Below are 86,131 nucleotides of genomic sequence, written 5' to 3' on the forward strand. Positions count from 1 at the left end.
GGAGGGCCGCCGCAAACAGTTCATCGCCGAAGTGGCGGACGCCGAGGGGCTGAGCAAGCCCAAGGCGGCGGCCCAGGTGGACGCGGCGATCGACCGCTGGGTCTGGTACGCGGGCTGGTCGGACAAGGTGGCCCAGATCGCGGGCTCGGCCAACCCGGTCGCGGGTCCGTTCTTCAATCTCTCCACCCCGGAGCCGACCGGTGTGGTGGCGGTCCTGGCCCCGCAGGAGTCGTCCTTCCTCGGCCTGGTGTCCGTCATCGCCCCGGCGATCGTCACGGGCAACACGGTCGTCGTGACGGCCTCGGAGAAGTCCCCGCTGCCCGCCCTCTCCCTGAGCGAGGTGCTGGCGACCTCCGACCTGCCGGGCGGCGTCGTCAACGTGCTGTCGGGCCGTACCGCGGAGATCGCGGGCCCGCTCGCCGCGCACCAGGATGTCAACGCGATCGATCTCGCGGGCGCCGGGGCCGACTTGGCGAAGGAGCTGGAGACGGCTGCGGCGGAGAACCTCAAGCGGGTCGTGCGCCCGTCCCGTACGGACTGGGCGGCCGACCCGGGCACCGACCGCCTGCTGGCCTTCCTGGAGACCAAGACGGTCTGGCACCCGATCGGCGTCTGACCGTCCTCAGGCGCTCAGCGAGCCCCGCCGCCCGGAGATGCGGCGGGGCTCGCGCTGTGAGCGGGTGTCGGCGGTGTCAGCGGGTGTCCGTGGCTCCCGCGGTCTCCCGCTGCGAGTCCCACCCGCCGGGCAGCTTGCGCGCGACCGGGCCGGTCACCGGCAGGTCGTCCAGCGACTGGCCGTCCGTGAGCTGCCCGGTCACGCTCTTGGTGCTGACCGGCTTGAAGTCGGCGACCTGGGTGCCGACAGCGTTGTTGAGCGGATCCGCTCCCGTATTGGAGAGCGGGTTGACCGGGAGGCTCTTGGCCGGTCCCGCGACTCCGGCGACGGCGGGCCCGACGCCCTTGTTGGCCCCGCGCAGCGAGCCGTTCGGGTCGGCGAGCAGCTTGCCGCCACCCTGTGCGAGCAAGGCGGCGGTCTTTTCGCCGCCGGGCACGGGCAGCGCGCTCGCGGTCGCCGCACCGCTCGCGCCGAGTACGGCGCCTGCGGCTGCCGCGATGAACCCGGCGCGCAGCAACGCGGCCTGGACGCCCTGGGCATGGGCCGCCATGGGGGACTTGGAACGTGCGTGAGAGGCCATGGGCCACCTGCCAGTTCTGAGGATTGCGTAATCGATCGACAACGCAGAGTAGTTGAACTCGGGCCCGGGAAGCCAATGTCTCGCCCCAGCGGGTCGCTACTCCGCACGTATGCGCGAGAATGGTGTTCCGTGACCTTCCACCACCGCCACGCCCGCGTCGTGCTGCTCACCGGCCCTTCAGGCTCCGGCAAGTCGTCCCTCGCGGCCCGCACCGGGCTGCCCGTGCTGAACCTCGACGACTTCTACAAGGAGGATGGGGACCCGACGCTCCCCCGCCTCCCCGACGACTCGGGTACGGACTGGGACTCGCCGCTGTCGTGGAACGCGGACGCGGCGGTCGAGGCGATCGAGGAGCTGTGCCGTTCGAGCCGTACGACGGTGCCGTTGTACGACATCGCGAGCAGCTCACGCACCGGGAAGGAAACGATCGACATCGGGCGCGCGCCGCTGTTCGTCGCGGAGGGCGTCTTCGCCGCAGACGTGGTGGGCCGGTGCCGCGAACTGGGGCTGCTGGCGGACGCGCTGTGCCTGCGCGGGCGGCCGTCGACCACCTTCCGGCGGCGGCTGCTCCGCGATCTGCGGGAGGGCCGCAAGCCGGTTGCGGTGCTGCTGAGGCGGGGGTGGCGGCTGATGCGCGCCGAACCGGGGATCGTGGCCCGTCAGGCGTCGCTCGGCGCGCACCCGTGCGGGAAGAGGGAGGCCTACGACCGCATCGTGGCAGCGGCAGCCGGACGCACGCGAGCCGAGATCAAACCGCCAAGTACAGCAACCATCAATTGAGGAACCCCAACGGCGAGCAACCACCTCCACGAGAGCGAGTGCCGGTTCAGGCACAGAAGCAGGACCGAGCAGACCCCCCGGCCACTCGGTCCCGCTTCCCCCTCTCCCCACCAGTCCCCCGACAGGCGGGCCCCCGGTTGCCCCCGTATCCCCCCGGTTCCCCCCGTGCTTCCCCCGTTCCCTCTCCCCCCGGCTCTCAGGCGACCAGCTCGCCGAACGACTCCTCCTCGTTCCGGCCGAAGCTGAGCACCTCGTCCTCGCGCAGCCGGCGCAGGGAGCGCCAGATGCTGCTCTTGACCGTGCCGACGCTGATGTTCAGGATGTCCGCGATCTCCGGGTCCGTACGGCCCTCGTAGTAGCGCAGTACGAGCATGGTGCGCTGCAGCTCGGGCAGCCGGGCCAGGGCCTGCCAGAGCACGGCACGCAGCTCGGTGCCGCGCATCGCGTCCTGGTCGCCCGCCGTCTCCGGCAGCTCCTCGGTCGGGTACTCGTTGAGCTTGCGCCGGCGCCACGCGCTGATGTGCAGGTTCGTCATGGTGCGGCGCAGGTAGCCGCCGACGGCCGCCTTGTCGCTGATCCGGTCCCAGGCCCGGTAGGTCGAGAACAGCGCGTTCTGCAGCAGGTCCTCGGCCTCGTACCGATCGCCTGTCAGGTGGTAGGCGGTCGCGTACAGAGAGGCGCGGCGCTCCTGTACGTAGGCGGTGAACTCCGCCTCCGACAGGCTCTGCCGCTCCCCCGTGCCCTCCCTGTACGCCGCGCCCGCTCCCCCGTACCCCCCGTTACCCCCACTGCCCCCGTCACGGATCGTGTTCGCGCCGATCGCCTGGGGGTCCCCCCAGCGGTAGCCGGGGGAGTAGGGCAGCCACTGACGCCCGGTGCCGCGAGCGCACCCCCGCCCGTTCACGGCACCGGACTTCTCTGCGCTCCGGCCGACGTCGTGCAGACGCGTGACAACTGCGCTGGTTGTGGTGGCGTGCAGCGTGTTCATCTCGCGCCCCCCGTCGGTGGAGTCTGACCGTCATTTCCTGTTCCGGTCGGTCGCCCTCCCGGTGTCGAAAAGACTGCCGGGCCAGTTTCATCGCGCTGTCTGCCGACTGTCACAGCCGTGTCACAGGGGATGGGGTATACGGAGCGGCACCTCTGCGGCCCACACTGGACCCATACCAGCAGAGAAGTGATCCGCCATGATCAGAAAGCCGAGGAACACCGACGACCGCGAGCTGCGGCGCATGATGGCCGAGGCCGTGGAGGTGCTTCAGGAGGACCCGCCTCCGCACAGGGAGGTCGTCCGCGACGCTGTGGACACGATCGCCCTCGGGGCCATGTTCGACCAGTTGATCAAGGGAACCCAGGAGCGGCAGCGCCGCCACCGCGTACGTCTGCGCATGGCCGCGCACGGCGGCTACGCGCACGGGAGGTGACAAGGGCCCCCTTAAGCCGGCTCCGGAGGCCGATGGCAGGCCGACTAGCAGGTCAGGCGAAGGGTTGGCCCCGGCCGAGCGAGTTGGGCCAGAATGACCACCGTGCCTTTCCTGTTGCTGATCGAGGATGATGACGCCATCCGTACGGCCCTCGAACTCTCCCTGAGCCGCCAGGGCCACCGCGTGGTGGCCGCGGCCACGGGCGAGGACGGCCTGAAGCTGCTGCGTGAGCAGCGGCCCGACCTGATCGTGCTGGATGTGATGCTGCCCGGGATCGACGGGTTCGAGGTGTGCCGCCGGATCAGGCGCACCGACCAGCTGCCGATCATCCTGCTGACCGCGCGCAGCGACGACATCGACGTCGTCGTGGGCCTGGAGTCGGGCGCCGACGACTACGTGGTGAAGCCCATCCAGCCGCGAGTGCTCGACGCGCGTATCCGGGCGGTGCTGCGGCGCGGCGAGCGGGAGTCCAGCGACTCCGCGACGTTCGGCAATCTCACCATCGACCGCTCGGCGATGACCGTCACCAAGAACGGCGAGGATCTGCAGCTCACGCCGACAGAGCTGCGGTTGCTGCTGGAGCTGAGCCGCCGGCCGGGCCAGGCTCTGTCGCGCCAGCAGCTGCTGCGGTTGGTGTGGGAACACGACTACCTCGGCGACTCCCGCCTCGTGGACGCGTGCGTGCAGCGGCTGCGCGCCAAGGTCGAGGACGTGCCGTCGTCACCGACCCTGATCCGTACGGTCCGTGGTGTGGGCTACCGGCTGGACGCGCCATCGTGAGCGCCCGCCCGTCGCCCCCCGCCACCCTTCCACGCAAGGCTCCCCCAGACTTCGTCCGGGGGTACCCCCAGCGCGCCACCTCGTGTTCCGCGGCCGCCGGGCCGCACGTGACCGCGAAAGCCGCGCCTCTGCGCCGTGCGGTCGACCGTGACATGAACCGCTGGCGCGGCGGGGCGAAGGAAACGACACTGTGAGGGATCCGTCGCCGCCAGGCCGGGTGCGCGGCTGGGCGGCGACCGTACTGCGCCTGACCAGCCTGCGGCTGCGTCTTGTGGTCGTCTTCGCGCTGGTCGCCCTGACCGCCGCCGTGTCCGCCTCCGGCATCGCGTACTGGCTGAACCGGGACGCGGTGCTGACCCGTACGCAGAACGCCGCCCTCAACGACTTCCGCAAGTCGCTGGAGGACAACGCCGGTTCGCTGCCGCGGCGCCCGCCGTGCGACCAGCTCCAGGACGCCGCGAACCGGATGGCGAGCACCACGCAGCACTACGAGGTCGTGCTGATCGACCGGGAGAAGGACGGCAGCGACTGCGCCGCGCCCTCGGACTCCGAGGTGTTCACGCTGAACGTGGTGCCGCCGGCGCTGCGCAAGGCGGTCAACAAGGAGCGCCCGGCGGACGAGGGCGACGGGGTGCCGTACCACCTGTACTGGCAGCGGATCACGATAGGCGGCGACCCCTTCCTCGTCGGTGGTGCGAAGGTGATCGGCGACGGGCCGGCCGGCTACATGCTCAAGTCCCTCGCCTCCGAGCGCGACGATCTCAACTCCCTCGCCTGGTCGCTGGGCATCGCCACCGCGCTCGCGCTGATCGGCTCGGCACTGCTCGCGCAGGCGGCCGCGTCGACCGTGCTGCGGCCCGTGCAGCGGCTGGGTGAGGCGGCGAAGCGGCTCGGCGAGGGCAAGCTCGACACCCGGCTGCGGGTGTCGGGAACGGACGAACTCGCCGATCTGTCACGGACGTTCAACAGGACGGCGGAGTCGCTCGAGGAGCGGGTCGAGGAGCTGAGCGCGCGGGAGGCGGCGAGCCGGCGCTTCGTCGCGGACATGTCGCACGAGCTGCGGACGCCCCTGACGGCGATCACGGCGGTGACCGAGGTGCTCGAGGAGGAGGCCGACAACCTCGACCCGATGATCGAGCCGGCCGTACGCCTGGTGGTGACGGAGACCCGCAGGCTCGGCGACCTGGTGGAGAACCTGATGGAGGTCACCCGGTTCGACGCCGGCACCGCGCGCCTGGTGCTGGACGACGTGGACGTCGCGGACCAGGTGACGGCCTGCATCGACGCGCGGGCCTGGCTGGACGCGGTCGAACTGGACGCCAAGCGCGGCATCATGGCGCGCCTCGACCCGCGGCGGCTCGACGTGATACTGGCGAACCTGATCGGGAACGCGCTGAAGCACGGCGGTTCGCCGGTGCGGGTCTCGGTCCGTACGGCCGCCGAGGGCACCGAAGAGGCACAGCTGGTCATCGAGGTCAGGGACCACGGTCCAGGCATCCCCGAGGACGTTCTGCCGCACGTCTTCGACCGCTTCTACAAGGCGAGCGCGTCCCGCCCGAGGTCCGAGGGCAGCGGGCTCGGCCTGTCCATCGCGCTGGAGAACGCGCACATCCACGGCGGTGACATCACCGCGGCCAACTCCCCCGACGGCGGAGCGCTGTTCACCCTGCGGCTGCCCATGGACGCCTCCCGGCTCGCGCCGGGCGAGGACGGCGACGGCGGCGCGGACGACAACGGAGGCGAACGATGAGGCGGTGGCTGCGCGCGGCAGCGGCAGCGGCGGCCGCGCTGGGCGCGCTGAGCGGCGCCGCGGGCTGCGGCATCCGCGGCACGTCAGTGCCCGTGGACGCCGGTCCCGCACCCTCGCGCGCGTCCTGTGAGGTGTCCGGGGACCGGGGCGCGGCCGCGGACTCGGTGAACTCCGTGCCGGTGAAGGTCTATCTGGTCTGCAGCGCGCAGCTGCTGACGGTGGACCGTACGGTGCGGATGCCGGGCGACCGGTTCTCCACAGACCGTACGGCGGTCGGCCGCGCCCTGCTGGCCGAACTGCAGGACCAGCCGACCGCGGCCGAGGCGGAAGCCGGGTTCGCCACCGAGGTACCGGGCTCCCTGGAGGTCTCGGGTCCGCGCGAGGGGGATCCGGACGCGGCGCTGCGGCTGAGCAGGCTGCCGGACGAGCTGCCGCCGTATGCACTCGCACAGATCGTTTGCACGTTCGCGGAGACGACCGTGGCCGACGGCGGCCGCTCGGTGGTGCTCGGCGGTCCTTCGGACGACGAGCCGAAGCGCTATCCGTGCACCGAGGGCCTGCGGACCCGGCCGGACGTGGCACAGACCACGGGCACTCCGATGGGCTGAGCACGGAACCGGGCCGCCCGCGGTCCGCGTCCTCCTGGTCGTGCACCGTCTTGGCTCCGGCGACCGCCCCACCGTCCGCTTCCGCGCGACAGGACTCGTACTCCTCGTCGCGCATCTGCTGGTCGTCGGCTGGCTCACGCTGCGCCCGCTGAGGGTGCCGTGGGTGTCGGCGGCGAATCTGCGGCCGCTGGTGACGATACGGGCGGAGCTGGCGCAGGGCCCCTGGGACGCGGTGCACAGCCTCGGGCCTTCGCTGCTGCTCCTCGCGCCGCTCGGGGTGCTGCTGCCGATGGCGAAGGGCCGGCTCGCGGCGTGCGGTCTCGGTTCGCTGGCGCACACGGTGTTCACGGGTGCGATGGTGTCGCTGGGCATAGAGCTGCTCCAGACCGACGTGCCGGGACGCACGCTCGACGTGGATGATCTGCTGCTGAACACGGCGGGGGTGGCGATCGCGTATCTGCTGCTGGTGCCGCTGCTCGGGGTCGTCTTGCGGCTCCGCCGCAAGGACCGGGGTGGAACGGCGGCGGCCCTCCACCGGGAGGAGGGGTCTCAGGGGCCGACTCCGACGATCCCCAGGGTCGGGATCGCCCCGTAGAGCGGCGCTTTGTGTGCGGCCGACTGCGAAGGCGCACCGCGCGGCCCGGGACACGACCGGCCGGACGTCATGGCAAGAGCCCCTGCTCGTACGGCAGTACGGGCAGGGGCTCGGCCTTCGTCCTCGACGCGTCGGAGTCGTCGTGCGTCGTCGTGTCGTCGTGCGTCGTCGTGTCGTGTGTCGTCGGCGGATTCTCCGGGTGTCAGAGGCCCAGCGGGGCGCCGCCGAGCTTGCCGACCGGCGCCGTGTTGCCGACCGGGAGGCCGCCCAGCAGCCCGCCCTTCTTACCGCCCTTGCCGGTGTTCCCGGTGTTCCCGGTGCTCTTGATGATGTTTCCGTTGTCGCCGGTGCTCCCGGCGGTGCCGGAGGCGGTGAGACCGGCCAGGCCCTGCTGGGCGCCGGGCAGAGCCGCGCCCGTGGCCGGGGCGACGGCCTGCTGCCCGGCGCCGACGGACTCGGACGTACCGGCGGGCAGGGTCTTGGTGACCTCCCCCAGCGGCAGGCTCTGCAGCGCGTCACCGGGGACGGCGGCGGAGGCCGGGCCGGCGGCGGCAGCGGCGAAGGCGGCGCCGAGCGCGGCGACACCGAGGGTCTTGGCGGTTCCCTGCTTCATCGAAATACATCCTCGTGATGGGGGAGGTGTGCGGCGGCACCGCGACACGGGCATGGCGGAGATACGGCCATACACGGACCGTGACCGCGGGACTCCGAAAAGTAGCCAGCCAAGGCCGCTCGCCGCAAACCGCGGAAGCGGCCGGGTCATCAGAATCCCAGACGCTTCGCGCCATTCCGGGTATTCCGCCGTCAGTCCCGCGAGGCGTCGGAACCGCTGGTCACCGTGGGTCCTGCGGCACTCTGGCGGAACAGCCACTCCGACTTCAGCTCGGCATATCCGGGCTTGATCACGTCATTGATCATTGCCAGACGTTCGTCGAAAGGAATGAACGCTGATTTCATCGCATTGACGGTGAACCACTGCATGTCATCGAGCGTGTACCGGAACGTCCTCACCAGGCGCTCGAATTCGATGCTCATGCTCGTGCCGCTCATCAGCCGGTTGTCGGTGTTGACCGTGGCCCGGAAGTGGAGACGGCGCAGCAGCCCGATGGGGTGCTCGGCGTACGAGGCGGCGGCGCCCGTCTGGAGGTTGGAGGTCGGGCAGAGCTCCAGCGGGATGCGCTTGTCGCGGACGTAGTTGGCGAGGCGGCCGAGCCGGACCGTGCCGTCGTCGGCGACCTCGATGTCGTCGATGATCCGGACGCCGTGGCCCAGCCGGTCGGCGCCGCACCACTGGAGCGCCTGCCAGATGGACGGCAGTCCGAAGGCCTCGCCGGCGTGGATGGTGAAGTGATTGTTCTCCCGCTTCAAGTACTCGAAGGCGTCGAGGTGGCGGGTGGGCGGGAAGCCCGCCTCCGCGCCGGCGATGTCGAACCCGACGACGCCCAGGTCGCGGTAGCGGTTGGCGAGTTCGGCGATCTCCAGGGCGCGGGCCGCGTGCCGCATCGCGGTCAGCAGGGCGCCGACGCGGATACGGAGGCCGTTGCCCCTGGCCCGCCGCTCGCCCTCGCGGAAGCCCTCGTTGACGGCCTCGACGACCTCTTCGAGGGTCAGCCCGCCTTCGAGGTGCTGCTCGGGGGCGTACCGGACCTCGGCGTAGACGACTCCGTCCGCGGCCAGGTCCTCGGCGCACTCGGCGGCGACCCGGACCAGGGCGTCGCGGGTCTGCATGACGGCGCAGGTGTGCGTGAAGGTCTCGAGGTAGCGTTCCAGCGAGCCGGAGTCGGCGGCCTCCCGGAACCAGTTGCCGAGCTTGTCGGGCTCGGTCTCCGGCAGACCGCTGTAGCCGGTCTCGCGGGCCAGGTCGACGATGGTGCCGGGGCGCAGCCCGCCGTCGAGGTGGTCGTGCAGCAGCACCTTGGGGGCCCGGCGGATCTGGTCCGGGGTCGGTGTGGTGATGGTCTCGCTCGTCATCTCCGCACTGTAACGCCTACGCGCGTAGAGGGCTCCGATAGATACGGAACGGTGACCCGCACGCGGGGTGGAGTACACCCCTGCGTCTGCCATCGTTTCAGACATGGCTCAGCAAGCAGCGCCGGTGCGGGGTGCCCGGCTGGGGCGGGCGGTCGGGGCGACCGGCACCGGTGAGACGGTCCACGGAGTGCTGCTCCTGCTGCCCGGCGGCGAGCCGGTGAGCACCCGGCGGCCCTCGCCGGTCACCGCGGCGGCCGCGCGGCCGATAGCCAGGCGACTCGCCCGGGAGGGCCGTGGCGACGGGCTCGTGGCGCACGTCGTGCGCTACCGCTACCGCGGCTGGAACGGCTCCAGCTCCCACCCGGTCGCGGACGCCCACTGGGCGGCGGACGAGGCCGTACGGCGCTACGGCGACGTGCCGGTCTGCCTGGCCGGTACGGACATGGGCGCCCGCGCCGCCCTGCGCGCCGCCGGGCACCCGGCCGTCAACTCCGTACTCGCGCTTGCCCCCTGGCTGCCGGGCCCCGGGACACCGGAGGGCCCCGATCCGGTGAAGCAGCTGAGCGGGCGGCGGGTGCTGCTCGTGCACGGCACGGACGACGAGCGGACCGATCCCGAGCTGTCGTACCGCCTCGCGGAGCGGGCGAAGAAGGTCAACCGGGATGTGTGCCGCTTCGAGGTGCACACGGACGGGCACGGCCTGAGCCAGCATCGCTCCGAAGTCCTCTCGCTGGCCGTGGACTTCATACTGGGCGCGCTCTTCGCCCGCGGCTTCTCCCGCCCGGTGGCCGACGCGCTGGCGGCTCCCCCGCCGCTGGGACTGCGGATGCCCCTGGCGGCGGGCTTCGGCGCGGCGCTGCGCCACTGAGGCTGGTTTGTGGGCGTTCGTTCCGCGGGGCGGAACGAATGCCCACAACGTGGGATCACCCCCTAGTCATCCCCTGGTCAGGGCATCCACGCCCCGACGGTCCCTCGTGTAGGCGGAGCCCGCCCAGGCCAGGGTGCGGAGCAGCATTACTTGAATCTGACGTCAGGTTCAAGTATAACGAGCCGCAATGGAACTGCGCCAAGCGCTATCAGGCGGATCCGCTCGCGTTCACGGACGGGTCCGTGTATCCCGCCGAGGGCGTCTACGAGCGGCCCCGGATTCAAGGTCTGGGAACCGGGGGAGCCCTCGGCCTTCTGAGAGATCCGCCCGAACAATTCGCCGATCAGCAGGGAGCTTTCCGGATATGACAGCATCGAAGGCAGCGAACCCCGACTTCGCGCAGGCCGTGAAGAGCGCGGTGCTGAGCATGCCGGCCGCGCAGCACCTGGGCTTCGACTTCGGTCGGGTGGAACCAGGAGAGGTCGAGATCATTCAGCCGTACCGCAAGGCACTTACGGAGCACAGCGGCTTCTTCCAGGGTGGGGTGATCGGTTCACTGGCGGACTTCGCCGGAGGATCGGCGGCCGGCACCTTGCTGCCGCCCGGGTGGGTGAACATGACCATCGATTACACCGTCAAAATCCTGGCTCCGGCGAAGGGCGAGAAGCTCATCGCACGCGGCCGGGTGGTCAAGGCGAGCACCACCATCACGGTCGCTGCGGCCGATGTCTTCTCGGTCGGCCAGGCCGAGGAGAAACTGTGCGCCACGGCCTTTGTGACCATGCGCAATATCAAGCTGCACAAGGCCTGACGCCCGGTGCCGGACGACGAACGAGCACCTTCCCGTCGTTGACCGTGCGCAACGCGCCGCGGGACTCGTCGATCACCGGACGGCCCGGGTAGCTGGGTCGGTGGCCGTGGCCAGTTGCAGAAGGCGGCCGAGGCGATCGACGGGCGGTGGCCCCCGGCTGCGGCGGCTGCAGGTCCTTGCCTGCGCCGGGCAGGGGGCGCACGCTGGAGTCATGGCTGCTCAGGGCCCTACGCTCATCTCTTCCGTGCAGCGGGCGTTCCGTCTGCTGGAAGCCGTGGGTGCACACGAGAGCGGCGCGCCGGCGAAGCAACTGGCGCGCGAGGCGGGGCTGCCTCTCGCCACCACGTACCACCTGCTGCGCACCCTGGCCCACGACGGGTACGTCCAGAAGCTCGCCGACGGCGGGTTCGTCCTCGGGGACAAGCTGCACGCGCTGCACACCGGAAGTCGTGATCAGGCGCTGCTCAGCCGCATCCGCCCCACGCTCGCCGCGCTGCGGGACGAGCTGTCGACCGCCGCGTACCTGACCTTCTACGAGGAGGGCGAGATCCGGGTCGCCGAGATCGTCGACGGTCCCCGGGCGCCGCGGGTCGACCTCTGGGTGGGGTTCGAGGACGCCGGGCACGCCACCGCCCTGGGCAAGTGCGTCCTGCGGGAGCTGGACGAGGACTCCCGCGACGACTACCTCTCCCGGCACCCGCTCGCCGACCTCACCCCGCGCACCATCACCCGCCGGCCCGAGCTGATCCGACGGCTCGAGTCGTCCCCCGCCACCCCGGCCGTTCTGGACCTGGAGGAGTACTCCCTCGGTACGGTCTGCGCCGCTGTGCCCGTCTACATGGGGGACACGCTCGGCTCGCTCGGCGTCTCTCTGCCGGCGGGCCGGCTCTCGCGCCTCGACCAGATACGGGAGCGGCTGGTCCCGACGGCGAGCCGCGTGACCAGGAGCCTCTCGCTCACTATGTGAAATTCCTGTCCTTGTGACGCCCGCGGGCAGCCTGTTCCCTGGATGAAACAGACATTCAGGCACACATGTCGCGAACAGATGAGGACTCCGGACGAGCACATGAGTCAGGCACGAGACCATCAGCACCACTGGCCACGCGCCGCCGCCCACTTCGCCGCCGCCCACTTCGCCGCCACTGTGCCCATATTGATCATCGTCGCCGCTGTGCTCCTCGCCCTCCTCACCGGCGCCATGAGCTGGCTGACGCTGCTCGCCGTCGCGCCCGCGCTGGCCGCCGCCACCAGCAGGCCGCTCGGGGTCCTCAGGACCGGCTTCCTCGCCGTGGCACTGGGCGCCACGCTCGGGGCCTGGCACGGCGTGCCGGGCCGCGAGCTGGCGATCGTGCTGTCCGCGCTGGTCGCCGTCACCCTGGCGAGCAGCCTGGCCGGCGCGCTGCGCGAGCGCCGCGAACAGGTGCTGGCCGCCGTCCGCTCGGTCGCCGAGGCCGCACAGCACGCCCTCCTCAAGCCGGTGCCGGCGACCGTCGGCGAGTTCGAGGTGGCCGTCCGCTACAGCGCCGCCGCGGCCGAGGCCCGTATCGGCGGGGACCTCTACGCGCTGCTGCCCACTCCGTACGGAGTCAGGCTGATCGTCGGCGACGTGCGCGGCAAGGGTCTGCCGGCCGTGAGCACCGCGGCGCTCGTGCTCGGCGTCTTCCGCGAGGCCGCCTACGACGAACCCGATCTCCTCGACGTCGTCGGCAGGATCGAGCGGAGCCTGGCGCGCAACCTCGGCTCCGACGACTTCGTCACCGCCGTGGTCGCCGGGTACCCCGCGACCGGGCGTATGGAGATCGTCAACTGCGGGCACGCCCCTCCGCTGCTGGTGCGCGGATCCGGCGTCACGGCCCTCGAGCCGGTCCACCCGGCCCCGCCGCTGGGGCTGCGCGCCCTCACCGGCGAGACCCCGAGCCTTCAGGTACTGCCGTTCGCCGACGGGGACCAGCTGCTGCTCTACACCGACGGGGTCATCGAGGCCCGCAACGACGGCCGTGAGTTCTATCCGCTCGTCGAGCGGGTGACGCGGCACGCGTCCGACGAGCCGGCCCGTACGCTCGACGCGCTCCACGAGGAGCTGCTGGCGCATGTGGGCGGTCGGCTGCACGACGATGCGGCGCTGCTTCTGCTCCGCAAGCCGGCCGCTTCGGGCACGGTGCCCGCCAGGAGGTCCGCCGAGGCCCCCGGCGCGCTCGGCAGCCGTACGAGCCGGCGGGCCGAGGAGATCCTGTTCGGCCCGGACGACCTCGCCGCCGGAGGTCTGGCGGGATGCCCCGGCTCCGGGTGAGCCGGGCCCACCCGCCAAGCCGGCCCAGCCGTCCCCGGAACCGGGGAGGGATCCCATCCGTACGGCCGCGTGGCCCCTCAGCGGGGAAGCAGTTGGCCGCGGCGGGAGAGGAGGAAGCGCTTGAATGCGGTCACCGGCGGGGTGTCCGGGCGGCCTTCGAGCCACGCGACGCCGATCTCGCGGACCGCGCGCGGCGCCGTGACCGTCAGCTCCGCGACGCCGGGGCGCGGTACCGCCGGGGGCGGCAGCAGGGCCACCCCCAGCCCCGCCGCGACCAGCCCGCGCAGCGTCTCCGCCTCCTCGCCCTCGAAGGCGACCCGCGGCGTGAACCCCGCCTCCGCGCACAGCGCATCGGTGATCCGCCGCAGCCCGTAGCCCGGTTCCAGGGTGACGAAGAGCTCGCCCGAGGCCTCGGCGAGGCGTACGCGCTTGCGTGCGGCGAGGCGGTGGTCGTCCGGCACGACCAGGCGGAGCCTCTGTTCGTCCAGACGCCGGGCCACCAGGTCGGGCGCGTCCGGCATCGGCGAGGTCAGGCACAGGTCGAGTCCGCCCGCCCGCATCCGCTCGATCATCGCCTCGCCGTAGTTCTGGACGAGCTGGAAGCGGACCCGCGGGTGTTCGGCGCGGAAGGTGCGCAGCAGGCCGGGGACCGTCTCGGAGCCGAGGGTGTGCAGAAAGCCGAAGGCGACCTTGCCCGCTGCCGGGTCGGCGTCGGCCCGTACGGACTCGGCAGCGCGCTCGACCTCTGCCAGCGCGCGCTCGACCGAGCCGAGGAAGGAGCGGCCGGCGGGCGTCAGCGAGAGCGTGCGGCCGTGGCGGGCGAACAGGGCGACGCCCAGGTCCTGTTCGAGCCGCACCATCGCCCGGCTGAGGGTCGACTGCGGCACCGCCAACTGGTGTGCGGCGCGCGTCACATGCTCGTGCCGCGCGACGCCCGCGAACTGCGCCAGCCGCGGCGCGAGGAGTGCGGGCCAGGACTCCGGGTCGAGCTCGGCCGCGCCGGGCTCGCCCGTTGGCCGTCCTGTTGCCCGGATGTCTTCTTCGTTGCTGTTCGGTGACGTACGCGGTCGTGAACTGCGGTCATGCGCCATGGGAACGATTATGACGAGTTCGTGCATTGGACGCATGAAACGGGGGTGCCTACGTTGGATACATGCCTCCTGCAGATACCGGGGCGTCCACCACCCTCGTGGACGCCTCCACCGCACCGTCCAAGTCCTTCGACGACCCGAACCCGGAGGCCACCAAGCTGCGCCCCGGCGGCCCCGGTTACCACCGGATGAACGCCGCCCTGTTCGCGGCGGGAGTCGCCACCTTCGCGCTCCTCTATTCCACCCAGGCGCTGCTGCCCGCCATCTCCGCGGGCTTCGGCGTGACACCGGACGCGGCGAGCTGGACGGTGTCCGCCGCGACGGGCGCCCTCGCGCTTGCCGTACTCCCGCTCAGCGCGGTGTCCGAGCGGTTCGGGCGCCGGGCGATGATGACCGCCTCGCTGACGGTCGCGGCGCTCGTGTCGCTCGTCGTGCCCTTCGCCCCCGACCTCGGCACGCTGGTCGCCCTGCGCACCGTCCAGGGCGTCGCACTCGCCGGTCTGCCCGCCTCGGCGATGGCGTACCTGGCGGAGGAGGTACGGGCGAAGGCGCTGGTCGGCGCGATCGGGCTGTTCGTGGCGGGCAACAGCATCGGCGGCATGTCGGGGCGGATCGTCACCGGCTGGGTGGCCCAGGCCTGGGGCTGGCGGGCGGCGCTCGCCGCGGTCGGTCTGCTGGCGGTGCTGTGCGCGGTGGCCTTCCGGCTGCTGCTGCCGAAGGCCCGGCACTTCACGCCGTCCGCGGTCAGCCCGCGGGCGCTGGCCCGCACGGTCAGCGGCCACCTGTCCGACCCGCTGCTGTGCCGGCTGTACGCGATCGGCGCGCTGTTCATGACGGTCTTCGGCGCGGTCTACACGGTGATCGGCTACCGGCTGGTGGGCGAGCCGTTCGGCCTCCCGCAGGGCGTGGTCGGCTCGGTCTTCCTGGTGTACCTGGTCGGTACGGTCTCGTCGGCGGCGGCCGGCCGCCTCGTGGCCCGCCTCGGGCGGCGCGGCGCGCTCTACGCGGCGGTGAGCACCACGGCCGCGGGCCTGCTGCTGAGCCTGTCGGACGCGCTGGCCGCGGTGCTGGCCGGTCTCGTGCTGATCACCGCGGGCTTCTTCGCGGGCCACGCGGTGGCGTCCTCGTCCGTGAGCCGCGCGGCGACGACGGGCCGCGCGCAGGCCTCGGCGCTGTACCAGACGGCGTACTACGTGGGCAGCAGCGCGGGCGGCGCGCTGGGGGCGCTCGCCTACAGCGCGGCTGGCTGGGCGGGCACGGTCGCCCTCGGCCTGCTGGCCGTCCTGACGGCGGCGGGCATCACGATCTACGCGACGCGACGGGCCCTAACGGACCGCCGCGCGGCGGCCAACCGCCGCGCCCGAGCGGCCCACCCGGCGGGCCGGGGCCGCGCGACGGCAGTGGCGGCGCGGTCGTAACCGGCGCCCATGCGCATATCGCCGAAGGGCCGCCCACCGCCGGTGGGCGGCCCTTCATCGTGGGACGGCGGGGGTACTCCGCGCGGCACTCGGTCCGTGGCCGCTCCAGCACGCCGAACGGGACCGGGGGTCCACCGGTCCCGTTCACCCGTACCAGGAAAATCGCAGGTCAAGCTATACGTTCCAGCACCACCGGCGTCGGTTCGTACGCCGTGCCGGGCGAGGCGATGTCGATGGCGCCGTCCAGGGACTGGAGCGCGTAGTCGAACCTCTCCGGCGTGTCCGTGTGGAGGGTCAGCAGCGGCTGGCCCTCCGTCACCGTCTCGCCCGGCTTCGCGTGCAGTTCCACGCCCGCGCCCGCCTGGACCGGGTCCTCCTTGCGGGCGCGGCCCGCGCCGAGGCGCCAGGCGGTGACGCCGACCGCGTAGGCGTCGAGGCCGACCAGGACGCCGGACTCCGGTGCCGTGACCACGTGCTGTTCGCGGGCCACCGGCAGTGCCGCGTCAGGGTCGCCGCCCTGGGCCGCGATCATGCGGCGCCAGACGTCCATCGCGGAGCCGTCCTCGAGGGCCTTCGCCGGGTCGGCGTCCTTCAGGCCCGCCGCGTCGAGCATCTCGCGCGCGAGCGCGAGGGTGAGCTCGACGACGTCGGCCGGGCCGCCGCCCGCCAGGACCTCCACCGACTCGCGGACCTCGAGCGCGTTGCCCGCGGTCAGCCCGAGCGGGGTCGACATGCCGGTGAGGAGGGCGACCGTCTTCACGCCGTGGTCGGTGCCCAGGCCCACCATCGTCGAGGCCAGCTCACGCGCGTCGTCCAGGTTCTTCATGAAGGCGCCCGAGCCGACCTTCACATCCAGCACCAGCGAGCCCGTACCCTCCGCGATCTTCTTCGACATGATCGAGGAGGCGATGAGCGGAATGGCCTCGACCGTGCCGGTGACGTCGCGCAGCGCGTAGAGCTTCTTGTCCGCGGGCGCGAGCCGGTCGCCCGCCGCGCAGATGACCGCGCCGGTGTCGCGCAGCACGGCCAGCATCTCCTCGTTGGTCAGCCGCGCACGCCAGCCGGGGATGGACTCCAGCTTGTCGAGGGTGCCGCCGGTGTGGCCGAGTCCGCGGCCCGACAGCTGCGGTACGGCGGCTCCGCACGCGGCGACCAGCGGGGCCAGCGGCAGCGTGATCTTGTCGCCCACACCGCCCGTCGAGTGCTTGTCGGCGGTCGGGCGCGGCAGCGACGAGAAGTCCATGCGCTCGCCGCTGGCGATCATCGCGGCCGTCCAGCGGGCGATCTCGGCGCGGTCCATGCCGTTGAGCAGGATCGCCATGGCGAGCGCCGACATCTGCTCGTCGGCGACCTCGCCGCGCGTGTAGGCGTCGATGACCCAGTCGATCTGAGCGTCCGTCAGACGGCCGCGGTCGCGCTTCGTACGAATGACGGAGATGGCGTCCATCAGGCGCTCCATCAGGGCTTCCTCCGCAGGCGTTTGAGGTCCTCGGGGCCGAAGGCGTCGGGCAGCAGATCACGCAGCGGGTGAGGTCCCGAGGGGGTGTCGACGAGCATCTCCGGGCCGCCGTGCTCCCACAGCAGCTGGCGGCAGCGGCCGCAGGGCATGAGCAGGTCGCCGTCCGGGCCGACGCAGGTGAAGGCGGTGAGCCGGCCGCCGCCGGTCGCGATCAGCTCGGAGATCAGGCCGCATTCGGCGCACAGCGCGACCCCGTAGGAGGCGTTCTCCACATTGCAGCCACCGACGGTGCGGCCGTCGTCCACGTACGCCGCCGCGCCCACGGTGAAGCCGGAGTACGGGGCGTAGGCCCGGGACATGAGGTCCCGGGCCCGCGTCCGCAGGGCCTCCCAGTCGGTGCCCTGCCCGCTCTCGGCGCTCATGTGCTCTGGCCCCTGCGGTAAGGCTTTCCGATGGCTCTCGGGAAGCGGAGCCGCTGGGCGAAGAGCGCCAGGACGACCAGCGTGGTGATGTACGGCGCGGCGCGCACGACTTCGCCCGGCAGCTCGTCGGTCGTCACGTACCAGACCACCAGCAGGACGCTGACGACCACGTTGATCCCGGCGCCCAGGTACTTCTTGCGGTACGCCTGCCAGATGGCGATGCCGAGCGTGAGCGCGGCGATGAGCAGGAGCAGGGCGTGCAGCGAGGCGCCGCCGCCGCGCAGCTGGAGGGCGTCGGTGAAGCCGAATAGACCGGCTCCCATGGCGAGTCCACCGGGCCGCCAGTTGCCGAAGATCATGGCCGCGAGGCCGATGTAGCCGCGGCCGCCGACCTGGCCCTCGTTGTAGATGTGGATCGAGACGAGGGAGAGGAAGGCGCCGCCCAGACCGGCGAAGCCACCGGAGGCGAGCACGGCCGCGTACTTGTACGCGTACACGTTCACGCCGAGCGACTCGGCCGCCGTGGGGTTCTCCCCGCAGGAGCGGAGGCGGAGCCCGAACGCGCTGCGCCACAGCACGAAGAAGGTGCCCACGAACAGGACCGCGGCGATGATCGTGACGACCGAGAGGTTGGTGACCAGGCCGCCCAGGATGCCCGCGGTGTCCGAGATCAGGAACCAGTGCTCGCCCTCGACCGTGGCCAGCCAGTCGGACAGGCCGGGCACGGTCACGGTCGGCAGGCTGTCGGACGCGGGCGACTGGCGCGGGCTGCCGCCCATCTCGGCGGCCTCCCCCGTGGTGAAGCTGACCTTGGCGAGGTACGTGGTGACGCCCACCGCGAGGATGTTGACCGCGACACCGGAGACGATGTGGTCGACCCCGAAGGTGACGGTGGCGATGGCGTGCACGGCTCCGCCGATCATGCCGCCCGCGATGCCCGCGAGCAGACCGACCCACGGACTGGTCTGCCAGCCCGCCCAGGCCCCGAAGAAGGTGCCGAGGATCATCATGCCCTCGAGACCGATGTTGATCACGCCCGCCCGCTCGGACCACAGGCCGCCCAGCCCGGCCAGCGCGATGGGCACGGCGAGTTGGAGGGCGCCGGTGATCAGGGCGGCCGAGGTGAGCGTGCTGGTGCCGGAGATCGCCCGGACCGCGGATACGGCGACGAGGCCCGCCGCGATGATCAGCAGGACGACGGGGAGGGTGAGCTTGCGCCTGCCCACGGCCGCCGGTGTCGCACCGGTCACGGTGGGCGAGGTTTCCGGGGGAGTGACGCTCATGCCGACGCCTCCTGCTTGTCGGTGTTGGCACGGGCCTGGGCGGCGAGTTCTGCCCCGACCTTCTGCTGCTGGCGCTTGAGGCCGTGGCGGCGCACGACCTCGTAGGAGATGACGACGCAGAGCACGATCGAGCCCTGCATGATGCCGACGAGCTCGCGGTCGTACCCCTCGAACTCGAGCCTGTTGCTGGTGCGTTCGAGGAAGCCCCAGAGGATCGCGCCGAGTGCGATGCCGACCGGGTGGTTACGGCCGAGCAGGGCGACCGAGATTCCGGTGAAGCCGACACCTTCGGGGAAGTCGTTGCCGTACGAGAAGCTGTCGTTGAGCAGGATCGGCATGCCGATCAGCCCGGCCATGGCGCCGGAGAGCACCATGCTGGTGACGACCATGCGCTTGACGTCGACGCCGCTGGCCTGGGCCGCGGTCTCCGAGGAGCCCACGGCGCGCAGGTCGAAGCCGAACCGGGTGCGGCCGAGCCCGAACCAGTACACGACCCCGGCGAGTGCGGCGATCACGATGAAGCCCCAGAGGGTGCCGCCCGCGGTCTCGATGTCGAAGAAGTGCGCGGACTCGGGGATCTCGGTGGTGGACACCTGGGTGCCGGCCGGGTCGAGGTGGCCGAGGCGGCCTTCCTTGAGCAGATAGACGATGATCGAGGTCGCGATGAAGTTCAGCATGATCGTCGTGACCACCTCGCTGACACCGCGGGTGACCTTGAGCAGCCCCGCGATCCCGGCCCACATCGCCCCGACCGCCATCGCGGCGAGCATGATCATGATGATCTGCAGCGGGCCGGGCAGGGTCAGCGCACCGCCGAGGGCCGCGGCGAAGAAGGCCGCGAGCCGGTACTGGCCGTCCACGCCGATGTTGAACAGGTTCATCTTGAACCCGATGGCCACGGCGAGGCCCGCGAGGTAGTACGTCGTGGCCTTGTTGAGGATGTAGACCTGGCTGTCCGACTTGATGCCGTAGTCGAACATGATGCCGAAGGCGCTGAACGGCTCCTTGCCCGTCGCCAGCAGCACCAGCGCGGTGATGACGAACGCGCCGAGCACGGCGAGCAGCGGAGCGGCGATCCCCAGGATCAGCCGCTCTTTGTCGAACTTCTTCATCGGGCCTCTCCCCCGGGGGTGTCGCCTTCTCCATGCTCCAGGTGACCGCTGGCGGCGCCGGTCATGGCGCTGCCCAGCTCCTCCGGGGTTACGGTCGCGGGGTCGGCGTCGGCGGTCAGCCGTCCCCGGTACATCACACGCAGCGTGTCGGACAGGCCGATCAGCTCGTCCAGGTCGGCGGAGACCAGCAGCACCGCCATGCCCTCCCGGCGTGCCTCGCGGATCTGGTCCCAGATCTGGGTCTGCGCGCCGATGTCCACGCCTCGCGTCGGGTGCGCGGCGATCAGCAGCTTGGGCTTGTGGCTCATCTCCCGACCGACGATCAGCTTCTGCTGGTTGCCGCCGGAGAGCGAGGCGGCGGTGACCTCGATGCCCGGGGTGCGTACGTCGTACTGCTCGACGATGCGCCGGGTGTCGCGCCGGGCGGCGGCCGGGTCGAGCAGCCCGCGCCTGCTGTTGGGGGCCTCGGTGACGTGGCCGAGCATGCGGTTCTCCCACAGCGGGGACTCCAGCAGCAGGCCGTGCCGGTGCCGGTCCTCCGGGATATAGCCGAGGCCGCGCTCGCGGCGGCCTCGGGTCGGCAGGTGGGTGATGGGCTCGCCGTCCAGCGTCACGGTCCCGGCGTCCGGATCGCGGATGCCGACGATGGCCTCGACGAGCTCGGACTGGCCGTTGCCCTCAACCCCGGCGATGCCCAGCACCTCGCCGTGGTGGATGGTGAAGCCGATCCGGTCCAGCACGGTGCGCACGGTGCCGTCGGGGTCGGTGGCGCTCAGGTGGAGGCCCTCGACCTGGAGTATCGGCACGTCGGTCACGGTCGACTCGGTGGTCTCGGGCGAGGGCAGCTCGGTGCCGACCATCAGCTCGGCGAGCTGCTTGGACGTCACCTCGGCCGGGTCGACGGAGGCCACGGTGGTGCCGCGGCGGATCACGGTGATCCGGTCGGCGACGGCCAGCACCTCGCCGAGCTTGTGCGAGATGAAAATGACGGTCAGGCCCTCGGACTTCAGCTCCCGCAGGTTGTCGAAGAGCGCGTCGACCTCCTGCGGGACGAGGACGGCGGTGGGCTCGTCGAGGATGAGCGTGCGCGCGCCCCGGTAGAGGACCTTGAGGATCTCCACGCGCTGCCGGTCGGCGACGCCGAGGTCCTCGACGTGCACATCCGGGCGGACGCCGAGGCCGTACGCGTCCGAGATCTCCTGGATCTTCGCGCGGGCGCCGCTGCCGATGCCGTACAGCTTCTCGGCCCCGAGGACGACGTTCTCCAGGACGGTGAGGTTGTCGGCCAGCATGAAGTGCTGGTGCACCATGCCGATGCCGCGCGCGATGGCGTCGGCGGGCGAGTGCAGCTCGGCCCGCTCGCCGTCGATCGTGATGGTGCCCTCGTCGGGACGCTGCATCCCGTAGAGGATCTTCATCAGGGTCGACTTGCCCGCGCCGTTCTCGCCCACGAGAGCGTGCACGGTACCGCGCTGCACGGCGATGTCGATGTCATGGTTGGCCACGACTCCCGGGAACCGCTTGGTGATCCCGTGGAGCTCGACAGCGTTGGCTGTCGGCGAGCCGGATGCGGGAGGGGCGCCGGCAGGGGCGCTGGGGGCGTTGATGGCGCACTCCTCTGGGGGTGAGGACGGTAGCGACGTGCAAGGCCCGGGAGAGAAGCTGCGGTCCTCTCCCCCGGGCCCCGGTGACGGGCGGCCCGTACGAGGACGGCCGCCCGCCGCGGTGTTCAGTTGGTCAGCTGCCCGGAGTGGTCGGGACCTTGATCTCGCCGCTCTCGATCTTCTTCTTGGCCTCGTCGATCTTCGGCTTGATGTCGTCGATGTGACCGCCGGTGGCGGCCAGCGAGATGCCGCCGTCCTTGAGCGCGAACCGCTGGGTGCCGGTGAGCGGCTTGTCGTCCTTGACGCTCTTGATGAGCTCGTAGACGGAGCCTTCCACATTCTTGACCATCGAGGTCAGGATGCGGTCCTTGTACGCGGCGAGACCCGGCTGCAGAGCCTGGTCGGAGTCCACGCCGATGGCCCAGGCGTCCTTGTTCTTGGCCTTGCCCACGGCCTCGATGACACCGGTGCCGGAACCGCCCGCGGCGTGGTAGATCACGTCGGCTCCGCCCGCGAGCTGGCCCTCGGCGGACTGCAGACCCTTGTCCGGCAGGCCGAACCCGGCCTCGTTCTCGGCCAGGAAGTCCACCTTGACCTTGGCCTTCGGGTTGGTGTCGGCGACACCCTTCTCGAAGCCGGCCTGGAACTTGAGGATCAGCGGGTTGTCCGTGCCGCCGATGAAGCCGATGGTGTTGGTCTTGGTCTTGAGCGCGGCGGCGACGCCCGCGAGGTACGAGCCCTCCTGCTCGGCGAAGACCAGGTTGGTGACGTTCTTCGCCTCGATCTCGGAGTCGACGATGGCGAAGCGGGTGTCCGGGAAGTCCTTGGCGGTCGCCTCGACGGCGTTGCGGTAGGCGAACCCGACGCCGATGACCGGGTTGTAGCCCGCCTCGGCCAGCTGCGCCAGCTTGTCGGCGCGGTCGGCGTTCGTGTCGCCCTCGCTGGCGGTGAGCTCCTTGACGTCGGCGCCGAGGTCCTTCTTGGCCTTGTCCAGGCCACGGGCCGCGGAGTCGTTGAAGGAGTGGTCGCCGCGACCACCCACGTCGTAGGCGACACCGACCTTGAGGTCGCCGCCGGCGCCGCCGGTCTCGGTGGAGCTCTCTCCACAGGAAGTAACGGTGAAGGCGAGGGCCGCCGATGCGACGCTCGCTGCTGCGATCTTTATTACCCGACGCAAGAGGACTTCCCCTTCGGCTGAAAGCGCCTCTTCCGGCGCTGGCTTCGCGGCATCGTAACGCGCGTAGATGTCAGATAAAGACCTGGTTGGAAGCCGTTATCGGATCGACGCGAAGCGGAGCCGACGGCGACACGTACGTCCGGTCTACGGACGGTGTCCGCCGAGCACCGCGGCAGCCGTGAAGAGTTCCACGCCGACCTGGATGGCGCCTTCGTCCACGTCGAAATCACCGCAATGCAGGTCCCTCCGGGTGGTGTCCCCGACGGGCCGGACTCCCAGCCGCGCCATCGCGCCGGGCACCTGCTCCAGATACCAGGAGAAGTCCTCGCCGCCGAGGCTCTGTTCCGTGTCCTCGATGTGCTCGGGTCCGCGCCGTACGGCCATCGCGTCGCGCAGCAGCGCGGTGCTGCCCGGTTCGTTGACCACGGGCGGGACGCCTCGGATGTAGTTGATCTGCGACTTGGCGCGGTGCAGGGTCGCGACCTCGTCAATGGCGGCGTGCACCAGGTCGGGGGCCGCGCGCCAGGCGGGGAGGTCGAGACAGCGCACGGTGCCGGAGAGCTCTGCGTGCTGCGGGATGACGTTGCACGCGTGCCCGGCCTGGATGCGCCCCCAGGTGACGGCCAGCCCGGAGCGGCTGTCGATACGGCGGTTGATCAGCGCCGGGACCTCCGTGGCCACCTTCGCGGCGGCCGTGACCAGGTCGGTGGTGAGGTGCGGGCGCGCGGTGTGGCCGCCGGGGCCGTCCAGCGCCACCTCGAGCCGGTCGCAGGCGGAGGTGATCGGTCCGGTCCGCAGCCCGATCCTGCCGACCTCGACCTTGGGGTCGCAGTGCAGCCCGACGATCCGCCCGACCCCGTCCAGCACCCCGGACTCGATCGCGTCGGGCGCCCCGCCGGGCAGCACCTCCTCGGCGGGCTGGAAGATCAGCCGGACCGGGTGCGGCAGCCGGCCCTCGCGGGCCAGCTCGGCCAGCACCAGTCCCGCGCCGAGCACGACAGTTGTGTGCACGTCATGCCCACAGGCGTGCGCGCGGTCGGGCACCGTCGACCGGTACGACACGGTCTTGGTGTCCGGAATCGGCAGGCCGTCGATGTCCGCCCGCAGCGCCAGCAGGGGCTGTACGCCGTCCCAGCCGCCCGCGTCCGTACCGATGTCACACATGAGCCCGGTGCCGACGGAGAGGACTTGCGGTTGCAGTCCGGCCTGCTCCAGCCGCGCCATGAGGGCGGCGGTCGTACGGAACTCCTGGTGGCCCAGCTCGGGGTGCATGTGGAGGTCGCGCCGGAAGGCGATGAGCTCGGCGCGCAGCGCGTCCGGGACCCTCCCGGGGAGGTCGGGATCCGCAGGCAGGCCGGCGTCGGTCTCGGGGGACATCAGTTGCTTCACCCTCTGAAGAATACGACTGCCTACCAGGCAACTGTCCTTCGATCAACAAAAGTTCAGCCGGATGGGGTGAGAAAAAGCAGCCGCGGGCCGCATGAGCGGACCCGCGGAGGGGTATGAAAGGGGGTTAACTTCTCAAGGCGCCACCGCGGGCACGGACGGCAGTCGGTGCACGTCACGTGCGGTGCCGGTGACTCCGGACAGGAAGCCCTGGGCGCGCGGGGACGCGGTGTCGGTGAGCCAGGCCGGATCGATGTCGCAGACGGCGACTTTCACCTCGGTACCCGCGAGCGCGAGCGGCAGGGTGTGCACCACGGTCGAAGGGAAGCTCAGGATCGTACGCCCTATGGGGCCGCGGCGTGCGATCAGCTCCAGCGGGAGGTCGGGCCGTACGATCTCCAGGCCCGTCTCCTCGGAGAGCCGCTTCAGCTTCTCGGCGCTCTCGCGGCGGTGCGCGAAGTAGCGTGTGGCGCCGTGCGTGCGGGCCAGGGCGCCGACGGCGCCGATGTAGCGGTCGAGGTCGACGACGCCGGTCTCGGCGAGCGAGGTGCCCACCAGGTCCGCGCCCCTGGTGATCGAGGGCGGCCCGAAGCGGGCCCGGGTCCAGGCGAAGTCGTTGGCGGTGACCAGGACCCCGTCCGGCGGCTCGACCGGCATCGAGCTGAACACCTCGACGGTCCTGCGGCCCTCGCGGGGGGTCAGCCTGCGGCGCGCGACGGCGGAGATGGGAGCGAAGACCGCATCGCGCGCTCCTCCGCCGCGGCCGGTGCGGTGCCAGCGCACGAGGCGCTCGCCGCGGGCCAGCTGGGAGACGAACTCCATGGTGGCCGTCCCGTCGTCCACGACGACGAGCTCCCGGGCGCGGGCCAGGGTGAGCAGCAGCTGGACGTACCGGGAGAACGGGTCGCCGATGACGATCCGCCGGGCCCGGCGCAGCGCGGGCGCGAGCGCGCCGATGGTCTGGAACGGCGCCCCGGCCCCGCCTCGCGCGTCCTCCCAGCGCACGCTGAACCCTTCGTCGCGCGCGAGCTCCGCCATGCGGCGCAGCTGGCCGCGGGTCATGGGGTCGTTCGGCGACAGCACGACCACCGTGACGGCTCCGCCGTCACGGTGCGGGGGGCGGGCCGCGGGTGCCGCGGCGCCGCCCTGCGGGTCGCCGCCGACGCCGCCGCCGCTCGCGCTGAGGCCCTCCGCGCGCCCAGCACCCTGCGCGGGGACGACAGATCCCGATCCGGTCCCGGCGGCCCTGCCCGCGGCCCGGAGCGCGTCCGCGTACGCCCACTCCAGGACGTTCAGCAGCTGGACGGGGCTCTCGACGAAGGCAAGGGTGTCCCCGGCCGCCCGCTCCGGTCCCGCATACGCGGGAACCGCGGGCGCACTGCTCGGAGCCGAAGGCCCGGGGTCAGCTGCCGCGGGTGCACTGCCTGGTGCCGCAGGCGCGGGGTCGGGTGCAGCGGGCGCACCGCACGGTGCCGAGGGCGCGGCGTCCGATGCCGCGGGCGCACCGCCCTTTGCCACAGGCGCGGCGTCCGATGCCGCGGGCGCACTGTCCGGGGCCAAGAGCGCGGGGCCCTGTGCCGAGGGCGCGGCGTCCGGCGCCGAAAGCGCGGGGTCAGCTGCCGCGGGTGCACTGCCCGGCGCCGCAGGGGCGGCGTCCGCTGACGCGGGCGCACTGCGGGGTGCCGCGGGGGCACCGTCCGGGGCCAAGAACACGGGGCCCTGGGCCGTGGGTGCACTGATCGGTACCGCAGGCGCGGGGTTTTGTGCCGCGGGCCGTGGGGGCGTCGGCGGGGTCTTCGTGTCTTCTGCCGCCCGCGTGCGCCCCTCATCGGCCGGGTGCGCCGGGGCCGGAGTCAGCGGCTCGGCAGCCGGATGCGCGGGCGCCGGGCCCTGCCCGCTCGCGGGCAGGTTCCCGGCCTCGTCGGCCGGGCCCCGGAAGCGGTCCGCGGGCAGCGGCTCTCGCCGTGCCGCCGGCACGTCCGGGGACGGGGACAGGGACGGGGACGGACCCGCAGGCCCCTCAGGTCGGCTCACCGAAATTCACCCCGTGTTCTCGTGCGGCGGCGCCGGGATCCGGCCGGAGGCCGGGGCGGTCGGGCCGCCCCGGTGGCGGCGCTGCGCACCGCGTTCCCAACCGCCCGCCCCCATACGGTCGGGCGGTTGGGACATCCGCGCCGAAGTGCGGGCGCGGGCGTGGGCGGCCGGTTCGCCGGCCGCCCTGATGCCCGGTCCTCGCTCACCGCAGGTGATGGTCAGACCGCGGCCGGCTCGCGGTCACCGGCCTCGGACTCGGCGACGACGCCCGCGACGCGGCGGAGCTTCTTCATCGGGCCGAGCTCGCTCTCGTAGACCTTCTTGACGCCGTCGCCGAGCGAGTCCTCGATCGTCCGGATGTCACGGACGAGGCGCTGCAGGCCCTGCGGCTCGACCGAAGCGGCCTGGTCGGAGCCCCACATGGCGCGGTCGAGGGTGATGTGGCGCTCGACGAAGGCGGCGCCGAGGGCGACCGCCGCGAGCGTGGTCTGCAGGCCGGTCTCGTGGCCGGAGTAGCCGATCGGCACGTTCGGGTACTCGGCCTGCAGGGTGTGGATCACCCGCAGGTTGAGCTCCTCGGCCTTCGCCGGGTACGTGCTGGTGGCGTGGCAGAGCAGGATGTTGTCGCTGCCCAGCACCTCGACCGCGTGGCGGATCTGCTTCGGGGTCGACATGCCGGTCGACAGGATGATCGTGCGGCCGGTGGCGCGCAGGGCGCGCAGCAGCTCGTCGTCGGTCAGCGAGGCGGAGGCGACCTTGTGGGCCGGGACGTCGAACTTCTCCAGGAAGGCGACGGCCTCGGTGTCCCACGGGGACGCGAACCAGGCGACGCCCTTCGACTTGCAGTAGTCGTCGATCTGGCGGTACTCGTCCTCGCCGAACTCGACGCGGTGCCGGTAGTCGATGTAGGTCATCCGGCCCCAGGGAGTGTCGCGCTCGATGTCCCACTGGTCGCGCGGGGTGCAGATCTCCGGGGTGCGCTTCTGGAACTTGACGGCGTCGCAGCCGGCGTCGGCCGCCGCGTCGATCAGCTTGAACGCGTTCTCGAGCTCGCCGTTGTGGTTGATGCCGATCTCGCCGGTGATGTAGACGGGACGGCCCGGCCCGGCGATCTTGTCACCGAGGGTGCGAAGGCGGGAGGTGTTGCTCATGTAGAAGTTCCTTCTCTAGAGGGAGGGGCCGAGAATCCAGGAGGCGATCTCGCGGATCGCCCCGTTGCCACCGGGGGTGGAGGTGACCGCGCGTGCGGCGCCGCGCACGACGTCGTGCGCACCGGCGACCGCGACGGGCCAGCCGACGAGGCCGAAGCACGGGAGGTCGTTCACGTCGTTGCCGACATAGAGCACGCGCTCAGGGGCGATGCCCTGCTCCTCGCACCACTGCTTCAGTGCGAGGTCCTTCCGGTCGATGCCGTGCAGTACGGGCAGCTGCAGCTTGCGCGCCCGTGCGGCGACGACCGGGTTCTGCTCCGTGGACAGGATCAGCAGGTTCAGCCCGGCGCGGCGCAGGGCCGCGATGCCGAGACCGTCGCCGCGGTGCACGGCGACCATCTCCCGTCCGTCGGAGTCGACGAGCACCCTGTCGTCCGTCTGAGTGCCGTCGAAGTCGAGTACCACCGCGTCGATGTCGTCGCGGGTGGGAAGCGCGCCTGGGCGCGGCGCGTCGAGGAGAGGCGCGAGGACGCGGGCGCGCGCCAGGTCGTGCGGGTCGTCGACCTCGAGCACGCGCGCGGGGTCGGTCCGTACGAGCGCGGTGCGCCCGAAGAAGCGGTGCCCGGCCTTGCGGAAGCCCTCGGCGTTCATGGCGTACGCGGCGCCGGTCTCCAGGAGGTCCTGGGGCCGGTCCTGGCGGCGCGGGCGGTAGGACTTGTCGTGGTTGACGCCGTAGCCGCCGTCCGCCGCGTCGGCCTCGTTGGCGCCGTCGTCGCCGTCCCGCCAGACGAAGCCGTGGAAGGCCGCGACGGTCAGCGCGCTGTCGGCGCCGTCCTCGACGATGGCCCCGGCCACGCCGTCGATGTCCTCGCGGATGAGGAAGGGGCTGGTGCACTGGACGAGCAGCACGACGTCCACGGCCCGGCCGTTCATCGCCTCCTGGGCGTCCATGGCGTGCAGGACGGCGGCCTCGCTGGTGGCGGTGTCGCCCGCGATGGCGGCGGGCCGCTGCACGACGTCGGCGCCCGCGCCCCGGGCCGCGGCCGCGATGCCCGCGTCGTCGGTGGAGACGACGACATCGGTGACGATCCGGCTCGCCAGGCACTCGCGCACGGCGCGCACCACCAGGGGCACGCCCCCGACGGCGGCGAGGTTCTTGGCGGGTACGCCCTTCGACCCGCCCCTCGCGGGGATGACGGCGAGCACGGTGGGGGGCATGAGGGCTCCTTCGGGGAGGTCAGATGGCTGCGTCCCGGCAGCCGGTTGTCGTTCGGTCACAGGTCCCCCATCCGCCGGATGACCGGGGCCACCCGCTGGACGCCGTGCCGGTAGGCGCCGCGCGCCACGTCCCGTACGGCGCTGCGCACGATCCGCCGTACGCCGCCGGTCTCCTCGCTCACGGCGCTCGCGCCGGGCATCGGCTCGCCCTTGGGGTCGAGGTGGTGCCGGGCGAGGATGCCGGGCAGGTAGCCGGGCGCGGTGGCGGTCGTGTAGTACGGCGCGATGGGCGGCAGTTCGTCCGCCGCGAGCAGCTCGGCGACCCGCTCGCGCGCCGCCTCGAACGCGGTCTCGTAAGAGCCGTTGGCGGCCACGCCCTGGCGGCTCAGCCAGAGCGCGTCAGGCGCGGGCCGGTACCCGGCGTCCAGCTCGTCCCAGGAGGCGAGGCAGCCGGAGCCGAGGAAGTGGTGGTTGCCGAGCACCTCTCGGACGCCCAGGTCGGTGAGGACGGCGGTGGGGATGCGCCGGTGCAGCGACTCCAGCGCGGCGGTGGAGCTGACCGTGACCAGCAGGTCGGTGCGGTCCAGGACCTCGCCCATGTGCCCGTAGACGAGGCTGCAGTTGGCGGGGAGGCCGCCGGGGATCTTCGCCGCGAGCTTCTGGTACGGCAGTTCCTCGATGTGCGTGGTGTGCTCACCGGGCTTGCTGCGCAGTTTGACGAGGACCTCGCGCTCGGGGTGCTTGCGGGCGTGCTCCGCGGCACGGCGCAGCAGGTACGTGCGGTCGGTGCGGCTGACCGGCACTGAGGGCTGGGTGGCGAAGACGACGGTGAAGGGGCGGCCCTCCCGGCCCTCCTCGTCGTAGCGCCCGCCCCCGAGGAAGGGGAGCGCGGTCTCGACGACGCTGCCCGCATCGGCGCCCACTCCCTCGTACACGGCGCGGAAGCGGTCCGCGTCGTGGCGGGAGTTGGCGAGCACCAGGTCCGCGCCGTGGCGGAGCAGCAGGCCGTCGGAGAGCTTCTCGTAGACGACCCCTACATAGCCGGTGACGACGACGGGCCGCTTCGCGCGGCCTTTCCAGGCGCGGGCGAGGCCGTGCAGCATGGCCTGGACGGCGCCGCCGACACATGCCAGCACGACGACGTCGTACGCTTCGCGGCCCATGGTCCGCAGGAATTCGACTCCGGTGACCTCGCGCAGCGATTCCGCGCGCACGCCCACCTCTTCGAGCTGCCGGGCCGTGGGGGTCGCGCGGCCGCGCAGGAGAAAGCCGTCGAACTGAACGTCCGATACGATGCGGTTTGTGGTGAGTGCACCCCATTTCCACCGCGTATCGGAATCGGCGAGCACGGCTACCCGCGGACGAGGACTGATACTTGCTGGCACGTCGAAGACGCTAGAAAGCCATTCCGATTGGCGGCCCAACTCGGCCGCAACAAAGGGTTAACAGCAAGTCGACGGATGGAGAATCGGCACGTGAGAGCGGCGGGTTAACTGTTCCGCCATATTTCGTTCACCCACAGGATCACCACACGTCAAGACGAATGCCAGGGGCCCACCTACCGTCTCGCGGGTGGTTAAGCTCTCCGTCATCGTGCCGTTCTACAACGTGCAGACCTACGCGCCCGACACCCTCAGAAGTCTCCGCGCGAACGCCAGACAGGATTTCGAATTCATTCTCGTCGACGACTGCTCGGCCGACGAGACTCCGGAAATCCTCGACCGTGCCGCCCGCGACCTTCCGGGAGCCGTCGTCGTACGGCACGAGAAGAACGGCGGTCTCGCCACCGCGCGCAACACCGGCCTCGACGCCGCGCGCGGCGAGCATCTGACGTTCCTCGACGGCGACGACTGGCTCAGGCCCGGCTACTACGAGGAACTCCTCACGGCCATCGAGGACTTGGGCTGCGACTTCCTCCGCACGGACCATGTGCAGTGCACGGCGCGGGCGCGCTCGATCACCCGCGTCCCGCACGGCAGGCGCGGTGTCGTCATGAACCCCCGGGACGCGATCCTGCCCGCCGACCGCTCGACCTCCGTCGACTACGCGTACGCCTGGGCGGGCATCTACCACCGGCGGCTGCTGGACGACGGGCTGCTGCACTTCCGGCACGGACTGCGGACGGCGGAGGACCGGCCGTGGATCTGGCGGCTGCACCGGGAGGCCAAGTCCTTCGCGGTCGTCGGCCTGCTGGGCGTCTACTACCGGCGCGGAGTCGCCTCGTCCCTGACCCAGATCGGGGATGTCAGGCAGCTCGATTTCATCCGCGCCTTCGACCAGGTCATCGACGAGACGGCGAAGGACCCGGAAGCCGCATCGCTGCTTCTCAAGGCGGTGCGCACCTACTGCGCCATCATTTCCCATCATCTCGGCAGCATCGAGAGGTTCGAACCACCCGTGGCACGTAAGTTGCGGTCGATGAGCGCGGCCGCCCTGAAGCGCATGCCGCAGGACGTCCTGCAGGAGGCACTCGACTCGATGGACTATGAGCGCGCCTCCCGGCTGCGGCGGCTGCGCCGCCGTCCCGTCCCGGCGGAGGTGGCCGCCTGATGGCCGCGCTCCCCTCCCCCCGGAGCAAGGGCAGCAGGAAGACCCAGATCTTCCTCGCCTCCACCCTGTACGGCGCCGCCACGCTCGCCGCCGCCCTGGACTCGGACCTCTTCGACCCGGCCGACCAGCGCATTCTGCTGGTGAGCAACAACGCGGCCACCCCCGAGACGACTCCGGCCGTGGACGCCATGCCCGGCTTCCAGCGGCTGCGCCGCCGCTTCGACCGGGTGCTGTCCTGGAACGAGACGATCTTCCCCTTCCACCCGGGCGGCTGGTCGCCGCGGATGGACGACGTACCGCTGTGGGAGCGGCACCTGCGGCTGCTCTGGGACCTCGGCGACGACGCGGTCGAGCTGGTCGTCGAGTCCATCCAGGTCAACCCGGCGCTGGCGCTCGCCCAGCTCTTCACGGGCGCGCCGATCGACGTCTACGCCGACGGCCTGATGAGCTACGGGCCGACGCGCAACAAGCTCGACCCGCTGGTCGGCACCCGTATCCGCCGGCTCCTCCATCTGGACCTGGTGCCGGGCCTGCGGCCGCTGCTGCTCACCGAGTTCGGCGTGGAACCGCACATCGTCCCGACGTCGGGCTTCACCAAGGTTCTCGCCGAGCTGGCCGAGGACGCGGACACCGCGGACCTCCCGCAGGTCGAGGAGCCCGCACTGCTGCTCGGCCAGTACCTGTCCGCCCTCGACATCCTCACCAGCGAGGAGGAGGAGCGGCTGCACGTGACGATGCTGCGCGGCGCCGCGGACCTCGGCCACCGCAAGGTCGTGTTCAAGCCGCACCCGACGGCCCCGGCCCGCTGGTCGCGGATGCTGGAGAAGGAGGCCGGGGAGCTCGGCGTCGAACTGACCGTCCTCGACTCCCCGTTGCTCGCCGAGGTCCTCTACCAGAAGATGCGCCCCGCGCTCGTCGCCGGCTGCTTCTCGACCGCGCTGCTGACCGCCAGCGCGCTGTACGAGCTGCCGGTCGCGCGCACCGGCACCGATCTGCTGCTCGAGCGGCTCGCCCCGTACCAGAACAGCAACCGCGTCCCGGTCACCATCGTCGATGCGCTGCTGCCTGAGCTCACCGACAAGGCGGCGGTCACGGCCTGGACCCCACCCGGCGCCGCCGAGGTCGAGGACCGCCTCACCGGCCTGATCAGGGCCGTGGGCTACGCGATGCAGGCGCAGATCTACCCGAGCCTGCGCCCCGAAGCCGAGCGGTACCTCTCCACGAAGCTCACCCCGCACACCTGGCGCTACTTCAAGCGGCGCCGGCTCACGTCCCTCGCCCTGCCCGGCGCGATCCCGTCCCAGCTCGCCTTCCTGCCGCGCAACGCGACGGTGCGCAGGGTCGCGCGCAGGGCCCGCGCCGTACAGCGCCGGCTGGTGAAGAAGAGGGCCGCGTTCGGATGACGTTCAGCGCCGGCACCACCCTCCCGAAGAGCTCACCGGGAGATACGACCTCACCGGGAGGCCCTGGAGCCCAGGGAGCGACCGCCCCAAGTCACAGTCCGGGGGCGCGCAGCATACGCAGCGCGCCCCCTGCCCACCGCCTGCGCGCCCTCGACGGTCTGCGCCTTATAGCAGCGCTGATGGTCGCCTTCTACCACTTCGGCGGCCGCGACGGCGAGATCGGCGATGCCTGGGGAACGTCGCCGAACGTCCAGTTCCCCACGGCCTCCCAGGTCTTCGCGTACGGCTGCCTGGGTGTGCAGGTCTTCTTCGTCATCAGCGGCTTCGTCATCTGCATGAGCGGCTGGGGCCGCCCGCTGCGCTCCTTCTTCGCCTCGCGCGTCTCGCGGCTGTTCCCGGCGTACTGGGCCGCGATCATCCTGGTGACAGCGGTCTTCGCGGTCCCGTGGGTCGCCTACGACGCGGTCTCGCCGAGCGATGCGCTGGTCAACCTGACGATGCTGCAGCAGCCGCTGGGCGTCGACCGCGTGCTGGGCGTCTGCTGGACCCTCTGGGCCGAACTCCGCTTCTACGCCCTCTTCGCGCTCTTCGTCATCCTGCCGGGCGCCACCCGGCAGCGGATCGTGCTGTTCTGCGCGGTGTGGACGCTGGCCGCGGCGGTCGCGGAGGCCGCGAACGAGCCGCTGCTCGACGTGGTGCTGATGCCGGAGTACGCGCCGTTCTTCATCGGCGGCATCGGGCTCTACCTGGTTCACCGCGACCGCCGCGACACGACGGCCTGGGGCATCGTCGCGGCAGGCTGGCTCCTCGGCCAGCACTACGCGGTGAGCCGGCTGTGGCACCCGCCGAACCCAGACTTCTTCTCGTACCGCCCGTCCTACGGGATCGTGGCCGTGGTGACGATGGGCTTCGTGGCGGTGGGCGCGATCGCGCTGGGGTACCTGCGGTGGGCGAACTGGCGCTGGCTGACGGTGGCCGGCGCGCTGACGTACCCCTTCTACCTGGTGCACGAACACCTGGGCTGGGTCACGGTCCACGTCCTGCACCGGACGTTCGGGCTGCCGTCGTACGTGACGCTGCCGGGGGCCGTCGTCTCGATGCTGGTGCTGGCGTGGCTGCTGTACCGGTTCGTGGAGACACCACTGACCCCGCGGATCAAGAAGGCGCTGACGTCACCGCGGCGGTAGGGGCGATTCCCGTATGCGTATCGACTTACGGCGTCGGGCAAGCCCTTCCACACGGCGGCGAACGCCGGAAATTGGTTGCCCTGTCTACAACAACCTTCCTCGGTAGCGTGGTTTTCAGGGACAGACCTGGCTGCGCACGAGGGGAGTAGGGGCCATGGGCAGGCAGATCACACGCGCCGTCGAGACGTACCGGGCCGTCGCCGACGCCGGCCGCGCGGCCGAGCTGGCCGACACGACGTCGCCGTTCCAGATAGAAGTCCGGTTCCTCGGAGGACTGACGAGCGGCCAGAAAAGCGCCTTCGCTCGAGCCGCCGACCGCTGGGCACGCGTCATTGTGGGTGATCTGCAGACCGTGATCATCCGTGACCTCACCGGCGAAGTCGTGGTCGACGACCTCCTGATCGATGCCGAGGGCGTGGCGATCGACGGCATCGGCGACACCCTCGGAGAGGCGGGTCCGACCCATCTCCGGGACGAGTCGGCGGCAACCGGGGCTCTGCTCCCCGCAAAGGGGATCATGAGATTCGACAAGGCCGACCTGGCCAATATGGAAGACGAGGGCACACTCCTCGACGTCATCACTCACGAGATGGGCCACGTGCTGGGCATCGGGACCATCTGGACCGATTTCGGCTTCCTGAAGGACTTCCCCGGCCGCAATCCGACCTTCGTCGGCCCCGGCGCCATGGAGGAATTCGGCAAGCTGAAACGGAACGGACAGCCCGCACCCGTACCGGTCGCGAATGTCGGGGGCGCGGGAAGCGCGGGCGGCCACTGGCGCGAGAGCGTCTTCGACCACGAGTTGATGTCGCCGAACATCGGCGGCGCGGGCAATCCACTGAGCCGCATGACGGTGGCGAGCCTCGCGGATCTCGGCTACCAGGTCGACCGCGATGCGGCCGAGGACTACGCGCTTCCGGATCTCTTCGAGGTCGCGGTGTCGGGCCGCAGCCTGGAGCATGTCGCACTGGTGGGCAACGGTGTCGTGCTCCCGACGATCCCCACCAGGGTGCCTGCCGAAAGGCCCTGACGGACGCGGTTCCCGTCCGCGGGGTGGATGGCCATGTTCAACCGCCGAGCCGAAAACGAGCTCAACCTGACGGCTCCCCTGCCGGCTCCCCGTTTCATCGCCTGGTGGGCGTGGACCGGCGTGGGGACTGCCGGGCTGCTCGGCCTGCTCGCGTGGGCAGGCGAAGATCACCGAGCCTGGGGAGACACCTCGTGGGACGACTGGATGTGGCCGCCGGTACAGAATCTCATCGGGTGGCTGGGGCAGGTGTGCGGCGGTCTCGGCCGGGTGTTCAAGGAGAGCGAAGGCCTCCCCATAGGCCAGCGCATGGCATTCATCGCGTACATCCTGCTGCTCCTCTACGTGTACTGGAGAGCGACACGAGCCTGGGTGGCGTACAAGCCGGGCCCGGTCGATGTGCAGAAACTCGAAGATGCAACACCCACGGACCTGGTGAGTCCGCCCATCGACGACTTGACTGCCGAATTTCGCCGGCACTTGTCCGAGAGCAGCATGTACGCGCCGACCACACTGCCCGCCCAGGCTCCTGAAACGAGCTTTCTGGAACTGCTGGGCGACATCGAGATCGAGCCGAACAAGCTGGGGACGATCCTGCCGCGACTGCTCAGCAGACTGAGGCCGAAGCTGGCTTATCGGGTCGGCGGAGTGCTCCGGGTCCGGGAGGAGGAGCCGGACAGGCTCGGTGTAACGGTGACCGTCACGGCGTATGTGTTCGGCGGCTCGCGCGCGATGACCGTATGGGCGAGCGACTGGGATGAGGTCATCCACAAAGCCGGATGCTGGGTGGTCAGCACGCTGCTCCCCGTGACCCGTGCCGGGAGACGGCCTCCCTGGCGCCCGTGGTGGGGGAGGGAGCTGAAGCCCGAGCTGTACGAGGCCTATCAGAAGGCGGTCTGGTACGGCCGCGCGGGACGCTATCACGAGGCCTTGGCACGGTATTACGAGGCCATCAGGCTCGATCCCGTGAACCCGTATCTGCGGGCCGAACTGGCGGAAGTGCAGGAGAAGCTCCACCTGCACATCGACGCGCTCGACACCTGCCAGAGGGCACTGTCACTCGACGGCCAGACCGCCCACCACTACAACAAACGCCTGTGGGAGCGCTGTTGGAAGCCGAGCCCGCGTCGGCTCCGCTATCTCATTCACCCGCGACGATTCCGTCAAACCCTTGGCCTGCGCTACAGGAATTCCATCATCCTCGGTACGTCCGATGTGACGGCAAAACAATGGTGCAACCAGGGCAGTTCCTCCAGCAGGACGCGAAAAGCACTGATTCCCGTCCTTGAGGACCGTTACTGGCAGACCGCCGTCGGATTGCCGAAGATAGAACCCCGTGGACATTTCGCCAGGATTTCCGAGGATGACGAGCGCGGAGCTCGGGAACGTATCAGATCCGCACTGAGGGAGCAGGCGGAAGCCGAGGTCCGTTTGATATTCCAGAGAGCCAGCGCACAGGAGACGCAGCGGCTTGCCGCCGATGACCGACGGGCCCGCGTCTTCGGACTCTACTGGATCGACTCGCTGTGGAGCCGGATACGATTCCTCTGGCCGTCCGCCTACGTTCAGAGCGTCCGCGGCGCGCAGCAGTCCCTAACCCAGGGCGCATTCCGGGTCAATCAAAAGGTATGGGGGCCGCTGCGGTTGGCCACGGCCACGGCGAGCATTGATGACGAGGCCGCTGCGCCGGAGAGTTGGCGGCGACCCTATGCCTGGCGTACCGGCCCCGTGATCAAACAGAAGGACATGAAGGTCGCAGACCTCGATCACTGGATCGGCAGGGCCCGCAGACGCCTGTTCATCTGGCCGCGTCGTGACTGGTTGACGTACTACAACAGCGCCTGTGTCTATGCCGTGGCAATGGACCCGGGATTCACGTTCCGCGACGGCTCCGAGGACAACAAGGGGGACAGCAAGAACGGCCTCATCGAGCGTGCTGTCAGGAGGCTGGAGAAAGCGGTTCTGGTACCGAGGGGTGGCTTCACAACAGTGGAGCGGACGTGGCTGGTCAAGGAAGATCCGGATTTGGCGCCACTCCGGGGCGAGGAACGCTTCAAGAGCTTTGCGCGGACCGCGTACCCCCGCCCGCACGTCTCCGATCAGACCCCGCCGATCGACTGGACCGCCGGACAGAAGAGGGACTACGACTACCGGCTCCTCGAGAAGACGGCAAAAGTGATGGAGCAGGTCTGGCTCCGGCGAAGCGCGAACGCTGCCGACAACGACGTTCGCTCCGCGGCCACCTGGCTCCGGGCCGAGAGCGAACTCTGGCAGTGGACACAGAAGATCGCCGCCGCCGACCGCATCCGCCAATGGCGGGACCGCGTCGAACTCGTACGCTCCGTGCAGGTCATCAGCGATCCGGCCGTGTGTGCCACCTCGGGGTTCCCGCCCCCGATGCTCCCGGACGGGGCCGGCCGGGACGGCCGGGAATCCTCCGAAGACCACAGCAAGGTGCTCGCAAGGCTGGAGGAGCATACGAGGACGGGCAGCGACCTGTGCTCGCGGAACGAGGAATGGATCGACATGCTCACGGAGGCCGCGGCGGACGGCGTGGGTTCGCTGGAGACGAAGAACGTCCGCGAACTGTCGATCCGCTACGCGGCGATATGGCAGACGCTCTGCGACTGGCTGGCTCGACAAGCCCCGCACGGAAAAGGTGAAGACGCCTTCCTCAAGGCTCTGGATTTGATCCCTGAGCCTGGCCGGAAATCCGGTTCGGTGCCTCGTGGCAGGAAGAAACTCCTGATGTGAGGGACGCAGGGTTACACCATGCCCATCACGACCGAAGGAACCATCCCGTTCCGCGGCTACCGCACCTGGTACCGCGTCATCGGCCCCCTCCCCACGCCCGGCGCGAAACCCCCGCTGCTCGTCCTCCACGGCGGCCCGGGCATGCCCCACGACTACCTGGAGGATCTGGCCGCCCTGGCGGCATCCGGCAGCCGCACCGTCGTCTTCTACGACCAGCTCGGCTGCGGCCGGTCCGACCGCCCGGACGACCGGCTGCTCTGGCGGATGAGCACCTTCGTCGACGAGATCGCAACCGTGCGGGACGCCCTCGGCCTCGAGCGGATCCATCTGCTCGGCCACTCCTGGGGCGGCTGGCTCGCGCTCGAGTACGTCCTGGGGCGGGCGCCCGGGGTCATCGGTCTCGTGCTGGCCAGTACCTGTGCCAGTCTCCCCGCCTTCGCGGCCGAGACCCGGCGGCTCAAGAACTCCCTCCCCGCCGACGTCCAGGACGTCATCGACCGGCATGAGGCGGCGGGCACGACGGAGGATCCCGCGTACCTCGAAGCGGCCATGGCGTACTACACGCGGTGGATCTGCCGGAAGGTCCCCTTCCCGGACCATGTCATGCGGTCGTTCACCGCCGTGAACGAGGAGCTGTACGGGACCATGCAGGGACCGGAGTGGAACGTGACCGGCAACCTCAAGGACTGGGACGCCACCGCCCGGCTCGCGGAACTCGACCTTCCCGTCCTGGTCACCTCGGGGCGCCACGACGAGATGACGCCCGCGCTCGTCCAGCCCATGGTCGACGGGATCCCGGGCGCGGAGTGGGTGGTGTTCGAGGAGAGCGCCCACTTCGCGATGGTGGAGGAGCCGGAGCTCTACCGGCAGGTCCTCGAAGGCTTCCTCGACCTCGCCGAGGCAGCCGAACGCTGACGGGGGCGCGAAGTGGCCGCACGAGGTGCCAGCACGAGGTGCCAGCACGAGGTATCAGCACGAGGTGCCAGCACGAGGTGCCAGCACGAGGTGCCAGCACGAGGTGTCAGCCAGCCCCGCAGCGTCCCCGCCGGAGGCCGGGCCCGCGGGGCCGGAGCCGCCCTCCGAAGGCCCCTGTCAGCTCTTGTTGAGCGTCCGGGTCACACCGGCGACGACGGCTGTCGTGAGCATCCAGCCGATGGCGATCAGCGCGTATGCCAGCCATTGTGCGGTGCCGCCCGTCCAGTGGTACGCACCGCGCTGGCCGAGGCCACCGATGGGAATCAGCAGGTCGAGGGTGTAGATGAAGGCGCGGAACGGAGGGCCTTCTCCCGGCTTCGTCGGGGTCGGTGTGTGGGCGCCGAACGTCAGGGTGCCGAGCAGGGTCAGCGCGGAGAGCCACAACCCGGCCAGCCACGGGCGGTAGCCGTAGCCGACGGTGACGTCGAGGAGATGGCCCCACGCGCGTCCGGCCGGGTGCAGGGTGCGACGACGGTGGCGCTGCTTGGCCAGGAGCACGCGCCGTGCGTCGTCGTCGTGCCCGATCTTCCGGTACCAGCCCGCGAGCTGCTCGTACGGCTGTGGGGTATAGCCGGGGGTCCGGCGGATCCATGCCAGGCGCCGGACGACATCATCCCGCCGGGACACCGCTTCGGACCGGATGGAACCGTAGACGAAGCCTTCCAGAAGCACTTCGCCGGACCAGCTTTGCTCGCTGTCATGGAAGAACGCGACCTGGGCTCCCCGGAGGTCGACGGCTCCCGAGGGCGGCGTGGCGGGTGTGAAGTCGAAGTCCTCCGCCTGCATCCGTGTGCAGACCAGAGCCCTGCCGTCATCGCCGCCGCTGTCACCGCGGACGCCGACGCCGAGGCCGCCGCTGCCGCTGCCGCTGCCGCTGCCGTCGCCGCTGCCGCTGCCGTCGCCGTCGCCGTCGCCGTCGCCGTCGCCGTCGCCGTCGAGGGAGGCTGCCTCGAAGTGGGCAGCCTCGAAGGTCAGCAGGTCCGTTATCCGAGCGCCACGCAGCCGCACGGTCCCCCGTGCGGTGAACCCTTCGGTGCAATTCAGCGTCGACGCTGTCACGTTGTCCGCGTTGAGGGCCACACCGCCGGGGTTTTCCAGCCGTGCCCCTTGCATGAACAGCCCCCCGGGCAGCTGAGCTCCTATCAGCCGCAGCCCGCCCTGCGTGGTGAGGCCCCTACAGAAGACGGCGCTTTCCATGGCGAGGCCGCCTGCGAACAGTGCCCACGTCCCAGGGACCGAAATCCTGGCCTCGTTCAGGTCCAACTCCCCGGTCACGCGCGCGTTGATGAGCGAAAGGCGGCCGCCTTCCATGATCGACCGGCTCAGGTCGAGGCCGCCGTCGATCCGGGCGAGCCCGGCTTTGATTCCGGGGACCCAGCTGCCTGCCATCCGGATCGTACGGGTCGTGGCGCCGTAGAAACTCGCCCTTTTCTCCAACCGACACTGCTCGAGCCAGAGGGTGTGCCCGATCTCCGCACTCGCCAGATCGAGGCGGCCGGTGATGCGCGCACCGGCCAGTCGCAGGGAGGCGACGGCCCCGGACTGCACGGAGTTCGCGCCCAACAGGAGCGCCGCGACCACCTCGGCCCGGACCGTGCGTTCGGGCCCCCACTGTCCGCCCCCGGCCGGGTCGTCGCCTTCAGGCTCGCCGGTACGCAGATCCACCCGGCGCCCTTCGGGAAAGGCGTTCCACAACTCCCGCTCCGGGTCGCTCAATTCGTCGTATGACAGCACCTGTGCAGGGTAGTGACCTTTATGCTCGCGTCAGGGCGCAGTTGGGCTGAGCGTCTGCTTGATGCCCGCCACCACCACCCGCAACCCGGTCTCGAAGCGCGCGTCGTAGTCGGAGAACAGATCGGCCCCGGCGGCCGCGGCGAGCGGGAACTCCTCACCGATGCGGTCGGCGCGCTCCGCTACGTCGTAGTGCGGATCGCGCTCGCCGCCCTGCACGGGGTACACGGACTGCTCCTCGATGACGAAGCCGATGGTGAAGGCGTACGAGGTGAAGTACGCGTTCACGGCGTCACGGAGGGCGAATCCGGCGCCGGTGAGGGCGCCGAGATAGCTGTCGAAGGCGCCGATGTGGCTCAGGTCCGTAAGGCGCGTGCCGCTGAAGACCTTGGCGCCGTCGCGGTAGCCGAGCAGGGCCTTGCGGAGCGCACGGCAGGTGAAGATGATCGCGTCCTGCCAGGAGACGCCGTCGCCGGGAGCCCCGTCCGCCTCGCTCAGCGGCACGGTCATGCGGCGGAGCATGTCGGTGGCCATCTCGTCGAGCAGCTCTTGCTTGTTCTTGAAGTGCCAGTAGAGCGCCGGGGCCTGGACGCCCAGTTCCTTGGCGATACGGCGCAAGGTCAGGCCCTCCAGGCCCACCTCGTTGAGCAGCCGCAGCGCGGTGTCCACCACCTGCGCGCGGTCGAGTCGCGTCGTCGCCATCGGGCCATTCTCCCAGCCGCGCCGGCCCCCGCTTGACAACTTAACATCGTTAAAGCCACTCTCGAGCCATGGAACTTAACAACGTTAAGGGCGAGATTGAGGACGTGCTGATCGTGGGCGCAGGCCCCACCGGGCTGATGCTGGCCTGTGACCTGGCCCGTCGAGGCGTACGGGCGCGGGTGGTCGAGCGCTCGGACCGGCTCTTCCCGGGCTCGCGCGGCAGGGTCTGCAGCCGCGTACGCAGGAGGTCTTCGACGACCTCGGAGTGATCGGCGCCGTACGGGAGGCCGGGGGCCCGTACCCGCTGATGCGCGTGTGGGAGGACGGCGAGCCGGGCGCCGAGTGGGACGTGATGGAGCGCGCCGAGCCGTCGGCCACGGCGCCGTATCACGAGGTCTGGATGCTGCCGCAGTGGCGGACGCAGGAGATCCTTTACGGGCGGCTGCGGGAGCTGGGCGGGAGCGTGGACTTCGGCGTGACCGTGACGGGGGTGACGCAGGACGCGGATGGGGTCTTTGCGGAAGTGACGTACGCGGACGGGGCGGAGGGGACGGACGGGGCGGACGGGGCGGACGGGACCGTACGCGCCCGGTATCTGGTGGCGGCCGACGGCGGCCGCAGCACGGTCCGCAGGTCAGTCAGCATCGCCATGACCGGCAGCGCAGTCGACCCGAACCCGATGCTGGTCGCCGACATCCGCCTCGACCCGGCCGCTGGCCTGCCGCGCTCCCACTGGCACGTCTGGCCGAAGGCCAAGGGCGGCGGCTTTGCGCTGTGCCCGCTGGCGGGCACGGATCTCTTTCAGGCGGTGGCGCAGTACGAGGACGAGGACGGGGGCGGGGACGGGTCCGCGGCCGCCGCCGAGGCCGCCGGCCACCCGGGCACCTCCCCGGAGGCGATCCGGCGACTGGTGGCGGACCGTACGCACCTGTCCCCCGGCGAGGTCCGGGACATCCTCTGGGCGTCGTACTTCCGCCCGCAGGCGGCGATGGCGGACCGCTTCCGGGCGGGCCGGGTCTTCCTGGCGGGCGACGCGGCGCACGTCCACTCCCCCGCGGGCGGGCAGGGCCTCAACACCAGCATCCAGGACGCGTACAACCTGGGCTGGAAGCTCGGCCTGGTGCTGAGCGGGGCCGCGGCGCCCGGCCTCCTCGACTCGTACGAGGAGGAGCGGATGCCGGTCGCGGCGGACGTGCTGGGCCTGAGCACCCGCTTGCACAGGGCGAGCGTGAACCTGGACGAGGCTGCCGCACGACGCGGCGGGGAGACGGGGCAGTTGTCCCTGAACTACCGCGGCTCCCGCCTCGCCGTCGACCGCCGGACGGACCTGCCGCAGGACGCCCTCCGCGCTGGCGACCGCGCGCCGGACGCATCTCTCCCGGACGGCTCCCGCCTCTTCGACCTCCTCCGCGGCCCGCACGCCACACTGCTGGCCTTCGGAAAGGCCGAACTCCCCTCCGGCCGGCCCGAGTGGGCCCACATCCACCGCATCCCGCCCAGCGCAGACATCGCGACACGGGCCTACGCTCCGGATGCCCCGGACGCCCTCTTCCTGATCCGCCCGGACGGCTACGTGGGCCTGGCGACGGGCCGCGCTGCGGATGTCACGGACTACCTCGCGGATGTGACTAGGGGAAGGCCCCTGGCTACCGGACGCCCTTGACCGCTGCGTTCGGCTGAGCGGAATCCAGTGACGCAGAATCCGGTATCAGCGGTTGATGGCCTGGACTTCCTGGACGTTGACGTCTTCGGTGTTCTCGAAAGTGCCGTCGGGCAATTCGCCGCGGCGCCGGTTGCGAGTTCGACCGCGCCTGATGTCGAGGATTTACCCCCGGCCCTCCCGGGGCCTCTCCGCTTCCGCATCCCACGGAACCCACCCCAGCGCGCCGCGCCACCCTTCGCGCTCATAGGCCCAGCCCTGAAGCACCGAGGCCGCGATGTCACATCCCCCCATGGCGAACGGCTCGGATACGACCGCTCGGTAGTGCAAGTCCGCACTGCCCTCGCGGTACTCGATCACGCTGGTCTTGTCGTCGTTGAGGTAGACCTGCATGTAGTGCTGACTCGGGTCGGGGACGCCGAGGCGCTCGACGATCACAAACCGATGCAGCAGATTCATATCAGCGAGCAGATCGTGCAGCTGAACCTCGGACGGGTCCTCCCACACGGTCCCGGACCACTCTCTGGCGCGCAGCCTGGGCTTCGTCACATCCAGCACCGTACCGGTACGTGCTTCCCGGTCAATCGCGGAGCTTGGCCTCGGCGAACGCGAGAAGTTCATCGAGGCCAATCTCTCGCGGAGTACCAGACTCCGTATCCCAGTCCGCGATGTACCAGGCGCCGTGCCACTCGACGCGCCACACATTGCCGTGGCGGTTCTCGAACTCCACGAAACTGCCGGCACCGCCGTCCATCCAGCCCAACTCCTCCACGAGGCGTCGCAGCTCGGTGAATCCGCGTCCGGGGTTGGTGCTCCGGCCGCCCGTCTTGGTGTTGGCATAGCGCATCTTGAGGAAGGGGACAGGTTCCCGGTCGAGGATGTTGGGCCGCAGCATCTGGAATCGGGTCACCGCTTCCTTGAGCTCTTCCCTGCCGGAGAACTCGCAGGCGTAGGCCGGGAAGACCACGCGGACCAGGGGATTCAGGGCGGGATTCTCGAATTCGTAGAATTCGTGCACCTCGGGCGCAGCTGCGGCAACGGTGTCGAATCTGTATCCAGGGGCCTTGAATCCCTCCGCAGCGCCAAGGAAGGAATTCTGGGCGAAGATCTCTTCCTCGTGCTCACGAGCGAATTCCAGAGCAGCGACGGCAAGGTCCTCGCGGTAGGACTCCCGGGCGCTCAGCTGCAGCAGACGCTTCCCGTCGGCGGAAAGAGCCCCAGCGAAGTCGAGGCCAGGCACTGGAGACCAGTGCCAGGCGTTGTCCAGTCCGACGGGCGAGTCGTCGAGGCGCAGCGTCTGGAGTTCCTTCATGCTCGGCATCAGCCGGTAAACACGGCGAGGGGCTTCGGATACCTGTTCGTCATCATGGTATTCAGCCCTAGGCGACCTGACTGCTCACCAAACGTTCGAGCATGGACAGGAAGTCCTCGAGGTTCGAACCAACTACCTCGCACGGAACTCCCCCCTCCACGTAAACGCTTCCTTCCACACGCGAAGGTGGGAGCCTGTACACCGTTGACCCATCGGTGCTACTGAGAGCGAAGAGCCCACCTCCACCGTCCGATCCGAAAACAACCACTGAATCCTCTCGAGACCCCACGATCTGGGTAGGGAAATCACCACGAAGCCCCCGTAGCGTGAGATCCAGCGGGTGGACGAAGAAGCCCGACTCCAAATCCGGCAGACTGACTCGCGAGACCCGCCCATAGAAGATCGCCAAGTCTTCCGGAATCCCCTCCGCTCCTGCCTCTACTGCGGATTCCGATTCCGATACCGGTTCCACCGCATTAACGTCCGGCGGATACCCGAACTTGGATTCGAATTGCTCGGTGAAGGCGGCCGTGTGCTGATCCATACGAGAGACCCAGCCGTCAATCCACTCACCAGTAATAGTCACGATACCCCTCATCGATTGTCCGGGCGAAGCTTTCGATCTCGGCCCTTGTTGCATTCGGGTTCGCAGCTCGGAAGTCTGCCCAATGGTTGGTTATGTCTTGATGATGGTTGGTTGCACGCGACCCAGACCTGCTTCCGAGGATTCCTCTCATGTTCGATGGATGATCGAAGTCGAAGTCGGCGAACTCCGGGTGACCACGATACTCCTGGGGAATGGCGTGGTGGGCATCCCAGTCCGCAGGGAGTCGCTGCCTGCCGTCCCGATGGAGAGCCGCCTGGAACCTGCCTCGGTAGTTATCGAGTCGAATTGTCGGGAATTCCGGATCCATCCCAGGCGGACAGTCCGGAGCCAGACCCAGCGGATCGGACGCCTGCGTCGGTGTCGCGACGTAGGCATGGTGGTTCGGCGCCGGCTCGAGACCGAGAGGATCCGGCGAGATATAGCGGGCAGTCTCTGGATCGTAGTGACGGAAGTAGTTGTAATGGTGTCCTGTCTCAGGGTCGGCATATTGGCCAGGGAATCGAAGCGGGCAGTCAACAAGACCTGGGGCCTCAGAGAGCGTCGACCCCCAAACCGTAGCGTGCCGCCGCCAAACGACATCCCCATCCTCGTCAACAAGTTCGGTGGGGGTACCGATGAGGTCAGTGATGATGGCGTAAAAACGCGCATCGTAATCTTCTTGTCCAGCAGTTTGGGTCAGTGGCTGGTGGCTGCCCGGCGTATAGTCCCAAGTGAGAACCTGTCCCGCTTCATCAACCTGTTCGGCCAGACGTGTACCGTCCCAGCTGAACAAAGTCTCACGGACTACTACTCCGTCCTCGGTTATGCGTCGTTTTGCAACCCTCCGGCCAATCGGGTCGTAGCAATAATGCCAGTGATGACCGTCTGGAGTGATGGTCTCAGTGAGGCGGTCCTCTGAATTCCAGATGTAGATCCAGGTGCGTTTCTGACCATTGAGCAGGCGGCGCGTCTTTCGTACAAGCCGGCCCTGCGCATCATGTTCATAGCTGCTGCGACCTGCACGCTTGATCAGCGTTCCTGTGAATTCCCGGAATCCGCTGCCCGCTTCTTCGCCTGGTGCCTCTGCGTGAGAGACGTTTCCTGAACCGTCATAGGCATAGCGTTCTGTCCAACCGCGGGCATTCACGGTTGTGACACGACCACTGGCATCTAGTCCGAAGCGGCGAGTACCCGTCGACCGATCCTTGATCTCAGCGAGACGACCGTCTTCGTGATACGAGTAGGCGCGCTCTTCAAGAAGTTCATCCGAGATACCAGGGTGTGCTGTGGCTTTTTGGCCGATCAAGCGATCTGCAACGTCCCACGTCTGAGTTAGAGCAAACGCATTCCCTAGCCGCCGATCTGTCTCGCGCCCAGCCGCGTCGTGCCTGAAGTCCAGTGTTCGACCCGCCGAATCCAGTGTCACCGGCCGGTCTGCGTCGTCGTAAGTCCACGTAGAGATATGCCCGCTGGGGGTCTTCCTTGATATTCGACGCCCGATCAGGTCGTACGTGTACGACGTGGCGTAGCCATTCGTCTTCTCCACCAGAATACGGCCCAGGATATCTCGATCAATGACCAGGTCTGTGTCCGTATTTGTTGCACGAATCAGCCGACCGGCACGGTCGTACTCGTAAGTGGTATCCCCGTCGACCGTCGTCTGACCGGTGGTGCGGCCCATGACATCGCGGGTAAAACTGATCCTCTCGCTTCCCCCGTTTACTCGCGAAGTAAGATGCCCAGCGGCGTCGTGGTCGTACTCGAGGTTCCGGCCGTTGAAGTCTGTCTCAGAAACAAGACGGCCCGCCTCGTCGTAGGTGTAGGACCAGGAAAGCCCTTGAGGGTTCGTGACTCCGATCAGCCGAAGTTCGGTGTCATAGACGAAGCCATAACTTTTTCCGTCGATCCCGGTCCGCGAGGACGTCAAGTCGAAGTGTGTTATTTCATGTCTCGTGACTCGGCCCATGGAATCGGTGTGCTCAAGGAGATTTCCTTCACCGTCCCATGACCACCTCTCGTGGCTTCCATCGTGATTATTGCGCCGCTGCAGCCTTCCTTCGACAGTCCAGCTCATCCGAGCAACTCGGCCCAGCGCGTCCTCGACTACTTCGGCTCGCCCAAATGCGTCTCGCTCAATACTTGCGGAGTTACCCAGCGGATCAACTGCCACAATGATCAAACCTGCCGCGCTCGACGTGAAGCGCCGGGACCGGCCCAGCGCGTCCACGACCTCGGATGGGCGACCCTGGTCATCGTAGATATATCTGGTCCTGTGCCCGGCTGGGTTGGTCGTCTCGATACGGTTGCCGCGCTCGTCGTATGTGTGTCTCCATTCCGCCCCGTCGGTCTCGGTCACCACGATTGGCTGATGGAAATGGTTGTAAACGGCTGTCTCGGTGGTGCCGTCGGGGTAATGAATCGCAGTGAGGTTGCCCGCGTCGTCGTAGCTGAAGCTTGTAAGATGCCCCAGCGGATCAGTGCGGGAGAGAAGGCGACTGTATCTGTCCCACTCACTGCGTTCCGTGTTGCCGCGTGGATCAGTTACGGCAGTGCGCTGAAGTAGTTCGTTGTAATGGTGTGTTGTGGTGTGGCCAAGAGAGTTGGTGTAGCGGGTTTCGCGGTTTTCAGTGTCGTAGGTGATGGTGCAAGAGAGGAATCCGTCGGCACCCTCGCCGCGTATACAACGGTCCTGATCGTCATAGGTGAAGCGGTACCAGGAGTTGTTGCGGTCGGTCCAGGAAGTGATGCGGGCCCGGTCGTCGTAGGAGAGCTTGAAGGGAAGGCCGGAGGAGTTGTAGATCTCGGTGAGGTGGCCTTCGGCGTTGTAGCCGTAGCGCAGGAGGGTGGTGCCGTCGGGACCGTCCTCGGGGTTGGCCAGGCGCAGGCGGGTGATGCGGTCGTCTTCGGTGTCGACATGGACGTGGTAGCCGCCGGAGTGGCGGACGGCGGTAGGGGCGCCGAATTCATCCCGATCGAATTCGATGCGGTGGCCGTTGCGGTCCGATATCGCAGCGAGAGGCATCGTGAAGGCACTGTCGGCAGGCGCGGGCTTCGCGAGCGGGGCGAAGTGGCGGGTATGGCCGGTCCGTGGGTCGGTGATGCGGATAGGGGCGCCAGGTTCTCCGTCCCAGTCCAACGGCCAGCGCGGCCCCTCAAGCGGCATGACCGACGTACCCGGTGCGGGGACGGGGTAGACGAGGATCATGCCGTCCTCGGTGGCGAACAGCGCCCCGTCATTGTCGAGTTCAAGGCGTTCGTCGATCGTGGAGGCCCACGATTCGCCGAACCAGCGGCCCCACCGATAGGTCGACACGTGCGTACGGCGCAATACGAGCGGAAGCAGGCCCGGGAGTTCGACATCAGTCTCCTCCATCAGCATTTCGCCGGAGACCATGTCGATCGGGTCGCCACCCTTGCAGCGGCCGTTGGTGGGCTTACTCTTGCCGATCGCGTCGTCGGCGCCCTTCCGCAGTGCCTTCAGACCGCCGCTGCGGAGACCTTTCGCCATACCCTTCAGGCCTCGAGCCAGCCCACCGAGGGTGGTGAGGCCCTTCATACCGGGGATACAGTCCAAGGCGGCAAAAGCCACATCCAGCAGCGTGGCCTGGCCTTTGAGGTACTTGTTGATCGTATCGGCGAGAACGACCAGGGCAGCGACGACCACAATGGCTGCCAGGATCGGGCCGCCGATGATCATGGCGATGATGCCGACGATCGCGACGACGACCTTGCAGACCGCGACAATGGTGTCCCAGTTGTCCGAGACCCAGTCGACCGCCTCCTCCCACCAACTACGGTTCTGAATACCCGCGTCGGAGGCCTCTTCCAGCTTCTTCTTCGCCTTCGTCGCCGCGTCCTCACGCAGCTTCTTGGCATCCGCGGCCATCTTCTTCGCCGCGTCCAGAGCCGACTGAGCGTTGTCGACAGCCGTCTGCGCGTCGCGCTGGGACTCCTGGGCCTGGGTGTGGTTACGGGTGGCCGCCCGGACCTCCTTCTCATCCGGCGGCGGGACATCCTTCTTCTTGCCCGAGTCCTCGTACTCCTTGGCCTTCTTCCCCGCCCGGTCCACCCAGTCGTTCGCCGACTCCAGCCGGGTGTTGGCCGTCGACAGATCCCGCCGCGCCTCCCGGCCCTTCTCCAGCGCCCGCTTCGAATCGTCCTGCGCCTTCTCCAACTCCGGCCAGTACGCCGCCAGCGCATCCCCGGCCAAGTCGTAGGACTTCTTCAGCTTCCGCAGATTCTTCGGAACGTCCTCGAACTCGGACGTGAACGCGTCAGCCGACTTGCCCGCCCACTTCAGCAGCGCGTCATCCTCGGCCATGCCCTTGATCTGCCGCAGCGCGTCCCCGACATCGTCGGCGAACGCGTGCAGCCTCCGCGCCAGACCCTTGACCCGCTCCGGATCCCCCGGAACCGGATCGGACTCCAGGTCAAGGACATGCCAATCCGTCGGCCGATACCCCACCCCGAACAACCCCCGTCATGCCAACAGCCAGTCACTGTGCACGAGCAACGCACGTACATACGAATCTAGCCGGTGTGTCTGACGAGGTGGAAGGGCGTAACTCACCGAGGCCATCAGGCAGCTGACGGTACGGCAGCAAGAAAGGGGGCCGATGCTTGTGGCGCCGACGCCGTCGGGAAGGGCGTCCAGGCTCAGGTCCTGCGGTTCAGCTCGCTACTCGGGCCGTCACCGGCACGGCCCGAGTCTCCCGTCGAGTCCACCATCACCGGACGATGGTCTGTACTTCCTGGACCTGTACGTCCTGTTCGGAGATCGAGTAGCCGTCGGGTAGAGCGTCAGGCTCCGTGGGACCGTCCGGGCTGCCGGTTGCAGTCCAGGTGACCTTCCAGGTGATCTGAGCCTTGAGGGGGTACGACCCGTCGTTCGTGGCCTTGCGGTATGTGACGTTGCAGTCGGCTTCGGACGAGTCGACCTGATAGGAGTCGCCGGACTTGGCGAAGTCGTAGGTACACGACTGGGGTTCGGCGTACTGCGTGCCGGCCTCGACGCGCAGGGAAACGGGAACAGCGACCACTGTCGCGGCAAGGTTCGCGTTCGGCAGCTCGGCTGTCACCCACACACGGTCAATGCCGTTGTCGAATTTGACGTACGTGGCCAGGTTGACCTTCTGTTTGTCCGCAGCGGGGCTCAGCGTCACTTTGCGTGAGGGCAACTTGGTCGCGCCATAAGCAATGTCGGACAGCATCTTGGGCGTAATGGCGAGGCCATCCGGGGCGGGGTCTGCTGGGCCGACCCACCGCCAGGATTCCGTAGCAGGGCACTGGACCATTGCCTTGCCGGGCGGAAGGTGATCGTTCTGAACGAGCATCCACCACTTGCCGTCGTCACCCTTGTGGTAGTCGATCTCGTTCATCTCCGACATGACCTGGTTGTAGTAGTCATAGACCGTGTCGGCACCCCCCTTTCCGGCCTCCTCGTACTTGGCTTTGATGTAGGACTTGAACTCGTCCGGGCTGAAGAACGGTTCGTACCAGCAAGGAGGCGCAGTCCAGTTGGTGTCGGAGGAAACGAGCGGCTTGGCGTCGCCGCCGTCACTGCTGCCCGTCACCTGAACGCGCGTCGTTATCTCGGTGCCGTCGCTGCCGGCATCCGCTTCCGGCTCCGTGGTCGGAGGCTTCACCCCCGTCCCGGCGACGGCCGGGGAAGACGCAATACCGAGGAGAGCCAGGCAGATTCCCCCGACAGCAAGTCCGCGACTGAATCGGGACCTCAGCTGATCTGGCACGACTTCGCCCTCTCCGTGTACGCGTAGCGGATGACCTGCCAGTCCCCCGACGTGTTCTTCGCGAGGCCCAGCGACCACTGGCTGAAGTCATCGAGAGACGGAGTTGTCTTCTCGACCTTGCCTGTCTTGCGGTTCTTGGCGTATCCCTTTCGCTGATCCTCGCAGTACGTAACACCTGCGGTGGCCTTACCCGTGAGCTTTACGGTCGGCCGGTAGTAGTGGAACGACCCGGTGATCGTCTTCCCGGACTTCCCGAAGTCGTTGATCGTGTCCGCGAACTTGGCACCCTGGAGGCCGGTCCAGTACCGCTTGTAATTCGCTGCACCCCCGTCCCCCTTGACCTGAGCCTCGAGGACGGCCTTGATCGCGTACGTAGTGTCGAGGAGCGCTTCGTTCTGTGTGGCGTTCTCGCCGGTGAACCCGTCGATGTTCACCTTGACGTCCGACGGCAGGTCGAAGGTCGGAGCGTCCGCTGCCGACTCCGACGCGGTCGGGGCCGCGGAGGTCGGGTCACTTGAATTGGCGCCCTCGATCTTGTCTGGTCCCTCTTCGCTGCCGCCTCCGCCACAGGCGGCCAGCAGCAGTGCCGCCGTCGCGGACAACGCGACGGCGATGGGCGCAGAGGTGCGGGTCACGGTCAACTCCCCCGTGTGGAACGGATCGTGGGCGTCGCTCTGTGGTGGTACCACGCAGCTAGGTGCCTGTGCTTCCCCCACAGATTCACGTGGCGCTTCCGTGACTGCAAGTCACGGGGTGTCACGAGTATTCCGCGCAAGCTTAGCGTTCACAGGACCAGCCCGTGTGGTCGGTCTGGCATGGCCATGCCCTCTCCCTCCCGGACTGTCGTTTCAGAAGCGACACTTCCGCACCAGAACCAACGCCGTGGGCCATCTGACGGTGAGCCAGGGCGTCGGCGGCGGCAGAAGGCACCGGCTAGATGATCAAGGACAGGAGGAGGACCTTCGCTGGCGGCTGGCGGGCGCCGACCGACCGCGCCAGCTGCGCTCACTGACCGTGCTGCGCTCGGCCGTTGAGCCGGTCGCCGGGCGGCTGGCCGCCGAGCTGGCCACCGCTGAGGAGTGCGCCGAGCTCACCCAGCACGCGCTGGGCATGGTAGCCACCTCGCGCGGCCAGCAGCTGGAGGCCTATCTGGTGCACGACGTGGCGTTCCACCGGGTGGTCCTGCGGGCCTCGCGCAACGAGATGTTCGCCCGGCTCGGCGATGTGGTCGCCGAGGTGCTGACCGGGCGCACCGAGCACCACGTCATGTTCACCGACCCGGATCCGGCGGCCGTCACCCTCCACGTACAGTTCGCCGAAGCCGTACGGGCCCGGGACGCGGCCCGCGCCGAACAGCTGACCCGCGAGATCACGATCGGCGCGATGGCCGAACTCGACATGCTCGCGCCGAAGTAGACCGACTGCGCCGCTGACCCGCGCCGCTGACCCGCGCCTCTGCCCCGCGCCGCTAACCCGCGCTGCTGAGCGACAGCTTCGCCGCGAAGCCCAGGAACAGCGCGCCCGCAGCCGAGGTCACCGTCGCCGTCAGCCGCCTGCGCCGCCGGAACTGGGCGGCCAGCGCGCTGCCGCCGCATATCAACGCGGTCAGGTAGAGGAAGCTGCACAGCGTGGCCAGCGAGCCGAGCAGCAGGAACGACAGCGCCGGGTGGGCGTACCCGGGGTCCACGAACTGCACGAAGAAGGACACGAAGAAGAGGATCGCCTTCGGGTTGAGCAGACTGATCACCAGGGCGCGGCGGTACGGACGCTCCGCCCCGTCGGAGCCCTTCACGGCCTCCGCCCCCGAGGTGACGGCCGCCTTCATGGCGGCCCGCTGCTCGTGGCGCGACCGCCACAGGGCCCACGCGGAGCGCAGCATCCCTATCGCCATCCACGTGAGATAGCCGGCGCCCGCGTACTTCACGATGCCGTACAGCAAAGCGTTGGCCTGCAGCAGCGAGGCGACGCCCGCCGCCGACAGCACCATCAGCACGGCGTCGCCGCAGAAGACCCCGCACGCGGCCAGGTATCCCGTGCGCACCCCGCGCCGGGCCGCGACCGATATCACGTACAGCGAGTTCGGCCCCGGCAGCAGGATGATCAGTACGAGTCCGGCCAGATACGTCGGAAGGTCAGTCACGCCCAGCATGAGCCGGAGTCTGGCACAGGCCTCCGACAATTCGCACAACCGTCCACAGGCCCGAAGAACGACCCGCCGGCGCCTCCCGGAAGTCCGGCGGACCGGAATCCGGAAGACCGGAAGGCCGGCGGACCGGAAGGCCGGCGGACCGGAATCCCGAAGACCGAAGGCCGGAAGACCGGAAGCCGGAAGGCCCTCAGAACGCGTGAGGCCCTCAGAACGCGTCACTCGGCACGTACGTGCCCCAGACCTCTCTCAGCGCGTTGCACACCTCGCCGAGCGTGGCCCGGGCCGCCAGCGCGTCCTTCATCGGGTAGAGGACGTTGTCACTGCACTCCGCCGCCTTCTCCAGCGCCCCCAGCGCCGCGTCCACCGCCGCCTGGTCGCGCCCGGCCCGCAGCCTCGCCAGCCGCTCCGCCTGCCGCGCCTCGATCGCCGGGTCGACCCGCAGCGGCTGATACGGCTCCTCCTCGTCCAGCTGGAAGCGGTTGACGCCGACCACGACCCGCTCCCCCGCGTCCGTCTCCTGCGCGATCCGGTACGCGCTGCGCTCGATCTCGCCCTTCTGGAAGCCCTGCTCGATAGCGCTGACCGCGCCGCCCAGCTCCTCGACCCGCTCCATCAGCTCCACGGCCGCGGCCTCCACCTCGTCCGTCAGCCGCTCCATCGCGTAGGAGCCGGCGAACGGGTCCACGGTGGCGGTGACATCGGTCTCGTACGCCAGGACCTGCTGCGTGCGCAGCGCCAGCCGGGCGGACTTGTCCGTCGGGAGGGCGATGGCCTCGTCGAAGGCGTTGGTGTGCAGCGACTGCGTGCCGCCGAGGACCGCCGCGAGCCCCTGCACCGCCACCCGCACCAGGTTCACCTCCGGCTGCTGGGCGGTCAGTTGCACCCCGGCCGTCTGCGTGTGGAAGCGCAGCATCATCGACTTGGGGTCTCTGGCGCCGAACTCCTCCCGCATCACTCGCGCCCAGATGCGCCTGGCCGCCCGGAACTTGGCGATCTCCTCGAGGATCGTCGTCCGTGAGACGAAGAAGAACGACAGCCGCGGCGCGAAGTCGTCCACGTCCATCCCGGCCGCCACGGCCGTACGGACGTACTCGATGCCGTCGGCGAGCGTGAACGCGATCTCCTGCGCGGGCGTGGCCCCGGCCTCCGCCATGTGATATCCGGAGATCGAGATCGTGTTCCACTTCGGGATCTCGGCCCTGCAGTACTTGAAAATGTCCGCGATCAGCCGCAGCGAGGGCTTCGGCGGGAAGATGTACGTGCCGCGCGCGATGTACTCCTTGAGCACGTCGTTCTGGATGGTCCCGGTCAGCTGCGCGGCCGGGACACCCTGCTCCTCGGCCACCAGCTGGTAGAGGAGCAGCAGCAGCGCGGCGGGCGCGTTGATCGTCATCGACGTCGAGACCTTGTCCAGCGGAATGCCGTCGAAGAGCACCCGCATGTCCTCGACCGAGTCGATGGCGACGCCGACCTTGCCGACCTCGCCGTGCGCGATGGGCGCGTCCGAGTCGTGGCCCATCTGCGTCGGCAGGTCGAAGGCGACGGACAGGCCCATGGTGCCGTGGGCGATCAGGTCCCGGTACCGGGCGTTGGACTCGGCGGCCGTGCCGAAGCCCGCGTACTGGCGCATGGTCCAGGGGCGGCCGGTGTACATAGTCGGGTACACGCCGCGTGTGAAGGGGTACGCGCCGGGCTCGCCCAGCTGCCCGGCCGCGTCCCAGCCGGCCTGCGCGTCCGGGCCGTACACCGGCTCGATGGGAAATCCGGACTGCGACTCGCGCGCCATCTGCTGTGCCTCCCATAGAGCGGCCGGGGTCTTTCTCCACAGCATGTACCCGTGGTTCAGCCACAGGCAGCACCGGGAACAGATGAAAGGGGAAAGATCGGGAGAACGGGGGAGGACGGGGGACGAATATGCGCAAGAAAACCGCCATGGGCCGAGCGGTCGCGGCCTCCGCCGTCCTGGCGCTGTCCGCGGGAGCGGCCGCGGGCTGCAAGGCCGTGGCGACGCAGCCAGGCGCGGGGAACGGCTCGGCGCGTACGGCTCAGGCGTCCGCCCCCGGGCCCGCCCCTCGAACGGACGCGGCCGAGCGCGCCGACGCCAAGCCGGCGAAGCCGCAGGGTCCCGCCCAGACGCTGATCATGGTCTCCGGCGCGAGGGGCACGATGGTCAGGGAGCTGCAGGCGCGGCTGCGCGAGCTGGCTCTCTTCGACCGCAACCCGACCGGCTACTACGGCTCGATCACCACGGCCGCCGTGACGTCCTTCCAGGCCCGGCACGGCCTCGCCCGCACCGGATCGGTCGACACCGGCACCTGGGCCAGGCTGCGGGCCCTGACCGGGCAGCCGTCCCAGTGGGCGCTCCACCCGCCCACGAGCAAGCCCCTCGGCCGGCCCGACCCGCGCTGCCTCACCGGCCGCGCCCTGTGCATCAACAAGAGCAGCAGCACGCTCGCGTGGATGATCGACGGAAGGGTCGTCTCGGCGATGGACGTCCGGTTCGGCTCGCAGTACACGCCGACCCGTGAGGGCACCTTCAGCGTCTACTACAAGAGCCGGAACCACTTCTCGACGATCTACAAGACGCCGATGCCGTACGCGCTGTTCTTCAGCGGCGGGCAGGCGGTGCACTATTCGGCCGACTTCGCGGCCCGCGGCTACAGCGGTGCCTCGCACGGCTGCGTCAACGTACGCGACAAAGCGAAGATCGCCTCGCTCTTCGCCCAGACCCGGATCGGCGACAAGGTCGTCATCTACCGCTAGGTAGCCGGGGGAAGGGCGGATGAGGCGGAATTCACCGACAGAGCTCAGCCATCGGGAGGCGAGCAGAAAGGCGGAAAAGAGAGGGCGCGGGCGGGGCCGGGGGAACGTGCCCCGCCCGCGCCATATGCGTGGAGCCGCAGGTACGGGGGGAACCCCGGCTCACACACCGCCGATGACCAGTCGGCTCACTACCTACTGCGCCAGGGGGCCGAAAAGTGTCACACCGCTGGTTGAACCGTGGACGGACCAGCGGAAGAGGACTCCGGGGAGGCGGAGGACGACGGGGCGGGGGACGTGCTGGAGGACGGCGCGGGAGCGGGCGCGAACCCGGGCGACTGCGTGTCCGCGCGGGGCTCCGCGGGTGCTTCGGCCCGGTCGCCGTCGTCCTCGCCGCCGCTGTCCTTGTCGCCCTTCTCGCTGCCGCTGCCGCCGTCGCCGCCGTCGTGGCCCTTGCCGCCGCCGTCGCGGCCGGAGTCGCCGTTGCGGTTCTCGTCGAGGACGCGGTCGCAGTAGCGGTCCAGGGCCTTGGAGCCGCCCGCGTCCTTCTCGAGACGGCGCTCCGTACGCCGGTCGAGCGTGCCCGCCTCATGCTTGCGGCACACGTCGACGGCCGCCTTCTGCCGGTCGCCCCCCTTGCCGTCGGGCACCAGCCAGATGTCGCCCTCCGGCGTACTGCCGCCGCCCTCCGACGCGTTGGGGCCACCGTCGCGGGAGTCACCGCGGCCGTAGCCCTCGCCGGTCCCGGTCCCCTCGCCGGTCCCGGACGGGGACTGGGAGGGCTGCCGGGTGTCGTCGGTGATCGAGGGCGGCGAGGAGAGTGCCTCGCCCGTCGGGGCAGCGGACACACTCTGCGCGGGCGCCGGCTCGCCGCTCTCGCCGCCGAACGGCGTGGGCAGGACGCCCGCGCCCGCGGCGACCGCGACTCCGCCCAGCGCACATCCGGCGATCGCCACGGCCAGGCCCGCCCGCAGCGGCCGGCCCATGCGGGACGGCCACCTGGGTCTCGCGATCCGTACGATCTCCGGCGTCTGTGACGAGTGGGGCTCACGCCCCGGCTTCGGCGCCCCGGACGCGGGGGGCGCAGCATCAGCGGCACGGGCGGCATCGGCACGACGCGCAGCATCGACGGCACGCGGAGCATCAGCCGTAAAAGGGGCACCACCGAAAGCCTGCCGACCGCTTTCCTCGCGCGTAGAACCGGAGCGCAGAGCGGTGGCGCGCTCCTCAACAGCCTTCCGGAAAGCCGCCGTCGCGGCGGCCTCACCCGCGAGCTCGCCCTCGCGCAGCCCGTGCCCGTTGCCCACCGCGGGGCCGGCGCCCGCTTCTGTCAGCACCTCGGCCAGCGCCTCGGCGAGCCGCTCGGCCTGCGCACGCGCGCTCGCATCGTCGGGTCCGACCGCGGCGTCGACCGGTTCCCCGCGCAGCAACCGCTCCGCAGTGTCCTTGTCGAGCCAGCTGTACCGGTCGTCGGCCATCACATGTCCTTCTGCGTCCGCGGTCCGGAATCCGTCACACCGGCGGATGTGACCTCGCCCTGGTGCGGATCCCTCTGTGGCGGCACTCCGTCAAGTCCTCCCGCGCCGGCGTCCGGTCCGCCGGCGGGTTCCGCGACCGGGCCGGAAGCGGCGTCCTCAGCGGCCGGGCCCGGGACATCGTCGCCCTCTCCCGGCTCCGCCGCCTCTCCCGCCCCCAGCAGCTCCGCGAGCCGCCGCAGCCCGCGGTGCGCGGCCGTACGGACCGCGCCCGGCCGTTTGCCGAGCACCCCCGCCGCGCTCTTCGCGTCGAGGCCCACCACGACCCGTAGCACCACCGCTTCGGCCTGGTCCTGCGGCAGCCTCGCGATCAGGCGGAGCGTACGGCCCGTGCCGATCGCCTCCAGTGCCTCGCTCGCCGTGTCCGCGTCGGCCGCCTTGTCCGCGAGTTCGGTCTCGTCGCCGCCGATAGCCGGCCTGCGGCCGCGCATCCGGATGTGATCGAGCGCCCGGTTTCGGGCTATTCGTGCAGCCCAGCCCCTGAAGCGGTCCGCGTCACCGCTGAACCGCTCCAGGTCGCGGGCTATCTGGAGCCACGCCTCCGAAGCCACGTCCTCCGCGTCCGGCTCGCCGACCAGCGTCCGCACATAGCCGAGCAGCCGCGGGTGCACCGCTCTGTACACAGTCCGGAAAGCGGTCTCGTCCCCGTCCTGTGCCGCGTGCACCGCGGCAGTCAGCTCCGCGTCGTCCCCCAGCACGCCCTCATCCTGCTTCACTCGTCCCTGTCCGGACCCGCGGGCGCCGAGCTCGATGCCGACCGTCCACGTCACGCGGGAACCAGAAGTTGACGACTGGAGTAAACCATGCCCCGGCATCGGCGCCGCCCGGCGCGATCCAGCACGCTAGGGCCTATGACGGGTGCGCGTCCACGTCCGGGCCGGTGTGACAGAAACTGAGCGCCGTACGCAGAGGGGAGTATGGGCCCCCTTCCGGGCCCTCACCGACGACGGCCGGGGTCTCTCCTGTGGGGGGTGGCGACCCCGGCCGTCCCCTGTGAAATCCGCGTGAATCCGCTGGACTCCGACCCACGGCCGCGCCCCGGCACCGCCCGCGGCCCCTCCCCCGGGCGGCCGCCCCGGCGCCTCCGGAATCCCGGCCCCGCCGAAATCCCGGCCTTGCCGAAATTCCTTCGCGATTCCGTCGCCGCCTCGCCGGCCTACCGCGTACGGTTGCGCCGTGCGGATCTTCCTGGAGACCGAGCGCCTGGTGCTGCGCCGGTTCACCAAGGCCGACGCGGACCTGCTCGTCGCCCTCGACGCCGATCCGGATGTCATGCGCTTCCTCGGCAACGGCAGCCCGACGCCGCCCGAGATGATCACCGACGAGGTCCTGCCCGCGATCCTGCGCCGTTACGAGCGCTTCCCCGGGTTCAGCCACTGGGCGGCGCTGGAGAGGTCCTCCGGCGCGTTCCTGGGCTGGTTCGAGTTCCGGCCGCCGGAGGGGGCCGCCGCCCCGGAGCGGCCGCCCCGCGCCCGTCAGCGACGCTGGGCGAGCCGGTCGGCGAGCCCGACGAACTCAGGCCAGTCGAGCGGGGGCTTGCCCGGGTCCCACAGCTTCTGGGCCACCGCTGCCAGCGGCAACCGGATGCCGGCCGCGACCTGCTCCTCGGTCTGCGCGTTCGCGATGTCGGACCACACGGCGAAGCGGCCGCCCGGCACCTCACCGGGTTCGGTGGACGACGAGGACAGCGCCTGCGTGCCGCGCAGCACCGCCGGGGTCCACTCCTTGTAGATCCGCTCACCCGTCGGATAGACGAACTGGTTCGGCTGCCCGAGCACGTAGTAGAGGTACTCGTCGTTGAGGTTGACCACCGTGCGGCCCTCGGCCAGGTACTCCGCGGGCTGCCGCTCGCCGATCTCCTTGCCCGTCCAGTACTCGACCTCGATCCCCTTGTCGGGGCTCACCACCCCGCCACTGAAGAACCCGTCGTTCCACGCCTTGGGCCGCTTGCCCGCCGCGCGTACGACCGCCGCCCGGTCATTGAGCCAGCCGGTCGCCAGGTCCTGCACGCGCGCGTTGGCCCCGTACTTCTCGCGCGCCGCGGCGGCCAACTGCGGATAGGTCGCTTCGGGGTTCCTGGCCATCAGCGCCTGGTACTCGTCGGCGCCGATGTGCATGTACGGGCCGGGGAAGACGCCCGCGTACTCGCGCAGCAGGTCGTCGACGATCCGCGCCGCCTGCGGGTTCGTGATGTCGACCGCACCGCGCGCGGGGTTGCCGGACGCGCTGGTCAGCTGGAGCGAGGGGTGCGCGCCGATCACCGCGCCCAGGTGGCCCGGCGAGTCGATCTCGGGGATGACGGTGATGTGCAGGCTCTTGGCGAGGTCGAGGATGCGGCGCAGCTCGGCCTTGGTGAGGTGCTGCTCGGAGACGATCTCGGGGTGCGTGGAGCTCTCGATCCGGAAGCCCTGGTCGTCGGAGAAGTGGAGCCCGAGCTGGTTGAGTTTGAGGTCGGCCAGCTGCCGCAGCCGGGCCTCGATCCAGCCGGCCGTGTAGTGCTTGCGCGCGATGTCGAGCTGGAAGCCGCGCTGCGGACGGTCGGGGCGGTCGTCGATGACGCCCTCGGGGACCTTTCCGCCGGAGCGGAGCGACTGCAGGAGGGTGCGGGTGCCGTAGAAGACCCCGGCGTCGGCGGCTCCGGTGATGCTGACCCGGCCGTCGCGCGTGGTGAGCCGGTAGCCCTCGGCGCCGCCGCGCTGCCCGGGGCGGATGGCCAGCTCGACGTCGCCCGCCTTGGCGGGCGGCTTGCCGTACTCGGCCTTGAGTTCGCCGGCGAGCATGCGGGCCTCGTCGGCGAGCGGCCCGTCCGGGGCGACGACGCGCGTGCCGTTCCCGGGCTTCCAGCCGGGCCCGGCGCCGGGGTCGAACTCGCGGACGGAGGGGATGGTGCGCGGCGGCGAGGACGGGGCGTACGTGGTGGGGGGACGGCTCGCGGGCGCGCTGCTGACGGGTGACCGGTCGTCGCCGCCGCGCGGCCCGCCGTTCCCGTCGCCGTCCGAGCAGCCGGCGAGCACGGCGCTCGCGAGCGCCACGGCGACCCACGGGGCGACCCACGCGGCAAGCCGCGCCGGCAGCCGTCCCGGCCTCGTCACATGCATCATCCGTTTAAAACCTCCCAATTAAGGACGAAGGTACGTGTTCCTGTTCGCTTTTGCGTCTACTACGCGCGTGCATTCGCTCCCGTCCGGGTGAAATTCAGGTATCCGTCGGACCGTGGCCGAGATGCACCGATACGGTGGCGCCTCAGTCGTATCTCCAGTCCCCAGCTGACCCTCAGGACTGGTCCGCGCGCCAGGGAATCCCAGAGGAGCCCATGCTGACCAGCGACTTTCCGGCCAGCCCGCCGCACCGGGAACCTGCCACGCCGTCGGCCAGGAGCGCCCGGCGGCCGGTACCGGCACAGAGCCGCGGCAGCGGCCCCGCCGTCACCGCAGCCCTGCCCGGTCTCGACCGCTTCAACACGGCCGCCCCCGCCGCCGCGGAAGCCGCACTGCTCGGCTGCTGCGCCAGCGGCCGCTGGGCGCGCCGCCTCGCCGCCCACCGCCCCTACCCCGACGTCGACGCGCTCCTCGCCGCGGCGGACGAGGCGAGTTACGACCTGACGGCCGCCGACCTGGCCGAGGCCCTCGCCGAAGAATCGGTTGCCCACACCCTCCCCGCCAGGACCGGATCCGCCGCACTCACCGCGCTGCGCGCCGCCCACGCCGCGTACGAGAGCCGCTTCGGGCACGTCTTCGTGATCTGTGTGGACGGGCTGCGCCCCGACGAGCTGCTCGACCACGTCCTCGCCGGGATCCGCGCGCGGCTCGGCCACGAGGTGGAGGAGGAGCGCGCCGTCACCGCCGACGAGCTGCGCAGGACCGCCCGCGGCCGGCTCGCCCGCCTTGTGGCGTAAGCCCGGAATCACGGGCTTTCACATCGCCTGGTAGGCCGTACGTGCCTGTTTGATCACACCTACGGGCCCCCACCCGGGTGAGCCGACAACCCGTCGCTACGATGGCCAGGGCCGGTGGACCGTACCCGGCCGGGCTCGACCGACAGTGAAGCCGGCAGAGCCCCAATCCCCGCTTCCGGAGGGTTTTTCCGTGCCGGCTGGAACGCTGTACCGCGGCCGGGAAGGCATGTGGTCCTGGGTGGCTCATCGAGTCACCGGTGTCCTCATCTTCTTCTTCCTGTTCGTTCACGTGCTCGACACCGCTCTCGTCCGCGTCTCCCCCGAGGCGTACGACGACACCATCGCGCTCTACAAGACACCCCTGGTCGCACTCATGGAGTACGGCCTGGTCGCCGCCATCCTCTTCCACGCGCTGAACGGCCTGCGCGTCGTCGCCGTGGACTTCTGGTCCAAGGGCGCGCGCTACCAGAAGCAGATGCTGTGGACCGTCATGGGCATCTGGATCGTGCTGATGGCGGGGGCCGTCTACCCCGTCCTCAACCACGCCGCGCGCGAGCTGTTCGGGAGCTGAAAGACATGGCATCCACTGAGACTCCGTCGACCGGGTCGGTCGAGCTGACCGACTCCAGCGCCGCGTACGGCCCGGACAACCCGGCGCCCGTCATCGAGGCGCCGCGGGCCCGTACCGGCAGGACGCCGAAGGCGACGCGGACGAACTTCGAGATGTACGGCTGGCTGTTCATGCGGCTGTCCGGCATCGTGCTCGTCGTCCTGGTCATCGGCCACCTGCTGATCCAGCTGGTGCTGGACGGCGGCGTGAGCAAGGTCAGCTTCGCCTTCGTGGCCGGCCGCTGGGCCTCGCCGTTCTGGCAGATCTGGGACCTGCTCATGCTGTGGCTGGCCATGCTGCACGGCGCCAACGGCCTGCGGACGGTCATCAACGACTACGCCGAGCGGGACAACACGCGCTTCTGGCTGAAGATGCTGCTGTACACCGCCACCGTCTTCACCGTCCTCCTGGGCACGCTGGTGATCTTCACCTTCGACCCGAACATCCGCTAGAGCCGGGGCTGACGCACGACATGAAGATTCACAAGTACGACACCGTCATCGTCGGCGCCGGCGGCGCCGGGATGCGCGCGGCCATCGAGGCCACCCAGCGCAGCCGTACCGCCGTTCTGACGAAGCTCTACCCGACCCGCTCCCACACCGGCGCCGCCCAGGGCGGCATGGCCGCCGCCCTCGCGAACGTCGAGGAGGACAACTGGGAGTGGCACACCTTCGACACGATCAAGGGCGGCGACTACCTGGTCGACCAGGACGCCGCCGAGATCCTGGCGAAGGAGGCCATCGACGCGGTCCTCGACCTCGAGAAGATGGGCCTGCCGTTCAACCGCACCCCGGGCGGCACGATCGACCAGCGCCGCTTCGGCGGGCACTCCCGCAACCACGGCGAGGCCCCGGTCCGCCGGTCCTGCTACGCGGCCGACCGCACCGGCCACATGATCCTCCAGACGCTGTACCAGAACTGCGTCAAGGAGGGCGTGGAGTTCTTCAACGAGTTCTACGTCCTCGACCAGTTGATCACCGAGGTCGACGGGATCAAGCGGTCCGCGGGCGTCATCGCGTACGAGCTGGCCACCGGTGAGATCCACGTCTTCCAGGCGAAGGCCGTGATCTACGCCTCGGGCGGCTGCGGCAAGTTCTTCAAGGTGACCTCCAACGCGCACACCCTGACCGGTGACGGCCAGGCCGCCGTCTACCGCCGCGGTCTGCCGCTGGAGGACATGGAGTTCTTCCAGTTCCACCCGACCGGCATCTGGCGCATGGGCATCCTCCTGACCGAGGGCGCGCGCGGCGAGGGCGGCATCCTCCGCAACAAGGACGGCGAGCGCTTCATGGAGAAGTACGCGCCGGTCATGAAGGACCTCGCCTCGCGTGACGTCGTCTCCCGCTCGATCTACACCGAGATCCGGGAGGGGCGGGGCTGCGGTCCGGAAGGCGACCACGTCTTCCTGGACCTGACCCACCTGCCGCCGGAGCAGCTGGACGCCAAGCTGCCGGACATCACCGAGTTCGCGCGGACATACCTGGGCATCGAGCCGTACACGGACCCGATCCCGATCCAGCCGACCGCGCACTACGCGATGGGCGGCATCCCGACGAACGTCCAGGGCGAGGTGCTGGCCGACAACACCACCGTCGTGCCGGGCCTGTACGCGGCCGGCGAGGTCGCCTGCGTCTCGGTGCACGGCGCCAACCGCCTGGGCACCAACTCCCTGCTCGACATCAACGTCTTCGGCCGCCGGGCCGGCATCGCCGCCGCCGAGTACGCCGCGAAGGCCGACTACGTGGAGCTGCCCGAGGACCCGGCGCAGCTCGTCGTGGACCAGGTCGAGCGGCTGCGCAACGCCACCGGCACGGAGCGGGTCACCGAACTGCGCAAGGCGCTGCAGGAGACCATGGACGCCAACGTGATGGTGTTCCGCACCGAGCAGACGATCAAGACTGCCGTCGAGAAGATCGCCGAGCTGCGCGAGCGCTACAAGAACGTCGCCATCCAGGACAAGGGCAAGCGGTTCAACACCGACCTGCTGGAGGCCATCGAGCTGGGCAACCTGCTCGACCTGGCCGAGGTCATGGCCGTGTCCGCGCTGGCCCGCAAGGAGTCCCGCGGCGGTCACTACCGCGAGGACTACCCGAACCGGGACGACGTCAACTTCATGCGCCACACCATGGCGTACCGCGAGGTGGGCGACGACGGCACCGAGTCCATCCGCCTCGACTACAAGCCGGTCGTCCAGACCCGCTACCAGCCGATGGAGCGTAAGTACTGATGAGCACCCCGACGCTCGACAAGGTCGAGGACGCGAAGCCCGCCGAGGCCCCCTCGCCGTACATCATGGTCACCTTCCGGATCCGCCGGTTCAACCCGGAGGTCTCGGCCGAGGCGACCTGGCAGGACTTCGAGGTCGAGATCGACCCGAAGGAGCGCGTGCTCGACGCACTCCACAAGATCAAGTGGGACCTGGACGGCTCGCTGACCTTCCGGCGCTCCTGCGCGCACGGCATCTGCGGCTCCGACGCGATGCGCATCAACGGCCGCAACCGGCTGGCCTGCAAGACGCTGATCAAGGACATCAGCCCTGAGAAGCCGATCACGGTCGAGGCCATAAAGGGCCTTACGGTCCTCAAGGACCTGGTCGTGGACATGGATCCGTTCTTCCAGGCGTACCGGGACGTGATGCCGTTCCTGGTGACGACGGGGAACGAGCCGACGCGCGAGCGCCTGCAGTCCGCCGAGGACCGCGAGCGCTTCGACGACACCACCAAGTGCATCCTGTGCGCCGCCTGCACGACCTCGTGCCCGGTGTTCTGGAACGACGGCCAGTACTTCGGCCCGGCGGCGATCGTCAACGCGCACCGCTTCATCTTCGACTCGCGCGACGAGGCGGGTGAGCAGCGGCTGGAGATCCTGAACGACAAGGACGGCGTCTGGCGCTGCCGCACCACCTTCAACTGCACGGACGCCTGCCCGCGGGGTATCGAGGTGACGAAGGCGATCCAGGAGGTGAAGCGGGCGCTGATCACGCGCCGCTTCTGAGGTTCCCTGTTCCGGCAGGACCGCGCGGGCGGCCTTCGCCGGCACGACCCCGGGGCCCCGCTTCCGTAGACACGGAGGCGGGGCCCTTCTCGTTGCGCCGATTGCGGCCACGGGCCTGGACGGTGAAATGACTCACCGTCAACTTTCCTCACATTCTTTGACGTGCCCCTGACTAAAAAGCCGGTTCCGGTGGCACTCTCTCCTTCGGCACTTCCGCACCGCTCCACCGGGCCGCCCATCCCGTGGCCCGGCCCCCACCGCCCGCGCGGCACCCCGCGCGGCCGCTGCAGAAGGAGTACGCGTGAGACGCACCCCCCGCTCCGTCCTCGGCGCCCTCTTCGCCCTGGGCGCCCTGCTCACCGCAGGAACACTGGCCGCACCGGCCGGCGCGGCCCCCCGCCCCGCCCCCGCCCCGGTGGCCGTCCACGCCGCCGCGGACTCCGCGGCCGCACACCAGCGCATCAGCGACTTCTGGACCGCGGAGCGGATGCGCGAAGCCGCCCCGCTCGACCTGCTGTCCGTCACCCCGGCGGACACCGCGGCCGGCTCGGCCGCGGTGGCCGGCGGCGGCGAAGAGACGACCGTCGCGCCCGTCGGCCCGTCCGGCGCGGGCATCCAGGCCTTCCCCCAGGGCGGTGGGCCCTGGACCGGCGGCGGAAAGGTCGTCGCCACGGCGGGACGGGTCTTCTTCACCTACAACGGCCGCACCGCCTCATGCTCCGGCAATGCCGTGACCAGTGCCAACGCCAGTACGGTGCTCACCGCGGGGCACTGCGTCAAGCTCGAGGGCAACTGGCACACCAACTGGGTGTTCGTCCCCGGCTACCACGACGGCCAGGCCCCGTACGGCAGGTGGACGGCGGCCAAGACGCTCTCCACGCCCCAGTGGTCGGCGAGCGAGGACATCAACTACGACGTCGGCGCGGCCGTTGTCAGCCCTCTGGACGGCAAGCGGCTCACCGAGGTCGTCGGCGGCCAGGGCGTGGCCTTCAACACCGGCTACACCGTGGACATGTACGCCTTCGGCTTCCCGGCGGCCGCACCGTACGACGGGGAGAAGTTCATCTACTGCAGCGGGACGACCTTCCAGGACTTCCTGCTCTCCAGCGACCACGGCATGTCCTGTGACATGACCGGCGGCTCCAGCGGTGGCCCGTGGTTCACGAAGTTCGACGAGGGCTCCGGCACCGGTCTGCAGTCCTCGGTGAACAGCTTCAAGTACAACTTCCTCCCGGACGCGATGTTCGGACCGTACTTCGGCGACGACGCCAAGAACCTCTACCAGGAGGCGCAGTCGGCGTGACGCGTCCTCCTGTGGACCCCGCCTCCTCCCGGGGGCGGGGTCCACGGCCGCCGGGCTGTCACCGCCACCGCAACCACAACCGCCGCCACCAATGCCGTACGCCGAATCGCGGACCCGCGCCTCGGGACCGAGAGTGGTGCCCATGGACGCTCCCCCGCGGGTACCACTGACCCTCCGGGTCAACGGAAGCGATCACCGTCTCGAGACCGACCCCCGGACCACCCTGCTGGACGCGCTGCGCGACCGGCTCGGCCTGACCGGCAGCAAGAAGGGCTGCGATCAGGGCACGTGCGGCGCCTGCACCGTGATGGTCGACGGCAGGCGGGTGGTGTCGTGCCTGACGCTGGCCGCCCAGTGCGAGGACCGCGAGGTGACGACCATCGAGGGCCTGGCGGACGACGGGACGCTGCACGCCATGCAGGAGGCGTTCGTCCGGCACGACGCCTTCCAGTGCGGCTTCTGCACCCCGGGGCAGGTCATGTCGGCGGTGTGCCTGATCAGGGAGGGCCGGGCGGGGTCGGACGAGGACATCCGGGAGTTCATGAGCGGCAACATCTGCCGCTGCGGGGCGTATCCGAACATCGTCGCGGCGATCCGCGAGGTCGCGGGGGCCGGTGGTGGCCATGCGCGCATTTGAGTACGTACGGGCCACGGACGCCGGTACGGCGGTGGCGACCGCGACGGCCGACCCCGGCGCCGCGTATCTGGCCGGCGGGACCACGCAGCTCGACCTGATGAAGGACGGGGTGCTCGGCCCCGAGCGGCTGATCGACATCACGCGCCTCCCGCTGGGCGGCATCACCCGCTCGGACGGCGCACTGCGCGTCGGCGCGCTGACCACCATGGAGGAGCTGGTCGCCGAACCCCTCCTGAGCGAACGTGGGTTGATGGTACGTCAGGCACTGCTGATGGGCGCGTCCACGCAGCTGCGCAACCTGGCCACGATCGGCGGCAATCTGCTGCAGCGCGCCCGCTGCCGCTACTTTCGGGACCCCACCGTGCCCGCCTGCAACAAGCGGCGGCCCGGCACCGGCTGCGCGGCGATCGGCGGCGCGGCCCGGATGCACGCGATCCTCGGCGTCAGCGACCACTGCATCGCCGTGAACGCCTCCGACCTGGCCGTGCCGCTCGTCGCACTCGACGCGGTCGTCCACATCCAGGGCCAGGGCGGGGAGCGGAGCGTGCCGCTGACCGAGTTCTACCTCGAGCCGGGAGACACCCCGGACGCCGAGAACGTCCTCGCCCGGGGAGAGTTGATCACCGCGGTCGGGATCCCGCTGCTGCCGCCGGCCGCCCGCTCGGGCTATCTCAAGGTCCGCGACCGGGCGAGTTACGAGTTCGCGCTCACCTCGGCGGCGGCCGCGCTGGAGCTCGAGGACGGGATGGTCCGCGAGGCCCGGCTCGCGCTGGGCGGCGTGGGCACCACCCCATGGCGCGCACGGGCCGCGGAAGGCGTGCTGCACGGCGCCCCCGCCACCACCGAGACCTTCCGGGCCGCGGCGCGGACCGTGGTCGAGGGCGCGCGGCCGGTGCCCGGCACGGCGTTCAAGGTGGAGCTCGCCCAGCGCACCGTGGTGCGGATCCTCGAGGACCTGGCAGGAATCGGACCGGGAAGCGGACCGGGCAAAGGGCCGGACAAGGGACCGGAATTCGGGCCGGGAATCGGACCTGGAGCGGATTGAGGTGGAGCCATGACGACCCTCGAGGCCCCAAAGGCGCCGATGCCCGCCGTGCTCGGCCCCGGCGTGGACCGCGTGGACGGCCCGCTGAAGGTCACCGGCGCGGCCCCGTACCCCTCCGACATCGGCTTCCCGCGCCTCGCGCACGCCGTGCTCGTGCGCACGACCATCGCGGCCGGGCGGATCAGCGTCATCGACACGTCCGCGGCCGAGACCGCGCCCGGTGTACTGGCCGTGATCACGCACCTCAACGCCCCGAAGCTGGCTCGCGCAGGCCGCACCGTGCTGGGCTCCGAACCCCCGCCGCCGCTGCAGGACGACCGGGTGCTGCACTACGGGCAGTACGCGGCCGTGGTCGTGGCCGAGACCTTGGAGGAGGCCACGGACGCGGCGCGGCTCGTCCACCTCTCCTACGATCCGGGCGATCCGCTGCTCGACCTGGAGGACCCGCGGGTCGTGCCGAAGAGCAACGCCTTCCTGCTGGACATGAAGCGGGGCAGCGTGGCGGACGGCCTGACACAGGCCGAGGTCAGGCTCAAGGCCACGTACAGCACGGCGGAGAACACCAACAACCCGCTGGGGCCCTTCGCCACCGTCGCCGCGTGGGACGGCGACCGGCTCACCGTGCACGACGCAACGCAGTGGCCGTACAACGTCCGCAATGCCCTCGCCGCCGCGTTCCGGATTCCCAAGGAGCACGTGCGGGTCCTGGCGCCCTACGTGGGAGGCGGGTTCGGCGCGGGCCTGCGCACCTGGCCGCACGTGGTGCTCGCCGCGCTGGCCGCCCGTACGGTGGAGCGCCCGGTGAAACTGGTGCTCACCCGCCCGCAGATGTTCACCGGCGTCGGCCACCGGCCGTACAGCGTGCAGCACATCAAGCTCGGCGCCACCCTCGACGGCAGGCTGACGGCGATCGACCACGAGGCCACGACGACGGGGGCGATGGAGGACTCCAATCTGGAGCCCGTCACGCTGGGCACGGCAGCGGCGTACGCCTGCCCCAACGTCGCCACCCACGACAAGCAGGTCAGGCTCAACATCCCCTGCCCCGGCTCGATGCGCGCCCCCGGCGAGGCGCAGGGCAACTTCGCCCTCGAATGCGCCCTGGACGAGCTCGCGTACGAGCTGGACATGGACCCGCTGGAGCTGCGGGTGCGCAACTACGCGGCGTTCCAGCCGCAGACCGGGCTCGCGTGGTCGAGCAAGGCGCTGCGGGAGTGCTACGAGGCGGGGGCCGAGCGGTTCGGCTGGGCGGCGCGCGATCCCCGGCCCGGCTCGATGCGCGACGGGCGCTCCCTCGTCGGATACGGGATGGCCGGCGTCTCCTTCCAGCACTACCAGGCCAAGTGCGCGGCCAGGGCCACCATCGCGCGGGACGGTACGGCGTACGTGCGCAGCGCCGCGACGGACATCGGCACCGGCACGTACACCGTCATGGCCCAGCTGTCCGCGGAGTTGCTGGGCCTGGGCATGGACAAGGTCAGATTCCAGCTCGGGGACAGCGACATGCCGCAGGCGCCGCAGGCGGGCGGGTCCGGGCTGACGGGGGCGCTGGGCAGTGCGGTCCACGACGCGTGCGGGCGGCTGGTCGCCGCCTTCCTCGACCTGGTCCGCAAGGACCCCGCCTCGCCGCTGTACGGATGCCGGATCGAGGACGTGGTCATCGCGGGCGGCCGGATCCTGCGGGCCTCGGACCCCGACCGCGGCGAGTCCTACGCGGACATCCTCGCCCGGTACGGGCTGCCGGAGCTGACTCGGGACGGCAGCTCCGGCACGTCCAAGGGCGACATCGGGCAGCTTGTCGGCTCACTCGCCGTATCCCGGCTGGGGCGGCTCGGCAGCTTCGCGGTCAAGGCGACGCGGGCGACGCTGCCCGCGGGCGCGTTCGGCGCGAAGTTCGTCGAGGTCCGGGTCGACGAGGATCTCGGGGTGCTGCGGATCGCGCGGGTGGTGTCGGCGATCGACGGCGGCCGCATCCTCAACGAGAAGACGGCCCGCAGCCAGATCATCGGGGGCACGGTCGGCGGCATCGGGCAGGCCCTGTTCGAGGAGACCGTCACCGACGCGCTGACGGGCCGTATCGCGAACGCGACCTTCGGGGACTACCTGGTCCCGGTCAACGCGGACGTCCCGGCCATGGACGTGCTCTTCGTCGGCGGCCCGGACCCGGCCACACCCGTCGGCACGAAGGGCATCGGCGAGATCGGCCTGACGGGGATCGCCGCGGCCGTGGCCAACGCCGTTCACCACGCGACGGGCCGGCGGATCCGGTCGCTCCCGATCACCCTCGACAAGCTCCTGTGAGCCGTCGCCTGCCGTCCGGTGACGGGTGATGCGGCACAGAGGGGCCGGGTGGTGCGGCACGAGAAGGCTCTAGGCTCGCGCGTATGAGCGACCCACAGGGGAACCACCGCACGCTCACGCTCACGCTCGCCGAGACCGACGCCCTCGCGGCCGAGGCGCACGCCGGGCAGACGGACCGGATCGGGGTGCCGTACGTCGAGCATGTGCGCGCGGTGGCCCGCGCCCTCGCTCCGGCCGGCGAGCACCTCGCCCAGGCCGCGCTGCTGCACGACATCGTCGAGGACACCGAGTGGACCCTCGACGGGCTGCTCGCGGCGGGCGTACCGGCAGAGGTGGTCACGCTGGTCGACGCGGTGACGAAGAAGCCGGGCACGGCGTACGCGGACATGATCCGCAGAATCGCGGCCGACGAGGGCGCCGCCCTCCTCAAGATCGCCGACAACGCCCACAACTCCCACCCGGACCGGCTGGCCGCCCTGCCGGAGGAGCAGCGGGCGCGGCTGGCGGCGAAGTACGAGGACGCGCGTACAGTGCTGTGGCCGGTCGTCGACCCGGCGCTGCTCAGGACGGTGGTAGGGCGGATCAACCCGTCGCTGCTGGACGGCCCGTGACTGCTGGACGGCCCGTCGCCTCTGGACGGCCCGTGACTGCCGGACCGCTTGAGGTGATCCGGCGCAGGCCGCTCAGGCCTGCTTCGAGGCCAGTGTGACGACGGTGATGTCCGACTCCGCGCCCACTCGTACGGGAGGGCCCCACGCGCCGGCGCCGCGCGTCACGTACAGCTGTGTGTCCCCGTAGCGCTCCAGGCCCGCGACGGTCGGATTGGCGAGCGCGGCGAGGTAGTTGCCCGGCCAGAGCTGGCCGCCGTGGGTGTGGCCGGAGAGCTGGAGGTCCACGCCGTGCTTCACCGCGTCGTGGATGACGACCGGCTGGTGCGCGAGGAGGACGGAGGCGCGGGCCGGGTCCCGGTCGCCCAGCGCCTTCTCGTAGTCCGGTCCCTGCGGGGGGTCCTGGTCCTCGGCCGAGACGTCGTTGACCCCGGCGAGGTCGAAGCCGGGCAGCTCCACGCGCGCGTTCTCCAGCGGGTGGACGCCGAGTTCGCGGACGTACTCGATCCACTGCACCGCGCCGGAGAAGTACTCGTGGTTGCCGGTGACGAAGTACGAGCCGTCGCGGGAGCGGAGGCGCGCCAGCGGCTCGGCGGCGGGGCCGAGGTCGGCGACGCTGCCGTCGACCAGGTCGCCGACGATCGCGACGAGGTCGGGCTGGGTGCGGTTGATCGCGTCGACGATCCGCTGGGTGTGGGCGCGGCCCAGGACCGGGCCGAGGTGGATGTCGCTGACGACGGCGATGCGGTAGCCGTCCGCGCTCCGCGGCAGCTTGGCGAGCGGCACCCGCAGGCGCTTGACGGCGGGGCCGTTCAGCACGCCGTACGTCCCGTACCCGACGGTCCCGGCGGCCACGGCGGTCGCGGCCACGGCGACCGTCCGCGCGACGAACAGCCTCCGGCCGACGGCACTCGCGCCGGCGGGCTTCGAGGCGGGTCCGGCTGCGGCCGCGCCGGGCCTCGCGTCAGCGCTCGCGCTCGTGTCCGTGCTCACGGCCGCGCTGGTGTCCGCGCTCGTGTCCGCGCTCGCGGCGGGAGGGGCCACCGCCGCGCCCGGCCCGGCGCCTACGGCGGCTGCGGGCAGGGGCGCGGGCGTGGCGGTGGCGAGGGGCGGGGCGTCCGGCGTCGCGGCCGCTGTGGCGGCCTCGGCGGCTCTGGCGGGTCCGACCGCTCTGGCGGCGAGCCAGCGGGTCAGGAGGGGGCGGGCCAGCTCGCCCGCGAGCAGGGCCAGGGTCAGGTACAGGACGAGGGCCAGCCACAGGTAGCCGGGCCAGGCGATGAGGCGCTCCACGGCGAAGGGCGCTCCGGCGCGGCCGCCTATGAGCGCCCCGAGGGTGGTCAGCGGCAGGGCGACGGCCGCAGCCGTCCCCGTACGGCGGCCCCACCCGCCCGGCGCGGTCGTGTCCCGTACGAGCCGCCGCCACAGGTACCAGTGCACGCCGCCCAGCAGCCCCAGGATCGCCACCAGGACGAGAACGAAGACCACGACCATCTCCCCGGCCTCCTACCCCGCCGACCCGGCGGAACCGGGCGTTCCGGAAGTCGAGCCTGCGGAACCGGCCGTTCCGGCAGTCGAGCCGGGAGAACCCGCTGTTCCGGCGGCCCCGACTTCGCGCCGAAGAGCCCTTACGCCCCGCAACCCGATCAGTCCAATGGCCGTCCCGAGAAGAAAGGACGTCGCAGCGAGCGCAAGATGCACCCAGAAGTACGTAGTCGGTTCACCCGCATCGTCGAACGCGAGCCCGCTCGCGTCGTTCCAGAGGTTTTTGACGAAAGTGATCCAGATGAACCAGCTCCACACCCCGAAGGCGAGGAGGAACCATGACACGGGGCGGGAAAGCTTCATACGCTCCAGTATCACCGCCCGTCACGGGTGACGGCCGCGGGGGTACCCCGGGGCACCGGCGCCCGGCTGCCCCAGGGCACCGGGCGCCTACCGCGGTGTCGGGTGGCCGGAGGCTGCCCTGTACGTTCACGGGCGTGCCTGCATTCCTCACCGCGTTCTCCGGCCGTCCCCCGTCTCTACTGCCGCGCCGCGCCCTGGCGTTGGCCGTCGTCGCCGCCGCGCTGCTGCCCGCCCTGACCGCCGCACCCGCGCACGCCCACGCGCGCGTGCTCGTCCGGGAGCCGCAGGACGGGAAGGAGAAACAGCCCCGTCCGCCCGCGAAGATGTCGGCGGTCGGCGGCCAGCGGCTCTCCCACCCCGGTACGCAGGTGCAGCTGCGGTCCGGGGCGCCGAAGCTGCCGAAGAAGCTGACCGGGCGGTCGTGGGTGGTGGCCGACGCCGAGTCGGGCGAGGTGCTGGCCGCGCACAACGCGCACTGGCGGCTTCCCCCTGCCAGCACCCTGAAGATGCTCTTCGCGGACACGGTCCTGCCGAGCCTGCCCAAGGAGCACAAGCACAAGGTCCAGCCCTCCGATCTCGCCGGGATGGGCGAGGGCAGCAGCCTGGTCGGCGTCAAGGAGAACTACACCTACTCGGTCCACGACCTCTGGCTTGGGGTCTTCCTTCGCTCCGGCAACGACGCGGTACACGTGCTGTCCGCGCTCAACGGCGGCAAGGAGAAGACCGTGCAGGACATGCAGGCCCATGCCGAAGAGCTGAACGCGCTGGACACGCATGTCGTCTCGCCGGACGGCTACGACGAGAAGGGCCAGGTCAGCAGCGCGTACGATCTGACGCTCTTCGCCCGCTCCGGGCTGCAGAAGCCGGACTTCCGGGAGTACGCCGCCACCGCGACCGCGAAGTTCCCGGGCGAGGTGAAGAAGGACAAGAAGACCAAGAAGAAGAAGCGCGAGTCGTTCGCGATCCAGAACACCAACCGCCTGCTGACCGGCGACTACGGGCTCGAGCCGTACAAGGGCATCGCGGGCGTCAAGAACGGCTACACCTCGCACGCCGGGTCCACCTTCACCGGCGTCGCACAGCGCGGCGACCGGGTCCTGCTGGTCACGGTCATGAACCCGTCGGACGGCGAGCACAACGAGGTCTACAAGGAGACCGCCAGGCTCTTCGACTGGGGCTTCAAGGCGGCGGGCAAGGTCGAGCCGGTCGGCGAACTGGTCGCGCCGAAGGGCGCGGACGGGCAGCAGCCGGGCAGCGGGAAGGGCCGGAAGGGCCACGCGAAGGCGTCGGTCGCGAGTCCCGAGGAGAAGGACTCCAGCGGGATGTGGATGGCGCTCGGGGTCACGGGCGGCGCTCTGGTGGCGCTGGCCGTCGCGGCGCTGCTGGTGCACCGCCGCTGGCCGCTTCCGGAGCTGGTCCGCCGCCGCCCGGGCCGCCCGGGCCGCCCTCAGGACTGACCTCCGCCTCCTCGGCGGCCTCGGGGCTGCTGTGCTGCGTCGCCGTCCACGCGGCGCAGTACAGCAGCAGCTTGGCCATGAAGTTGATCCACAGCATGAGGGCGATCGGCACGCCGAACGCGCCGTACACGCTCCGCGACGCGACGCCTTGCAGGTAGCCGCTCAGCAGGGCCTTGAGCAGCTCGAAGCCGATCGCCCCCATCAGGCCCGCCACGACGACCGAGTGGCGGCCGGGGTGCACCTGGGGCAGCCGGGTGAGCAGGTAGGCGAGCATCAGGAAGTCGGCGAGTACGGAGATGGCCAGGCCCGCGATGACGAGCAGCACACGCCCGGCACTGCCCTCGGCCAGCCCGATCCTGTCGGCGACCCACCCCACGGCCGTTGCGGCGAACACCGAGCCGCCCGCGGCCACGAGCCCGACACCGCCGAGACCGACCAGCACCACGGCGTCCTTGGCCCTGAGCAGCACGGGGTTGCCCGGACTCTCCTCCTTCAGCCACACGTCGCGCAGGCACTCGCGCAGGGAGCCGACCCAGCCCATACCGGTGAAGAGCAGCAGCGCGCCCGCGATGAGCCCGACGGTCCCGGCGTTGGCCACGAGGCCGTCGAGGTCGAGTTGGTCTGAAATGCCGGGAACCTGCTCGGCGAGCTTGTCCTTGAGGTCGTCCAGCTGCTCCTGGCTGAGCAGCGCGGCACCGATCGCGGCACCGACGGTGACCAGCGGGAAGAGGGCGATGAAGCTGATGAAGGTGATGGCGGCGGCGAGGCGCGTCCAGTTCACCGAGTCCAAGCGCTCGTACGCCCGCCAGGCGTGAGTCCGCATCAGCCGTACGACGGCGGGCCCGATCACGGGCAGTCTGGTGAGCCACTCCATGCGGGACGCCTACCCCCGGCGGGCTCCGTAGTTCCCGGCCACCCCGCAACCACCCTTACCGGTGACCGGAGTGAGCCGTACGGGCACGGGCACGCGCACGTAGGGGCCGGGGCTGGGCACGCGCGCGTAGGGCCCATGGCCGGGCACGCGCGCGTACGTCACGGGCGCAGGGAGTGCGCAGGCGCGTCCACCGGACAGGCCTGGGCGGGCACGCCGGGGGTGGGGAGCCCTTCCCCGAAGGGGTATTCGTGCAGCATCCGCCAGTGGTCGTCCGCCCCCTGCTCGTACAGCGCGAAGCCGGCGACCGTCCACGAGGCGGCGTAGTCCGCCAGCGCCTCGTACGCCCGGTCCATCGCCTCCTCCGCGATGCCGTGCGCGACCGTCACATGCGGGTGATAGGGGAACTGCAGCTCGCGCTGCACGGGCCCCGAGCGGACCAGCTCCTGCAGCTCGGTGCACTCGGCGATGCCCTCGGCGAGCTGAACGTAAACGACCGGGGAGAGGGGCCGGAACGTCCCGGTGCCGTGGAGCCGCATCCGGAAGGGGTTGCCCGCGGCGGCGACCCGCGCGAGGTGGCGGCGGAAGGCCGGGAGGGCGGTGGCCTCGACCTCGGTGGGCGGGAGCAGCGTGACGTGCGTGGGGATGCCGTGCGCGGCGGGATCCCCGAAGCCCGCGCGCCGCTGCTGGAGCAGGCTGCCATGAGGCTCCGGGACCGCGATCGAAACGCCGAGCGTTACGGTCCCCACGTCGGTCTCCTCTGCTGCTTGTGCAGCCGCTTGCGCTGCTGCTGGTCCTTGCCAGTGTGGCGGGTACGCGGCTCCGTCCGCGAGTGTCCCGGGTCCTCCGCCCCAGGGAGAATCCAGGGCCCCTGGTCCCCGGTCAGTGCTTGGCCGGGAGGAGCCCCACCTTGTCGTATGCCTGGGCGAGGGTCTCGGCAGCGACCGCACGGGCCTTCTCCGCGCCCTTGGCCAGGATCGAGTCCAGTGTCTCCGGGTCGTCAAGGTATTCCTGGGTGCGGGCCCGGAACGGGGTCACCCACTCGACGAAGACCTCGGCGAGGTCCGTCTTGAGCGCACCGTAACCCTTGCCCTCGTACTTCTGCTCGAGTTCGGCGATACCCGTGCCGGTGAGGGTGGCGTAGATCGTCAGCAGATTGCTGATCCCGGGCTTGCCTTCCTCGTCGAAGCGGATCTCGGTGCCCGTGTCGGTCACAGCGCTCTTGATCTTCTTGGCCGAGACCTTGGGCTCGTCGAGCAGGTTGATGATGCCCTTCGGCGCGGACGCCGACTTGCTCATCTTGATCGTCGGGTCCTGGAGATCGAAGATCTTGGCCGTCTCCTTGACGATGTACGGCTCGGGAACCGTGAAAGTCCGGCCGAACCGGCCGTTGAAGCGCTCGGCCAGGTCCCGGGTGAGCTCGATGTGCTGCCGCTGGTCCTCGCCGACCGGCACGGCGTTCGCCTGGTAGAGCAGGATGTCGGCGATCTGGAGGATCGGGTAGGTGAAGAGGCCGACGGTCGCCCGGTCGGTGCCGTGCTTCGCCGACTTGTCCTTGAACTGCGTCATGCGGGAGGCCTCGCCGAAGCCGGTGAGGCAGTTCATGACCCAGCCGAGCTGCGCGTGCTCGGGGACGTGGCTCTGCACGAAGAGCGTGCAGCGGTCGGGGTCGAGTCCTGCGCCGAGGAGCTGGGCGGCGGCGAGCCGGGTGTTGGCGCGCAGCTCTGCCGGGTCCTGGGGGACGGTGATCGCGTGCAGGTCCACGACCATGTAGAACGCGTCGTGAGTCTCCTGCAGCGCCACCCACTGCCGGACCGCACCCAGGTAGTTCCCGAGGTGGAACGAGCCTGCGGTGGGCTGGATACCGGAGAGCACACGCAAACGAGGGCTTGACGCGGAGCGCCTCGATTGAGGGTGGTGGTGGGTGACGGACGGGAGAGCATTGGCCATGCGGCCCATTCTCTCAGGTGTGGAACCGATGCCCGGCCTCCGGTGTAGGAGAAGTGTGAGGACGCGGGAGGGGGCCGGCAGCGTGGCTGACGAGGCCGCGGTGATCGCGCGCGTACGGGCCGGGGAGCGCGAGGCGTACGCGGATCTGGTTCGGGCGCATACACAGATCGCGCATCGCACCGCCGTGCTGCTCGGGGCGGGCGCCGATGCCGAGGATGTGGTGCAGATCGCCTTTCTGAAGGCGTACCAGTCGCTGGGGCGCTTCCGGGAAGGGGCGGCGTTCCGGCCGTGGCTGCTGCAGATCGTCGCCAATGAGACGAGAAACACAGTGCGGTCGGCGCGCAGGCTCCGTAGGGCGGTGGACCGGGAGGCGGCGATGGTGGAGGCCGAGCCGCTGATACCGGAGTCCGCCGACCCGGCTGCCGCGGCGGTGGCGGGCGAGTGGCGCTCGCAGCTGCTGGCGGCGCTGGACGGGCTGAGCGACGAGCACCGGCAGGTGGTGACCTACCGCTATCTGCTGGATCTGGACGAGGCGGAGACGGCGCAGGCGCTGGGCTGGCCACGGGGCACCGTGAAGTCGCGGCTGAACCGTGCGCTGCGGCGGCTCGAGCGGGCGCTCGGACCGCGGGACAGGGAGAGACGGGACAGGGAGAGAAGGGAGGGAGGTGACACGCGTGGGTGACCCGGGCAGGGGCGATCGGGGCGAGCGCGATCACGGCAGGCGCGATCGGCTGCCGGACGAGCTGAGGGCGCTGGGGCGGGATCTTCCGATACCTGCGGTGGACGCGGAGACGATGGTGGAGCGGGTGCTCGCGGGGCTGGTCGGCGAGCGGGTCCCGGATGCGGAGGAGGCGCAGGAGCCGCCGGGGCGAGGTGCGCGACTGCGCAGCTGGGCGCGGGCGCGGTGGCGGTCGCTGACGGCGGCGCTGTGCGGGCTGCTCGTGGTGCTCGCGCTGACGCCTCCGGTGCGGGCAGCGGTGACGGACTGGTTCGACTTCGGCGGCGTCGGGGTGCGGTACGACCCGTCGGCCGCGCCGCCCACGGATGCGGGAGAAGCCGGTACGGGGCCGGCCGGAGCGGACGGGCTCAGGGGTGGGCCTCCCGCGTGCCGCGGCGGGCTCGGCCTCGAGGACGCCGCCCGGCGGGCGGGCTTCCGGCCCCTGGTGCCCTCGGGCCTCGGCGCGCCGGACGCGGTGGAACTCTCGGCCGACCGGCGGGTGCTGTCGCTGTGCTGGACGCCCGGGGAGCGGGGCTCTGCTGCCCCGGCGGACGGAGTGGTCCGGCTCGACGAGCTGCGCGCCACCATACATCCGGCGTTCTGGAAGACGACGACAGTGCCGTTCGAGCCGGTCGAGGTGGGCGGCAGGGCGGGGCTGTGGTTCGCGGAGCCGCACCGGCTCGAGATCCGGCTGACCGACGCGGCCGGGCGCGCCCGGACCGAGACGGTGCGGACCGCGGGGCCGACGCTGCTCTGGCAGACGGAGGGCGGTCTCACGCTGCGGCTGGAGGGCGTGCGATCGAGAGAGCGCGCCCTGGAGGTGGCGGAATCCTCACGGGCACCGCGATCCTGAACCGGCAGCGCGGGTTGGGGCGGGAGTTCCGGAATTCGGGAACCTCACGAGCCCGAGCGGTGTACGAGAAGTGACGTGGTGCGGAGGGGCCGCATCACCCGTGGTTGGGGGAAACATGCGACGTATCGCCGCACTGGCAAGCACAGCGGCAGCGGCCGCGCTGGCTGCGTTACTGACGTTATTGACCTGCTCCACTCCGGCCGTCGCAGGCGGCCCGACGAGCGTGCTGATCACCTCGCCCACGACCGAGGAGGCCACGGCACTGCTGGTCGACTCGGAGCGGTACCGGCGGCTGGAGAGCCTGCTGGGCCCGCCCGCGGGCGAGCAGAGACGCCCACCGAAGCTGGATGAGAACGGCGGGGCTTCCGGGCGGCAGATCAACGTCAGCTGGATGATTCACGACGTGTCCGTGTGGCGCACGGACGGCATCTATCCGGACGCCGAGACGGGCGAGGTGTGGATACAGACCGTCGCGAACGGCAGAGACGGTAGAGGCGGCAGATACAGCGCCCGGAAATCCGGCCCGGACAGCGGTTTCTGGCACGCGGCGGAGAAGCCCGAGGAACTCCTGGCTCTGCTCAGCGATCTCGGGGTGCTGGGCAAGGAAGGGCCGGCCCGGGGGATGTCAGGCGCCGCCGGGGAACGGACGGCCCCGGCCGCCGCGTCGCACCCGTCGGCCGACGCGGTCGACGGCTGGTGGAGCCTGCCCGGTTTCGCCGCGGGGATAGGCATCGGCTGCGGCGGCACCGTGCTCATACGCCGCTGGCTGATCCGCCGCACCGTTGCCGAGCCGGGCCCACGACGCCAGGTCCTGGACGTGTAGCCGTCAGGCCGTGGGAAGGCCGGGCGCAGGGTGGGCGGCCATCACATCGCGGACTTCGGCGCGGATCGCGGCGAGGGCCTCCTCGTCACCGTTACGGGCCGCAGTCACGCCCCGGTCGATCCAGTGGGCGACGAGCGGCATCTGGTCGGTGCCGAGACCGCGCGAGGTGAGTGAGGGGGTGCCGATGCGGATTCCGGACGGGTCGAACGGCTTGCGCGGGTCATAGGGCACCGTGTTGTAGTTCACGACGATGCCGGCCCGGTCGAGGGCCTTCGCGGCCACCTTGCCGGGCACCTCGTTCCGCGTGAGGTCCATCAGGATCAGGTGGTTGTCCGTACCGCCCGAGACGAGATCGAAGCCGCGCTCCAGCAGGGATTCGGCGAGTGCCTTGGCGTTGGCCACCACGGCGTGCGCGTAGTCACGGAAGGAGGGTTGCGCCGCCTCATGGAGGGCGACCGCGATGGCGGCGGTGGTGTGGTTGTGGGGGCCGCCCTGCAGCCCCGGGAAGACCGCCTTGTCGAGCGCCTTCGCCTGCGGTTCGCCGGACATCAGCATCGCGCCGCGCGGACCCCGCAGGGTCTTGTGGGTGGTCGTGGAGACCACGTCGGCGTGCGGGAACGGAGAGGGGTGGGCGCCACCCGCGACCAGGCCGGCGATGTGGGCGATGTCGGCCACCAGGACGGCGTCCACCTCACGGGCGATCTCCGCGAAGGTGGCGAAATCGATCGTGCGCGGAACCGCGGTGCCGCCACAGAAGATGATCTTCGGCCGCTCCTTGAGGGCCAGTTCGCGCACCTCGTCGAAGTCCGTCAGCCCCGTGTCGGCGCGCACGCTGTACTGGACACCACGGAACCACTTGCCTGTCGCGGAGACGCCCCAGCCGTGGGTGAGGTGGCCGCCCATCGGCAGCGCCATGCCCATCACCGTGTCCCCCGGCTCGGCGAAGGCCATATAGACGGCGAGGTTGGCGGGCGACCCGGAGTACGGCTGGACGTTGGCGTGCCCGGCTCCGAAGAGGGCCTTGGCCCGTTCGATCGCGAGAGTCTCGACCGGGTCGATGTTCTGCTGGCCCTCGTAGTAGCGGCGACCGGGGTAGCCCTCGCTGTACTTGTTCGTCAGCACCGTGCCGGTGGCCTCGAGCACGGCCTGGGAGACGTAGTTCTCGCTGGGGATCAGCCGCAGGGTGTCGGCCTGGAGCTGCTCCTCGGCGGCGATCAGCGCGGCGAGCTCGGGGTCCGCGGCGGAGAGGGCGGGATGCGAAAGGGACACGGTCACGGCGTCCTCCGGGTCGATTCGTGTGTCGGTTCACGAACCCGGGTGCCCAGGCGGGCGGCACCTCGTGGGGGAAGGCCGCACACTGCTTCCTCGTGGTCGTTTCCACGCGCGCCAGTCGCAATGTGCTCGCACAGTCTATTGCCTGGGCAGTTCCGGAGCAGTTCAGGAAGGTTTCTTCGCGATCCACCCGAGCGACGATAGAAATGAGCAGCAAACCGCCGCTACACCGAACGGAGTACTGCCGTGACGACTACGGAACGCAGCATCGCCGCCGCCGAGGCACACAGCGCGCACAACTACCACCCGCTGCCGGTCGTCGTCGCCTCCGCCGAGGGCGCCTGGATGACGGACATCGAGGGGCGGCGCTACCTCGACATGCTCGCCGGGTACTCCGCGCTCAACTTCGGCCACTGCAACCGAAGGCTGATCGATGCCGCCAAGGCCCAGCTGGAGCGGGTGACGCTCACCTCGCGCGCGTTCCACCACGAGCGGTTCGCCGACTTCTGTACCCAGCTGGCCGAGCTGTGCGGCATGGAGATGGTGCTGCCGATGAACACCGGTGCCGAGGCCATCGAGACGGCGGTCAAGACTGCGCGGAAGTGGGGTTACCAGGTCAAGGGCGTGCCGGACGGCCAGGCGAAGATCGTGGTGGCCCGCAACAACTTCCACGGCCGGACGACCACCATCATCAGCTTCTCGACCGACCCCGAGGCGCGCGCGGACTTCGGCCCGTACACCCCCGGCTTCGAGATCCTGCCGTACGGCGATCTGACGGCGATGGAGGCGGCGCTCACCGACAACACCGTGGCGGTGCTGCTCGAGCCCATCCAGGGAGAGGCCGGGGTGCTGGTGCCGCCGCCGGGCTACTTCCGGGCCGTCCGTGAGCTGACCCGGGAGCGGAACGTTCTCTTCATCGCGGACGAGATCCAGTCCGGCCTCGGCCGCACCGGCCGGACCTTCGCGTGCGAGCACGAGGGCGTCGTCCCCGACATGTACGTCCTGGGCAAGGCGCTCGGCGGCGGAGTCGTCCCGGTCTCGGCGGTGGTGTCCTCGCGCGAGGTGCTCGGGATCTACCACCCGGGCGAGCACGGCTCCACGTTCGGCGGCAACCCGCTCGCCTGCGCGGTCGCCCTCGAGGTGATCGCCATGCTGCGCACCGGCGAATACCAGCAGCGCGCGGCCGAGTTGGGCGAGCATCTGCACGCCGAGCTCGGCCTGCTGATCGGGGGCGGCGCGGTCGAGGCGGTCCGCGGCCGAGGGCTGTGGGCGGGCGTGGACATCGCCCCCACCCACGGCACCGGCCGGCAGATCTCGGAGAAGCTGATGGACCAGGGCGTGCTGGTCAAGGACACCCACGGCAGCACGATCCGGATCGCCCCGCCGCTGACCATCAGCAAGGAGGACCTGGACTGGGGCCTGGACCGGCTGAGGGCGGTGCTGACGGGCTGACACCGGCCCGGAACGGCCGGGTGGCTGCGGCACCCGGCCGTCGTCAGTCCGTCTCCGTCAGTCGGCCAGTCCAGCGGCCGCGGCATGGAAGACGTCACAGCTCCCCTCGGGTTTGGACAAACTCTCGAACCGTAGGAGCCGACCGTGAACTCGCGGAAATCACAAGGGCAATGAAACCAGTCAGAGAATGACGTGCGGGAGGAAGCGCGCGTACTCGTCGGTGACCAGGCCGGAGGACTCGCGGATGCCGAGCCCCGCCGCCTCGTCCTCCACGACCCACGCGCCGAGCACCACCCGGTTTCCGTCGAAGTCCGGCAGCGGGGCCAGCTCCTGGTAGCAGCAGGCCTCGTCCCGTACGACGGGATCGGCGGCCCGCTCGACGCCGGGATCGGTGAACCGCCCAGCGCCCGGCCCAGCGCCCGGCTCGTGGACCGTGACGCCCGCGCCCTCCCGCCCCAGCAGCGGCTTCGCGACGTACCCGGTGGTCCCGGCCAGCTCGCGCGGGCCGTCCAGATAGGCGGGCAGGAGGTTCGGGTGGCCCGGGAAGAGCTCCCACAGCACAGCCAGCAGCGCCTTGTTGGACAGCAGCATCTTCCAGGCGGGCTCGATCCAGCAGGTGGTGCCGGTACCGCCACCGTTGTCGAGGGAGTCCAGGACGTGCGGCGCGAACGTGTCCGTGGTCAGCCACTCCCACGGGTAGAGCTTGAAGCAGGAGCGGATGAAGCGGAGCCGGTTGTCGACGAAGCGGCCGGAGAGCCGGTCCCAGCCGATGTGCTCCATCGAGATCGCCTCGGTCTCGAGCCCGGCCTGCTCGGCGGTCTCGCGCAGATAGGCGACCGTCATCAGGTCCTCGCCGAGCTCGTCCGCCGCCGAGTGCGCGAAGTGCACAGGGCCCGGCGGCAGCAGCGCCGCCTGCCGCTTCCAGCCGTCGACGAGCCGCTCGTGCAGCGAGTTCCACTGGTCGGCGCCGGGAAAGCGCTCCTCCATCCAGAACCACTGCGGGCTGGCCGCCTCCACGAGCGAGGTGGGTGTGTCGGCGTTGTACTCGAGCAGCTTCGCCGGTCCCGTGCCGTCGTAGCGGAGATCGAAGCGCCCGTAGAGGGAGGGCAGTTCGGCCCGCCGGCGCCAGGACTCGGCGATCAGCCCGGCCAGCCGCGGATCGGTGACCCCGAGGTCCGCGAAGCGGTCGTACGCGACGATGTGCTCGGCGGCGGCCAGGCACATCCGGTGCAGCTCCTCGACGACCTCCTCGAGGGCCTCCACCTCCGGGAGCGAGAACGCGTAGTACGCGCTCTCGTCCCAGTACGGCCGCAGGGAGCCGTCCGGGTAGCGGGTGAGCGGGTAGATCAGCCCCTGCTCCTCGACCGTCTGCTGCCAGCCGGGCCGGGGCTCGATGGTGCGGCGGTCCATGGGGCGGTCAGCCGCCGGAGCTGCCGGAGCCGCTGCCGAAGCCGCCCCGGCTGACCCCGGAGTTGCCGTCGTCGTACGAGCTGCCGCCGGAGCCGGAACCGGAACCGGAACCGGAACCGCCGGAGCTCTTCGTGAAAGAGCCGCCGTCGACCCAGCCGTCCTTCTCCGTGCCGCCGTAGTACCAGGCGGCCTCCCCGGACCGGAGCTTGCGGCTCTTGCCGCTCCTGGCACTCGTCCCGGCGCTGCCGCCGCTCTTGCAGTCCTTGGACCCGATGATCCGGTAGCCCTTGGAGTACAGGTAACTGTCCCGGTCCACGCACCGCTTGTCGGGATCCGAGCCGCATGCGGTGAGCGCCGCCGCGAGCGCGCCCATCCCCCCGAGAATCACCGTGCCGGACCGCAAACGAGCACGCGCAGCCGCCATCTGACGTTCCTCCCCCGTCGTGTTCATGTCCACTTGATCGAAGATCAGCGTAGACGCCGGACGACCCGCCCCCGCACCGGGGGGCCGCCCTCACCCGGGACCGCCTCACGGCCCAGCGCTACGGCAGCGCCCGGCACAGGGCGTCGATCGCCCCCGAGAAGGCGTGGTCCGGCGGGGTGCCGTAGCCGACGACGAGGGCATCGTCGGCGGATTCGGATTCGGACTCGGACTCGGACTCGGACTCGACGGGATCGACGGACGCGACGGGAGCGAGGGGGCCGGGAGCCGCGGCCTCGTGCCGGTAGCGGCTCATCCCGTCCAGGGCCAGGCCGTGCCAGGCCGCGGCGCTGCTGATGACGGACTGCTCGGTGCCCGCGGGGAGTTCGAGTACGGCGTGCAGGCCCGCCGCGATACCCGTGACGCGGATGTGCGGGACGTGCTCGGCGAGCGCGGCCACCAGGTGGTCGCGGCGGCGCCGGTAGCGCAGCCGCATCCCGCGCACATGCCGGTCGTACGCGCCGGACTCGACGAACTCCGCGAGCGTCAGCTGGTCCAGCGTGCTCGCCTGCCACTCGACCTCGCCCTTCGCCGCCGCCACCGGCGCGACGAGCTCCTCCGGCAGCACCATCCACCCCAGGCGCAGGCCGGGGCTGAGGCTCTTGCTCACCGTCCCGACGTAGGCGACCCGCTCCGGGTCGAGGCCCTGGAGCGCGCCGACCGGCTGCCGGTCGTAGCGGAACTCGCCGTCGTAGTCGTCTTCGATGACGAGCCCGCCGGTGCGGCGCGCCCAGTCGGCGACGGCGGCCCGGCGGTCGGGGTGCAGTGGCACTCCGGTCGGGAACTGGTGCGCGGGCGTGAGCAGTACGGCCCCGGCGTCCGGGAGACCCGCCAAGTCGTCCGTCCGCGCGCCGCGTTCGTCGACGGCCAGCGGGGGCGTACGGAGTCCGGCGCGGGCGACGATGCGCCGGTGGACGTCAAGACCGTACGACTCCACGGCCATCGTGCGCGTGCCCGCCCGCCGCAGCACCTCGGCGAGCAGCCGCAGCCCGTGCACGAAGCCGGAGCAGACGACGATCCGCTCCGGGTCGGTCAGGACGCCGCGGGCCCGCGCGAGGTATCCGGCGAGAGCGCGGCGCAGTTCGAGGCGGCCGCGCGGATCGCCGTAGCCGAAGGCCTCGCTGGGCGCGGCCGTCAGGGCGCGGCGGGCGGCGGCGAGCCAGGCGGCCCGGGGGAAGGAGGCGGCGTCGGGCGAGCCGGGGAAGAGGTTGTGAACGGCGGGGCGGGGAGCGGGGACGGGTCCGCCCCCGCGGCCTGCCTCCGTACGGCCTGCCTCCGTACGGCCTGCCTCCGTACGGCCTGCCTCCGTACGGTCCGCCTCCGTACGGTCCGCCGCCGTGCGGGCAGTCGTACGGTCCGCCGCCGTACCGGCCATCCGATGTGCCGCCGTACCGGCCGTCCCCGTACGCGCCGTCCCCCTACGCCCCGCCGTGCGGGCCGGATTCGCGCGTCCGGCTACCCGGGTGCCGGAGCCCTGCCGGGCCGTGAGCCAGCCCTCGGCGACCAGTTCGGCGTACGCGTCGGCCACCGTGTTGCGGGCAAGGCCCAGGTCGGCGGCGAGGGAGCGGGAGGAGGGCAGCCGCGTGCCCGGGGCGAGCCGCCCCGTACGGACGGCGTCCCGGAGGGCCCGGATCAGCGCCGCGCGTACGCCCGACGTACCGCCCGCCGGAAGATCCAGATGCAGATCGGTGCCGAAATTGGCCCACGTTTTCCCCATGGAAATGGACCATACTCCTGGGGCAATACAGCCATAGCGTAGGGCCCATGACGGCGAACGAGATCACCCGCGCACCGCAGGAACACGGCCCCCGGATGAACCTGACGCAGCACGCCCCGGAGATCTACAAGGCGATGGTCCGGCTCGACGCCGCCGCCTCCAAGGGCGTCGACCCGGTCCTCGCCGAGCTGGTGAAGATCCGGGCCTCGCAGCTCAACCACTGCGCGTTCTGCCTCGACATGCACACCAAGGACGCGCGCGCGGCGGGCGAGCGCGAGGACCGGATCTACCTGCTCAGCGCATGGGAGGAGGCCACCGGCTACTTCACGGAGAAGGAGCGGGCGGCGCTCGCCCTCACCGAGGCGGTCACCGTCCTGACCGACGGCTTCGTCCCCGACGAGGTCTACGAGCGCGCGGCCGAGCACTTCGACGAGACCGAACTCGCGCACCTCATCGGCCTCATCCTCACCATCAACGCCTGGAACCGGATGGCTGTGACGACGCGCTCGGTCCCCGGCGCGTACCAGCCGGGCCAGTACAAGGGCGGCCTGGTGTGAACGCCGCCCAGGCGTTCCGGGCGCTGCACCACGGACGGGAGGCGGGCGACCCGCTCGTCCTGCCGGGACCGTGGGACGCCGTCAGCGCCCGCGCCTTCGCGGACGCGGGCTTCCCCGCCCTGGCCACGCCGAGCGCGGGGGTCTCGGCGACGCTCGGGTACGAGGACGGCGGCCACACCCCGCCGGACGAGATGTTCGCCGCGATCGCCCGGATCGTACGGGCCGTGGACGTCCCGGTGTCGGCGGACATCGAGGACGGCTACGGGCTCGCGCCGAAGGAGATCGTCGAACGGCTGCTGGAGGCCGGGGCGGTGGGCTGCAACCTCGAGGACTCGGACCCGTCGGCCAAGCGGCTCAAGGACCCGCGGCGCCAGGCGGACCTGCTGGCGGAGGTCCGGGCCGAGGCGGGCGACCGGCTCGTGGTCAACGCCCGGGTGGACACGTTCCTGCGGGCCGGCTGGGGCGATGGGAACGGCCGGGGCGATGGGAACGGCCGGGGCGGTGGGAACGGCCGGGGCGACGGGGGTGCCACGGCTGCGAAGGCGGCGATCGAGCGCGGGCGGCTGTACGTGGAGGCGGGCGCGGACTGTGTGTATCCGATCCTCGCGCCGCCGGAGCTGCTGGGTGAGCTGGCGGCGAGGATCGGCGCGCCGGTCAACGCGATTGCCGTGCCCGGTGGGCCCTCGCCGCGGGAGCTGGGCGCGCTCGGCGCAACGCGGGTCACCTTCGGCGGTGGGCTGCAACGACGGATCGCGGACCAGGTCCGCGACCTCGCGCAGCAGCTGCGCACCGGCTGACCCCCGCCCACCCGTCCGCCCGTCCACCC

75 protein-coding genes, 2 pseudogenes and 1 riboswitch (1 of these 78 running past the window's edge) are annotated in these 86,131 nt (G+C 70.4%); of the genes and pseudogenes, 39 read left to right on the forward strand and 38 right to left on the reverse strand.

All coding sequences use genetic code 11. The features are described from left to right. Nucleotides 1-616, forward strand: partial view of an aldehyde dehydrogenase family protein gene (locus ACTWP8_RS27555; RefSeq protein WP_443324794.1) — the 3' portion only. The gene continues 251 nt to the left of window position 1, outside the view; the window shows 616 of its 867 coding nt (coding positions 252-867); the start codon falls outside the window, past its left edge; the stop codon is at nucleotides 614-616. 76 nt (nucleotides 617-692) lie between these two features. Here ACTWP8_RS27555 and ACTWP8_RS27560 read toward each other — a convergent pair whose 3' ends face one another. Beyond that, nucleotides 693-1,166 carry a hypothetical protein gene (locus ACTWP8_RS27560; protein WP_443324795.1) on the reverse strand — a complete coding sequence of 158 codons (474 nt, stop codon included), beginning with the start codon at nucleotides 1,164-1,166 and terminating at the stop codon, nucleotides 693-695. Between the two features lie 105 nt (nucleotides 1,167-1,271). Between ACTWP8_RS27560 and ACTWP8_RS27565 the strand changes: the two genes are divergently transcribed. Continuing rightward, nucleotides 1,272-1,976, forward strand: a complete 705-nt coding sequence (locus ACTWP8_RS27565) for a uridine kinase family protein (protein ID WP_443324796.1) — start codon at nucleotides 1,272-1,274, stop codon at nucleotides 1,974-1,976. Nucleotides 1,977-2,172: 196 nt separating this feature from the next. On the opposite strand, the gene ACTWP8_RS27570 is transcribed toward ACTWP8_RS27565, so the two are convergent. Further along, the gene (locus ACTWP8_RS27570) at nucleotides 2,173-2,964 is read right to left on the reverse strand and encodes a SigE family RNA polymerase sigma factor (protein WP_443324797.1); all 792 of its coding nucleotides are present in this window, start codon (nucleotides 2,962-2,964) and stop codon (nucleotides 2,173-2,175) included. Between the two features lie 196 nt (nucleotides 2,965-3,160). On the opposite strand from ACTWP8_RS27570, the gene ACTWP8_RS27575 reads away from it, so the two are divergent. The 5 genes from ACTWP8_RS27575 to ACTWP8_RS27595 all read left to right on the forward strand — a co-directional run bounded on the left by ACTWP8_RS27575 (nucleotide 3,161) and on the right by ACTWP8_RS27595 (nucleotide 7,130). Next, on the forward strand, nucleotides 3,161-3,397 hold the full coding sequence (locus ACTWP8_RS27575) for a hypothetical protein (RefSeq protein WP_443324798.1): 237 nt from the start codon (nucleotides 3,161-3,163) through the stop codon (nucleotides 3,395-3,397). Between the two features lie 102 nt (nucleotides 3,398-3,499). After that, nucleotides 3,500-4,177 carry a two-component system response regulator AfsQ1 gene (gene afsQ1 / locus ACTWP8_RS27580; protein WP_443319206.1) on the forward strand — a complete coding sequence of 226 codons (678 nt, stop codon included), beginning with the start codon at nucleotides 3,500-3,502 and terminating at the stop codon, nucleotides 4,175-4,177. Between the two features lie 190 nt (nucleotides 4,178-4,367). Continuing rightward, nucleotides 4,368-5,927: an ATP-binding protein gene (locus tag ACTWP8_RS27585; protein WP_443324799.1), complete on the forward strand. Its 1,560-nt coding sequence runs from the start codon at nucleotides 4,368-4,370 to the stop codon at nucleotides 5,925-5,927. Further along, the gene (locus tag ACTWP8_RS27590; RefSeq protein WP_443324800.1) at nucleotides 5,924-6,535 is read left to right on the forward strand and encodes a hypothetical protein; all 612 of its coding nucleotides are present in this window, start codon (nucleotides 5,924-5,926) and stop codon (nucleotides 6,533-6,535) included. The genes ACTWP8_RS27585 and ACTWP8_RS27590 overlap by 4 nt, the downstream gene beginning before the upstream one ends. 40 nt (nucleotides 6,536-6,575) lie before the next feature. Next, the gene (locus tag ACTWP8_RS27595) at nucleotides 6,576-7,130 is read left to right on the forward strand and encodes a VanZ family protein (RefSeq protein WP_443324801.1); all 555 of its coding nucleotides are present in this window, start codon (nucleotides 6,576-6,578) and stop codon (nucleotides 7,128-7,130) included. A 202-nt stretch (nucleotides 7,131-7,332) separates the two neighbouring features. Here the strand turns inward: ACTWP8_RS27595 and ACTWP8_RS27600 are convergent, their stop codons facing one another. Then, entirely contained in the window at nucleotides 7,333-7,743 is a 411-nt protein-coding gene (locus ACTWP8_RS27600; protein WP_443324802.1) for a hypothetical protein, read from the reverse strand. A 191-nt stretch (nucleotides 7,744-7,934) separates the two neighbouring features. Next, a complete protein-coding gene (locus tag ACTWP8_RS27605; protein ID WP_443324803.1) occupies nucleotides 7,935-9,101 on the reverse strand; it encodes an adenosine deaminase in 1,167 nt (388 codons plus the stop codon). Between the two features lie 103 nt (nucleotides 9,102-9,204). On the opposite strand from ACTWP8_RS27605, the gene ACTWP8_RS27610 reads away from it, so the two are divergent. The 4 genes from ACTWP8_RS27610 to ACTWP8_RS27625 all read left to right on the forward strand — a co-directional run bounded on the left by ACTWP8_RS27610 (nucleotide 9,205) and on the right by ACTWP8_RS27625 (nucleotide 13,070). Next, nucleotides 9,205-9,969, forward strand: coding sequence for an alpha/beta hydrolase (locus ACTWP8_RS27610; RefSeq protein ID WP_443324804.1), 765 nt, complete (start codon nucleotides 9,205-9,207; stop codon nucleotides 9,967-9,969). 364 nt (nucleotides 9,970-10,333) lie between these two features. Then, entirely contained in the window at nucleotides 10,334-10,780 is a 447-nt protein-coding gene (locus ACTWP8_RS27615) for a PaaI family thioesterase (protein ID WP_443324805.1), read from the forward strand. Between the two features lie 211 nt (nucleotides 10,781-10,991). After that, complete coding sequence (locus tag ACTWP8_RS27620) at nucleotides 10,992-11,747, forward strand: IclR family transcriptional regulator (RefSeq protein WP_443324806.1); 756 nt, start codon at nucleotides 10,992-10,994, stop codon at nucleotides 11,745-11,747. A 99-nt stretch (nucleotides 11,748-11,846) separates the two neighbouring features. Further along, nucleotides 11,847-13,070 carry a PP2C family protein-serine/threonine phosphatase gene (locus tag ACTWP8_RS27625; protein ID WP_443324807.1) on the forward strand — a complete coding sequence of 408 codons (1,224 nt, stop codon included), beginning with the start codon at nucleotides 11,847-11,849 and terminating at the stop codon, nucleotides 13,068-13,070. Nucleotides 13,071-13,147: 77 nt separating this feature from the next. Here ACTWP8_RS27625 and ACTWP8_RS27630 read toward each other — a convergent pair whose 3' ends face one another. Next, complete coding sequence (locus ACTWP8_RS27630) at nucleotides 13,148-14,161, reverse strand: LysR substrate-binding domain-containing protein (protein ID WP_443319177.1); 1,014 nt, start codon at nucleotides 14,159-14,161, stop codon at nucleotides 13,148-13,150. Between the two features lie 62 nt (nucleotides 14,162-14,223). Between ACTWP8_RS27630 and ACTWP8_RS27635 the strand changes: the two genes are divergently transcribed. Beyond that, entirely contained in the window at nucleotides 14,224-15,579 is a 1,356-nt protein-coding gene (locus ACTWP8_RS27635; RefSeq protein WP_443324808.1) for an MFS transporter, read from the forward strand. A 169-nt stretch (nucleotides 15,580-15,748) separates the two neighbouring features. On the opposite strand, the gene ACTWP8_RS27640 is transcribed toward ACTWP8_RS27635, so the two are convergent. The 11 genes from ACTWP8_RS27640 to ACTWP8_RS27690 all read right to left on the reverse strand — a co-directional run bounded on the left by ACTWP8_RS27640 (nucleotide 15,749) and on the right by ACTWP8_RS27690 (nucleotide 29,810). Beyond that, nucleotides 15,749-17,026: a thymidine phosphorylase gene (locus ACTWP8_RS27640; RefSeq protein WP_443324861.1), complete on the reverse strand. Its 1,278-nt coding sequence runs from the start codon at nucleotides 17,024-17,026 to the stop codon at nucleotides 15,749-15,751. A gap of 11 nt (nucleotides 17,027-17,037) precedes the next feature. Further along, on the reverse strand, nucleotides 17,038-17,460 hold the full coding sequence (locus tag ACTWP8_RS27645; RefSeq protein WP_443324809.1) for a cytidine deaminase: 423 nt from the start codon (nucleotides 17,458-17,460) through the stop codon (nucleotides 17,038-17,040). Further along, nucleotides 17,457-18,743, reverse strand: coding sequence for an ABC transporter permease (locus ACTWP8_RS27650; protein ID WP_443324810.1), 1,287 nt, complete (start codon nucleotides 18,741-18,743; stop codon nucleotides 17,457-17,459). Before ACTWP8_RS27650 ends, ACTWP8_RS27645 begins: the two co-directional genes overlap by 4 nt. Further along, nucleotides 18,740-19,855: an ABC transporter permease gene (locus tag ACTWP8_RS27655; protein WP_443324811.1), complete on the reverse strand. Its 1,116-nt coding sequence runs from the start codon at nucleotides 19,853-19,855 to the stop codon at nucleotides 18,740-18,742. Before ACTWP8_RS27655 ends, ACTWP8_RS27650 begins: the two co-directional genes overlap by 4 nt. Then, nucleotides 19,852-21,462, reverse strand: a complete 1,611-nt coding sequence (locus ACTWP8_RS27660) for an ABC transporter ATP-binding protein (protein ID WP_443324862.1) — start codon at nucleotides 21,460-21,462, stop codon at nucleotides 19,852-19,854. The genes ACTWP8_RS27655 and ACTWP8_RS27660 overlap by 4 nt, the downstream gene beginning before the upstream one ends. Before the next feature lie 130 nt (nucleotides 21,463-21,592). Next, complete coding sequence (locus ACTWP8_RS27665) at nucleotides 21,593-22,636, reverse strand: BMP family lipoprotein (RefSeq protein ID WP_443324812.1); 1,044 nt, start codon at nucleotides 22,634-22,636, stop codon at nucleotides 21,593-21,595. A 144-nt stretch (nucleotides 22,637-22,780) separates the two neighbouring features. Next, complete coding sequence (locus tag ACTWP8_RS27670; RefSeq protein ID WP_443324863.1) at nucleotides 22,781-24,013, reverse strand: amidohydrolase; 1,233 nt, start codon at nucleotides 24,011-24,013, stop codon at nucleotides 22,781-22,783. 144 nt (nucleotides 24,014-24,157) lie between these two features. Next, complete coding sequence (locus ACTWP8_RS27675) at nucleotides 24,158-25,321, reverse strand: hypothetical protein (RefSeq protein WP_443324864.1); 1,164 nt, start codon at nucleotides 25,319-25,321, stop codon at nucleotides 24,158-24,160. A 953-nt stretch (nucleotides 25,322-26,274) separates the two neighbouring features. Continuing rightward, complete coding sequence (locus tag ACTWP8_RS27680) at nucleotides 26,275-27,207, reverse strand: N-acetylneuraminate synthase family protein (RefSeq protein ID WP_443324813.1); 933 nt, start codon at nucleotides 27,205-27,207, stop codon at nucleotides 26,275-26,277. Between the two features lie 15 nt (nucleotides 27,208-27,222). Next, nucleotides 27,223-28,425 carry a cytidylyltransferase domain-containing protein gene (locus ACTWP8_RS27685; RefSeq protein ID WP_443324814.1) on the reverse strand — a complete coding sequence of 401 codons (1,203 nt, stop codon included), beginning with the start codon at nucleotides 28,423-28,425 and terminating at the stop codon, nucleotides 27,223-27,225. Nucleotides 28,426-28,481: 56 nt separating this feature from the next. Then, on the reverse strand, nucleotides 28,482-29,810 hold the full coding sequence (locus ACTWP8_RS27690) for a DUF6716 putative glycosyltransferase (RefSeq protein WP_443324815.1): 1,329 nt from the start codon (nucleotides 29,808-29,810) through the stop codon (nucleotides 28,482-28,484). 187 nt (nucleotides 29,811-29,997) lie between these two features. Here ACTWP8_RS27690 and ACTWP8_RS27695 point away from each other — a divergent pair, with 187 nt between their 5' ends. The 6 genes from ACTWP8_RS27695 to ACTWP8_RS27720 all read left to right on the forward strand — a co-directional run bounded on the left by ACTWP8_RS27695 (nucleotide 29,998) and on the right by ACTWP8_RS27720 (nucleotide 38,261). Continuing rightward, nucleotides 29,998-30,975, forward strand: a complete 978-nt coding sequence (locus ACTWP8_RS27695; protein ID WP_443324816.1) for a glycosyltransferase family 2 protein — start codon at nucleotides 29,998-30,000, stop codon at nucleotides 30,973-30,975. Then, entirely contained in the window at nucleotides 30,975-32,378 is a 1,404-nt protein-coding gene (locus ACTWP8_RS27700; protein WP_443324817.1) for a polysialyltransferase family glycosyltransferase, read from the forward strand. The genes ACTWP8_RS27695 and ACTWP8_RS27700 overlap by 1 nt, the downstream gene beginning before the upstream one ends. Next, nucleotides 32,375-33,565 (forward strand): acyltransferase family protein, encoded by a 1,191-nt coding sequence (locus tag ACTWP8_RS27705; protein ID WP_443324818.1) that lies wholly within the window; start codon nucleotides 32,375-32,377, stop codon nucleotides 33,563-33,565. Before ACTWP8_RS27700 ends, ACTWP8_RS27705 begins: the two co-directional genes overlap by 4 nt. A gap of 154 nt (nucleotides 33,566-33,719) precedes the next feature. Continuing rightward, nucleotides 33,720-34,595 (forward strand): leishmanolysin-related zinc metalloendopeptidase, encoded by an 876-nt coding sequence (locus tag ACTWP8_RS27710; protein WP_443324819.1) that lies wholly within the window; start codon nucleotides 33,720-33,722, stop codon nucleotides 34,593-34,595. Nucleotides 34,596-34,622: 27 nt separating this feature from the next. Continuing rightward, nucleotides 34,623-37,346, forward strand: a complete 2,724-nt coding sequence (locus tag ACTWP8_RS27715) for a tetratricopeptide repeat protein (protein ID WP_443324820.1) — start codon at nucleotides 34,623-34,625, stop codon at nucleotides 37,344-37,346. Nucleotides 37,347-37,364: 18 nt separating this feature from the next. Beyond that, nucleotides 37,365-38,261: a proline iminopeptidase-family hydrolase gene (locus tag ACTWP8_RS27720; protein WP_443324821.1), complete on the forward strand. Its 897-nt coding sequence runs from the start codon at nucleotides 37,365-37,367 to the stop codon at nucleotides 38,259-38,261. Nucleotides 38,262-38,438: 177 nt separating this feature from the next. Here ACTWP8_RS27720 and ACTWP8_RS27725 read toward each other — a convergent pair whose 3' ends face one another. Both ACTWP8_RS27725 and ACTWP8_RS27730 read right to left on the reverse strand, forming a co-directional pair. After that, nucleotides 38,439-40,055, reverse strand: a complete 1,617-nt coding sequence (locus ACTWP8_RS27725; protein WP_443324822.1) for an oxidoreductase — start codon at nucleotides 40,053-40,055, stop codon at nucleotides 38,439-38,441. A gap of 30 nt (nucleotides 40,056-40,085) precedes the next feature. Further along, nucleotides 40,086-40,754 carry a TetR/AcrR family transcriptional regulator C-terminal domain-containing protein gene (locus tag ACTWP8_RS27730; protein ID WP_443324823.1) on the reverse strand — a complete coding sequence of 223 codons (669 nt, stop codon included), beginning with the start codon at nucleotides 40,752-40,754 and terminating at the stop codon, nucleotides 40,086-40,088. A gap of 68 nt (nucleotides 40,755-40,822) precedes the next feature. Between ACTWP8_RS27730 and ACTWP8_RS27735 the strand changes: the two are divergent. Then, nucleotides 40,823-42,417, forward strand: a pseudogene (locus ACTWP8_RS27735) (FAD-dependent monooxygenase). A 162-nt stretch (nucleotides 42,418-42,579) separates the two neighbouring features. On the opposite strand, the gene ACTWP8_RS27740 reads toward ACTWP8_RS27735, so the two are convergent. From ACTWP8_RS27740 to ACTWP8_RS27765, 6 genes are all read right to left on the reverse strand, one after another. Continuing rightward, on the reverse strand, nucleotides 42,580-42,963 hold the full coding sequence (locus ACTWP8_RS27740) for a hypothetical protein (RefSeq protein WP_443324824.1): 384 nt from the start codon (nucleotides 42,961-42,963) through the stop codon (nucleotides 42,580-42,582). Between the two features lie 31 nt (nucleotides 42,964-42,994). Continuing rightward, on the reverse strand, nucleotides 42,995-43,726 hold the full coding sequence (locus tag ACTWP8_RS27745; RefSeq protein ID WP_443324825.1) for a hypothetical protein: 732 nt from the start codon (nucleotides 43,724-43,726) through the stop codon (nucleotides 42,995-42,997). A 67-nt stretch (nucleotides 43,727-43,793) separates the two neighbouring features. Then, nucleotides 43,794-44,270 (reverse strand): hypothetical protein, encoded by a 477-nt coding sequence (locus tag ACTWP8_RS27750; RefSeq protein ID WP_443324826.1) that lies wholly within the window; start codon nucleotides 44,268-44,270, stop codon nucleotides 43,794-43,796. Nucleotides 44,271-44,295: 25 nt separating this feature from the next. Then, entirely contained in the window at nucleotides 44,296-48,777 is a 4,482-nt protein-coding gene (locus tag ACTWP8_RS27755) for a DUF6531 domain-containing protein (protein ID WP_443324827.1), read from the reverse strand. 262 nt (nucleotides 48,778-49,039) lie between these two features. Further along, a complete protein-coding gene (locus ACTWP8_RS27760) occupies nucleotides 49,040-49,957 on the reverse strand; it encodes a hypothetical protein (protein ID WP_443324828.1) in 918 nt (305 codons plus the stop codon). A gap of 89 nt (nucleotides 49,958-50,046) precedes the next feature. After that, nucleotides 50,047-50,697, reverse strand: coding sequence for a hypothetical protein (locus tag ACTWP8_RS27765; RefSeq protein WP_443319706.1), 651 nt, complete (start codon nucleotides 50,695-50,697; stop codon nucleotides 50,047-50,049). 118 nt (nucleotides 50,698-50,815) lie between these two features. Between ACTWP8_RS27765 and ACTWP8_RS27770 the strand changes: the two genes are divergently transcribed. Further along, nucleotides 50,816-51,478: a FadR/GntR family transcriptional regulator gene (locus ACTWP8_RS27770; protein ID WP_443324829.1), complete on the forward strand. Its 663-nt coding sequence runs from the start codon at nucleotides 50,816-50,818 to the stop codon at nucleotides 51,476-51,478. A gap of 52 nt (nucleotides 51,479-51,530) precedes the next feature. On the opposite strand, the gene leuE is transcribed toward ACTWP8_RS27770, so the two are convergent. Continuing rightward, nucleotides 51,531-52,211, reverse strand: a complete 681-nt coding sequence (gene leuE / locus ACTWP8_RS27775) for a leucine efflux protein LeuE (RefSeq protein WP_443324830.1) — start codon at nucleotides 52,209-52,211, stop codon at nucleotides 51,531-51,533. A 205-nt stretch (nucleotides 52,212-52,416) separates the two neighbouring features. Beyond that, on the reverse strand, nucleotides 52,417-53,997 hold the full coding sequence (locus ACTWP8_RS27780; protein ID WP_443324865.1) for an acyl-CoA mutase large subunit family protein: 1,581 nt from the start codon (nucleotides 53,995-53,997) through the stop codon (nucleotides 52,417-52,419). A 128-nt stretch (nucleotides 53,998-54,125) separates the two neighbouring features. On the opposite strand from ACTWP8_RS27780, the gene ACTWP8_RS27785 reads away from it, so the two are divergent. Continuing rightward, nucleotides 54,126-54,974 carry a L,D-transpeptidase family protein gene (locus ACTWP8_RS27785; protein ID WP_443324831.1) on the forward strand — a complete coding sequence of 283 codons (849 nt, stop codon included), beginning with the start codon at nucleotides 54,126-54,128 and terminating at the stop codon, nucleotides 54,972-54,974. Nucleotides 54,975-55,192: 218 nt separating this feature from the next. Here the strand turns inward: ACTWP8_RS27785 and ACTWP8_RS27790 are convergent, their stop codons facing one another. Continuing rightward, nucleotides 55,193-56,449: a hypothetical protein gene (locus tag ACTWP8_RS27790; protein ID WP_443324832.1), complete on the reverse strand. Its 1,257-nt coding sequence runs from the start codon at nucleotides 56,447-56,449 to the stop codon at nucleotides 55,193-55,195. Beyond that, a complete protein-coding gene (locus ACTWP8_RS27795) occupies nucleotides 56,449-57,204 on the reverse strand; it encodes an RNA polymerase sigma factor (RefSeq protein ID WP_443324866.1) in 756 nt (251 codons plus the stop codon). Before ACTWP8_RS27795 ends, ACTWP8_RS27790 begins: the two co-directional genes overlap by 1 nt. A 508-nt stretch (nucleotides 57,205-57,712) precedes the next feature. Here ACTWP8_RS27795 and ACTWP8_RS27800 point away from each other — a divergent pair. Then, a pseudogene (locus tag ACTWP8_RS27800) lies at nucleotides 57,713-57,898 on the forward strand (GNAT family N-acetyltransferase); the annotation flags it as partial. 83 nt (nucleotides 57,899-57,981) lie between these two features. On the opposite strand, the gene ACTWP8_RS27805 reads toward ACTWP8_RS27800, so the two are convergent. After that, nucleotides 57,982-59,607, reverse strand: a complete 1,626-nt coding sequence (locus ACTWP8_RS27805; protein ID WP_443324833.1) for a family 20 glycosylhydrolase — start codon at nucleotides 59,605-59,607, stop codon at nucleotides 57,982-57,984. 212 nt (nucleotides 59,608-59,819) lie between these two features. Here ACTWP8_RS27805 and ACTWP8_RS27810 point away from each other — a divergent pair, with 212 nt between their 5' ends. The 10 genes from ACTWP8_RS27810 to ACTWP8_RS27855 all read left to right on the forward strand — a co-directional run bounded on the left by ACTWP8_RS27810 (nucleotide 59,820) and on the right by ACTWP8_RS27855 (nucleotide 69,902). Then, nucleotides 59,820-60,401: a 2-oxo-4-hydroxy-4-carboxy-5-ureidoimidazoline decarboxylase gene (locus tag ACTWP8_RS27810; protein ID WP_443324834.1), complete on the forward strand. Its 582-nt coding sequence runs from the start codon at nucleotides 59,820-59,822 to the stop codon at nucleotides 60,399-60,401. A gap of 190 nt (nucleotides 60,402-60,591) precedes the next feature. Next, complete coding sequence (gene sdhC / locus ACTWP8_RS27815) at nucleotides 60,592-60,972, forward strand: succinate dehydrogenase, cytochrome b556 subunit (protein ID WP_443319700.1); 381 nt, start codon at nucleotides 60,592-60,594, stop codon at nucleotides 60,970-60,972. A gap of 5 nt (nucleotides 60,973-60,977) precedes the next feature. Beyond that, the gene (locus ACTWP8_RS27820) at nucleotides 60,978-61,463 is read left to right on the forward strand and encodes a succinate dehydrogenase hydrophobic membrane anchor subunit (RefSeq protein WP_443324835.1); all 486 of its coding nucleotides are present in this window, start codon (nucleotides 60,978-60,980) and stop codon (nucleotides 61,461-61,463) included. A 20-nt stretch (nucleotides 61,464-61,483) separates the two neighbouring features. Then, entirely contained in the window at nucleotides 61,484-63,238 is a 1,755-nt protein-coding gene (sdhA, locus tag ACTWP8_RS27825; protein ID WP_443319698.1) for a succinate dehydrogenase flavoprotein subunit, read from the forward strand. After that, complete coding sequence (locus ACTWP8_RS27830) at nucleotides 63,238-64,005, forward strand: succinate dehydrogenase iron-sulfur subunit (RefSeq protein WP_443324836.1); 768 nt, start codon at nucleotides 63,238-63,240, stop codon at nucleotides 64,003-64,005. Before sdhA ends, ACTWP8_RS27830 begins: the two co-directional genes overlap by 1 nt. 301 nt (nucleotides 64,006-64,306) lie before the next feature. Then, nucleotides 64,307-65,308, forward strand: coding sequence for a trypsin-like serine peptidase (locus ACTWP8_RS27835; RefSeq protein ID WP_443324837.1), 1,002 nt, complete (start codon nucleotides 64,307-64,309; stop codon nucleotides 65,306-65,308). Nucleotides 65,309-65,450: 142 nt separating this feature from the next. Continuing rightward, nucleotides 65,451-65,945, forward strand: coding sequence for a (2Fe-2S)-binding protein (locus ACTWP8_RS27840; protein ID WP_443324838.1), 495 nt, complete (start codon nucleotides 65,451-65,453; stop codon nucleotides 65,943-65,945). Next, on the forward strand, nucleotides 65,932-66,990 hold the full coding sequence (locus tag ACTWP8_RS27845) for an FAD binding domain-containing protein (protein WP_443324839.1): 1,059 nt from the start codon (nucleotides 65,932-65,934) through the stop codon (nucleotides 66,988-66,990). The genes ACTWP8_RS27840 and ACTWP8_RS27845 overlap by 14 nt, the downstream gene beginning before the upstream one ends. Nucleotides 66,991-66,999: 9 nt before the next feature. Beyond that, a complete protein-coding gene (locus ACTWP8_RS27850) occupies nucleotides 67,000-69,291 on the forward strand; it encodes a xanthine dehydrogenase family protein molybdopterin-binding subunit (RefSeq protein ID WP_443324840.1) in 2,292 nt (763 codons plus the stop codon). Nucleotides 69,292-69,374: 83 nt separating this feature from the next. After that, nucleotides 69,375-69,902 (forward strand): HD domain-containing protein, encoded by a 528-nt coding sequence (locus ACTWP8_RS27855; RefSeq protein ID WP_443324841.1) that lies wholly within the window; start codon nucleotides 69,375-69,377, stop codon nucleotides 69,900-69,902. Nucleotides 69,903-69,974: 72 nt separating this feature from the next. Here ACTWP8_RS27855 and ACTWP8_RS27860 read toward each other — a convergent pair whose 3' ends face one another. Together ACTWP8_RS27860 and ACTWP8_RS27865 are read right to left on the reverse strand one after the other, a co-directional pair. After that, on the reverse strand, nucleotides 69,975-71,390 hold the full coding sequence (locus tag ACTWP8_RS27860; RefSeq protein WP_443324842.1) for a metallophosphoesterase: 1,416 nt from the start codon (nucleotides 71,388-71,390) through the stop codon (nucleotides 69,975-69,977). Between the two features lie 12 nt (nucleotides 71,391-71,402). Next, a complete protein-coding gene (locus ACTWP8_RS27865; protein WP_443324843.1) occupies nucleotides 71,403-71,744 on the reverse strand; it encodes an SCO4848 family membrane protein in 342 nt (113 codons plus the stop codon). Nucleotides 71,745-71,878: 134 nt separating this feature from the next. On the opposite strand from ACTWP8_RS27865, the gene ACTWP8_RS27870 reads away from it, so the two are divergent. Beyond that, complete coding sequence (locus ACTWP8_RS27870; RefSeq protein WP_443324844.1) at nucleotides 71,879-73,201, forward strand: D-alanyl-D-alanine carboxypeptidase family protein; 1,323 nt, start codon at nucleotides 71,879-71,881, stop codon at nucleotides 73,199-73,201. Here the strand turns inward: ACTWP8_RS27870 and ACTWP8_RS27875 are convergent. The 3 genes from ACTWP8_RS27875 to trpS form a co-directional block, all read right to left on the reverse strand. After that, nucleotides 73,086-74,075, reverse strand: coding sequence for a YihY/virulence factor BrkB family protein (locus tag ACTWP8_RS27875; RefSeq protein WP_443324845.1), 990 nt, complete (start codon nucleotides 74,073-74,075; stop codon nucleotides 73,086-73,088). The two genes, ACTWP8_RS27870 and ACTWP8_RS27875, sit on opposite strands and share 116 nt — an antisense overlap. A gap of 158 nt (nucleotides 74,076-74,233) precedes the next feature. Continuing rightward, nucleotides 74,234-74,821, reverse strand: a complete 588-nt coding sequence (locus tag ACTWP8_RS27880; protein ID WP_443324846.1) for a 2'-5' RNA ligase family protein — start codon at nucleotides 74,819-74,821, stop codon at nucleotides 74,234-74,236. Nucleotides 74,822-74,954: 133 nt separating this feature from the next. Continuing rightward, on the reverse strand, nucleotides 74,955-76,022 hold the full coding sequence (gene trpS / locus ACTWP8_RS27885; protein ID WP_443324847.1) for a tryptophan--tRNA ligase: 1,068 nt from the start codon (nucleotides 76,020-76,022) through the stop codon (nucleotides 74,955-74,957). Nucleotides 76,023-76,077: 55 nt separating this feature from the next. On the opposite strand from trpS, the gene ACTWP8_RS27890 reads away from it, so the two are divergent. The 3 genes from ACTWP8_RS27890 (at nucleotide 76,078) to ACTWP8_RS27900 (ending at nucleotide 78,416) form a co-directional block, all read left to right on the forward strand. Continuing rightward, a complete protein-coding gene (locus ACTWP8_RS27890; RefSeq protein WP_443324848.1) occupies nucleotides 76,078-76,704 on the forward strand; it encodes an RNA polymerase sigma factor in 627 nt (208 codons plus the stop codon). Then, nucleotides 76,697-77,593, forward strand: coding sequence for a hypothetical protein (locus ACTWP8_RS27895; RefSeq protein ID WP_443324849.1), 897 nt, complete (start codon nucleotides 76,697-76,699; stop codon nucleotides 77,591-77,593). The genes ACTWP8_RS27890 and ACTWP8_RS27895 overlap by 8 nt, the downstream gene beginning before the upstream one ends. A 115-nt stretch (nucleotides 77,594-77,708) precedes the next feature. Then, complete coding sequence (locus ACTWP8_RS27900; protein WP_443324850.1) at nucleotides 77,709-78,416, forward strand: hypothetical protein; 708 nt, start codon at nucleotides 77,709-77,711, stop codon at nucleotides 78,414-78,416. 3 nt (nucleotides 78,417-78,419) lie between these two features. Here ACTWP8_RS27900 and glyA read toward each other — a convergent pair whose 3' ends face one another. Beyond that, nucleotides 78,420-79,691, reverse strand: coding sequence for a serine hydroxymethyltransferase (gene glyA / locus ACTWP8_RS27905; protein WP_443324851.1), 1,272 nt, complete (start codon nucleotides 79,689-79,691; stop codon nucleotides 78,420-78,422). A gap of 37 nt (nucleotides 79,692-79,728) precedes the next feature. Next, nucleotides 79,729-79,820: riboswitch (ZMP/ZTP riboswitch) on the reverse strand. Nucleotides 79,821-79,934: 114 nt separating this feature from the next. Here glyA and rocD point away from each other — a divergent pair. Continuing rightward, on the forward strand, nucleotides 79,935-81,140 hold the full coding sequence (gene rocD / locus ACTWP8_RS27910) for an ornithine--oxo-acid transaminase (protein WP_443324852.1): 1,206 nt from the start codon (nucleotides 79,935-79,937) through the stop codon (nucleotides 81,138-81,140). A gap of 180 nt (nucleotides 81,141-81,320) precedes the next feature. Here rocD and ACTWP8_RS27915 read toward each other — a convergent pair whose 3' ends face one another. From ACTWP8_RS27915 to pdxR, 3 genes are all read right to left on the reverse strand, one after another. Next, on the reverse strand, nucleotides 81,321-82,550 hold the full coding sequence (locus ACTWP8_RS27915) for a glutathionylspermidine synthase family protein (RefSeq protein WP_443324853.1): 1,230 nt from the start codon (nucleotides 82,548-82,550) through the stop codon (nucleotides 81,321-81,323). A gap of 7 nt (nucleotides 82,551-82,557) precedes the next feature. Then, nucleotides 82,558-82,974 carry a hypothetical protein gene (locus ACTWP8_RS27920; RefSeq protein WP_443324867.1) on the reverse strand — a complete coding sequence of 139 codons (417 nt, stop codon included), beginning with the start codon at nucleotides 82,972-82,974 and terminating at the stop codon, nucleotides 82,558-82,560. A gap of 118 nt (nucleotides 82,975-83,092) precedes the next feature. Beyond that, nucleotides 83,093-84,748, reverse strand: coding sequence for a MocR-like pyridoxine biosynthesis transcription factor PdxR (pdxR, locus tag ACTWP8_RS27925; RefSeq protein WP_443324854.1), 1,656 nt, complete (start codon nucleotides 84,746-84,748; stop codon nucleotides 83,093-83,095). A 47-nt stretch (nucleotides 84,749-84,795) separates the two neighbouring features. Here pdxR and ACTWP8_RS27930 point away from each other — a divergent pair, with 47 nt between their 5' ends. Both ACTWP8_RS27930 and ACTWP8_RS27935 read left to right on the forward strand, forming a co-directional pair. Further along, nucleotides 84,796-85,305 carry a carboxymuconolactone decarboxylase family protein gene (locus ACTWP8_RS27930; RefSeq protein ID WP_443324855.1) on the forward strand — a complete coding sequence of 170 codons (510 nt, stop codon included), beginning with the start codon at nucleotides 84,796-84,798 and terminating at the stop codon, nucleotides 85,303-85,305. Then, the gene (locus ACTWP8_RS27935; protein WP_443324856.1) at nucleotides 85,302-86,102 is read left to right on the forward strand and encodes an isocitrate lyase/PEP mutase family protein; all 801 of its coding nucleotides are present in this window, start codon (nucleotides 85,302-85,304) and stop codon (nucleotides 86,100-86,102) included. Before ACTWP8_RS27930 ends, ACTWP8_RS27935 begins: the two co-directional genes overlap by 4 nt. Nucleotides 86,103-86,131: the final 29 nt, after the last annotated feature.

This window comes from Streptomyces sp. 7N604 (assembly GCF_052245475.1).
Classification (GTDB): Bacteria; Actinomycetota; Actinomycetes; order Streptomycetales; family Streptomycetaceae; genus Streptomyces.

Coding starts and splice junctions, on each gene's coding strand:
- pdxR (WP_443324854.1), bottom strand. CDS start 84,748: ATGGGGAAAACGTGGGCCAATTTCGGCACCGATCTGCATCTGGATCTT.
- ACTWP8_RS27600 (WP_443324802.1), bottom strand. CDS start 7,743: ATGAAGCAGGGAACCGCCAAGACCCTCGGTGTCGCCGCGCTCGGCGCC.
- ACTWP8_RS27750 (WP_443324826.1), bottom strand. CDS start 44,270: ATGGATCAGCACACGGCCGCCTTCACCGAGCAATTCGAATCCAAGTTC.
- ACTWP8_RS27930 (WP_443324855.1), top strand. CDS start 84,796: ATGACGGCGAACGAGATCACCCGCGCACCGCAGGAACACGGCCCCCGG.
- ACTWP8_RS27915 (WP_443324853.1), bottom strand. CDS start 82,550: ATGGACCGCCGCACCATCGAGCCCCGGCCCGGCTGGCAGCAGACGGTC.
- ACTWP8_RS27900 (WP_443324850.1), top strand. CDS start 77,709: ATGCGACGTATCGCCGCACTGGCAAGCACAGCGGCAGCGGCCGCGCTG.
- ACTWP8_RS27645 (WP_443324809.1), bottom strand. CDS start 17,460: ATGAGCGCCGAGAGCGGGCAGGGCACCGACTGGGAGGCCCTGCGGACG.
- ACTWP8_RS27575 (WP_443324798.1), top strand. CDS start 3,161: ATGATCAGAAAGCCGAGGAACACCGACGACCGCGAGCTGCGGCGCATG.
- ACTWP8_RS27850 (WP_443324840.1), top strand. CDS start 67,000: ATGACGACCCTCGAGGCCCCAAAGGCGCCGATGCCCGCCGTGCTCGGC.
- ACTWP8_RS27640 (WP_443324861.1), bottom strand. CDS start 17,026: ATGGACGCCATCTCCGTCATTCGTACGAAGCGCGACCGCGGCCGTCTG.
- ACTWP8_RS27875 (WP_443324845.1), bottom strand. CDS start 74,075: ATGGAGTGGCTCACCAGACTGCCCGTGATCGGGCCCGCCGTCGTACGG.
- ACTWP8_RS27655 (WP_443324811.1), bottom strand. CDS start 19,855: ATGAAGAAGTTCGACAAAGAGCGGCTGATCCTGGGGATCGCCGCTCCG.
- ACTWP8_RS27845 (WP_443324839.1), top strand. CDS start 65,932: ATGCGCGCATTTGAGTACGTACGGGCCACGGACGCCGGTACGGCGGTG.
- ACTWP8_RS27620 (WP_443324806.1), top strand. CDS start 10,992: ATGGCTGCTCAGGGCCCTACGCTCATCTCTTCCGTGCAGCGGGCGTTC.
- trpS (WP_443324847.1), bottom strand. CDS start 76,022: ATGGCCAATGCTCTCCCGTCCGTCACCCACCACCACCCTCAATCGAGG.
- ACTWP8_RS27810 (WP_443324834.1), top strand. CDS start 59,820: ATGCTGACCAGCGACTTTCCGGCCAGCCCGCCGCACCGGGAACCTGCC.
- ACTWP8_RS27635 (WP_443324808.1), top strand. CDS start 14,224: ATGCCTCCTGCAGATACCGGGGCGTCCACCACCCTCGTGGACGCCTCC.
- ACTWP8_RS27565 (WP_443324796.1), top strand. CDS start 1,272: ATGTCTCGCCCCAGCGGGTCGCTACTCCGCACGTATGCGCGAGAATGG.
- ACTWP8_RS27615 (WP_443324805.1), top strand. CDS start 10,334: ATGACAGCATCGAAGGCAGCGAACCCCGACTTCGCGCAGGCCGTGAAG.
- ACTWP8_RS27785 (WP_443324831.1), top strand. CDS start 54,126: ATGCGCAAGAAAACCGCCATGGGCCGAGCGGTCGCGGCCTCCGCCGTC.
- ACTWP8_RS27830 (WP_443324836.1), top strand. CDS start 63,238: ATGAGCACCCCGACGCTCGACAAGGTCGAGGACGCGAAGCCCGCCGAG.
- ACTWP8_RS27855 (WP_443324841.1), top strand. CDS start 69,375: ATGAGCGACCCACAGGGGAACCACCGCACGCTCACGCTCACGCTCGCC.
- ACTWP8_RS27860 (WP_443324842.1), bottom strand. CDS start 71,390: ATGGTCGTGGTCTTCGTTCTCGTCCTGGTGGCGATCCTGGGGCTGCTG.
- leuE (WP_443324830.1), bottom strand. CDS start 52,211: ATGCTGGGCGTGACTGACCTTCCGACGTATCTGGCCGGACTCGTACTG.
- ACTWP8_RS27820 (WP_443324835.1), top strand. CDS start 60,978: ATGGCATCCACTGAGACTCCGTCGACCGGGTCGGTCGAGCTGACCGAC.
- ACTWP8_RS27610 (WP_443324804.1), top strand. CDS start 9,205: ATGGCTCAGCAAGCAGCGCCGGTGCGGGGTGCCCGGCTGGGGCGGGCG.
- ACTWP8_RS27865 (WP_443324843.1), bottom strand. CDS start 71,744: ATGAAGCTTTCCCGCCCCGTGTCATGGTTCCTCCTCGCCTTCGGGGTG.
- ACTWP8_RS27560 (WP_443324795.1), bottom strand. CDS start 1,166: ATGGCGGCCCATGCCCAGGGCGTCCAGGCCGCGTTGCTGCGCGCCGGG.
- ACTWP8_RS27570 (WP_443324797.1), bottom strand. CDS start 2,964: ATGAACACGCTGCACGCCACCACAACCAGCGCAGTTGTCACGCGTCTG.
- ACTWP8_RS27685 (WP_443324814.1), bottom strand. CDS start 28,425: ATGCCCCCCACCGTGCTCGCCGTCATCCCCGCGAGGGGCGGGTCGAAG.
- ACTWP8_RS27715 (WP_443324820.1), top strand. CDS start 34,623: ATGGCCATGTTCAACCGCCGAGCCGAAAACGAGCTCAACCTGACGGCT.
- ACTWP8_RS27590 (WP_443324800.1), top strand. CDS start 5,924: ATGAGGCGGTGGCTGCGCGCGGCAGCGGCAGCGGCGGCCGCGCTGGGC.
- ACTWP8_RS27700 (WP_443324817.1), top strand. CDS start 30,975: ATGGCCGCGCTCCCCTCCCCCCGGAGCAAGGGCAGCAGGAAGACCCAG.
- ACTWP8_RS27720 (WP_443324821.1), top strand. CDS start 37,365: ATGCCCATCACGACCGAAGGAACCATCCCGTTCCGCGGCTACCGCACC.
- ACTWP8_RS27650 (WP_443324810.1), bottom strand. CDS start 18,743: ATGAGCGTCACTCCCCCGGAAACCTCGCCCACCGTGACCGGTGCGACA.
- ACTWP8_RS27920 (WP_443324867.1), bottom strand. CDS start 82,974: ATGGCGGCTGCGCGTGCTCGTTTGCGGTCCGGCACGGTGATTCTCGGG.
- ACTWP8_RS27630 (WP_443319177.1), bottom strand. CDS start 14,161: ATGGCGCATGACCGCAGTTCACGACCGCGTACGTCACCGAACAGCAAC.
- ACTWP8_RS27790 (WP_443324832.1), bottom strand. CDS start 56,449: ATGGCCGACGACCGGTACAGCTGGCTCGACAAGGACACTGCGGAGCGG.
- ACTWP8_RS27670 (WP_443324863.1), bottom strand. CDS start 24,013: ATGTCCCCCGAGACCGACGCCGGCCTGCCTGCGGATCCCGACCTCCCC.
- ACTWP8_RS27705 (WP_443324818.1), top strand. CDS start 32,375: ATGACGTTCAGCGCCGGCACCACCCTCCCGAAGAGCTCACCGGGAGAT.
- ACTWP8_RS27840 (WP_443324838.1), top strand. CDS start 65,451: ATGGACGCTCCCCCGCGGGTACCACTGACCCTCCGGGTCAACGGAAGC.
- ACTWP8_RS27780 (WP_443324865.1), bottom strand. CDS start 53,997: ATGGCGCGCGAGTCGCAGTCCGGATTTCCCATCGAGCCGGTGTACGGC.
- ACTWP8_RS27710 (WP_443324819.1), top strand. CDS start 33,720: ATGGGCAGGCAGATCACACGCGCCGTCGAGACGTACCGGGCCGTCGCC.
- ACTWP8_RS27745 (WP_443324825.1), bottom strand. CDS start 43,726: ATGAAGGAACTCCAGACGCTGCGCCTCGACGACTCGCCCGTCGGACTG.
- sdhA (WP_443319698.1), top strand. CDS start 61,484: ATGAAGATTCACAAGTACGACACCGTCATCGTCGGCGCCGGCGGCGCC.
- ACTWP8_RS27625 (WP_443324807.1), top strand. CDS start 11,847: ATGAGTCAGGCACGAGACCATCAGCACCACTGGCCACGCGCCGCCGCC.
- ACTWP8_RS27805 (WP_443324833.1), bottom strand. CDS start 59,607: ATGATGCATGTGACGAGGCCGGGACGGCTGCCGGCGCGGCTTGCCGCG.
- ACTWP8_RS27730 (WP_443324823.1), bottom strand. CDS start 40,754: ATGGCGACGACGCGACTCGACCGCGCGCAGGTGGTGGACACCGCGCTG.
- ACTWP8_RS27680 (WP_443324813.1), bottom strand. CDS start 27,207: ATGAGCAACACCTCCCGCCTTCGCACCCTCGGTGACAAGATCGCCGGG.
- ACTWP8_RS27605 (WP_443324803.1), bottom strand. CDS start 9,101: ATGACGAGCGAGACCATCACCACACCGACCCCGGACCAGATCCGCCGG.